Raw genomic sequence first — 115,343 nt, 5'->3', positions numbered from 1 at the left:
CCCGTTCGGCGGCGGCATCGGCGGCGTCGAGCACCACTGCGACTCGTCCGAGGCGTACTACGCCCACACGCCCGGCCTCACGGTCGTGAGCCCGTCGACCCCGCAGGACGCCTATTCGCTGCTGCGGGCGGCGATCGCCTCGCCCGATCCGGTCGTGTTCCTCGAGCCGAAGAAGCTCTACTGGAGCAAGGGCGCGGTCGACACGTCGGTCGCAGCCGACATCGGCTCGGCCCGGATCGTCCGCGACGGAGGCGACGTGACTCTTCTCGCATACGGCGCATCGGTGCCCCTGGCCCTCGAGGCCGCCGAGGTGGCGGCATCCGAGGGGCGCAGCGTGCAGGTCGTCGACGTGCGGTCGCTGTCGCCGTTCGACGACGTCACGGTGACGGCGGCCGTGAAATCCACCGGTCGCGCGGTCGTGATCGCCGAGGCACCGGGCTTCGCGTCGGTCGCCTCCGAGATCCAGGCGCGGGTGTTCGAGCGCTGCTTCGAGTACCTCGAGGCTCCGGTGCGCCGGGTCACCGGCTTCGACGTGCCCTACGCGCCGCCGAAGCTCGAGCACTTCTACCAGCCCGACGTCGACCGCGTGCTCGACGCCATCGACGGACTGCACTGGGAGGACGACGCATGAGCGCAGAGACGAGCGACTCCGTGCAGGTCTTCCGCCTCCCCGACCTCGGCGAGGGGCTGACCGAGGCCGGGCTCGTGCAGTGGCTCGTTGCGGTCGGCGACACGATCGCGACCGATCAGCCGGTCGCCGAGGTCGAGACCGCGAAGAGCGTGGTCGAGCTGCCCTCGCCGTTCGCCGGCGTCGTCGCCGCCCTGCACGGTGCCGCGGGCGACGTCATCGAGGTCGGCGCACCGGTGCTCGAGGTGACGGCCGTCGGCGAGCCGGATGCCGCGGCGAGCGCGGCGGCGTACCGCACAGAGGAGCGGGCCGGCTCGGGCAACGTGCTCATCGGGTACGGCACGCGCGTGGGCACGGCATCCGGTCGCCGTCGCCCGCCGGTCGCGGCGCGCCCGTCCCTCGGAGAACAGCACGTTCTTCGGACGATTCCGCAGGAAACGTCCGAAGAACCTGTCGTCGTGCGAGGAACGGATGCCGCGCCGCGCCGACCGGTCGCGGTGCGCTCGCCCGTGGTGCGGCGTCTGGCGCGCGACCTCGGGCTCGATGTGCGCACGATCCCCCCGACCGGCCCGGACGGAGCCGTCACCCGCGCCGACGTGCTGCGCGCGGCCGTCGACAGCGCGGTCGACGTCGGCGCGGCCGCGAGCGGCGCGAGCGGGCGCGCCGTGGACGCGAGCGCCGCGAGCGGGCGGGACACGGCCGGGAGCGCGACCATCGACGGCCTGGCCGTGCGTTCCCGTGAGAGGCTGTCGCCGCTGCGCCGGGCCGTGAGCGCCCGGCTGAGCCGCAGTCGGTCGGAGATCCCCGAGGCCACGGTGTGGGTCGACGTCGACGCCACCGCCCTCTGGGACCTCCGCGCCGAGATGGCACCGACTCCGTCGATCACCGCGCTCCTGGCGCGCTTCGCGCTCATCGCCCTCGAGGAGCATCCGGTGCTCGCCGCGCGCCTCAGCGACGACGCCGACGAGCTGATCTCGTTCGAGGGGGTCAACCTCGGCGTCGCCGCCGACACCGAGCGCGGACTCCTCGTCCCGGTGGTGCCGGCGGCCCACGCGCTCTCGGTCGACCAGCTCGACACCGTCCTGCGCGAGCTCACCGCGACCGCGCGCGCCGGGTCGATGCCGCCCGAGCGACTGCGCGGCTCGACCTTCACGCTCAACAACTACGGCGGGCTGGGCGTCGACGGGTCGGCCGCGATCATCAACCACCCCGATGTGGCCATCCTCGGCGTCGGCCGCATGATCGAGCGTCCGTGGGTCGTCGACGGCGAGATCGTGGCGCGGCGCATCGTGCAGCTGTCGCTCGTGTTCGATCATCGCGTGTGCGACGGCGGGTACGCCGCCGGGTTCCTCCGCCGCGTGACCGAGCTCATCGAGCATCCGCTCCGCGCCTTCGGGAGGCTCTGATGCCCGAGGCGTTCCTCGTGGGCGGCGTGCGCACGCCGGTCGGCCGGTACGGCGGAGCCCTCGCCGAGGTGCGACCCGACGATCTCGCAGCCCTCGTCGTGCGGGCGGCGGTCGACCGCGCCGGCATCCCCGACGAGGCGATCGACGAGGTCGTCCTCGGGGCCGCGAACCAGGCCGGCGAGGACAACCGCAACGTGGCGCGCATGGCGGTGCTCCTGGCGGGTCTCCCCGACAGCGTCCCCGGGATCACGGTGAACCGTCTCTGCGCGTCGGGGATGTCGGCGATCGCGATGGCCGCGCAGGCGATCCGGGCCGGCGACGCCGACCTCGTCGTGGCCGGCGGAGTCGAGTCGATGACCCGCGCTCCCTGGGTGCAGGCGAAGCCGCCGCGCCCCTGGGCGAAGCCGGGTGAGATGTTCGACACCTCCATCGGCTGGCGTTTCACCCACCCGCGCCTCACCGCACGCGACAAGGCGACCTTCTCGATGCCCGAGACCGCCGAGGAGGTCGCACGGCGCGAGGGGATCGCGCGCGACGAGGCCGATGCCTTCGCGCTGCAGAGTCACCGGCGGGCCGTCGCGGCGATCGACGCCGGACGCTTCGACGCCGAGTTGGTGCCGGTCGCCACGCGCACCGGCGAGGTCACGACCGACGAGGGCCCCCGGCGCGAGACGACCCTCGACGCCCTCGCCGCACTCCGTCCGGTCGTGGGCGGCGGCGAGGTCGTCACGGCGGGCAACTCGAGCTCGCTGAACGACGGCGCCTCGGCGATCGTCGTAGCGGGCGAAGACGCGGTCTGCCGCTACGGGCTCACCCCCCGCGCGCGGATCGTCACCGCGACCTCGGCGGCCCTGGCGCCCGAGGTCATGGGGCTCGGGCCGGTCCCCGCCACCGAGAAGGCTCTCGCGCGCACCGGCATCCGCATCGACGACATCGGCGCCGTCGAGCTCAACGAAGCCTTCGCGACCCAGTCGCTCGCCTCGATCCGCCGACTCGGACTCGACCCCGGGGTCGTGAACCGCGACGGCGGGGCGATCGCCCTCGGGCACCCGCTGGGATCGAGCGGATGCCGCATCGTGGTGACCCTGCTCGGCCGCATGGAGCGCGAGGGCGCCGGGCTCGGCCTCGCCACGATGTGCGTCGGGGTGGGGCAGGGCACGGCGATGATCGTGGAGCGGGTCTCGTGACCCTGCGCGTCGAGGAGCGGCCCGATCGGGTCGTCGCCACCCTCGACCGGCCCGAGAAGCGCAACGCCATCGACCAGGCCACGATCGACGCGCTGCACGAGCTGTGCGTCGCGCTGGAGCAGCACCCGCGCACGCTCATCGTCACCGGCTCGGGCGGCGTCTTCGCGGCCGGGGCCGACATCGCCGAGCTGCGTCTGCGCACCGCCGACGACGCGCGACGCGGCATCAACGCCCGGGCGTTCATCCGCATCCACGAGCTGCCCATGCCGGTCATCGCGGCGATCGACGGATGGGCGCTGGGCGGCGGAGCGGAACTGGCGTACGCCGCCGACATCCGCATCGGCACGACCGCCCTGCGCATCGGCAACCCCGAGACCGGCCTCGGCATCATGGCCGCGGCCGGAGCCGCCTGGCGGCTGCCCGAGATCGTCGGCGAGGCGCGGGCGAGCGAGCTGCTGCTCACCGGTCGCACGCTCGACGCCGACGAGGCGCTGGCCTGGGGGCTCGTCACGGCGCTGCACCCGCCGGAGGGCCTCCTCGACGCCGCCCACGCCCTCGCCGATCGGATCGCCGCGAACGACCCTCTCGCGACGCAGCACACCAAGCGGGCGCTGCGCACGGCGCGCGGCGGGCATCCGGCGATCGAGTTCGAGCTGCAGGCCGAGCTCTTCGCCTCACCCGAGAAGCACCGCCGCATGACGGCGTTCCTCGAACGGAGGGCCGGCCGATGAGCGCGACGGCGTCTCCGACCCCGTCGGCGGCCCCTGCCCGGGTGGGCGTGCTCGGCGGCGGGCGCATGGGCGCCGGCATCGCCCACGCCTTCCTCCTCGCGGGGTCCGTCGTCGAGGTCGTCGAGCGCGACGACGAGAGCGCCGGGGCCGCGGCCGCGCGCGTCGGCGACGGCATCCGCCGCTCCGTCGAACGCGACGCGGCGATCGACGCGACGTCGCTGCGTGCGCGGCTGCGCTGCGGGCGCGACATCGGCGCCCTCGCGGACTGCGCCCTCGTGATCGAGGCGGTGCCCGAGGACCGCACGGTCAAGCAGGGCGCGCTGACCCGGCTGGAGGCCGTCATCGACGAGACCGCCGTGCTCGCCACGAACACGTCGTCGATCTCGGTCGACGACCTCGCAGCGACCCTGCGGCAGCCCGGACGCTTCCTCGGACTGCACTTCTTCAACCCGGTGCCGTCGTCGGCACTGGTCGAGATCGTACGGGGTGCGGCGACCGACGACGCCGTCGTCGCCGATGCCCGCGACACCGTGCGCGCCCTCGGCAAGACGCCGATCGTGGTGCGCGACGCGGCCGGGTTCGCCTCGTCGCGCCTGGGCGTGCTGCTGGGTCTCGAGGCGATCCGGATGCTGGAGGACGGCGTCGCGAGCGCCGCCGACATCGATGCGGCGATGACGCTCGGCTACCGGCATCCGGTGGGTCCGCTGCGCACCACCGACATCGTCGGTCTCGACGTGCGGCTGCAGATCGCGGAGGAGCTCGCCCGCGCCCTGGGCCCCCGCTTCGAGCCGCCGGGACTGCTGCGCCGGATGGTCGCCGAGGGCAGGCTCGGCCGCAAGAGCGGCGAAGGCTTCTACACGTGGGACGAGGACGGCCGAGAGCGGCCGACGACGGAGGAGACACGATGACCGGACACCTTCCCAGCTTCGTGCGAGACGCCTGGTGGACGCCGCCGCTCGACGCGCTGGGCTCCGACGGCGCATCGGGCGCCGAGGTGCGCGATGCCTCGACGGGTGAGGTGGTCGCCCGCGTGAGCACCGAGGGCCTCGACCTCGCCGGGGCGCTCGACCACGCCCGCACGGTCGGTCGGGCGAGCCTCGCCGCCCTCACCTTCCACCAGCGGGCCCTGCTGCTGAAGCGGTTCGCCCTCGCGCTGACCGAGCGCAAGGACGAGCTGTATGCCGTGTCGGCGCGCACCGGGGCGACCAGGAGCGACTCGTGGGTCGACATCGATGGCGGCATCGGCGTGCTCTTCTCGTATTCGGGCAAGGGGCGGCGCGAACTGCCCAACAGCACCGTGCACGTCGACGGTCCGGTCGAGCCCCTCTCGAAAGACGGCTCCTTCCTCGGGCGCCACGTCTTCACGACCCTTCCCGGGGTCGCGGTGCAGATCAACGCGTTCAACTTCCCCGTCTGGGGCGCCCTCGAGAAGCTCGCGCCCGCCTTCCTTGCGGGCATGCCGACCGTGATCAAGCCGGCCACGCCGACCGGCTACCTCACCGAGGCGATGGTGCGGATCCTCGTCGACTCCGGGCTTCTCCCCGCAGGTTCGCTGCAGCTGGTGAGCGGCGGTGTGCCGACGCTCTTCGAGCACCTGCGCCTCGGCGACCTCGTCGGGTTCACCGGCAGCGCCTCCACCGCCGAGGCCCTCAAGGCCCATCCGGTCGTGCAGACGGGCGTCGTGCGCTTCACCGCCGAGACCGACTCGATCAACGCCTCGGTGCTGGGAACGGATGCCGTCGAGGGAACACCGGAGTTCGACGCGTACGTGCGTCAGCTGGTGACCGAGATGACCACGAAGGCGGGCCAGAAGTGCACGGCGATCCGGCGCGCCATCGTGCCAGCCGCGACCGCGGATGCCGTCGTCGAGGCGGTCCGTGCCCGGATCGCCGAGAAGACGGTGCTGGGCGATCCGCGCGCCGAGGGGGTCACCATGGGTCCGCTCGCGTCGACCGGCCAGCGCGACGAGGTGCTGCGTCAGGTGCGGGCGCTCGAGGAGGCGGGCGGGAGGATCGTGGTCGGGTCTACCGCGGCTCCGGAGGTGCGGCGCGCCGACGGGAGCGTCGACTCGACGGCCGTGGGGGCCTTCCTCTCCCCGGTGCTGCTGCGCTTCGACGACGCCGACGTCGACGCCGCGCACACCGTCGAGGCGTTCGGCCCCGTGGCCTCGCTCCTCACCTACGACACGACGGGCGAGGCCGCCGCGCTCGTCGGGCGCGGGGGCGGATCGCTCGTCACCAGCATCGCCACCCACGACCCTGTGCAGGCCGTGGAGCTCGCCACCCGCATCGCTCCGTTCAACGGCCGGATGCTGCTGCTCGACCGCGACGACGCCCGGTCGTCGACCGGGCACGGCTCGCCGCTGCCGAACCTCGTGCACGGCGGACCGGGGCGCGCGGGCGGCGGTGAGGAGCTGGGCGGCATTCGCGCCGTCCTCCACCACATGCAGCGCACCGCCGTGCAGGGCTCGCCCGAGATGCTGACCGCCCTCACCGGCGTGTGGCACCCGGGTGCGACCGCGCGCAGCGAGGGTCGGCATCCGTTCCGCAAACCCCTGGACGAGCTGCGCATCGGCGATCAGGTGGTCTCCGCGTCGCGGGAGGTCACCCTCGACGACATCGAGACGTTCGCGCGGTTCACGGGCGACACCTTCTACGCGCACATGGATGAGGAGGCCGCGGCGGCCAACCCGTTCTTCCCGGGGCGCGTCGCGCACGGCTACCTGCTGGTCTCGTGGGCCGCGGGGCTCTTCGTCGATCCCGAGCCGGGGCCCGTGCTGGCCAACTACGGCCTGGAGAACCTGCGCTTCGTGACCCCCGTGTCGCCCGGCGACGAGATCAGGGTCGAGCTCACCGCGAAGCAGATCACCCCGCGCGAGACCGACGAGTACGGCGAGGTGCGGTGGGACGCGGTCATCCGCAATCAGGATGACGAGACGGTCGCGACCTACGACGTGCTGACACTGGTCCGCAAGCAGCACCAGGCGGAGCCCGTGCCCGCCTGAGCCGTCAGCCCGCCACTGCGGCTGCCGCGGCTTCCCGGGCCTCGTCGGCTGTCGCCGCACCGAGCACGGCGTCGGCGGCACGGCGACAGTCCGTGGAGTCGACGCCGGCCAGGGCGTCGGCCACGCGCCCGAGCGCGCGCGGCGTCATCGACAGCGACGTGGCGCCGAGTCCGATCAGCACCGGAGCCAGAGCGGGGTCGCCGCCGGCCTCGCCGCAGACGCCTACCGGCTTTCCCGCGGTGCGCCCGGCCTCGCCCACCGCGGCTATCAGCCGGAGCACGGCGGGCTGCCACGGATCGTTCAGATCGCCGAGCTCGCCGTGCAGCCGATCGGCCGCCATCGTGTACTGGGTGAGGTCGTTGGTGCCGATGCTCACGAAGTCGACCACCTCGAACAGCGCTGAGGCCATCACGGCGGCCGCGGGCGTCTCGATCATGACGCCCACCCGCGTCAGGCCCGCCGAGCGGCACCGCTGCGCGAAGTCGCGCGCCTCGTCGACGGTCGCGACCATCGGCGCCATCACCTCGACCCGCGCCGACTCCGCGTCGGCCGCGAGCGCCAAGGCGCGCAACTGGTCGTCGAGGAGCTGCGGAGACCGTCGCGCGACGCGGAGTCCGCGAACGCCGAGAGCCGGATTCTCCTCGTCGTCGTCGTTCGCGAAGGGCAGCGGCTTGTCGCTCCCCGCATCGAGCGTGCGCACCACGACCCGGCGATCGGGGAACGCGGCCAGCACGCCGCGGTAGGCCGCGACCTGTTCGTCGACGACGGGCGGCGTCGCCCGGTCGAGGAAGCAGAACTCGGTGCGGAACAGGCCGACGCCCTCGGCACGAGCGGATGCCGCCGCGACCGCATCCGCGGCCCCTCCCACGTTCGCGAGGAGGGCGATGCGGTGTCCGTCGGCGAGCGCGCCGGTGCCGCCGAAGGCGAGCGGGGCGACCGCGGCCTTCGCGATCCGCATCGCAGCCTCGGCGATGCGCGGCGCGGGCGGCTCCACCTCGACCGTCCCCGTCTCGCCGTCGAGCAGCACGACGGCACCGTCGGGCACGCGCGTCGCTCCGGCGACTCCGACGACGGCGGGCAGCCCCAGGGAACGCGCGATGATCGCGGTGTGCGACGTCGGACCCCCCTGCTCCGTGAGCAGCCCGGCGCACCTCCCACCGGCGAGCGTTGCAGCGTCGGCCGGGGCGAGGTCGGCGGCGACCAGCACGAACGGCTCGTCGCGCTCGGGAACGCCGGGCATCTCGACGCCGACGATCTCGGCGATGATGCGGTTCCGCACGTCGCGGAGGTCGGCCGCGCGCTCTGCCGTCCGACCGCCCAGAGCCGCGAGATCCGCCTCCTGCGCGGCGGCGGCCTCCCACACGGCGCGGGCGGCGCTGCGGCCCTGCGCTCGCACGAGCGCCGCCGCGCCCGCGACGAGCTCGGGGTCGGCGGCGAGCAGGCGGGTCGCCTCGAGGATCGCGCGCGTCTCGCCGCTCGCCCGCTCGGCGCGCCCGCGCAGCCGGTCGGCCACCCGCTGCGCGGCCGATGCGACGGCGTCGGCCTCGCTCTCACGATCGGCGGGGGCGATCACCGTGCGCAGGTCGGGCTCGGCGAGCGGCGGGGCGAGGTGCGCGACCGGTGCGACCGCGCGCCCCGCGCTCACCCCGCGGCCGCGCAGCACGGTACCCGCGGCGACGGGGACCGGGTCGGCGGCGACGGGGACCGGGTCCGCGGCGACGGGGACCCGGTCGGCGGCGACGGGCGCCGGTTCGGCGGCGACGAGAGCCGGTTCGGAGGCGTCGGCTGCAGGGGCGGCACCCGCGCCCGCGGGGTCGTCCGTGACGGCTGCGGGGTCGTGGGTCCCCTCGCCGAACCCGTCGCGGAACAGGGCTTCCAGGCGGTCGAGCACCACGGCCGCGCCCGCATCCGTCGCCGAGAGCTCGAGCTCGTCGCCCTGACGCGCGCCCAGGACGAGCAGCCGCGACAGGCTCGCCGCGGCGGCCTCGGGCCCGTCGGGCAGACGTCGCAGGCGCACGTCGACACCCGCGGCGGTGTCGGCGATCAGCGCCGCCGGCCGGGCGTGGATGCCGAGCGGATTGCGCACGCGCACCCGTCGCGTCTCCGCCTCGCCCCGAGACGGCGGCTCGATCGGCTCCCCCGGTTCGGCCGCGTCGTCGGCCACCTGCGCGGTCTTGGCGGTCAGCGCGGCGCGAGCCTCATCGGCGACCGTGTCGAGCGATCCGCCCGCCGCCGCCGACACGACAGCCGCCAGCAGACCCTCGACGAACGGCGCGGACGTCAGGCGCACCGGCACGTCGCTGGCGCGCAGCTCCAGGGCGAGCTCGGCGCTGAGCACCGCCGACCCCAGGTCCATGAGCACGATCACGCCCGCGCAGTCCGTCGCCAGCTCGTCGATCGCGGCGGCGACGGCGACGGCATCCGTCCCGAGGATCGGCGCGCCCTGCCCGTCGATTCCGGCGCCGGCGGCGACCCGCACCGGCGCACCGCCCGCCACCATCTGCAGGGCGAGTTCGAGCGCCGCCTCCCCGAGCCGCGCGCTGTGGGAGACGGCCACGATCCCGATCATCAGGATCGGTCGGCGATCGCCGCAGCCAGGGTGTCGAACAGGATCGCCGCGGATGCCGCTCCCGGATCGAGGTGCCCGGCGCTGCGCTCACCGAGGTAGCTCGCGCGTCCCTTGCGGGCGACGAGCGGCTCGGTGGCGTCGCGACCGGCGGCGGCGGCATCGGCGGCCGCCCGCACGGCCGTCGGCAGATCCTGCGCGGCCGCGATCGCCGCGTCGAGCGCGTCGACCGCCGGTGCCATCGCGTCGTACATCGTCTTGTCGCCCGCCTCGGCCTTGCCGCGCGCGACGACGCCGTCGAAGCCGGCGCGCAGGGCTGCCGCGAGTCCGTCGGCGTCGAGCTCGGTGACGGGCCCCGCCGACGCGGCCATCCGCAGGAAGAACGTGCCGTAGAGCGGCCCGCTCGCACCGCCGACCGAGCTCACCAGGGTCATGCCGACCGTCTTCAGCAGGTCGTCGGCGGTCGCCGGAGCTCCCGCCCGGAGGCGCTCGGCGACGGCCGTCATGCCGCGCGCCATGTTGGCGCCGTGGTCGGCATCGCCGATGGCCGAGTCGAGCTCGGTGAGCCAGTCGCGCTGCTCGGTGACGGCGCCGCCGAAGCGGTCGATCCAGTCGACGAGCACGTCGGATGCGATGGTGTCTGTCATGGCGTTCCGCCCTCCGGGTCGGTCGTATCCGCGCGGTTCACGCGCCCCAGCGCAGCCCTGGGGTGTTCACCGGCGCATCCCAGAGGCGCAGCAGCTCGTCGTCGGCCGGGAGCACCGTCACCGAGCATCCGGCCATGTCGAGCGAGGTGATGTAGTTGCCGACGAGATTGCGGGCGATCTGCACTCCGGCCTTCTCCAGCAGCGCCGCGACCTCGCCGTACATCAGGTACAGCTCGATCAGCGGCGTCGCCCCCATGCCGTTCAGCATGACGATCGAGGGCCCGGTCGCGGCGAGGTCGGCGAGGATCGGCTCGACGAGCTGCCGGGCGATGTCGGATGCCGGTGCGAGGGGTTCGCGGTGCCGACCCGGTTCGCCGTGGATGCCGATGCCGATCTCCATCTGGTCGTCGGGCAGGTCGAACGTCGGCTTGCCCGCGGCGGGGACCGTGCAGCTCGTGAGCGCCATGCCCATCGATCGTCCCTGCCCGTTGATGCGCGTGGCCAGCTCGACGACGGCGGCGAGGTCGCGACCCTCCTCGGCGGCCGCGCCGACGAGCTTCTCGAGCAGCACGGTCAGCCCGACGCCGCGGCGACCCGCCGTGTAGAGCGAGTCCTGCACGGCGACGTCGTCGTCGACCACGATGCTGCCGACCTCGATGCCGTCCATCTCGGCGAGCTCTGCGGCCATCTCGAAGTTCAGCACGTCGCCGGTGTAGTTCTTCACGATGTGCAGCACGCCGGCGCCGCGGTCGACCGCCTTCGTGGCCACCTGCACCCGGTCGGGCGTCGGCGAGGTGAAGATCTCGCCGGCGACGGCGGCGTCGAGCATTCCGAGCCCGACGAATCCGCCGTGCAGCGGCTCGTGGCCCGAACCGCCGCCCGAGACCACGGCGACCTTGCCCTCGGCCTTGGGCGTCGCTCGGGTGATCACATGGTTCTCGAGGTCGACCGAGAGTTCGGGATGCGCGAGGGCCACGCCCCGCAGCGACTCCTCGAGCACGTCTTCCGGGGCGTTGATGAGCTTCTTCATCGTGGATCTCCCTTGATCGCTGCCGCTGCACCCTCGGCGAAATCCGTCGGGATGCGCTGGTGTCGAATCTGCTCGGAGGCCGTCGGCTTGTCAAGGTCGTTCCGGAACGGCGGCCCGCCGGTTTCTCTGCCGCGGGGCGCGAGGGCGATCGGCCGCACCGCTCAGCCCTGCAGTGCGAGGACGAACGGCAGCACCGCTGTCGCGCCCGCGTGCCGCAGGGTGTGCGCCGCCACCGTCATGGTCCAGCGGCTGTCGACCAGATCGTCGACGAGCAGCACCGGCCCGTCGGGGATGTCGAGGTGGTCGGCGCTCAGACGGTGCCAGAGTCCGGCGAGCCGGAACACGCTGTTCCCGCCCGGGCCTCCGGTCGGTCCGCCGTCGACGGGCGCCAGGGCGCCCAGGTACGGCAGCCGCCCCACCTCGGCGAGACCTCGGGCGAGCGAGTCGACCAGGAGCGGCCGTGACCGCGACGGCAGCGCCACCACCGCGACGGGCCTCTCCTGCCATTCCCAGCCGGCGAGCACGCGCACGCAGGCATCGAGGAGCGGCGGTGTCACGGGGCCGTCCGGCGCGCCCGCGGCGAAGAGCCGGCGCAGCGCGCCGCCCCAACCCAGGTCGGTGAGCCGCGCGAGCGCCCGCCCCTCGGCCGCCTGCTCATCGGCCGAGATGCGACCGCGCACCGGCACGTCGAGGCGGTCGGCCCCGGTGGGCCACTGGCGGCGCGGTTCGATCGGCACGCCGACCCTGTCGAGCGACTGGGCGGCCCGGGCGCTCTCCGACGAGCCGATCTCGCGCGGGAACCACACCCCGGCGCAGTTGTCGCACCGCCCGCACGGTGCGGCGGAGTCGTCGTCGAGAGCCCGCTGGAGGAACTCCATCCGGCATCCGTCGGTCTGCTCGTAGTCGAGCATGTGCTGCTGCTCGGCCACGCGTTCCGCGGCGATGCGCTCGTAGCGGTCGGCGTCGTAGCTCCACGGCTCGCCCGTGGCCACCCACCCGCCCTGCACCCGCCGCACCGCGCCGTCGACGTCGAGCACCTTGAGCAGGAGCTCGAGCGGCGTACGACGGATGTCGACCATCGCCTCGAGCGCCGGCGTCGAGATCGGGGTGTCTCCGAGGGCGTCGATCACCCGTTCGGCGCGCTCGCGATCCGGCATCGACGCGGTCGCGAAGTAATGCCAGATGTCGCGGTCCTCGACGCCCGGGAGCAGGAGGACGTCGGCGCTCTCGCTCGCCCGCCCCGCTCGCCCGACCTGCTGGTAGTAGGCGACCGGCGACGAGGGTGCTCCGAGGTGGAGCACGAACCCGAGGTCGGGCTTGTCGAAGCCCATGCCGAGCGCGCTGGTGGCCACGAGCGCCTTGACCTCGTTGCGCTTCAGCATGCCCTCCGACTCCGCGCGCTCGTCGCTGTCGGTCTGCCCCGTGTAGGCCCGCACGTCGTGGCCGTGGTCGCGCAGCAGGCGGGCGGTGTCGACGGCGGCCGACACGGTGAGTGTGTAGATGATACCGGAGCCCGGCAGGTCGTCGAGGTGGCTGAGCAGCCAGGCGAGTCGGCTCGCGGAGTCTCGCAGACGCAGCACCCCGAGCCGCAGCGAGGAGCGCGCCAGCGGTCCGCGGATGGTCACGACCGGTTCGAGGGCCGCATCGCCACCGAGGTTGCCGAGCTGTTCGGCCACGTCGGCGACCACACGGGTGTTGGCGGTGGCGGTCGTCGCGAGCACCGGCACATCGGCGGGCATCTGCGCGATGAGGTCGCGGAGCCTGCGGTAGTCGGGACGGAAGTCGTGCCCCCAGTCGCTGATGCAGTGCGCTTCGTCGACGACCAGCATCCCGATGCGACGCACCAGCGTCGGCAGCTGCTCTTCGCGGAACGAGGGGTTGTTCAGCCGTTCCGGGGAGACCAGCAGCACATCGACCTCGTCACGCTCGAGCCGCGCGAGCACGTCGCTCCACTCGTGCGCGTTCGTGGAGTTGATCGCGACCGCGCGCACGCCGGCGCGCTCGGCAGCGGCGATCTGATCGCGCATCAGCGCCAGCAGCGGCGACACCAGCACCGTCGGTCCCGCACCCTGACGCCGCAGCAACAGCGTCGCGACGAAGTAGACCGCTGACTTGCCCCATCCCGTGCGCTGCACGACCAGGGCGCGGCGGCGATCTTCGACCAGGGCCGCGATCGCCTCGTACTGCCCCTCGTGGAAGTCGGCGTCGGGCCGACCGACGAGCTCCCGCAGGGCGGTGCGCGCGGCTTCGCGGGTGTCGACGAGTGGTGCGGCGGTCATGCCTCCACTCTGCCCCACCCCACCGACACCCGGCCCGCCGGGCCCGACCCGGCCCATCCCGCACGCCCGGCCGCCCCGCCCCGGGTCACACCTGTCGGGAGTTCACGCGGATGTCGGGCGATAGCTCCGATCCGGCCCGGCATCCGTGCTTCCGCCCGACAGGTGTGCCACCCACCCCGCCCCGCGCACCCACCCGCCGGCTCTGCGCATTCACCGACCCGCAATCGCGCCTAGCGTAGAGGCATGATCACACGGGAACTCGCCGTCGCCCTGCGCGACGCCGGCCTCGGCTGGCACCCTGCGGAGGGCGACCGCTTCCAGCTCGACCTGCCCGACGACGTCGAGCTCGAGGCGGAGGCCGACGTCTTCACGGTGAGCGAGATGACGATCGAGGCGCGTCAGACGCCGAGCGGCACCGACCTGGCGTTCAACGGCACCACCGAGTGGGCGCTCGACGCCGTGACGCTGGCCGATGCGGTGTGGCTGCCGCGCGAAGACCAGCTGCGCGACCTGCTGCGCAAGACCTTCCGCTCACTCCGGCGCCTCGACGACACCTTCCGCGTCGAGATCGAGATCGCCGGCGTCGCGCTCGCGTACGAGCATCCGGATCCGGCCGAGGCGTACGGGCGAGCGCTGCTCGAGCTCATCTCGCGGTCGCGCTGACGGCCCCTTGATCGTCGGCCGACCGGCATGGGAGAATAACCTAACGATCGGTCAGTAAAGATGCTGGACAGGAGTCGACGATGGGCAGCCCCGCAGACCTCTCTCTCGCGCCACGAGAGACCTCGGACGAGGAGCGCCTGTTCGACGAGCTCATCGCCGCCGAGCAGCGCATCGAACCCCGCGACTGGATGCCCGAGGCCTACCGCAAGACGCTCATCCGCCAGATCTCGCAGCACGCGCACTCCGAGATCATCGGCATGCAGCCGGAGGGCAACTGGATCACCCGCGCACCGAGCCTCAAGCGCAAGGCGATCCTGATGGCGAAGGTGCAGGACGAGGCGGGCCACGGCCTCTACCTCTACTCCGCCGCGCAGACCCTCGGCATCACGCGCGACGCCATGATGGACCAGCTCATCAGCGGCAAGGCCAAGTACTCCTCGATCTTCAACTACCCCACGCCGACCTGGGCCGATATGGGTGCGATCGGCTGGCTCGTCGACGGCGCGGCGATCTGCAACCAGGTGCCGCTGTGCCGGGCGTCGTACGGCCCCTACGGCCGGGCGATGGTGCGCATCTGCAAGGAGGAGTCGTTCCACCAGCGCCAGGGCTTCGAGATCCTGCTCTCGCTCATGCGCGGCACCGACGAGCAGCGCCGGATGGCGCAGGATGCCGTGAACCGCTGGTACTGGCCGAGCCTGGCGATGTTCGGGCCGCCAGACGACCAGTCCCCCAACTCCGCCCAGTCGATGGCCTGGAAGATCAAGCGCTTCTCGAACGACGAGCTGCGGCAGCGGTTCATCGGGATGCTGGTGCCGCAGGCCGAGATCCTCGGCGTCACCCTGCCCGACCCCGACCTCCGGTGGAACGACGAAGCCGGACGCTACGACATGGGCGAGATCGACTGGGACGAGTTCTTCGAGGTCCTGCGGGGCAACGGCCCCTGCAACGCCGAGCGTCTGGAGCGGCGCCGCACCGCCCACGAGGAGGGCGCCTGGGTGCGCGAGGCCGCCGCCGAGTACGCCCGCAAGCAGGCCTCGCCCTGGGCCCCTGAGCCTGTCGAAGGGCAGGTGGCGTGATGGCGACCCCCGGACACGACCCTTCGACAGGCCCTTCGACAAGCTCAGGACAGGCCCCAGGGACCCATGGTCGGGAATTGTGGCCCCTGTGGGAGGTCTTCGTGCGGGCGAACCGCGGATTGAGCCACGTGCACGTCGGCTCGCTGCACGCACCCGACGCCGACATGGCGATCCGCAACGCCCGCGACCTGTACACGCGGCGGGGCGAGGGCGTCTCGATCTGGGCGGTGCCCGCCGAGGCGATCACGACGAGCGACCCCGACGCCAAGGGCGCGTATTTCGAGAGCGCCGCGGGCAAGAACTACCGGCACGCCGTGTACTACACGGCCTCCGAGGGGGTGCCGCACCTGTGACGACCACGAACCCGGTCGTTGAGCGAGCGGACGCGCTTCCGGTCGTTGAGCGAGCCGCAGGCGAGACGAAACGCGTGGACGAGACATCCGACCCGCACGGCGACGTCGTCGTCGAAGAGCTGCGGCTGAGCGCCGAGATCTCCGGGAGCGGCGCGGTCGCGGCATCCGCCGACGTCGCCGAGTACGCGCTCCGGCTCGGCGACGACGCCCTCATCCTCTCCCAGCAGCTCGGCGCGTGGATCTCCCGCGCACCCGAGCTCGAGGAGGACGTCGCGCTCGGCAACATCGCACTCGACCTGCTCGGCCACGCACGCTCCTTCCTGCACTACGCGGGCTCGTACGACGGACGCAGCGAAGACGACCTCGCGTTCTTCCGCGACGAGCCCGAGTTCCGCTGCGCCTGGATCGTCGAGCAGCCCAACGGCGACTTCGCGCAGACGATCGCGCGCCAGTTCGTCGTCTCCACCTTCATGGTCGAGCTGTACGCGGCGCTCCGCTCGAGTTCCGACGAGACGTTCGCCGCCATCGCCGAGAAGGCCCTGAAGGAGGTCGACTACCACCGCGATCACGCCGTGCAGTGGGTGCTTCGCCTCGCGGGGGGCACCGACGAGTCGCGACGGCGCATGATCCGCGCGATCGGCGACGTCTGGCCGTACGTCGACGAGCTGTTCCGCGACGACGACCTTATCGGGCGCCTCGGCGAGGTGTGCGTCCGGCCGTCGAGCCTGCGCGCCGGCTTCGACGACGTCGTCGACACCGTGTTCGCCGACGCGCAGCTCGAGGTGCCGACGGTCGCCGCCTCGTCCGCCGGCGGGCGCCGCGGCGCGCACGCCACCCCGTTCGGACACCTGCTCGCCGAGATGCAGGTGCTGGCGCGACGGCATCCGGGGGCATCATGGTGACCCTGCGCGACGCCCGGCCCCTCTCGCGCGACGACGCGTGGACGATCGCCGCGGGCGTCGCCGATCCCGAGGTCCCGGTGCTGACGATCGAAGACCTCGGCGTGCTGCGGGCGGTCGAGGTCGACGGTGAGACGGTGCGTGTCGACATCACACCGACGTACAGCGGCTGCCCGGCGATGGACACGATCCGCGACGACGTCATCCTCGCGCTCACCGCCGCGGGCGTCGCCGACGTCGAGGTGCGGCTGGTGCTCTCCCCCGCCTGGACGACGGACTGGATGTCGGATGCCGGCAAGCAGAAGCTCGAGCGCTACGGCATCGCCCCTCCGTCCGGGCGCGCGGCCGTTGGGTCCCTGAGCCTGTCGAAGGGCGGCCCGATCCGCCTGGCGATCAGCGTGCGCTGCCCGCGCTGCGGATCGCTCGACACCCGCGAGGTCTCCCGCTTCGGATCGACCTCGTGCAAGGCGCTGTATGAGTGCCGCGCCTGCCTCGAACCCTTCGACCACTTCAAGGTGCACTGATGGGCGGGATGCACTGATGGGGCTGTTCACGACGCGTGCCGCGCCGACCGCCGCTCCGCCGGCTCCTGCATCCGCGGGCCAGCGCCCGGTTCGCCGTCGCGCCACGTTCCACACGCTCGCGGTCGAGAGCGTGCGTCCCCTCACCGACGATGCCGTCGAGGTCACGTTCACGGTTCCCGCGGAGCTCGCCGACGACTACGACCACCTGCCGGGCCAGTACGTGGCGCTGCGCACGACGCTCGATGGGGTGGAGGTGCGACGCTCCTACTCGCTGTGCCGGGCGCCCGAGCACCGCTCCCCCGCGCAGCTCGCCGCCGGCACGCCGACCCGGCTGAGCGTCGCGGTCAAGCGCGACGAGGGCGGCCTGTTCTCCACCTGGGCGCAGACCGGACTGCATCCGGGATTCGAGATCGACGTGATGAGCCCGCAGGGCACCTTCACCTCGGGGCTCGACGACCTCGACCATCGGCACGTGGCCGGCATCGCCGCCGGGTCCGGCATCACCCCGCTCATGGCGCTGGCGCACACGGTGCTCGGCCGGTCGGACACGGCACGGTTCACGCTGCTGTACACGAACCGCGCGACGGTCGACGTGATGTTCCTGGAGGACCTCGCCGACCTCAAGGACCGCTATCCGACCCGGCTCACGTTGCACCACGTGCTCTCGCGCGAGCAGCGCACCGCCCCGGTGCTCTCCGGACGACTCGACGAGGAGCGGCTGCGCACGATCCTCTCCTCGCTCATCCACCCGGCCGATGTCGACGAGTGGTTCCTGTGCGGCCCGCTCGCGCTGGTCGACCTGTGCCGCGAGGTGCTCGCCGACACGGGAGTCGCGAAAGAGCACGTCCGGTTCGAGCTGTTCACGACCGGCGACGAACCCGTCCGCGCCGCGCGGCCGGTCGAGGTGCGTGCGGGCGAGAAGACGGTGCGCATCGAGGTCACGCTCGACGGAGTGTCGTCGACCGTGGAGAGCCCGGTCGACGCGCACGAGTCCGTCCTGAACGCAGCGCTGCGTGTGCGCCCGGACGCGCCGTTCGCCTGCGCGGGGGGCGTGTGCGGCACCTGCCGCGCGCGCGTGCTCGAGGGCAGCGTCACGATGACCGAGAACTACGCGCTGGAGCCCGACGAGCTCCTGCGCGGCTACGTGCTCACCTGCCAGTCCCACCCCACCAGCGACCGCGTCGTGGTCGACTACGACGTGTGAGGAGCCCCGTCATCTGGGCCCCTGAGCCGGTCGAAGGGCCGTCGAGAGGAAACGCATGATCGAACTGACCGTCGCCGATGATGTCGCCACCGTCACACTGAACGCCCCGGCGAAGCTCAACGCGCTCGACGAGCAGGCGCTGCGAGACCTGGTGCAGGCCTACGACGACGCCGAAGAGGCGGGCGTCCGCGCGCTCGTCCTGCGCGGTGAAGGGCGGGCGTTCTGCGCCGGGCGCGACATCTCCGGCGTGGATCCTCGCGACGACGACGTGATCGGCTACCTCGGAGGACTCGTCACGCCGCTGCTGCAGCGCATGTCGCGGTTCCCCGCGCCGACCTTCGCGGTCGCCCACGGCGCGTGCCTCGGCGTCGGACTCGGACTCCTCATCGCCACGGATGTCGTGTACGTCGCCGAGTCGGCGAAGATCGGATCGCCCTTCGCCGCGCTGGGGGCGACGCTCGACTCCGGCGGGCACGCGCTCTTCGTCGACCGCCTCGGAGCGCACCGCACGCTCGACCTCATCTACACGGGCCGGCTCATGAGCGGAGCGGAGGCGGTAGGCGCCGGACTGTTCTCGCGCGTGTTCCCCGACGACGAGGTCGTGCAGGCCACGACGGATGCCGCAGCCGCAGCCGCCCGCGGCGCCACCGCCGCGTTCCTCGTCAGCAAGCAGCTCGTCGCCCGCATCCGCGACGAGCGCCTCGCCCTGTGGGAGTCGGTCGAGGTCGAGAACGCCGCGCAGGCCGCCCTCTGCGACACCGACGATTACCGCGAGGGCTTCGCCGCGTTCCAGGAGAAGCGGCGCCCGGAGTTCCGGGGGCGCTGAACGGCTCCGGCCCCTACGATACGGGTGTGACGAATCCTCCCTGGCTCGACGCCCTCGCGGACGAGGCAGGACGGATGCTGCACCTCGGCGCGCCGGTGACCTTTCCGCAACCGCTGCGTGCGCTGATGCGCACGGCAGTCCCGTGGTTCGCGCTCGACGCCGCGCAGCTGCCTGAGGGCCGCTGGTCGACGCCGGCGCCCGAGTTCGGTGCGCTCGGCGCGGACATGGCCGACTACTACCGGGACTACGAGTTCGCCGAGTACATGCCGGGCGCCTGGCCGCTCGCGCTGGACGGCTCGGGCGGCTTCTACTGCCTCGACCTCAGCGAGGTCATCGCGGGAACCCGCGCGAACGACGGCTCCGCGCCGGTGGTGTGGTCGCACGCCGGATCCCTCGGCTGGGAGGACGATCAGTGCCTCCCGATCGCCGCGGATCCGGCGGCGTTCTTCGAGGCCGCTGTTCCCGGACCGTGAGGGCTCTCGGGGCGATACGCAAGGGCGTACGGCAATGTCACACCCCGATGGCAGACTGCGGGGATGAAGCTCGCTGACGTGGTCGCCACCGCCGAGACGGTGACCTCCACCTCCTCCCGTCTCGCGAAGATCGACGCCCTGGCGACCCTGGTGTCGTCGGCGGATGCCGCGGAGCTGCCCGTCCTCGTCGGGCTGCTGCTCGCCGCCCCGCGTCAGGGAAGGCTCGGCGTGGGCTGGCGGGGGCTCTCGGCGCTCGACGTCACGCATGCCGACGACGCGGCGCTGTCGATCGCCGATGTCGATGAATCGCTCGACGCTCTCGCCGCGTCCTCGGGGTCGGGGTCGGCCGCTGCCCGCACGCGGCTCCTCACCGCACTGGCCTCGCGTGCTACCGCGACCGAGTGGGATTTCCTCGCCCGCGCCATGCTCGGCGAACTGCGCACCGGTGCTCTGGGCGGCGTGCTGCTCGACGCCGTGGCGAAGGCATCCGATCGACCCGCCGCCGTCGTGCGTCGCGCCGCCATGCTGTCGGGGGACCTCGGTGAGACGGCCGTGGTCGCGCTCACCGGCACCGAGGAGGAGCTCGACGCGATCGGCCTCGCCGTGGGTCGCCCCGTGCTGCCCATGCTCGCGGCCACCGCCGCGACGCCGACCGCGGCTCTCGAGATCACGGGCGAGGCGTCGGTCGAGTACAAGCTCGACGGCGCGCGGATCCAGGTGCACCGGCACGGCGACGAGGTGAGCGTCTACACACGCAGTCTGGCGGACGTCACTCATCGGGTTCCCGAACTCGTGGAGATCGTGCGGGGACTCCCGGCCGACGATCTCATCCTCGACGGGGAGACGCTGTCGCTGGACGAGGACGGCGGGCCGCGTCCGTTCCAGGAGACCATGTCGCGATTCGGGGCGGACGCCACCCGAGAGCTCGCGCTGCGCCCCTGGTTCTTCGACGTGCTGCACGTCGACGGCCGTGACCTCATCGACGAGCCCCTGTCGGTGCGCCTCGCCGAACTCGAGCGGGTCGCCGGCGACTGGCGCATGCCGGGCATCGTGACCGCAGACCCCGAAGCCGCCGAACGACTGTCGCGCGACGCCCTCGCCGCCGGCCACGAGGGCGTGCTCGTCAAGGGCATCGACTCGACGTACACCGCGGGTCGCCGCGGCAAGTCGTGGGTGAAAGTCAAACCGGTGCTGACCTACGACCTCGTCGTCCTCGGTGCCGAGTGGGGATCGGGGCGCCGGCAGGGGTGGCTGTCGAACCTGCACCTGGGAGCGCGCGACCCCGACGGAGAGTTCGGCGAACCGGGTGGACTCGTCATGGTCGGCAAGACCTTCAAGGGCCTCACCGACGAGCTCCTGCGATGGCAGACCGAGCAGTTCCCCGCGTATGAGACCCGCCGTACGCAGAGCACCGTCTTCCTCGACCCGCACTTCGTCGTCGAGATCGCGATCGACGGCGTGCAGCGCTCCCCTCGTTACCCCGGCGGGATCGCACTGCGGTTCGCCCGGGTGAAGAGCTACCGCGCCGACAAGACGCCCGCCGACGCCGACACGATTCAGACGCTGCGAGGACTGTTCAGAGGATGACGAGTATCGCGAATCCGCGATATCATCGAGCATGCGCCGAGGAGCCGATCTGATCCGACGAGCACGGGAACGTGCTGGCCTGACTCAGGCCGCGCTCGCACAACGCTCCGGTATGCCTCAGAGCGTCATCAGCGAATACGAGACGGGACGCCGAGATCCGTCCGTGACCGCGCTCGATCGGCTCGTCGGAGCCGCAGGAATGCGCCTCAGCCTCGGCGACGAAGCGAAGACGCTCAAGGAGGTGCGGGTACGGGGCGCGGAGCTCAGGGCACTCCTCGCCGGATATGGCGCGACCAACATCGAGGTGTTCGGCAGTGTCGCCCGGGGCGACGACGACGAGGACAGCGACATCGACCTTCTCGTCGACCTCGATCCTTCCGTAGGGCTGTTCGCGCTCGGGCGAATGCGATCCGCTGCTGAAGCGCTGCTGAGCCGGCCGGTCGACGTCGTGCCGCGTTCCGGACTCAAACCCCCGATCGCCGCACAGGTGATGCGTGACGCGGTGCCTCTGTGAGCAGGCACGAACACGCTCGGCTGCAGGACATCGCCTCGGCATGTGCAGCGATCGCTCGCTACGTCGACCGGGGCGATGTCGAAGACGACATCGTCTTCGACGCGATCCGCATTCGCCTCCTGGAGATCGGGGAAGCGGTGAAGGATCTCGAACCAGAGGTGCTCGCGGCCGAGCCGGCCATCCCCTGGCGCGAGATCGCTCGGATGCGCGATCAGATAGCGCACCGATACTTCGATACCGCGCATGCGATCGTCCATGCCACCGCCCGGCACGACATCCCCCGACTTGCAGCAGCGACTCAGCGTCTCCTCGCAGCCTCAGCCGACTGAGAGGGCGGATCTCGGCGCGATGTCATTCGGATCACGCCGTCGGCGGCAGCCCCAGGTCCTCCTCGCGAACCGTGCCCTGGAACGACCACGGGAAGTCGATCCAGAGGTCCGTGTCCTTCCAGGCGTAGTCCGGCTGGATGATCGTCGACGGCTTCGTGTAGATCGTGACCGACCGCACGTCGGCGCCCTTGTCCTTCAACAGCTGCACCGCGAGCGCGAGCGTGCGACCTGAGTCGGCGACATCATCGACGAGCAGCACGCGGCGGCCGTCGAGGTAGTCCATGTCCAGTGCGGGCGGCAGCACCTCCGGCGCATCCCGCACCGTGCCGATCCCCGTGTAGAACTCGACGTTGATCGCCCCGCAGTTCTTCGCACCGAGTCCATACGCGATGGCGCCGGCCGGAAGCAGCCCGCCGCGGGCGATCGCCACCACGACCTCCGGCTCGAAGCCGCTGTCGAGGATCGCGCGAGCGAGATCCCGCGTCGCCGAACCGAATCCGTCCCAGGTGAGCGTCTCGCGCTCGATCGAAGCATCCGTCACCGACTCATTCTCCCCCAGCCGCCACCTCGCCGGTGCGCACTAGAATCGAGGCGTCCGGCCCCCAGCCGGTGCCTGAAAAAGAGGCACGAAGCCGCACGCGACGACGCGCAGGCGAGACACATACGGAACGCATCTCTCCGTCCCTGTCTCGAAAGGCCTTCGCATGCCCACCGTCTCCGCGCACGTCGCTCTCACCCTCGCCCAGCACATCGACGCCGTCTTCGGCGTCATGGGCAACGGCAACGCCTACTTCCTCGATGCCCTCGAGACGCAGACGGATGCCGTGTTCACCGCCGTCCGCCACGAGCAGGGCGCCGTGGTCGCCGCCGACGCGCACTTCCGCGCCTCCGGACGGATCGCCGCGGGCACGTCGACCTATGGCGCCGGTTTCACGAACACCCTCACCGCCCTCGCTGAGGCCGTGCAGGCGCACGTGCCCCTCGTCCTGGTGGTCGGCGACGAGCCGACCTCCGGACCCCGGCCGTGGGACGTCGACCAGATCGCCCTCGCCTCGGCCGTCGGCGCCCGGACCTACACGGTCGGGCGAGCGGATGCCGCGGCCACGACCGTCATCGCCATCGAGCATGCCCTGACGTATCGCGTGCCGGTCGTGCTCGCGATCCCGTACGACGTCGCGTCTCTGGAGGCCGGTCCCGTCCCCGCTGCGCCGGAGCCCCGCCTCCCCGCACCGCTCGCGCCGCGGGGAGCGTTCGCAGACGGGATGCTGGACGAGATCGCCGGGGCGCTCCGGGGAGCCGAGCGCCCGTTCCTGCTCGCCGGCCGTGGAGCATGGCTGGCCGGTGCGAGCGCGGCGCTGGGCGAGTTGGCCGACCTGACCGGCGCGCTCACCTCTTCCTCGGCTCTCGGGCGGGGAATCTTCCCCGCCGCGGAGTACGACCTCGGCGTCACGGGCGGCTTCGGGGCCGACGGCGCGATGGAGCTCGTGCGCTCCGCCGACGTCGCGGTCGTGTTCGGCGCTTCTCTCAACCAGTTCACGATGCGCTTCGGCGAGCTGTTCGCACCGGGCACCCGGGTGTTCCAGATCGACACCGCGCCGACGGCGACCCACCCCCATGTCGGCGGCTTCGTGCGTGCCGACGCCCGGCTCGCGGCCGAGGCCGTCGTCAGCCGGCTGCGCGATGCCGAGGGCGGCGCAGCGCGCGCAGCATCCGACGCCCGGCCGGCACGGCCGTGGCGCGCGAGCGTCGACGTCGTGGCCGCGCGAGCGTACGCACCGGGAGACGAGCTCGCACCCGATGGCCGCCTCGATCCGCGATCGGCCGCGCGCCGCATCGCCGAGCTCCTGCCCGACGACCGCGTCGTCGTGTCGGACGGCGGGCACTTCATCGGCTGGGCGAACATGTACTGGCCGGTCGCAGCGCCCGATCGCATGATGATGGTGGGCACGGCGTTCCAGTCGATCGGTCAGGGGTGGCCCAGCGTGGTCGGCGCGGCCCTGGCCCGCCGCGACTCCACGATCGTTCTCACGTCCGGCGACGGCGGGGGTCTCATGGCGATCGCCGACCTCGAGTCGGCGGTGCGGGCGGCCGCAGGCCGAGGCATGGCCGTGATCTGGAACGACGCCGCCTACGGCGCGGAGGTCAACCTGTATGGGCTGAAGGGTCTCGCCGAGGGACCGATGCGCATCCCCGAGGTCGACTTCGCGGCGTTCGGTGCCGCGGTCGGTGCGGAGGGCGTGGTGGTCCGCACCCTCGCCGACCTGGAGCGTCTCGGCACCTGGGCCGCCGAGGATCCGGCCGATCGCCGATTCCTGCTGCTGGATCTGCGCATCTCCGGCGACGTGATCGCGCCGTACCAGCAGGAGATCATCCGCGTGAACTCGTGACGGACCCGGTCGATAGGCTCGCGATATGACGCGCGTTTCCGAGGTTCTCCGCTACAGCGCCTTCGCCGCCGCGCCCGACGGCGGAAATCCCGCGGGCGTCGTGCTCGACGCTTCGGCGCTGAGCGACGAACGGATGCTGCAGATCGCGGCCAAGGTCGGATACTCCGAGACGGCATTCGTCGTCGCTCGTGCGGCGGACTCCCCCGTGGCGCGCTACCGCGTGCGCTACTGGTCGCCGGAGGCGGAGGTGCCGTTCTGCGGGCACGCGACCGTCGCGACGGCCGTGGCCCTCGCAGAACGCGACGGGTCGGGCGAGGTGATCTTCGACACGGATGCCGGACCGGTCACCCTCCGATCGACGGTCGGTGACGACGGAGCCGTCACGGTGTCGTTCACCAGCGTCGAGCCCGAGGTGCGCGCCCTCGACGGCGACGTGCTCGACAGGCTGCTCGGTCTGCTCGGCGTCGACCGCGACGATCTCGACCCGAGGTTCCCGCCGAAGGAGGCATTCGCCGGCAACCGGCATCCCGTCGTGACGATCGCCGACCGAGAGCTCTTCGATCAGTTCCGATTCGCGCCGGCCGAGGTCGCCGCGCTCATGCGCGAGGCGGGGTGGCTCGGCACCGTGACCGTGCTGCACGCCGCGGGCGAGGCCGACTTCGATGCGCGCAACCTGTTCCCCGTCGGGCGCATCACCGAAGACCCCGCGACCGGATCCGCCGCGGCCTCCGTCGGCGCGTATCTCCGCGATCTGGGTCATCCGGAGCGCAGCATCCGCATTCATCAGGGAGCCCACGTGCGTCGGCCGAGCCTGCTGACGGTCACGATCCCCGAGGCGGGCGGCATCGAGGTGTCGGGCGGCGCGACGCGCATCGGCTGAGCTCGGGCGGCGGCCTGAAGCCCACCCGTGCGTAGCGTTCCGGAATATTGCCCGGAACGGGGCTTTCTCGGGACCCGATGTCGGTGGCCCCGAGTTGACTGGGGGCATGGAAGCTTCCGCGGGGTTCTTCGATCAGGTCGTCACCGACCTCGACGAGCTGCTGCGGTCGAATGCTCCGGCCGTGTGGTCCGACGCGGAGCGGATCGAGACGCTGCGAGGCGCGGGCGAGGTGCTGCGGCGGGTCGAGGCGCTGGTGGTCGAGACGATCGCCTGTGCTGATCCCGATCTCGGTCAGCGATTCGGATGCCGGTCGACGAACGAGCTGGTGCAGCGGGCAGTGCGGACGGATGCTGCGGGGGCGTCGCGGATCGTGAAGGCGACGCGGCTGATGCGGCGGGAGACCGCGTTGACCGCAGGAACGCCGTTGCCGGGTGCATGGCCGCAGTTGCGGCGAGCGCTGCTCGACGGCGTGATCGGGGTGGCCGGTCTGCTGGCAGCGACGGGACCGGTGGAGCAGGCGGGGCTTCGCGTGGGCGGGGAGGACCGGTTGCGGGCGGATGCGGAGCTGGCGGCGCTCGCGCGCGGGTTCGCGTCGTCGGCGGAACAGGCGGAGGCGGAGGCGGGGCCGGCGCCGACCGTCGAGGATCTGCGGGTGTTCTCACAGGTGATCGTGGCGTATCTGGATCCGGATGGGGCGGAGCCCGAGCATGATCGGGCTACGCGGTCGCGGGGAGTGCGGTTGGGGCGGGTCACAGACGGGCTGGTCCCGATCCGTGGTGCTCTGCTGCCGGAGGTGGCGGGGCAGCTGCAACGCATCTGGGACGCGTACCTGAACCCGAAGGTCGACGGGCCGCCCGCGCCCCCGGTGTCGGGCGTCCGGTTCGCGCCGTCCGAGGCCGATCCGGAGTATCTCACCTCGGCCGAGGATGCGGCCGGGCGGATGCCGGAGAGCGCAGCCGACACCCGCTCCCGCGGCCAGTTGCAGCATGACGCTCTTGCGGCCGTACTCGGGATCGCGGCCCGCCACGACGACATGCCGCGCCTGGGCGGCGCGGCCCCGACCCTGGTCGTGTCGGTCACCGCGCAGGACTACGCCACCGGTCGCGGTTGGGCGCACATCGACGGCCTCGACACCGCCACCGGTGGGGCCGGTGCAGCCGGTGCGGCAGGTGGGGCCGGAGGAGCGGGTGCGTCCGGTGCGACGGCGCCGGTGTCGCTGGCCCGGCACACTGCGTGCGGGGGCACGATCCAGCGGGTGCTGTTCGATCCCGAGGGACGGATCATCGGCCTCGGGACCACGGAGCGCATCTTCACCGTCCATCAACGACGGGCGATCCTCCTCCGCGACCGGGAGTGCCTCATTCCCGGATGCCACGTGCCCGGGTCGTGGTGCGAGATCCACCACGTCACCGAGCACGCGCGAGGCGGACCGACGCACACCGACAACGGCGTCGCCCTGTGCTGGCACCACCACCGCACCCTCGACACCTCCGGATGGGAGATCCGCATCGACCGCGACACACCGATGGTCCGCGGACCCGCCTGGTGGGACCCCACCCGACGCTGGTGGAACCCGCATCCCCGGCCCGCCTTGGCCCGGAGCACACTCACCGGCTGACCACTGCGCGACGGCGTTCGGCTGGCATCCGGCGAGACGTTGGGGACAGCGAACGGCTCAGGACAGAGAACGGCTCAGGACAGAGAACGGCTCAGGACTGCGCGCCGTAGTCGGGGAGTTCCTGCAGGGTCCAGGTGTTGCCGTCGGGGTCGTCGAACCACACGAAGCGACCCCAGCCCAGGTCTTCCACTCCCCGGGTCTCCACGCCCTGCGCCGTCAGCTGCGCCTTCGCCTCTTCGGCGTCCGGCACGACGACCTGGATCGTCTTCTGCTGGCCCGGCTCGAGCGGGATGTCGAGCCCGGTGCCGAAGGCGATCGAGCAGGCCGAGCCGGGCGGCGTCATCTGCACGAAGCGCAGCCCCTCGGTCGGAGTCTGATCGTGATCGGGATGGAAGCCGATCTTCGTGTAGAACTCCTTCGAGCGGTCGACATCGCTCACCGGCACGAAGATGAGCTCGATCTTCCACGTCATGGCACGCACCTTTCCGGCGGGCGCCCTCGCCCGTCCGCGTCCACCGTAGACGCGGGCACGGACATCGCACCAGGGCGGAGCCGACCGGAATATCGGTCCGAGGGGTGCGCGCGTTCAGCCCGCCGAACGATCCGTGATCAGCTCGCCGGGAGGAATGCTCCGTCGAGGAACGCGGCCAGTTCGCCGACGCCGTCGAGCGGAAGCACGGCCGCCACATACTGGTCCGGTCGCACCACCACCACGACGCCGTCGCGCGACAGCTCGCGCGCCGCGAAGATGTCGGTCTCGGTCCACTTCGACGGCCCCGCGGCATACACCTTCTCCCAGTCGGTCAGGCCGAGCGGCCCCGTCTTCGGCTGGAAGAGATCGGGGGTCGAGGTGACCTCCACCTCTTCGTACGGCTGCTGATACACGGCCTTCACGTCGAACACCGCGTCGACGTCGGCATCCGACGGGGTGAACCGCGCGAACACCGGAGCCGCCTCGACCGCCCACGCGTCGAGCGTGGCACCCGTCCGATCTCCGAACGCGTAGACGCGCCACCGGCCGTCGGCCCTGGCGTGATGCCCGAGATGGATCGCGTTCCCGTCGCCCACGCGCACGACCTCCGCCGACTTGAACCTCTTCCCGATCGGGAACCCGACCGCGAGAGCCTGATAGGCGTCCGATCCCGTGACCATCGACGCCGTGTACTGCGTCATGAAGCCCGAAGGGAACTCCGCCGTCGCGAGGTAGTAGGTCGCGAGGTCGCCGGGGTCGGTGATCTCCGACGGCTTGCGTGCCATGAGGCTCGACCATTCCCGGTCGAAGTCGATCAGCTGCTGCGCGACCGGCCGACGCTCGGCCGAGTAGGTCGCGAGCAGAGACTCCGGTGCACGGCCGCTCAGCACCGAGCCGAGCTTCCAGCCGAGGTTGAAGCCGTCCTGCATCGAGACGTTCATGCCCTGACCCGCCTTCGCGCTGTGCGTGTGACAGGCATCTCCGGTGAGGAACACCCGCGGCGTCCGACCCGACCCGTCGATCACATCGTCGAAGCCGTCGGTCACCCGGTGCCCGACCTCGTAGACGCTGTGCCAGGCGACCTCCTTCACGTCGATCGAGTACGGATGCAGGATCGCATTGGCCTTGCGGATGATCTCCTCGATCGGCGTCTGCCGCACCCGATGATCGTCGTCGGCGGCGACCTCGCCGAGGTCGATGTACATGCGCGAGAGGTATCCCCCCTCGCGCGGGATGTGCAGGATGTTCCCGGCCTCGGAGTTGATCGCACACTTCGTCCGCCAATCGGGGAAGTCGGTGTTCACCAGCACGTCCATCACTCCCCAGGCGTGCGCCGCACTGGCCCCGACGTGCGTGCGGCCGATCGCCTGACGCACCCCGCTCCGCGCGCCGTCGCATCCGACGACGTACTTCGCCCGGATGGTGCGCTCCTCCCCTGCACGGTCCCCGGCCGAGAAGCGCACGCCGACCTCGACCGGATACTCGCGGTCGTGGTGCACCGTGAGACCGGCGAACTCGACGCCGTAGTCGGGCACGATCCGGCCCGGCCCGGCCGCCGCGGCCTCGGCGAAGTAGTCCAGCACCCGGGCCTGGTTGACGATGAGGTGCGGGAACTCGCAGATGTCGTAGGCGTAGTCGGCCGTGCGTGCGGTGCGGATGATCTCCGCCGGGTTCTCCGGGTCGGGGCTCCAGAAGTTCATCCACCCGATGTTGTACGCCTCCGCGACGATCCGCTCCGCGAATCCGAACGCCTGGAAGGTCTCGACACTGCGCGGCTGGATGCCGTCGGCCTGACCCAGCTTCAACCGCCCCTCGCGCCGCTCGATGATGCGCGTCGAGATCTCGGGGTACTGCGACATCTGCGCGGCGAGCAGCATGCCGGCCGGCCCCGAGCCCACGATGAGCACATCGACCTCGTCGGGGAGGTCGGCCGGCCGAGCGGCGCCGATCCCCGCGGCGTCGACGACGCGCGGATCGCCGGAGACATACCCGTGGTGGTGGAACTGCATCGTCGTCGATCCCTTCCGACTGCTGTGTCAGGCTGCGCGAGTGGAACGTCGACTTGCGCGAGCGAACCGCGCTGTTCTATATTCGAACACAACGTTCTACTATTGAACACATCGTATGCGCCGTCGCTGCCGAGTGCAAGGAGTCCTCCATGGCCGAACAGTCGCCGCCGGCGTCGCAGACACTGAGTCGCGGCATCCGGATCCTCGAGATCCTGGCCGACGCCGGACGTGCGCTCGCGATCGACGAGATCGCCGATCGCCTCGGCGTGCACCGCTCCATCGCGTACCGGCTGCTGCGCACACTCGAAGACCACGGCCTGATCGTGCGCGATGCTCGCGGCGCCGTCGGCCTCGGGGCACGCATGGCGGCGCTCGCCGCCGGCGTCGCACCCGACCTGCAGGCCGAGGCGCTTCCTGAACTCACCGCCGTCGCGAACGACCTGGGGATGACCTGCTTCCTCGCGGTCCTCGACGGCGACGACTGCATCACTCTGGCCAGCGTGGAGCCGCGGCACGCGATCGCGAGCGTGGCGCAGCGGCCCGGGGCCCGGCATCCCGTCACGGTGGGCGCCCCCGGAAAGGCGATCCTCGCCCAGATCGCCGCGACCGACTGGCCCTCCGGCGCCTCCCCCGATCTGCGACGCGATGTCGAGGTCAGCCGTCAGCGCGGCTACGCGACGAGCCACGACGAGGTGATCCCCACGGTTCAGTCGGTGGCGGCACCTCTCGCGCTGCGCGGACGGCGACCGTCGGCGATCGCCGTCGTGCACGTCGCCACCGATCTCGACGACGCGGCGATCGCCGCACGACTGCAGCGATCGGCATCCGTCATCCGAGAAGCGCTCGACGGCTGACGCGAAGCGCTCGACGGCTGACGCGAACGTTCGTCGTCAGCCGTCGAGCGCGAGCGAGGGCTCAGGCCTTGGCGACCCCGTAGATCGGGCTGACCGACTGCTCCTCCTCGTGGTCCGGCCCCAGCGGGATGCCCGACCGGTCGCGCAGCAGCAGCGTCGCGATGAGGCCGAGAACGGTCATGCCCGCCAGATACCAGGTGACCGCCTGGGTCGACCCCGTCGCCTGCACGAGGGCGGTCGCGATGGTGGGCGCGAACGCGCCGCCGGCGATGGCGCCGATCGCGTACGAGATCGAGACGCCCGAGAAGCGGATGCTGGCCGGGAAGAGCTCGGTGTACAGCGCTGCCTGCGGGCCGTAGGTGAATCCGAGGCCGATCGTGAGGATGGCGAGTCCGGCGAACAGCAGTCCGATCTCGCCGGTGTTGACCAGCGGGAACAGCGTGAACACGCCGACGAGCTGCATCGCCCAGCCGATGATGTAGGTCGTGCGACGCCCGATGCGGTCGCACACCCACCCGGCCAGCAACGTCGTCAGCAGCCAGGTCACCGCGGAGCCGGCGACGGCCCAGAGAACCGGACCCCGCTCGAGAGCCAGCGGCCCCTCGGGGTTGGTGGAGTAGTTCTGGATGTACCCGCCGGTGGTCATGTAGCCGACCGCGTTGTTGCCGGCGAACACGAACGCGGCGATGATCACGAGCAGGGCGTGCTTGCGGAACAGCTGCACGATCGGCATCCGCGCCTCCTCCTTGCGGGCGGCGAGCTCGGCGAACACCGGGCTCTCCTCGACGCGGCGACGAACGTAGTAGCCGACGAGGATCAGCACCACGCTCAGCAGGAACGGCACGCGCCACCCCCACGCGGTGAACTGCTCGCCCGGGGCGAGGGCCGTCATGAGGGCCATGACCCCCGACGCGAGAAGCAGGCCGAGCGGCACGCCGATCTGCGGCGAGGCGCCGAAGATCCCGCGCTTCTGCCGAGGAGCGTGCTCCACGGCCATGAGCACCGCGCCGCCCCACTCGCCTCCGGCGGAGATGCCCTGGATGATGCGCAGCAGCACCAGGAGCACGGGCGCCGTGACGCCGATCGCCTGATAGGTCGGGAGCACGCCGATGAGGGCGGTCGCGGCACCCATCAGGATGAGCGTCCACATGAGGACGGTCTTGCGGCCGAGCTTGTCGCCGAAGTGACCGGCGAGGAACGCCCCGAGGGGGCGGAAGAGGAAGCTGACACCGACCGTGGCGAAGGCGATCAGGGCGCTGTTCGCGCCCAGCGGCTCGAAGAAGAGCTGCCCGAAGACCAGCCCGACGGCCGTGGCGTAGATGAAGAAGTCGTACCACTCGACGGTGGTGCCGACGACGGTGGCGAAGACGACGCGGCGGCGATCGGCCGCGGTCGCGATGGTGCCGGTGGGCGTGAACCCATCCTGTGGCTGCCCGCTCATGGGGGTCTCCTTTGCTGGTGACGGCGTTGTCACGGCTCGCACGAGAGGGGATTCGATGTGCTTGCCGAGGGATGGACCGATGATATATGATTTCGGATACGACGCACACGGCGTCTTCCACGACACCCAGACGAGCGCGAGGAGGCGCACCGTGACGGACCAGATCGCCCGCCCCGGCAAGATCATCGCCATCCACCTGAGCTACGCCTCCCGTGCCGACCAGCGCGGCCGCCGTCCGGCATCCCCCTCGTACTTCTTCAAGCCGGCGAGCTCGGTCGGCGTCTCCGGCGGAACCGTCGAGCGACCCGCCGGCACCGAGCTCCTCGCTTTCGAGGGCGAGATCGCGCTCGTGATCGGAACGCCGGCGCGCCGCGTCGCGCTGGACGATGCCTGGTCGCACGTGGCCTGGGTCACCGCCGCGAACGATCTGGGACTCTACGACCTCCGCGCCAATGACAAGGGCTCGAACGTGCGCTCCAAAGGCGGCGACGGCTACACCCCCCTCGGCCCAGAGCTGATCGACGCGCGCACCGTCGACCCCGGCCGCCTCCGCGTGCGCGCCTGGGTCAACGAAGAGCTCCGTCAGGACGACACCACCGCCGGCCTCATCTTCCCCCTCGCTCAGCTCGTCGCCGACCTGTCGCAGCACTTCACGCTCGAGACGGGCGACGTGATCCTCACCGGGACCCCCGCCGGCTCCTCGGTCATCGTGCCCGGAGACGTCGTCGAGATCGAGGTCGACGCACCGGATGCCGCGGGCTCGCCGACCTCGGGCAGGCTCGTCACCACGGTGACGCAGGGCGACGTGCCGTTCGACGGCGAGCTCGGCTCCCTGCCGGCGGTCGACGACCTGCAGCGCACTGAGGCGTGGGGCTCGGCCCCTTCGACAGGCTCAGGGACCCCTTCGACAGGCTCAGGGACCCAGTCGGGTGAGACGCCGACGAACAGCTGGGTCGCTGAGCCCGTCGAAGCGTCCTCGACGCTGTCCCCCGAGCTCCGCGCCAAGCTCCTCGAGGCGCCGACGGCCGGACTCTCGGCACAGCTGCGCAAGCGCGGACACCACTCCTGCTTCATCGACGGCGTCACCGCGAACATCGCGGGCAGCAAGATCGTCGGAACGGCGAAGACGCTGCGCTTCGTGCCCTTCCGGGAAGACCTGTTCCGCTCCCACGGCGGCGGTTACAACGCGCAGAAGCGCGCCTTCGACGCGGTCGACGACGGTGAGGTCATCGTGATCGAGGCGCGGGGCGATGCGACCACCGGCACTCTCGGCGACATCCTCGCGCTCCGCGCCAGGGCCCGTGGCGCAGCCGGCGTCGTGACCGACGGCGGCGTGCGCGACTTCGACGCCGTCGCCGAGATCGGCCTTCCCGTGTTCTCGCAGGGCCCGCACCCGTCGGTCCTCGGCCGCAAGCACGTCCCGTGGGACGTCGACGTCACCGTCTCGTGCGGTGGAGCGACCGTGCAGCCCGGCGACGTCATCGTGGGCGACGGTGACGGCGTCGTCGTGATCCCGCCCCATCTCGTCGAGGAGGTCGTCGACGACGCCCTCGTCCAGGAGGTCGAGGACGCCTGGATCGCCGAGCAGGTCGCCGCGGGCCACCCCGTCGACGGGCTGTTCCCGATGAACGCCGACTGGCGCGCGAAGTACGAGGCGCAGACCGGCCCTTCGACGGGCTCAGGGACCCGACGATGACGACCGTGTCCGCCGCGAGCAAGTCGGAGCAGGCGTACGCCTGGATCCGATCGCGCATCGCCGGCCACGCCTTCGGCCCCGGCTACCGCCTGGTGCTCGGCTCGATCGCCGACGAGCTCGGCATGAGCGTGGTGCCCGTGCGCGAGGCGATCCGCCGGCTCGAAGCCGAGGGACTCGTGACCTTCGAGCGGAACGTCGGCGCGCGTGTGACGCTGGTCGACGAGAGCGAGTACGCGCACACCATGCAGACGCTCGGCCTGGTCGAGGGCGCGGCCACCGCCCTGTCGGCGCCCCTCCTCGACGACGACGCCCTCGCCGCCGCATCCGAGGTCAACGACCGCATGGAACGCCTGCTCGACCACTTCGACGCGCACGCCTTCACCGAGCTGAACCGCCGGTTCCACTCCGTGCTCTTCGAGCCGTGCCCGAACCCCCACCTGCTCGACCTCGTGCACCGGGGCTGGGCGCGACTGTCCGGCATCCGCGACTCCACCTTCGCCTACGTGCCGGGACGAGCGAATCACTCGGTCGAGGAGCACACGCAGATCCTCGAGCTGATCCGCGAGGGCGCCGACCCTCTCGAGATCGAGCTCGCCGCCCGAAACCACCGCTGGCGCACGAGGGACGCGTTCCTCGATGCGCTGCACCACCGTTCCGCCCACACCGGCACCCTCGACACCCCTGGAGACGTCTCATGACCGAGTCCCGCATCCCCGCCGACCTGCCCGACCACATCCAGCACTACATCGACGGGGCCTTCGTCGACTCGGTCGACGGCGACACCTTCGACGTGCTCGACCCCGTCACCAACCAGACCTACACGACGGCCGCCGCCGGCAAGAAGGCCGACATCGACCTCGCGGTCGCCGCCGCGAAGCGCGCCTTCGACGAGGGCCCCTGGCCGCGGATGCTGCCCCGCGAGCGCTCGCGGGTGCTGCATCGCATCGCCGACATCGTCGAATCCCGCGACGCCCGCCTGGCCGAGCTCGAGTCGTACGACTCGGGCCTGCCGATCACGCAGGCGCTCGGCCAGGCGCGTCGCGCGGCCGAGAACTTCCGCTTCTTCGCCGACCTGATCGTCGCGCAGGCCGACGACGCCTTCAAGGTGCCCGGTCGGCAGATGAACTACGTCAACCGCAAGCCGATCGGCGTCGCCGGGCTCATCACCCCCTGGAACACGCCCTTCATGCTCGAGTCGTGGAAGCTCGGCCCCGCCCTCGCCACGGGCAACACCGTCGTGCTCAAGCCCGCCGAGTTCACGCCCCTGTCGGCATCGCTCTGGGCGGGGATATTCGAGGAGGCCGGACTCCCGAAGGGCGTGTTCAACCTCGTGAACGGACTCGGCGAAGACGCGGGCGACGCCCTCGTGAAGCACCCCGACGTCCCGCTGATCTCGTTCACCGGCGAGAGCCGCACCGGGCAGATCATCTTCGGCAACGCTGCTCCCTTCCTGAAGGGGCTGTCGATGGAGCTCGGCGGCAAGTCTCCGGCGGTGGTGTTCGCGGATGCCGACCTCGAGGCCGCGGTCGATGCGACGATCTTCGGGGTCTTCTCCCTCAACGGCGAGCGGTGCACCGCCGGTTCCCGCATCATCGTCGAGCGGTCGATCTACGACGAGTTCGTCGAGCGCTACGCGGCGCAGGCGAAGCGCGTGAAGGTCGGCTTCCCCCACGACCCGGCGACCGAGGTCGGCGCGCTCGTGCACCCCGAGCACTACGACAAGGTCATGTCGTACATCGAGATCGGCAAGAGCGAGGCCCGCCTCGTCGCCGGCGGCGGCCGCGCTGAGGGTTTCGACGAGGGCAACTTCGTCGCCCCGACCGTGTTCGCCGACGTCTCCCCCGATGCACGCATCTTCCAGGAGGAGATCTTCGGCCCTGTCGTCGCGATCACCCCGTTCGACTCCGACGACGAGGCGCTCGCACTCGCGAACAACACGAAGTACGGCCTCGCGGCGTACATCTGGACCAACGACCTCAAGCGCGCGCACAACTTCGCGCAGTCGGTCGAGGCGGGCATGGTGTGGCTCAACAGCAACAACGTGCGCGACCTGCGCACCCCGTTCGGCGGCGTGAAGGCGTCGGGCCTCGGTCACGAGGGCGGCTACCGCTCGATCGACTTCTACACCGACCAGCAGAGCGTGCACATCACGCTCGGCCCGGCACACAACCCCACCTTCGGCAAGAACTGACCCGCCCCGAGACAGCAAGGACGCTGACATGACCGACCGCCACGACATGACCCTGACCTCCGCCGGCTACTACGTGAGCCAGGAGGCTCCGATCCGGAGCGAGAACCCCATCGCGACGCCCGCGAGCACCCCGCCCGACATCCTGCGGTGCGCGTACATGGAGCTCGTCGTCACCGATCTCGCCGCGTCGCGCGTCTTCTACGTCGACGTGCTCGGACTGTACGTGACCGAGGAGGACGATGAGGCGATCTACCTGCGCTCCACCGAGGAGTTCATCCATCACAACCTCGTCCTGCGCAAGGGGCCGGTCGCCGCGGTGGCCGCGTTCTCGTACCGCGTGCGCGAGCCGGCCGACCTCGATCGTGCCGCGGAGTTCTACACCGAGCTCGGATGCGACGTGCGCCGCAACCCGGAGGGGTTCGTGAAGGGCGTGGGCGATTCGGTGCGCGTCGTCGACCCCCTCGGCTTCCCGATCGAGTTCTTCCACCAGTCCGACCATGTCGAGCGGATGTCGTGGCGCTACGACCTGCACATCCCCGGCGAGCTCGTGCGCCTCGACCACTTCAATCAGGTCACCCCCGACGTGCCGCGTGCCGTGAAGTTCATGCAGGACCTCGGCTTCCGCGTCACCGAGGACATCCAGGACGAGGAGGGCACCGTCTACGCCGCCTGGATGCGGCGCAAGCCGACTGTGCACGACACCGCCATGACCGGCGGTGACGGACCCCGCATGCACCACGTGTGCTTCGCGACGCACGAGAAGCACAACATCCTCGCGATCTGCGACAAGCTCGGGGCGCTGCGCCGGTCCGACGCGATCGAGCGGGGCCCTGGCCGCCACGGCGTGAGCAACGCGTTCTACCTCTACCTGCGCGACCCCGACGGGCACCGCGTCGAGGTGTACACGCAGGACTACTACACCGGCGACCCCGACAACCCCGTCATCACGTGGGACGTGCACGACAACCAGCGCCGCGACTGGTGGGGCAACCCCGTCGTGCCGTCGTGGTACACGGACGCCTCCCTCGTGCTCGACCTCGACGGAAACCCCCAGCCGGTCACGGCCCGCACCGACAGCTCGGAGATGGCCGTCACGATCGGCGCCGACGGCTTCTCGTACACCCGGCCCGACGAGGGCGAGAAGAAGCTGGGCAACCAGCTGTAAGGAGATACGGATGCTGTCGCACGATGTCATCACGCAGATCGCGGCCGAGCTCGCGGAGGCTGACCGCACGCACGGCGTGATCCCCCGCATCACCGCCCGGTACCCCGACGCCACCATCGAGGACTCGTATGCGATCCAGGGGGTGTGGCGCGATGCGCAGATCGCCGCGGGGCGCCGTCTGGTGGGCCGCAAGATCGGCCTCACCTCGAAGGCGATGCAGCAGGCGACCGGCATCACCGAGCCCGACTACGGGGTGATGTTCGACGACACCGTGCACGACTCCGGTGCGGAGATCCCCGTCGAATACTTCTCCAACGTGCGCATCGAGGTGGAGCTCGCGTTCGTGCTGAAGCATCCGCTCGAGGGCCCCGGCTGCACGCTCGACGACGCCCTCGCCGCGATCGACTATGCCGTCCCCGCCCTCGAGGTGCTCAATTCGCACATCGAGCTCGAGGGCCGCACGATCGTCGACACGATCAGCGACAACGCGGCGTACGGCGCCATGGTGCTCGGTACCGAGCGCCGCCGCCCGGACGAGATCGACCTGCGGTGGGTGCCGGGGCTGCTGTACAAGAACGGCGAGATCGAGGAGACGGGCGTCGCCGCCGGCGTGCTCGGACACCCCGCCACGGGTGTCGCCTGGCTCGCGAACAAGTTCCATCAGCACGGCGCGCGCCTCGAAGAGGGAGAGATCATCCTGGCAGGATCGTTCACACGCCCGATGTGGGTGTCGCGCGGCGATGAGGTGCTGTGCGACTACGGACCGATGGGAACCATCACATGTCGCTTCGTCTAGACCCGTCGTTCCGGGAGGCTCTGGCGGCATCCGATCGTCCGCTCATCGGCATGTGGGCGTGCTCGGGCAGTCCGCTCGTGACCGAGGTCGCCGCCGGCTCCGGTCTCGACTGGCTGCTCATCGACATGGAGCACTCCGCGAACACCCTCGAGTCAGTGCTGCTCCAGCTGCAGGTCGTGGCCGCCTACCCGGTCACGCCCGTCGTGCGCGCGCCGTCCAACGACACCGTCGCGATCAAGCAGATCCTCGACCTCGGGGCCCAGAACCTGATCGTGCCGATGGTGTCGTCGGCAGACGAGGCCCGCGCAGCGGTCGCCGCCACCCGGTATCCGCCCGAGGGCGTGCGCGGGGTCGGCAGCGCCCTCGCCCGCAGCGCCCGATGGAATCGTGTCGATGGCTATCTTCAGGAGTCGGCGCGGCACACCTCGCTCACCGTGCAGATCGAGACGGTCGCGGGCGTGGCGGCGGCCACCGAGATCGCCGCGGTCGACGGGGTCGACGCGGTCTTCGTCGGCCCGTCCGACCTGTCGGCCTCGATGGGGCTGCTCGGTCAGCAGACGCATCCCGACGTCACCGCCGCCGTCCTCGAGGTCTTCGCCGCGGTCCGGGCTGCGGGCACGGCGGTCGGCGTCAACGCCTTCGACCCGGCCGCGGCCGACGCCTATGTCGCCGCCGGAGCCGACTTCGTGGCGGTGGGGGCCGACGTGGCGCTCCTCGCGCGGGCGTCCGAGCAGCTGGCGGCCCGCTTCGTCGCCGCCGACGGCAGCGAGCGCGCCAGCTACTGAGCCCGACGCCCCGCCGACGTCCGTGGAAGGATGGGCGGATGCGCAGCAGCGGGTGGAGGTCGTGATGCGCGGGCTCGCCGCCATGCAGGATCGCAACTTCCGCTGGTTCTTCGCAGCCCGCGCGATCACCATGATCACGGGCTCGATGTCATCGATCGCGCTGGCGTTCGCGGTGCTCGAGATCGACAACGACGCCCGCTCGCTCTCGGTCGTCCTGGCGGCCTTCACCATCAGCAACATCGTGTTCCTCCTCTTCGGCGGCGTGGTGGCCGATCGGCTTCCGAGAGCGCTGATCATCCAGGTCTGCTACGTGATCGACATCCTCTCGATCGGTGCGATGGCGGCTCTGCTGTTCACCGGGACGGCGACCGTCCCCCTGCTGGTGCTGCTCTCGGTCGTGAACGGCGCGTCGAGCGCGTTCGTCCTTCCGGCGATGCAGGGCATCATCCCTCAACTGACGACTCCCGAGAATCTGCAGCAGGCGAATGCCATGCTGTCGTTCGTCCGCTCGGCGGTCACCATCGGCGGCCCGATCATCGCCGGGATCGTCGTCGCCTCGGCCGGTCCGGCCTGGGCGATGCTCGTGCAGGCTGTCGGCTGGCTCATCGCGATCCCGGTGCTCGCCCTCGTCACGCTGCCGCCGCCCGCACACGGAGGAGGCACCTCGATGTTCCACGACCTCCGCGCGGGGTGGGACGAGTTCTGGAGCCGTCCGTGGCTGTGGACGATCGTGATCGCCTTCATGGTGATGAACGCGATCCACGTCGGCGCCTGGGGCGTGGTGGGTCCGTACATCGCCAAGAACAACGATCTGCTCGGCATCGCCGGCTGGGGCTGGGTGGTCAGCGCCGAGGGTGTGGGCGTGCTGCTGATGACGCTGATCCTGCTGTGGTTCCCGCTCCGTCGCCCCTTGCGCTACGGGATGATCGGCATGGCGGCCTTCGCGATACCCGTGACGGTGCTCGGCGTCCACCCGGCGGTGGTGCTGCTCGTGATCGCCGCCTTCATCGCGGGCGCCGGCATGGAGGTCTTCAGCACGGGCTGGAACGTGGCGATGATGGAGAACGTCCCCGGCGAGCGCCTCTCGCGGGTCTCGAGCTACGACATGCTGGGAAGCTGGGTGGCGATCCCCGTCGGCACGCTGGTCTTCGGCTGGCTCATCACCCATGCGGATGCCGCCACCGTGCTGCTCGCATCGGGAGCGGTGTATGCGGCCGCCGCCCTCATCACGCTGTTCGTGCCGAGCGTGTGGCGGATGGGACGCCCCGTCGGCGCCCTCCCGCCGGGAGCCTGACCCTGGCGTATTCATAGCTAGCCGGGCGAGACTGTTCCTCATGACCTTCCCCGCGCTCCAGCCGCTCGCCGATCGTGCCGCCCTGTTCACCGCGCTCCGTCAGGACGCCCTGACCGCCGCCGCCGACGCGCTCGGTGAGCACCGCTGGGACGCCGACCTGACGGCGGGGACCCTGACCTTCACGGCGAACGACGACCCCTCGCGCCGGCTCGTCGCGCGTGCGCACCTCATCGCGACGATCGCGCCCGGGCCGCGTTCGCTGCTGTGGGCGTGGGCGCATCCGCAGGGCGATCCCCAGGGAGTCGCCGGGCAGCTGCACGCGTACGGCACCCAGCACGGGCTCACCGACCTGACGACCGCCGAGGTTCCCTTCCCGGCCGACGCCTCGGGCGACGAGGAATGGATCGCTCGAGCAGCCCACGTCGTTGGCGGCGTCGCGGTGGAACTGACCGGACGCTCGCCGTACTACTCCGCGCCGGTGGGCGGCGGCACGCGAGCGGTCTTCCTGCTCGACGCTCCGCTCCCCCCGCTCACAGTGGCCGACGCGGTCATCGCGCTTCCGCGCATCCTCTCCGGCATGGCGCTCCCCGATGCCCGCACGTCGGTCTGGGACCTCGCCCGCCTCGCCGGCTGGACGCTGACCTGGACGGACGACGCGTTCAGCGGCGCCACCGTGACCGACGCATCCGGTTCGGCGGTCTTCCGCTTCGACGAGCAGGCGCGCATCGCGGGCATCGAGAGCACGCTCGCCGCTCGCTGAGGCTGAACGCACCTCGCTGAGACGGCACGTACGTCGCAGAAAAGCCCGAACGTCGCAGGAATCCGCGGATTTCCTGCGACGTTCGCGTCGTTCTCCGACGGTGACGGCGACGAGCGGATGCCGTCAGGCGAGCCGCTCGGCCGCCTCGACCACATTCGTCATGAGCAGGGCGACGGTCATCGGTCCGACACCGCCGGGGTTCGGCGACACGAAGCCCGCGACCTCGGCCACGTCGGGATGCACGTCGCCGAAGACGAGGCTCTTCCCCGTCTCGGGATCGCTCTCGCGCGTGACGCCCACGTCGAGCACGGCTGCTCCCGGCTTGACGTCTTCGGCACGGATCAGGTGCTTCACCCCCGCCGCGGCCACGATCACGTCGGCCTCGCGCAGGTAGCGCGGCATGTCGACCGTGCCCGTGTGGGTGAGCGTGACGGTCGCGTTGAGGTCGCGCCGCGTGAGCAGCAGGCCGATCGAGCGACCGATCGTCACGCCGCGGCCGACGACGACCACGTGCTTGCCCTGCAGGTCGTACCCGTTGCGCAGCAGCAGCTCGATGACGCCGCGCGGCGTGCACGGAAGCGGGGTGTGGATCGGGCTGTTGACGTTGAGCACGAGCCGGCCGAGGTTCGTCGGGTGCAGCCCGTCGGCATCCTTCGCCGGATCGATGCGCTCGAGGATCGCGTCGGTGTCGATGTGCTTCGGCAGCGGCAACTGGACGATGTAGCCGTGGCAGCTGTCATCGGCGTTGAGCTCGTCGATCAGCGCCTCGACGTCGGCCTGCGTCGCGTCGGCCGGCAGCTCGCGCTGGATCGAGTTCATGCCGATGGCCTCGGACTGCCGGTGCTTCATCCCGACGTACAGCTGCGATGCCGGGTCGGCGCCCACCAGCACCGTGGCGATGCCGGGGACGATGCCCCTCTCCTTCAGCGCGGCGACCCGCTCGGCCAGTTCGGCCTTGATCGCGGCCGATGTCGCCTTGCCGTCGAGGATCGCCGCGGTCACTGCTGCAGGTCCGGGTAGAGCGGGAAGGCCGCGGCGAGCGCGTCGACCCGCGCACGAAGGGCCTCGACGTCCGCACCCGGCTGCAGCGCGAGCGCGATGATGTCGGCGACCTCGGTGAACTCGGCGTCGCCGAAGCCTCGGGTCGCGAGGGCGGGCGTGCCGATCCGCAGGCCGGAGGTGACCATCGGCGGACGCGGGTCGTTCGGCACCGCGTTGCGGTTGACCGTGATGTGGATGTCGTGCAGCAGGTCCTCGGCCTGCTTGCCGTCGATCTCGGCGTCGCGCAGATCGACGAGCACGAGGTGCACGTCGGTGCCGCCCGAACGCACGCCGATCCCGGCATCCTTCACATCCTGCTGCGTGAGACGCTCGGCGATGAGGGCCGCACCGCGGACGGTGCGCTCCTGGCGCTCCGCGAACTCCGGCGTGGCGGCGAGCTTGAACGCCGTCGCCTTGGCCGCGATCACGTGCATGAGCGGACCGCCCTGCTGGCCCGGGAAGACGGCCGAATTGATCTTCTTGGCGATGTCGGCGTCGTTGGTGAGGATGAAGCCCGAGCGCGGACCGCCGATCGTCTTGTGCACGGTCGACGAGACCACGTGCGCGTGGGGCACGGGGTTGGGATGGAGGCCTGCCGCCACGAGCCCGGCGAAGTGCGCCATGTCGACCCAGAGCAGGGCGCCGACCTCGTCGGCGATCGCCCGGAAGGCAGCGAAGTCGAGCGTGCGCGGGTAGGCCGACCACCCGGCGATGATGACCTTGGGCTTGTGCTCGAGGGCGAGCCGACGCACCTCGTCCATGTCGATGGTCGACGTCTCGGGGTTCACGCCGTAGGCGACGATGTCGTAGAGGCGGCCGGAGAAGTTGATCTTCATGCCGTGCGTGAGGTGGCCGCCGTGGTCGAGCGACAGACCGAGGAGCGTGTCGCCCGGGCGGGCGATCGCGTGCAGCACGGCGGCGTTCGCCGAGGCGCCGGAGTGGGGCTGCACGTTGGCGAACTCGGCGCCGAACAGGCTCTTCGCGCGTTCGATCGCCAGCGACTCCGCGACGTCGACCTCTTCGCAGCCGCCGTAGTAGCGGCGGCCCGGGTAGCCCTCGGCATACTTGTTCGTGAGCACCGAGCCCTGGGACTGCAGTACCGAGACGGGGACGAAGTTCTCGGATGCGATCATCTCGAGGAACGTCTGCTGGCGCGCGAGCTCCCGGTCGAGGACCTGGGCGATCTCGGGATCGACCTCGGCGAGCGGGGCGTTGAAGTAACGGTCGGTCATGGTGACGGGCTCCTCTGACGACGGATTCGAAGGGGTTCTCTCATCGGCCCAGGCGCGCGGTCGAATTCCGTGGTCGGTCGCTCCCCGGTGGTGACCCACCCAGACGCCAGTCGCGACCGTTCGAGCATAGCGGATTCCCTCTGGGCTCCACGCCGAGCGCGGGGTAGGTTTTGTTCATGGTCCTACCACTTCCCCTCCCGCTCGTCCCCGCCCCCGTTTCGGTCGTCGCCGGCGACGGCCGACTGCCCCTCACCGCGACGATGCGCGTCTCCGGCCCGTCCGTCGCCGCCGACCAGCTGGCCTCGGCGGTGGAGCGTCGCTCCGGCATCCGCCTGTCCGCCGCAGAGGGCGGCGAAGCCGAGATCCGGCTGCGCGTCGATCCGGCGATCTCGGCCGCCGAGGGGTACGCGCTGACGGTCGCCGACGACGTCGAGATCGTCGGGGCCGACGACGCCGGACTCTTCTACGGCGTGCAGACGCTGCTGCAGCTGCTCCGCGAGGACGACGGCGGCTGGGGCTTCCTCCGGGCGGAGGTCGCCGACCAGCCGCGCTTCGGCCGGCGCGGTGTCATGCTCGACGTCGCACGCCACTTCTTCGACGTCGACGAGGTGAAGTCGTTCATCGACAGCACCAGCGCCCTCAAGTTCAACCACCTGCACCTGCATCTCAGCGACGACCAGGGCTGGCGCATCCACATCGACGCCTGGCCCAAGCTCACCGAGCTCTCGTCGGCGACGTCGGTCGACGGGCACCCTGGCGGCTTCTACACGAAGGACGACTATCGCGAGATCGTCGCGCACGCGGCATCCCGCCACATGGTCGTGATCCCCGAGATCGACCTCCCGGGCCACACGCACGCGATCGGGGTCGCCTATCCCGAGCTGGTCGAGGCCCCGGTGATCAGCGAGGGGCTCGCGGCCGAGTCGGAGCGGCTCGGCCAGGCGCTTCCCGTGCACGGCCGGACCTACACCGGGTGGGGGGTCGGCCATTCGAGCGTGCGCATCCACGAGGAGCGCACGTACGAGTTCGTGCGCGACGTCGTGCGCGAGATCGCCGAGCTCACCCCCGGGCCGTACATCCACATCGGCGGCGACGAGTCGCTGGGCACCCCGAAGGACGACTTCGACCTGTTCGCCGAGCGAGCCACGGCCATCGTGATCGAGGAGGGCAAGACGCCCGTCGCCTGGCACGAGATGGGCTCGGCGGACGGCATCGCCGAGGGGACCGTCGGGCAGTACTGGGGCATGAAGGTGCCGCGGGGCTCGCACACCGCCGAGGCCGCACACTTCGTCGAGCGCGGCGGGGCGCTGATCATGTCGGCGGCCGATGCCGCCTATCTCGACATGAAGTACACCGAGGACTACCCGCTCGGCCTGACGTGGGCGGCCGTGATCGACGTGCGCACGGCGTACGAGTGGGAGCCGACCGCCGTGCTGGCCGTGCCGGATGCCGCCATCCTCGGCATCGAGGCGCCGCTGTGGTCCGAGACGACTCGCACCCTCGGCGAGGTGGAACAGCTCGTCTTCCCCCGTGCCGCCGCGCATGCCGAGGTGGGCTGGTCGCCGCAGGAGGCGCCGGAGCGGAACTGGGAGTCGTTCCGCGTGCGGCTCGGCGCGCAGGCGCCGCTGTGGAAGGCTGAGGGGGTGGAATTCCACCCCGCAGACGAGATCCCCTGGAGCGACCGGTGAGCATCCTCTCCTCCGCGACCGGTTCGCTGGTCGTCCACTCCGCCCGCGTCGTCGACGGAGGACGCGTCGTCGACGACGGCTGGGTGCGCATCGTCGACGGGCGGGTCGCGGCCCGCGGCACGGGCGGCGACTGGGAGCCGGCCGACGAGGTGGTCGATGCCGCCGCCGTCGCCGGACCCGGCGCCGTGCTGACGCCGGGCTTCATCGACATCCACGGTCACGGCGGCGCGGGCGCCGCCTACGACGACGGAGCCGAGGCGATCCGGACCGGCCGCGCTCTGCATCGCGCGCACGGCACGACCCGTGCGGTCGTCTCCCTCGTCACCGCCCCGCTCGACGAGCTCGCCCGCAGCGCCGGCGCCGTCGCCGACCTGATGGAGACGGATGCCGACATCCTCGGCTCGCACCTGGAGGGGCCGTTCCTCGACCCGGGGCATCACGGCGCGCACGAGCCGTCGCTGCTGCGCCCTCCCGTGGCCGGCGACATCGATCGGCTGCTCGACGCCGGGCGCGGCACCATCCGGCAGGTGACCGTCGCCCCCGAGCTGCCCGGGGGGCTCGACGCGATCCGGCGGATCGTCGCGGCCGGCGCCGCCGCAGCCGTCGGCCACACCGATGCCGACGCGGCCATGGCGGTCGCGGCGTTCGAGGCTGGCGCGACGCTCCTCACGCATGCGTTCAACGCGATGCCCGGCATCCACCACCGCGCCCCCGGCCCCGTGCTCGCCGCCGCGGCCGACCACCGCGTCGTGCTCGAGGCGATCGCCGACGACGTTCACCTCGACCCGAGAGTGGTGAAGCTCGTCTTCGACGCGGCGCCCGGCCGCGTCGCGCTCATCACCGATGCCATGGCGGCGGCCGGCAGCGCCGACGGGCATTACGACCTGGGCGCCGTGAGCGTCACCGTCGAGAACGGCGTGGCACGCGCCGACGACACCGGATCGATCGCCGGCTCGACGCTCACGCAGGACTCGGCGCTGCGGCGGGCGGTGCGCGCCGGGGTGACGCTGCCGGAGGCGGTGCGCGCGCTGACCGAAACCCCGGCACGGGCGATCGGGTTCGGCGCCGTGCTCGGCGGCCTGCAGCCGGGGATGACGGGCGACGCGGTCCTCCTCGATGCGGAACTGCGCGTCGCGCGCGTCTGGGTGGGGCCGAGGCCGCTCGTCTAGCGAGCAGCACAGCGCGCGCGACGCGCAGCACTGCGCTCTCCGATCATCCTGTGGAGGGTGGGAGGCCGCCGGTCCCCAGATCAGCGGCCTCGCTCCCCCTCAGAGCGGGCGGCCGGGAACTCCTCCCCCGAGGCTCCCGACGCGCCCGACCGGTGCAGATACCCCTCGCACCGGCGCCGGAACCCCGCCCCCCGGAGGGGTTCACCATGGCTGTCTCTACGGGATGAGACGACGCAGGTCGCCGTTCATTACGCGACTTTCCGGAAATTTTCGGACTGCTCGGCGCCCGACTCCGAGAAAGACCCATTGATCGGGTCTTCTTCGCTCGGCATCCCGATGGCGGGAGTTCTGTGGGAGGACTGGCCCCCCGAGCGAAATCGGGAGAGAATGGAGAAGACGCGTGATGAGAGGCCCTCTCGCGCGTCTCTTCCTGTGGAGGCGCCGCCGCGCCCGAGGACCGATGGATGACAGTGCAGAAGAACGAGCCACGCAACGACGAGCCGGTCGCCGACGCCGACCTGATCCTCCGCACCCGGTCGGGTGACACGGAGGCGTTCGGCGAACTGTGGCGACGGCACTACCCGTCGGGCCTCTCCGTCGCGCGGTCGATCACCTCCTCCATCGACCCCGACGACCTGGTGCAGGAGTCGTACACCCGCATCTACCAGGCGATCCTCAAGGGCGGCGGGCCCAACGGCTCGTTCCGCGCCTACCTCTTCACGAGCATCCGCAACACCGCGGCCGCGTGGGGGCGCTCGCGCCGCGAGACCGCCATCGACGAACTCGACGCCGTCGCTCACCCCGACAGCACCGAGCAGGCGGCGAACGACGCGCTCGACCGCAGCCTGACCACGCAGGCGTTCCGCAGCCTCCCGTCACGCTGGCAGGAGGTGCTCTGGTACACCGAGATCGAGCAGATGAAGCCGCAGGAGGTCGCCCCCCTTCTGGGCATGAAGGCCGGCGCGGTCTCGCAGCTCGCCTTCCGAGCCAGGGAGGGGCTGCGCGAGGCGTGGATCCAGGCGCATCTGCGCAGCGCCGCGGCCGGCTCCGATTGCCGGTGGACGATCGAGCACCTCGGCGCCTACTCGCGGGGCAACCTCGGAACGCGCGATCACAAGCGCCTCGAACTCCACGTGGATCAGTGCGCGCGCTGCATGATCGTCGCGGCCGAGGCGAAGGACGTGTCGCAGCGACTCGCGCTCGTGCTGCTCCCCCTGGTGCTCGGGGTCACCGGTGCCGCGGGATACCTGGCGACGCTGCAGGGCGCCGGAGCGCCGGTCGTCGCGCTCGCCGCGATGCCCTCGAGCGTCGCGGGCGGCGTCACCGTCGACCCGGGCTCCGGCGCGCTGGCCGCCGGGACGGCGGGCTCGGGCACCGGAGGGTCGGCCGCAGGCTCGGCCGGCGGCGCGGGAGCGGGGGTCGCAGGCGGCACGGGAGCCGGGGCCGCGGGCGGTGCCCTCACCGGCATCGGTGCGCTCGTCGGCGCCGGATCGGCCGCCCTCGTGGTCGCCGGCGTCGTCGCGGCCGCGACCATCATCCCCGGTCTCGCGGGGGCCGACCCCGCCACCTCCCTGCCCGCGGCGGGCGATGCCGATTCGTCGTCGATCTCCTCCGACGTCGGTCCCGACGCCTCGATGGACGCCGAACTCCCGACGGTGACGAGCAGACCCGACCGCGAGCCCGACGAGTCGCCCGCCCCGCCGGCCGACGAGGCGACGGGGCCGGAGACCACGGCACCCGAGACGACGGCGCCTCCCGAGGGCGAGCTGGCCGGTCCGGTGATCGCGCCCCCGTCGGTGCCCGACGGCGAGACCGATGCTCCGGAGCCCCCGGTGGTGGGAGGCCCGTCCGAGCCCGAGCCCCCGGTGGAGCCGACCGACCCGACCGAGCCCACGGATCCGGACGAGCCCACCGATCCCGGCCAGCCGACCGACCCGGACGAGCCCACCGACCCGACCGAACCCACGGATCCGGACCAGCCGACCGACCCCGACGAGCCCACCGATCCGGACGAGCCGACGGACCCGGACGACACGACGGACCCCGACGACACGACCGACCCCGACGAGTCGACCGATCCGACCGAGCCGGCGGTGCCCGCGACGGCTCCGTCGTGGAGCACGGCGACGGTCTGGTTCGACGCCGCACTGCGGGTGCACTACAGCGTGCCCCTCTCGGGGGCTCCCGGCACCACGGTCGAGGCGCTGCTCGACGGCAGCCGCGGCGGAGGCGACAGCATCGTGCTCGACGCCTCCGGAGTCGGCGTCATCGATCTGCGGCCCGACTTCTGGCAGTTCCTGGATCCCGCCGGCACGACCGTCACCTTCCGCTACGTCATCGACGGCGAGCCCGGCCCGACCGCCGACACGACGCTCCTCGCCCTCGAGCCCGGGGCGATCGTCGTGCCCATCCTCGACGCTCCCGAGGCGACCGACGAGATCGCGCCCGCGTCGGCGCCGGCGCCCGCCGAGCCGGCGGACCTCGAGCCCGCGCCTGCCGAGCCCGCGCCTGCCGAGCCCGCGCCCGCACCCGTCGAGCCCGCAGCCGCACCCGTCGAGCCCGCAGCCGCACCCGTCGAGCCCGCACCGGCCGACCCCGCGCCCGTCGAGCCCGCACCGGCCCAGCCCGAGCCCCAGCCCGCACCGGCCCAGCCCGAGCCGGCCGCATCCGCCGCACCCGAGGGCTCCGCGCCCGCCGAATAGACTGAGATCCATGCCCCAGGATCCCGCTCCCGTTCCCGGCGTCGATCGTCCGATCGTCACCGCTCTCGACGTCGTGCGCGTGATCGTGCTCATCGCCGCCGTGGCGTCCCTCGCCCTGTGGGGATTCGCCGGCTGGCCGTTCCCCTGGAACATCGTCGCCGGCATCGGCGCCCCGGTCGTCCTCCTGCTCGTCTGGGCCCTGTTCCTGTCGCCGCGCCCGGTCCTGCGCGTGCACCCCTTCCTGCGCGCAGCGGTGGAGCTCCTCATCTACGTCGGCGTCACCATCGCATGGTGGTCGATGGGCCAAGCGCTCATCGGCACCGCGTTCGCGCTGGTCGCCGTGGTGACGGGCGTCCTGAGCGGCCGCCGCGCGCTGTCGTGAGCGTCGTCCACCAGCTGCGCGAGGCGCTCGGCAGCATCGTCGATGTGAGCGCTGCCGTTCTCGACGAGGCTCGCGCCGACCGGTCCGGCCACGCCGCCGCCGGGCGTCCGCTCGCCGTCGTGCACGCGTCGACCGTCGAGCACGTGCAGCAGACCATGCGCGTCGCCACTGCGACGCGCACGCCGGTCGTCATCCGCGGCGCCGGCACCGGACTCGCGGGGGCCGCCAACGCCGGCGAGGGCGAGATCGTCCTCTCGACCCGGCGCATGACCGCGATCCACGAGGTACGGCCCGACGATCTGCTGGCGGTCGTCGAACCCGGCATCCTCAACGCCGACCTCAACGCCCGACTCGCCCCTCACGGCGTGTGGTGGGCCCCGGATCCTGCCAGCCGAGACATCTCCACCGTGGGCGGCAACATCGCCACCGGCGCGGGCGGGCTGCTCTGCGCCAAGTACGGTGTTGTGCGCGACGCCGTGCTCGGACTCGACCTGGTGCTCGCCGACGGACGCCTGCTGCACCTCGGCCACCGGAGCGTCAAGGGTGTGACCGGCCTCGATCTCACCTCACTGGTCATCGGCTCCGAGGGCACCCTGGGCGTCGTCGTCGGCGCCACCCTCAAGCTGCGCCGACTCGTTCCCGGCGACGTGTGCACGCTGGCGGCGACCTTCTCCGGCGTGCGGGCGGCAGCCGCGGCATCCGCTGCCGTCACCGCCGCCGGCGTACAGCCGGCGATCATGGAGCTGATGGATGCCGCGAGCCTCGCCGCCGTCCACCGCCTGCTCGGCCTGCCCGCTCCCACGGCCGGGACCGCGCAGCTCACGATCCAGACCGACGGCCCGGCGGCGGCGACCGAGGCCGACGTGATCGCCGCGATCCTCCGTGAGCACGGCGGAGTCACCGCGGTCTCGCATGACCGTGAGGAGGGCGAGCGCCTGCTGGCCATCCGCCGCTCGATGCACCCCGCGATGGCCGCCCTCGGCACCACGCTCATCGAAGACGTCTCCGTGCCGCGCAGCGCGATGCCCGCGATGTTCGACGAGATCGCGCGCATCGAACGCGCCTTCGGCCTGACCATCCCCACCGTCGCGCACGCCGGCGACGGCAACCTGCATCCGAACTTCATCTTCGAGGGCGAGGAGGCCCCGGCGCAGGTCTGGGCCGCCGCCGACGAGCTCTTCCGCGCGGCCATCGCCCTCGGGGGCACGCTGACCGGCGAACACGGCATCGGCGTGCTCAAGCGCCGGTGGCTCGCCGACGAGCTCGGAGACGATCAGTGGCAGCTGCAGCGGCAGATCGCCGCCGTCTTCGACCCCCTGGGCATCCTCAATCCGGGAAAGGTGTTCGCGCCGGATGCCTGACATCCATGTCAGCGCGGCCGTGATCGTCGACGACGCCGGCCGGGTGCTCGTGGTGCGCAAGCACGGCACGACCCGGTTCATGCAACCGGGCGGCAAGCCCGAGCCGGGCGAATCGGCGGCGCAGACGCTGATCCGTGAACTCGACGAAGAGCTGGGACTGCGGCTCGCGCCCGACGACCTGCGCCCCCTCGGCACGTTCGTCTCAGAGGCCGCCAACGAGCCCGGTCATCGCGTGATCGCCGAGGCGTTCGCGGCGACGGTCGACCCGTCGGCCGCCGCGGTGCGCGCCGAGATCGCCGAACTGCGCTGGATCATGCCGTCCGACCTCGCGACGCTGCCGCTGGCTCCGCTCAGCACGGAGCACCTGCTGCCGATCGCGTGGTCGTCGCCGACGGCGGGGACGGGCGCTCCCGCGGACTAGATGCCCTGCCAGGCCGGCTTGTTGGCGTAGGTGTAGCGGTAGTAGTCGGCGAGACGGAGTCGCGCGGCCGCGGCCTCGTCGACGACGACGGTCGCGTGCGGATGCAGCTGGATGGCGGATCCCGGGAGGAACGCCGAGAGCGGACCCTCGACCGCATCGGCCACGGCCTGGGATTTGCCCGCGCCGAACGCGAGCAGCACGAGATGGCGGGCCCTCAGGATGGTGCCGAGACCCTGGGTGATGCAATGGCGGGGCACGTCGTCGACCGAGTCGAAGAAGCGCGCGTTGTCTTCTCGGGTCTGCTCCGTGAGCGTCTTCACGCGCGTTCGCGAGGCGAACGACGATCCGGGTTCGTTGAAGCCGATATGACCGTCGGTCCCGATCCCCAGGATCTGCAGGTCGACGCCGCCCGCGGCGTCGATCGCCTCCTCGTAGTCCTCACCGGCGCGCTGGATCGTGGCTTCGGCGCCGTTGGGCACATGGATGCGCTCCGGGTCGAGTCCCAACGGCTCGATCACCTCGCGGGTGATCACCGAGCGGTAGCTCTCGGGGTGTGCCGGATCGAGGCCCACGTACTCGTCGAGCGCGAAGCCGCGCACCTGCGAGACGTCGTGTCCGGCGAGCTGCTCGCGCAGCGCCTGGTAGACCGGCAGCGGCGTGGAGCCCGTGGCGAGCCCGAGCACGGCGTCGGGGCGACGATCGATGAGCGCGACGATCTCGCGGGCGACCAGTGCGCCGGCGGCGGCGGCGCTCTCGACGATGACGACCTCAGCCATGCGGGACGATCTCCTTCTGCGGTACGGCGGCGCCGACGAGTGCAGCGCCGAACGCGGCGGCGGGCGAACCCGCGGGAAGCATCTCGATCCTCTCATCGAGATGCAGGGAGCGCATGAACGCCGACTCCTCGGCATCCGCCTGCAGCGCTCTGCGGATGCCGTCTTCGAGCCGCGGTCCGAGGGCGGTGAGGCCGCCCCCGATCACCACGCGCTCGACGTCGGCCGACAGTACGAGGATGCGCACGGCGGCGGCCGCCCCCCGGTGGAGATCGTCGCGAAGACCGATCGCGACGGGGTCGCCCGCGTCCGCCGCGTCGACGATGTCGCGGACCGGCAGCGCCCCGGGTCGCCCCCAGGCCCTGGCCAGCGCTCCCCCGCCGCAGAACGTCTCGACGCAGCCGCGCTGGCCGCACCCGCACCGACGGCCGCGGGGGTCGACCGACAGATGCCCGACCTCTCCCGCGGTCCCTCGCGCGCCGCGCCAGATGCGTCCGTCCGTCACGATGCCCGCGGCGACGCCGGTGCCGAGATTGAGGTAGGCCATCGACCCCTCGACCCCGCTGAGCACGGCGGCACCGAGGGCGGCGGCCTTCACGTCGTTCTCGACCCGGAACGGCACGGCGAGCAGCTGCTCCGCCCTCGCCGCCAGTTCGAGCGACTCGACGCCGAGGTTGACCGCGTGGTCGACCCGGCCGGTCGCGACGTCGACCAGGCCGGGGATGCCGATGCCGACCGATCCGACGTCGGACAGCGGGAAGCCGGTCTCGTCGCCGAGGGCGGTGACGGCCATGACGACGCTCTCGACGACCGCGTCGTCACCCCATCCGGTCGAGCGGCGCAGCCGTCCGACGATGTCGCCCGAGGGCCCGACGGCGACCGCGTCGATCTTCGTCCCGCCGACGTCGAGGCCCACGCGTATCGGCCGACCCGAGCGGTCGGCGATCTCGGCAGCCGTCATCGGTCGTCGTCCGCACGGAACGAGAGGACACGGCCGGTCACGACACGCCCAGCTGCCCGGAGAGGACCATGACCGCCGCTCCGCGCAGGACGATGTCGTCCTGCGTCGTGCGCCGCACCGTCACATCTTCGAACACGCCCTCCAGAGTGCGAGCGCGCAGAGTCTGGACGGCCGCCTCGATGAGGATGCCGTCGAGCAGGTCGGCCGGGCCGGACAGCACCACCTCGGAGAGATCGAGCGCTGCGACGATCGGGGCGATGGCGATGGCCATGCGGGTGCCGGAGTCGCGGAGGATCTCGTCTCGCGCACCGGGGTCCGCGTCGAGCGCCGCCCGCATGCGGCTGACGCTCAACCAGGCTTCCAGGCAGCCGTCCTTGCCGCAGGCGCAGCGCGGTCCGCCGTCGGTTCCGACGACGACGTGGCCGATCTCCCCCGCCGCGAACCGGCTGCCGACCAGCGGCTGGCTCCCGGTGATGAGTCCGGCGCCGACTCCGCGGCCGAGCTTGATGAGCATGAAGTCCGCCTTCGCCTCGCCGAAGGTGTACTCGGCGAGGACTGCGGCATTGGCGTCGTTGCGCGCCAGCACGGGCAGGTCGAGGTCGGCGCTGAGCTTGGCCTCGAGGGGGAAGTTCGACCAGCCCAGGTTGGGCGAGCTGAGGACGAAGCCGTCGGGACGCACGACGCCGGGGGTGCCGATGCCCACGCCCAGCAGCGGCTGGGTCGAGGCCGCGACCAGGGTGCGCGCGAGGGCGAGGGTCGCGGCGTAGGCCGCATCGCCGTCGGCCGATTCGGGCCGGGGCACCACGCGTCGTTCGAGCACATCGCCGTCGAGGCTGAGGACCGCGCCTTCGAACGCGCTGGGTCCCGACAGGTCGAGCCCGAGGATCTGGTGCCCGATGCGGTCGATGTCGATCAGGATCGGCGGCTTGCCGGGGCCGACGGCCTCGCGCACGCCCATCTCGACGACGATCCCGTCGGCGATGAACTCCGCGACGAGATCGGAGATGGTGACCCGGGTCAGACCGGTCTCGCGCGAGAGGTCGGCGCGGCTCATCGCCCCGGAGTGGTACAGCGTCTGCAGCACGAGCGCGCGGTTGTGCCCGCGAGCGTGTTCGGGCAGCACCTTGGCGCGCGAACGCAGGTGGCGCCCGGGGCCGAAGGCATGCGCGTTCGCCCCGCCGTACTCCGACGATGGGGTCACGCGCTGGTCATCCGAAACGGACATGTTTGTTAGTAGACCTTACGAACAAAATTTGTGCAACCTCTGACCGCGGGTGCCGTCAGAGGTTTACCGAAACGTTACATTATCTTCGATGCGCTGCTCCGGGCGATCCGAGCGCTCGACGAGACGGGCCACGAGGCGCTCGACGATCGCCTCCCGGGCCTCAACGGTCATGAGCTTGCCCGGAACGCCGGGACGACGCTGATCCGGCGAGGGCCCGTCCAGCGGACGATACCGCACCCCCGCGGCGCGCAGGCGCCGCAGGTGCGTCGGCAGGCGACGCGCGAAGTCGGTGAACGGCTCCGGTTCGCCCCCGCGCCACAGCCGCTCGGCGATCGCCGCCAGGCGCGGGAAGAGCGCGAAGTCGACCCGGTCGCGCGTCGGCAGATGCTCGGTCCAGACGTTGGCCTGGCCGCCGACCGCCCCCGGCTCCACCCGCAGGTCGTAGGCGCGCTCGATGTCGAGCGGCGGTCCCACCCGGATCGGCTCGTCGGTCGACGCGGACTGCGGATAGTCGAGATACACCGACAGGTCGGGGCAGGCGACGACCGGGATGCCGCGGCGCAGTGCCTCGTGCATCGCCACGGGTCCGCGCCAGGCGAGCACCCGCACGCCGTCGGGCACGTCACCCTCGAGCACCTCGTCCCACGCCAGAGCCGTGCGACCGCGACGGCGCACGTGCTCGACGAGATGCTCGGTGAACCACGGCTGCACGTCGTGGGGGCCGGCCAGCCCCAGCTCCCGCATGCGTGCGGCCGCCGCCGGGCTCTGCTCCCACTCCGTGATCGGCACCTCGTCGCCGCCGATGCCGATCCACTCCGCATCGAACACGTCGCACAGGGCGTCGACGGCGGCGCGGCCGAAGGCGAGCGACGCCTCGGTCGGCGCCAGCGTGCGCGGGTTGACCCCGAATCGCTCCCATGGGCCGGTGATCGGGTCGCCGACGTCGCGGTTGCCGAGTTCGGGGTAGGCCGCGAGGGCCGCCTGCACGTGTCCGGGAAGCTCGACCTCGGGCACCAGCGTCACGAAGCGCTCGCGCGCATACGTCACGAGGTCTCGCAGCTGATCGGTCGTGTAATGCCCCTCGTGCACGCCGGACTCGACCGTCGCGAGCGGTCCGTGACCGCGCTGCGTGGCCTCGCGGCGCGCGCCGACCTCGGTCAGACGCGGATAGCCCGGCACCTCGAACCGCCATCCCTGATCGTCGGTCAGATGCAGGTGCAGGACGTTGAGCTGATGGTCGGCGAGGAGATCGATCAGGCGCCGCACGTCGTCGACCGGGCGGAAGTGCCGTGCGACGTCGAGCATGAGTCCGCGCCAGGCGTAGGCGGGCGCACCCTCCCACACCCCCGCCGGGATCCGGGCCGTCGCGGCATCCGGATCCCGCAGCTGCCGCAACGTCGAGCAGCCGCGGAAGACGCCGACGGGGCTCGCGCCCCGCACCTCGACGCCCTCGGCCGAGACCGTCAGGCGGAACGCCTCCTCGGCGACCCGGGGGCCCACCCCCGCCGCGATCGTCTCGTCGACGACGAGACGGATCGCCGCCCGTCCGGACGCGCCCTGCGGCGTCCCGCCCAGCCGGGCGACGGATGCCGCGAGCCCGGGCTCCGCGACGACGGGCGTCGCGTCCGACCACACGAAGCCGTCGGCGTCGGGCGAGATCCGCGACTCGATGCGCGGCACCGTCGCGCGAGGCGCGGGCGGCGGCATCCGCAGCGCGCGCCCCGCGGCGACGCCCGTCGGCTCGCCGTCCGCGACGACGGGAACCCCGCCGACCAGCACCTCCACGATGCCGACCGGGGCGTCGTGCGGCGCATCGAAGGTCGCGCCGGCGGCGATGGTCCGGGGGTCGAACAGCACCAGGTCGGCGATCGCGCCCTCCCGGATGACGCCGCGGGGCGCATCGCCGCGATCGAGGCCGAGGCGCGCGGCCGGTGTTCCCGACAGGTGCCGGACCGCCTCCTCCAGGGTCAGGATGCCGAGGTCGCGCACGTAATGGCCGAGATAACGCGGGAACGTGCCGCGACCGCGGGGATGCGGGCGCGCCCCGACGAGGATCCCGTCGCTGCCGCCGGTGTGGCGCGGGTGGCGCATGATCGTGCGGACGTTCTCCTCGTCGCCGATGTGCATCAGGATGCCGGTGGCTCCGGCATCCGCCACGATCGTGTCGAGCACGACGTCGACGGCGCGTCGCCCGCTGGAGGCGGCGATCTCGGCGATGGTGCGGCCGACGAGGTCGCCGAGCGCGGGATCGGCGGTGCCGGAGATCTGGATCTGCGACCAGTCGGCCCGCTCGCCGTGGAATCCGTCGCAGCCGATCTCCTCGAGCTCGACGCGGACGGCTTCCCTGCCCTCGTCGTCGAGGGCCGCGACGGCGTGGAGCAGATCGCCCGTGGCGGCGAGCCGGCTCGGCAGCAGCGCGGCGAGCGTCGTGGCTCCGGGCAGGTAGGGGTAGGTGTCGAGGGTGACGTCGACCCCGTCGGCGATCGCCGCGTCCACCAGGGCGAGGAGCTCGTGGGCGCGACCGCGATTCGGCGCGAAGTTCATCGTGGCGTGGGTGAGGTGCACGGGGCAGCCCGTCCGGCGGCCGATGTCGAGCGCTTCGCGGTAGGCGTCGAGGGCTCCGCCCCCGTAGCTGCGTGTGTGCGGGGCCCAATAGCCGCCGCGTTCGGCGACGACGCGACAGAGGGCGGCGAGTTCGTCGGCGTCGGCGTACATCCCGGGCGTGTAGGTGAGGCCGCTCGACATCCCGAAGGCTCCGGCGTCGAGGGCCGCGCCGAGCAGGGCCGCCATGTCGGCGATCTCTCCGACCGTCGCCGGCCGGTTCTCATGGCCGACGACCATCATCCGCAGGTTGCCCTGCGGCACGAGCACGGCCGCATTGCCGACGGTCGCGGCGTCGACCGCAGCCAGCAGGTCGTCCATGGTGCGCCACGGCACCTCGGCCGGCATCCCGTTCCATCCCGCGATCTGCGCGGGGATGATCGCGGCCGTCGCGTCGTCGAGCGGGGCGTAGCCGAGTCCGTCCTGTCCGAGCACCTCGGTCGTCACGCCCTGGCGGATCTTGGCGTCGTGAGACGTACCGCCGAGCACCGCGAGGTCGCTGTGCGCGTGCATGTCGATGAATCCCGGCGCGAGGACCAGACCTGCCGCGTCGACCTCGACGGTGCCGTCCGGCAGCTCCATCGCGCACGCCTCCGGGTCGGCGGTGTCGCGCACGGCGACGATCCTGGCGCCTTCCACGGCGACGTCGGCGGTGCGACGCGGCGCCCCCGTGCCGTCGACGACCGTCGCCCCGCGATAGACCCGCACGGCGCCGGCCGCGGCCTTCTCCTCGCTCAGAAGCATGTCGCCACCGCTCCGACCACGCGCGGGTCCTCGGCGTCGGGGTCGTCGATCACCGCGACGACGCGCCACTTGTCGAAGGCGGTGCAGGGATGCGACAGCCCCAGACGCACCACGTCGCCGACGGCGACGCCGGCACCCTCGGCGAGACGCAGGAACGCGTGCTGGTCGTTCAGCGCGGTCACCTCGCCCTCGATCGACTGGGGGACCGGGAGGCCGAGGTCGAACGGCACGTCGCGCCGACCGGCGTCGAGGAGGGCGAGACCCTCTTCGGGCTGCGACACGACGCGCGACCAGGCGTGCATGGCGGAACGGAGCGGGGCCGTGCCGGTCACGGCACCGAAAGGCGACATCCGAGCGTAGAACCCGTCGTCGTGGATCTGGAACGCCCCGGAGCGCAGCACCACCTCGGCGCCCTCGCCACGGCTCAGCACCGCGGCCGCCCGGTCGGGGAACGCGCTGCCGCCCGCCGTGAGGATCGGGCGGACGCCCTGCGGGTAGTCCAGGCTGCGGTGGAGGTCGACGAGCGTCTCCAGGTACTGGTCGACCGCGGCGATCGAGGCCTCGCTGCGGTCGGGTCCGAACGGCCCTTCGTATCCGGCGACTCCGGCCAGGCGCAGGTTCGGCGCGGCGGTGATCGCGCGCGCGATGCGCTCCCCTTCTCCGACGGTGCGTGCACCGGTGCGTCCGCGTGCTCCCCCGAGCTCGACCAGGACGTCGAGGGGGCGCGACGCGTCGGCGAGCGCCGCCGCGAGGATCTCGACGCCGGCGATCGAGTCGGCCCAGCAGAGGATCCGCAGATCCGCGTCGGCGGACAGGAGCTCGCCGAGGCGGCGCGCGGCCGACGGATCGGCGACGGCGTCGGCGATCAGCACCGTGTCGACGCCGGCATCCACCGCCACCTCGGCCTGCCACGGGGTCGCCACCGCGATGCCCCATGCGCCGGCGTCGAGAAGCCGCTGCCAGAGGGCCGGGGCCATCGTGGTCTTGCCGTGCGGAGCGAGCAGCACCCCGCGCTCGCGGGCCCACGCGAACACCGTCTCCTCGTTGTGGGTCAGCGACGCCTCGTGCACGGTCATCACCGGGGTGACGAGATCAGACAGGTGCAGTGCGGCCCCGGGGATGTCCGAGAGGCGGAGTCCGTGTGCGCGGGCCGGGAAGCCCTTCGTCCAGGCGCCGATGACGGGATCGGGAATTTGTAGGGACACCTAACAATGCTACTAGGCTGGCCCTATGACCGCGAAGACCCGAGTGACCACGACCGCTGCCCCCGCCCCCGCTCACACGTTCTCGCAGGGCGTGCGCAAGGGGCCGATCGTGCAGGTCTCCGGTCAGGGGCCGGTCGACCCGGCGACGAACGAGTACCTGTTCCCCGGCGACGTGGCAGCCCAGACCACCCGCACACTCGAGAACGTGAAGGCCATCGTCGAGGCCTCCGGGGCGACTTTCAACGACGTGGTGATGCTGCGCGTCTACCTGACCACCCGCGAGGACTTCCCCCTCATGAACGACGCCTACGGCGCCTTCGTCACCGCACACACTCCGAGCGGCGTGCTCCCCTCGCGGACCACGGTCTTCACCGGGCTGCCGCGCGAGGAGATGCTCGTCGAGATCGACGCGCTCGCCGTCATCGACTGATCGGCGACATCGGGCGCTTCCCGGCGTGTCGCACGCGCAGACCGTTACCTCCCCGATATCTCGCATCCCGTACTATTGATCGACAGGACTCACGAGAAACCGGGGGGTGAAGTTCGTGACCGATGTGATCTCCGTGCCGGGCGCCGCAACTGGAGCGCAGGGCGAGACCGACGCACCCACCGCCGTGATCGCGCCCACGAGCATGCCGACTGAGGCGCAGCCGCCGTCGTCCGGCGAGCAGCCGCTCGCCTGGGCGCCGATCGAGCCCGCCCCGAAGAAGCGCCGCCTCGGCCTCTGGATCGGCCTGGGCGTGGGCGCCGTCGTCCTCGGCGCGGGCGCGGCATCGGCGATCCTCATCGCTCCGGGCACCACCGTCGCGGGAATCCCGGTCGGATGGATGACTGCCGGTGCGGCCGCCGAGGCCATCAGCGCGCACATCGCCGAGACCGAGGTCGTGCTCACGGGAGCCGGCGACGGCGCCGTGCTCACCGGCGCCGACCTGGGTGCGACGGCCGACGCCGCCGCCCTTGCCGACGCGGCGTTCGCCGAGCGCCCGATGTGGAACCTGGGCATGTGGATGGGCGAGCCGCTCGCCGCCGATATCGCCCTCGACCAGGCGCAGGCCACCGACGCCCTGCGCGCGGCCGTCCCCTCCAGCTTCGAAGACCCGGTCGACGCCGGCGTCGCCTTCGACGCCGCGACGGCGGCCTACGTCGCCACGCCGTCCGTGGCAGGCACCGGGATCGACGTGACCGCCCTGAACGCCGCCTTCGTCGAGGCCCTCTCGAAGGGCGACAAGACGCTCGAGTACTCGGGCGACCCGGCGGAAGCCCTGCCCGCCGTCAGCGACGACGACGCCGCCGCGACCACCGCCGAGCTGAACTCGATGCTGACCACCATCGGCTTCTACGTGGGCGAGGAGCGCACCGTGCCGATCGATCCGGCCGTGGCGGCCGCATGGCTCACCGTGGTCGACGACGACGGACAGCTGCGCATCGAGGCCGACGCCCAGGCGATCCAGTCGACGGTGGACTACCTCCCCGCGGTCGTCGATCGCGCCCCGGTGAACGCCACCAACATCGTCGACTCCGCGGGCAACGTGCTGCGGGCCGAGCAGGAGGGGGCGACGGGGCGCACCGTCGGCGACACCTCCGGGATCGCCGATCGCTTCGCCGAGCAGCTCGCCGCCGGCGACGGCGTGTTCGCCCTCGACGTGACCGAGACGCCGTTCGAGACCGTCAACCTGTTCCGCAAGATCGACGTCGACCTGAGCTCGCAGCGCGCGACCCTCTACGAGAACGGCGCGGTGGTGAACTCGTGGGCCGTCTCGACCGGACTCCCGGGCACGCCCACCCCGACCGGCAACTTCAAGGTCTTCGCCCACACGCGCATGCAGGACATGGGCTGCTACCCCGGAGCCCCGTACTGCACCGAGAACGTGCCGTGGATCACCTGGTTCACGACCAACATCGGCTTCCACGGCACGTACTGGCACAACAACTACGGCAACCGCATGAGCCACGGCTGCGTCAACCTGCCGATCGACCTCGCCAAGTACGTCTACGACTGGTCTCCGGTCGGCCTCGAGGTCAGCGTCCACAACTGACGCCACCACCCGGCGTGCGTCTCCTCCCCCGTGGAGGAACGACGAAGGGGCGGATGCGACTCGCATCCGCCCCTTCGTCGTTCCCGCTATCAGCGCAGTGCGTCGACGATCCCGTTCAGCGTGGCCGACGGACGCATCACCGTGGCGACGAGGGCGTCGTCAGGGCGGTAGTACCCGCCGATCTCCACCGGCTGTCCCTGCACCGCGTTGAGCTCGGAGACGATGGCCTCCTCCTTCTCGGCAAGCTCGGCCGCGACGGGCGCGAACGCGGCCGCGAGATCGGCATCCTTCGTCTGCGCTGCGAGCTCCTGCGCCCAGTACAGCCCGAGGTAGAAGTGGCTGCCGCGGTTGTCGATGGTGCCCAGCGCACGGCCCGGCGAGCGGTCCTCCTCGAGGAACGTCCCCGTCGCGGCATCCAGCGTCTCGGCGAGGACGCGCGCCTTCTCGTTGCCGGTGCGATCGGCGAAGTGCTCGAGCGATGCGGCGAGCGCGAAGAACTCGCCGAGCGAATCCCAGCGCAGGTAGTTCTCCTCGACGAGCTGCTGCACGTGCTTCGGCGCCGATCCGCCGGCACCGGTCTCGAACAGGCCCCCACCGGCCAGCAGCGGCACGATCGAGAGCATCTTGGCGCTCGTGCCCACCTCGAGGATGGGGAACAGATCGGTCAGGTAGTCGCGCAGCACGTTGCCCGTCACCGAGATCGTGTCGAGGCCGTGACGCATGCGCGCCAGGGTGTAGCGGGTGGCCTCCTCGGGGGCGAGGATCGTGATCGTGAGGCCCGTGGTGTCGAGGGTCGCAAGGCCCTGGTGCACCTTGGCGATGATCTGGGCGTCGTGCGAGCGGTTCGCGTCGAGCCAGAACACCGCGGGCGCTCCGGTGGCCCGCGCCCGCGAGACGGCGAGCTTGACCCAGTCCATCACGGGGACGTGCTTCGTCTGCGTGGCCCGCCAGATGTCGCCCTTGCCGACCGTGTGCTCGATGAGCACCGTGCCCTCGCTGTCGAGCACCTGCACGGTGCCCGGGGCGGCGATCTCGAAGGTCTTGTCGTGGCTGCCGTACTCCTCGGCCGCCTGCGCCATGAGGCCGACGTTCGGCACGGTGCCGATCGTCGCCGGGTCGAGCGGCCCGTTGGCGATCACGTCGTCGATCACGGCCTGATAGACGCTCGCGTAGGAGGAGTCGGGGATGACGGCGAGCGTGTCGGCCTCGCCGCCGTCCTTGCCCCAGAGCTTGCCTCCGTTGCGGACGAGGGCGGGCATCGACGCGTCGACGATGACGTCGCTGGGCACGTGCAGGTTGGTGATGCCCTTGTCGGAGTTCACGTACGACAGGCCGGGCCCGTCGGAGATCGCCGTCTCGAATGCTGCGGCGATCTCCTCGCCGCCGGCGATGTCGGCGAGACCCGCGAGGATCGACCCGAGTCCGTCGTTCGCGTTGAGACCGGCCTCCGCCAGGCGGTCGCCGTACCGATCGAAGACGTCGGCGAAGAACGCCTTGACGACGTGGCCGAAGATGATGGGGTCGCTGACCTTCATCATCGTGGCCTTGAGGTGCACCGAATACAGCACGTCGTCGGCCTTGGCCGCCTCGAGCGTCTCGGCCAGGAAGGCGTCGAGCGCGGCCGCCGAGAGGAAGGTCGCGTCGATGATCTCCCGCGGCAGGACCTTGAGGCCCTCCTTCAGCACCGTGACGGTGCCGTCCTCCGCGGTGTGGCGGAAGGTCAGGACGTCGTCGTGCGCGGCGACCCAGGAGCGCTCGTTGCTCTTGAAGTCGTCGTGGCCCATGGTGGCTACGCGCGTCTTGGAGCCCTCGGCGAAGGCCTTGTTGCGGTGCGGATGCTTCTTCGCGTAGTTCTTCACGGCCAGCGGTGCACGACGGTCGCTGTTCCCCTCGCGGAGCACCGGGTTGACCGCCGAGCCCTTGATGCGGTCGTACCGCGCGCGGACGTCCTTCTCCTCCAGCGTCGACGGCTCGTCGGGGAAGTCGGGGATGTCGTAGCCCTGCGCCTGCAGCTCGGCGATCGCACCCTTGAGCTGCGGGATGGATGCCGAGATGTTGGGCAGCTTGATGATGTTCGCCTCGGGCAGCGTGGCCAGGCCGCCGAGCTCGGCGAGCGCGTCTCCGACCTGCTGCTCGGGCGTCAGCTTCTGCGGGAAGGCGGCCAGGATGCGGCCGGCGAGCGAGATGTCGCGGGTCTCGACCTCGATGCCCGCCTGGCCCGTGTAGGCCTGGATGATCGGAAGGAAGGAGGCGGTGGCGAGGGCCGGCGCCTCGTCGGTGTAGGTGTAGATGATGGCGTCGTCGGTCACCAGGAGGTTCTCCGTTCGCGGGGTCTTTTTGTCTCGATACCAAGATACCCGAGGCCCCGGCGGCGAAATGTTCCCCCGATGCGTAGGCCTCCTCCCCGCGAGGGGTTAGCCTGGGGTCATGTCCGAACTGCGCGTGGTCGAACTCTCCGCTGCGACGATCGTCGCCGTGAACAACCTGTCGCTCAAGCCCGGGCAGGAGCAATTCCTCGCGCCCGTGTCGTACGGGATCGCGGCCACCGTGGTCAATCCGCAGACCTCCTGGCAGCGCGTCGTGCTCGACCGGAACGAGGTCGTCGGCTTCGTCAGCGCCAACTTCGACGACGAGGCCCCGGAGGAGCATTTCCGATCCGTGCTGTGGCGCATCAACGTCGACGCCGACGACCAGGGCCGAGGCGTCGGACGCTTCGCGGTCGAATCGCTCGTCGACGAGGCTCGCCGCCGCGGCGTCGACCACGTCAACGTGATCTACGAGGCGGGCGAGGGCGGGCCCGAGACCTTCTTCCACCGCGTGGGCTTCACCCCCGTGGGCGAGACGGCGTACGGCGAAGTGATCGCCCAGATCCGCATCACACCCTAGACCGGCGGCGGGGTCTCGAATCCCCTCCCCCATCGAGACTCCGTCGCCCCTGGATCCTCCCCGCGGGACCGCTCCCAGAGCACGCGGCTCGCGGCGGTCCGGCGATCAGCCGCGGTCTCCCGGCCGTCCCTGCCCTCGGCGCTGGGTCCAGGCGGAGATCACCGATGCCGCGGCAGCCGCGGCCCGGTCGATCGCCTCGCTCGAACGGCTGAGCATGTCCTGCGCCGCATCCTGCCATGCGCCGCTCGGCGGCACTTCGCCCGCGTGCACCCTGGCCGCGTGCTCCGCCGCCTCGAACGCGCGCTCCAGTTCCGCGACCGCGTCGCGGTAGACGCCGTACTCCGCCGCCGTGGCCCGGCCGTCGACGGCGCGGCGGGCGTCGGTGGCCTGACCGGCCGCGCGGAGGTAGGCGGCGGTCTCCGCCCGGCGCACGTCGGTCATCGCCGGATACGCGATCTGCAGGCCCGGGTCGGTCTCGTACCGCATCCACCGGGCGACGACGGCGTCGTGCTGGGCGCGCAGACGATCGAGGGGCCGCGGCGCCGACGCCGCGGGGATCGCCGCGCGCGCGGCGTTCAGCCGCACCTGGCGAGCGCGCACGTCAGCCTGGGCGGCTTTGGCGTCGCGCTCCCTCTCGCGCAGCATCCGTCGGGCTCCGGCCACCTGATCGGCCGTGGCGCGCTGCGCCGCTCTCTCGGCCATGAGGCGCGCGAGGTCGGCGCGGGCGATCTTCAACGCCGTGCGCCGCTCCACTGCGAGCTGCTGCGCGACCCTGAGGTCGTGTCGGGCCGCGTCGAACTCGAGCCGCCGTCCGCTGGTGCTGCTGCTGCGTCTGTTCACGCCGATCACCCCCACTGTTCCGGCGGCCGCAGCCGCCGGCGCGATCCACCACCACTCGGCGACGAGCAGCAGCGGGTCCATACTCCGATGGTACCGAGGGTCCGGCGGCCTAGACGAGGGTCTCCTGCCACGCCGCGTGCAACTGGGCGAACTTGCCGGTGCCTCCGATCAACGCCTCGGGGGTGTCGTCCTCGATGATCCGTCCGTGCTCCATGACCAGCACCCGGTCGGCGATCGCGACCGTCGACAGGCGGTGCGCGATGATGACGGCCGTGCGGTCCTTGAGCAGCGTCTGCAGCGCCTCCTGGATCAGCCGCTCCGACGGGATGTCGAGAGACGCCGTGGCTTCGTCGAGGATGAGCACCGCCGGGTCGGCGAGGAACGCCCGGGCGAACGAGATCAGCTGACGCTGCCCCGCCGACACCCGGCCGCCGCGCTTGTTCACGTCGGTGCCGTAGCCGTCGGGCAGAGACGAGATGAACTCGTCGGCCCCGACGGCGCGCGCTGCCGCACGGATCTCGTCGAGAGTCGCGTCCGGCCTTCCGAGCGCGATGTTGTCGGCGACCGTTCCGCTGAAGAGGTAGGCCTCCTGCGTGACCATGACGATCGCGCGGCGCAGGTCCTTCGGGTGCAGCGAGCGCAGATCCACGCCGTCGAGGGTCACCCGGCCCGCTGTCGGGTCGTAGAACCGCGAGATGAGCTTCGCGAGCGTCGACTTGCCGGCCCCGGTCGTCCCGACGAGGGCGATCGTCTGACCGGCGGGGATGTCGAGCGAGAAGTCCGGGAGGATCGTCTTCTCGCCGTTGTAGCCGAAGGTGACGTCGTCGAAACGCACGTGCCCCCGCGACTCCCACAGGTCGACCGGCTTCTCGGGGTCGGGAACGGTCGGCACCTCCTCGAGCACGCCGGAGACCTTCTCCAGTGCGGCCGTGGCCGACTGGTAGGAGTTGAGGAACATCGCGATCTCCTGCATGGGCGCGAAGAAGTTCCGCACGTACAGCACGGCCGACAGGAGCACGCCGACGCTGAGAGCACCCGCCGAGACGCGGACTCCGCCCCAGAGCACGACCAGTCCGAGCGTGAGGGCGGCGACGCCCATGAGGCCGGGCTCGAACGTTCCGAACAACAGCATCGAGCGCCGGTTCACGTCGCGGTACTCGCCGGCGACCTGCTGGAACGCGACATCGTTGCGCGGCTCCTTGCGGAACGCCTTCACCGCACGGATGCCGGTCATCGTCTCGACGAACTGCACGATCACCTTGGCGCTGATCACGCGCGACTCGCGGTAGACCAGCTGGGACCGCGAGTAGAACCAGCGCATCAGCAGGAACAGGGGGACGCCGGCGAGCGCGAGGATGATCCCCGACTGCCAGTCCCAGATGCACAGCGCGATGAAGGTGAACAGGCCGAAGAGCACACCCGAGACGAGCTCGTTGAGTCCGCCGTCGAGCAGTTCCTTGATCGAGTCGAGGTCGCTGGTCTGCCGCGAGATGATCCGACCCGAGGTGTACGACTCGTGGAACTCGAGACTCAGGCGCTGGGTGTGCAGGAAGATCCGCTTGCGCAGATCGAGCAGCACCGCCTGGGTCAGGCGCGCGGCGATGATGACGTACCACGCGATCAGGACGGCGGCGAGGAGCCCGGCGACCAGATAGACGCCCCCGATCATGAAGGTCGGCATCCAGTCGGCGCGCTCGAGCACCGCGGGCAGCGCGCGGTCGAGTCCGATGCTGATGAGGATCGGCCCCGACACCTGCAGACCGGTCGACACGATGAGCACCAGGGCTGCGAGCACGACCTGCGGCCGCAGCGGGCGCACGAGCGATCCGAGCAGCCGCAGCGAGCGGCGACGGATCGCCCTGCTCTCCTCGGCGGTGTACCGGGAGCGGTCCTCGTCCTGGGTTCCGGTGATCGCAGAGCTCATCGCCGCACCTCCTTCATCTGTCCTCCTGGCGTCGCGGGAGGGGCGGGAGCCTCGTGGTCGGCGGCGTCGTCGCGGACCCCCGCTCTGACCTCGGCCTCGACCTCGTCGGCCGCGTCGCGGATGATGGGGATCGCTCCGGTGCGGGCCGCTTCCTCCGCCTCGAGGCTCGAGATGACGTAACGGTAGTGACGGCTGGTGCGCAGCAGCTCGCTGTGCGTTCCCACCGCGGTGATCCGTCCGGCTTCGAGCAGTGCGACGCGGTCGGCGAGCGCGACCGTCGACGGACGATGCGCCACGATCAGGGCCGTGGTGTCGGCCAGCACATGACGAAGCGCCTCTTCGACCAGGGCCTCGGTGTCGACGTCGAGGGCCGACAGGGGGTCGTCGAGCACGAGGACCTTCGGCTTCGCGGCGACGGCGCGGGCGAGGGCGAGGCGCTGACGCTGGCCGCCCGACAGGCTGAGTCCCTCTTCGCCGATGATCGTCTCGACACCCTCCGGGAGCGTGTCGACGAAACCCGCCTGAGCGACGTCGAGCGCTTCGCGCAGCACCCGCTCGGCCTCGTCGCCGTCGAGGGCGAGGTCGGCACGACCCAGCAGCACGTTCTCGCGGACCGACGCCGAGAAGAGCGTGGCGTCTTCGAACGCCATGGCCACGTGCCGACGGAGCTCGGCGAGCGTGAGGTCGCGCACGTCGACCCCGTCGAGGGTGACGCGCCCGCCGGTGACGTCGTACAGTCGCGCCGGAAGGGTGGTGAGAGTCGTCTTGCCGCTTCCGGTGAGGCCGACCAGCGCCATCGTCTCGCCGGGGCGCAGTGCCAGGTCGATGCCGTCGAGCAGGTCGCGCTCGTGGGCACCCGCGTCCTGGTAGCGGAAGCGTGCGCCCTCGAACACGAGCTCGCCGCGCGGGCTGTCAATCTGGACCGGATTCTCGGGGTCGGTGATGGTGTTCGTCTCGGAGAAGATGTCGAACACGCGGTCGGTGGCCGTGCGCGCGTCGAGCATGAACGAGAACAGGAAGCCGATCGACTCGATCGGCCAGCGCAGGACCGTGGCCATCGCGAAGAACGCGAACAGCTCGGGCAGATCGATCGCGCCCTGCGAGATCAGCCAGATGCCCGACATGAGGCTCAGGCCGAAGGCGATCTGCGGCATCAGGTCGAGCCAGAACCAGATCGACGCGATCGCGCCGGCCTTGCTCATCTCGGTCTCCCGCAGCGTCTCGGCCTGGCGGCTGAACCGGCTCAGAGCGTGCTTGCCGCGGCCGAACGCCTTGAGCACCCGGATGCCGTGCACGCTCTCCTCGACGCTGGTGGCGAGGTCGCCCGCCTGGTCCTGGCTGCGGCGGGTCAGGGCGCCGTAGCGCTTCTCGAACAGGTAGCCGCGGATCCACAGCGGGACGGCGGTCACCAGGAAGATCGTTCCCAGCAGCCAGTGCCAGCCGAACAGCAGCACCGCGCCGATGACGATGGTGAGCAGGTTGACGACGAGCAGCACGAGGCCGAAGGCCAGCCACCGGCGGATGAGCCCGATGTCCTGCATCATCCGGCTGAGCAGCTGCCCGGACTGCCACCGGTCGTGGAAGGCGACCGGAAGCGTCTGAAGTCGCGCGTACAGCGTGGTGCGCATCTGGTATTCGACCTCGGTGGCCGGGTTGAGGACGAACTGACGGCGCAGCCACACCATGAGCGCCTCGCCGAGACCGAGGGCGAACACGGCCAGGGCGCCCCACAGGATGACGCTGAAGTCTCCGGTGCGGACGGGCCCGGCGATGATCTGCTCGAGCACGATGGGGATCATCAGCGCGATGACCGCCGCGGCGAGCGCGCTCGCGGCTCCGCCCGCGAGCCGCCAGATGACGGGCCGTACGAACGGCTTGAGGCGCCACAGCGCGGCGGGCGTGGACAGGGACGACGAAGAAGAGCTCTGCGATGAGGGCGAGGAGGACATGTCTCTCAGACAGTTTCGTAGGGAAGGCGAATGCGATGGGGGATGCGGATGCGCAGACGGACTCGTCGAGTCCGGCATCCGGTGCGAGCGTGAGGCGGCGCTAGGAGCGCAGATCCGCCGGGGTCGAGCCGAGAGCGGTGATCCGCGCGGTGGCGATGCTGATCATGGTGTCCTCCTCGGGCTCGGCGATGTCGCTCGATTGACGCGACAGCCCACCAGCCTATTCCTGGGAACCAGCTGAACGCAAGAGCTCTTCCCGTGCGGCCGCCTCTCGGGTCAGGAGACTCTGCTTGACGGCGAGTCCCCACGCGAAACCGCCGAGCGTGCCGTCGCTGCGCAGCACGCGATGGCAGGGAACGAAGAGCGCCGGGGCGTTGCGCGCACAGATGGATGCCGCCGCCCGGACCGCCCGTGGGTTCCCCAGCCGCGCGGCGAAAGAGGTGTAGGTGAGGGGATCGCCAGGATCGATCGCCCTGAGCGCCGCCCATCCCGTGAGCTGCAGAGCGGTGCCGGTCTGCTTCACCGCGACGCCGTCGATGGCCGTGGGGTCGCCGGCGTAGTAGGCGAGCGCCGCCGCCGCGGCATCCGTCTCCCCCTCGCGCACCGAGACGGGCCGCGTCGCGACGGGCAGTCGGCCCATGATCGTCTCGTGATCGGGCGACCAGCCGGATGCGAGGACGCGCTGTTCGTCGTCGGCCAGGATCGTGAAGGCGCCGTCGGGGGTGTCGATGGTCTGGATGAGGGCGGTCATGAGGTCTCCTTCGCGAGTGCGGAACGAGCGGCGCGGACCGGTCGGACCGGTGCCGCGCGCCAGAGGTGCGCACTGAGATAGCTGCGCCAGGGTGCCGCGCGCTGCGCCCAGGCGGTGAGTCCGCGGGGGTCCGCCGGGATGCCGGATGCCGCGGCGCCGGCGCGCAGCGCCACGTCGCCCGGCAACAGCACGTCGGGGTCGCCGAGCACGCGCATGCGCACGTAGTCGGCCGTCCAGGGCCCGATCCCCGGCATCGTCAGGAGGGCTGCGCGCTGCTCCGCCCCGTCGTCGCCGATCGTGAGCCGCAGCGAGCCGTCGGCGAGCGCCGCGGCGGCGCCCGTGATGGCCCGGATCCGCGCCGCCGGCCCGCGGAGCACGTCGGCGCCGTGATCGGCGATCGCGCGCATGGTCGGGAACAGGCGGTTCTCCGTCGCGGGGTCGCCCGACCCGTCGTCGACCCGTTCGCCCAGTGCCGCGGCGAGCGTGCTCAGCGCCGTGCGCGCTGCGGCGACCGTGATCTGCTGACCCACCATCGCGCGGATGAGCATCTCGTGCGGGTCGGCCGATCCGGGCACGCGGATGCCCGGGGTGCGTGCGACCAGCGGCGCGAGCTCGGGGTGCGCGGCGAGGGCCTCGTCGACGGCGATCGGGTCGGCGTCGAGGTCGAAGATACGGCGCACGGTGGCGACGAGAGGCGCGAGGTCGCCGAGCTGGGCGACCCGAGCCCGGAGACGCAGCCGTCCGCCCGGGTCGTGCCGGACCTCGAACCAGGCGGGCCCGCCGGCCATCCGCAGATGACGGGAGAACGAGGTCTCGGTGGCCTCTTCGACGCCCGGCAGCGCGCGGACCGCCATCCAGGCGAAGACGCCGGCCGCATCGAAGGGCCCGCGATAGGGCAGCACGAGCTCGATCGTGCCCGGCGCGGCCTCGATGATGCCGCCTCGACGGCGCGCCCGAAGCTCACCCGGGGCGAGACCGAACACCTCGCGGATCGTGTCGTTGCACTGCCGGATGCTGGCGAAGCCGGCCGAGAACGCCACGTCGGCGACCGGCAGGTCGGTGCCCACGAGCAGCATCCGCGCGGTGTGGGCGCGATGCGCTCGGGCGAGGGCCAGCGGTCCTGCACCCAGCTCGGCGCCGAGCAGTCGCGTGAGGTGACGCGACGAGTACCCGAGCCGCGCGGCGAGTCCGGGCACCCCCTCGCGCTCGACCACGCCCGACGAGATGAGGCGCATGGCGCGGGCGGCCGTGTCACCCCGCACGTTCCATGCCGGCGACCCCGGCGCAGCCTCCGGCAGGCAGCGCTTGCACGCGCGGTACCCGGCCTCGTGCGCCGCGGCGCTGGTCGGGTAGAACGTCACGTTCTCGGGTTTCGGCGTGCGTGCAGGGCAGCTCGGACGGCAGTAGATGCCGGTGGAGCGCACCGCCGTCACGAACTGCCCGTCGAAGCGCGTGTCGCGCGCGTTGATCGCGCGATACCGTTCGTCGAAGTCGGTCAGCGGGAAGCTCATGCCCCCACTCTGTCACGGCCCGCCGACATCGACTGGCGGGAATCGGACATCGCGGTGGCGCCGCCGCCGAGACCCCGCGATACCGCCGAGACCCCCGCCTGCTGACGTCAGCAGGCGGGGGTCTCGACGCGAAAGCGGGGTCTCGGCGAAGAGCGGCGAAGGGAGGCGCTGCGCTCAGTGGAAGAAGTGACGCTCGCCCGTGAAGAACATCGTGACGCCGGCCTTTCGCGCGGCATCCACGACCTCGTCGTCGCGCACCGAGCCGCCCGGCTGCACGATGGCCGAGATGCCGGCGTCGATGAGCACCTGGGGCCCATCGGCGAAGGGGAAGAAGGCATCGGATGCCGCGACCGACCCGGCCGCGCGATCTCCCGCGCGCTCGACCGCGAGCCGACACGAGTCGACCCGGTTGACCTGGCCCATGCCCACGCCGACGGTCGCGTTGTCCTTCGCCAGCACGATGGCGTTCGACTTCACTGCGCGGCACGCCTTCCAGGCGAAGATGAGGTTCTCCATCTCCGCATCGCTCGGCCGTTCGCCCGACACCAGCTCCCAGTCCTTGGCGACCGACACGATGTCGTCGGGGAACCGGTCGGCGTCCTGCAGGAGCAGCCCGCCCGACACGAGGCGCACGTCCATGCGCTCCTGCTGCCAGTCCTCGGGCAGCTGCAGCAGACGCAGGTTCTTCTTGGCCTTGAACACCTCGAGGGCCGCGGGCTCGAACGAGGGCGCCACGATCACCTCGGTGAAGATGTCCTTGAGGTTCTCGGCCATCTTCAGGGTGACCGTGCCGTTCGCGGCGATGACGCCGCCGTAGGCCGACACCGGGTCGCATTCGTGCGCGCGCAGGTGCGCGCTGGCGATGGGGTCGAGGGCGTTCGGCGCCGTCGTGGCGATGCCGCACGGGTTGGCGTGCTTGATGATCGCGACGGCGGGCTTGACCATGTCGTAGGCGGCGCGCAGCGCGGCATCCGCATCGACGTAGTTGTTGTACGACATCTCCTTGCCCTGCAGCTGCCGGGCCTGCGCGATGCCGTGGCCGCCCGCGCGGGTGTAGATCGCGCCGCGCTGGTGAGAGTTCTCGCCGTAGCGCAGGGTCGCCAGACGCTCGGCCTGGATCGTCAGGTGCTCGGGCAGGTCGTCCGGGTCGGTCATGGTGCCCTCGGCGAACCACTGGGCGACGGCGGTGTCGTAGGCGGCCGTGTGCGCGAAGGCCCGCGCCGCCAGTTCGCGCCGCTGCGACAGCGACGTGCCCCCGTCGGCGATCGCGGCGACGACGGCCGGATACGACTGCGGCGAGACGACGATGGCGACGTTGGCGTGGTTCTTCGCCGCTGCGCGCACCATCGCCGGTCCGCCGATGTCGATCTGCTCGACCACGTCGTCGCCCTCGGCGCCCGAGGCGACCGTCTCGACGAACGGGTAAAGGTTTACCACCACGAGCTCGAACGGCTCGATTCCCAGCTCGGCGAGCTGCCGCTCGTGCTCTTCGAGCCGCAGGTCGGCGAGAACCGCACCGTGCACCTTCGGGTGCAGGGTCTTCACCCGGCCGTCGAGCATCTCGGCGACGCCGGTCACGGCGGCGACGTCGGTCACCTCGAAGCCCGCGTCGCGGATCGTCGCGGCGGTCGAACCGGTCGAGACGATCTCGACACCGGCGGCGGCGAGCGCCTCGGCGAGCATGAGCAGGTCGGTCTTGTCGCTGACCGAGACGAGAGCGCGACGGATCGGCACGCTGTCGCGATGGCGGTAGAGCGAGGGGTCGTGGCGGGGGCCGGCCATGATGGGCTCCTTCGTGCGAGACGTTCGGTTCGGGCGGTTCAGGGGGTGGTCGTCAGCGACAGCTCGCCGGTCGCGATGCCGCGGACGACCTCGATGAGCAGACGGCGCTCGACGGGTTTGATGCGCTCGTGCAGACTGTGCTCGGTGTCGCCGGGCAGCACGGGCACGCGCTCCTGGGCGAGGACGGGACCGGTGTCGACCCCGTCGTCGACGACGATCACGCTCGCGCCGGTCTCGCTCACGCCGGCGGCGAGGGCGTCGCGCACGCCGTGGGCGCCGGGGAACTCGGGCAGGAAGGCCGGATGCGTGTTGATGAGGCGCGGAGAGTACTGCGCGACCAGCGAAGGCGGCAGCAGGCGCATGAGCCCGCTGAGGACGACGAGGTCGGGGGTCCACACGGCGAGCTGACGACCGAGCTCCTCACCCCAGGCCTCGCGGCTGTCGTGCTCGTGCCACGGGACGGTGAAGCTGGGGATGCCGAACTCCTCGGCGTGGGCGAGCCCGTCGGCTTCGCGGTCGGCGCCGACGACCACGACCCGCGCCGGGAAATCGGGGTGACGAGCGGCCTCGAGGAGGGCGCGAAGGTTCGAGCCGGTGCCCGAGATGAGAACGGCGACCGTGAGCACGCGCCCAGTCTACCGGGGTGGGCGGCGCCCTCCCGCCCGCGCTCGGGCCGCCGGCGCCGGGGTCAGTCCGACCGGTCAGACGGGTCCCGCCGGGGCTCCGCCGGACTGCGGAGGTCGTCGAGAGGAGCGGTGTCGGCGAGCGGCGACACCGCCATCTCGGCGACCCACCGATCGGTGCGCTCCTCGGCCAGCTCGTCGCGGTTGCGCGGCGAGAGGAGCAGGATCGCCGCGCCGAGCAGGACCTCCCCGCCCAGGGCGAGCGCGAACGGCAGCGGCGCCGGGCCGACGTCGGCCAGGCGTCCGGGTCCCATCGACCCGGACGCCAGGATGCCGGCGAGTGCGGCGACCCCGGCCGTCACCGCGCCCATGCCGAGGGCGATGACCGTCCGCGGGACGAAGCCGAGGGGCGTTCCCTCCCAGACCAGACGCGAGCGCACCGCCCACCCCGCGAACGCTCCGGCGGCGATGGGGAGGAGCACGACGATCAGCATCCAGATCGAGCTGTTCTCCGGCAGAAGGCCGAAGACGGGGATGCCGGGGACGACGCCGAGCTGCGTGCCCGCGGGTGACACCGCGGTGCCCGTTCCCACGGCGAAGCCCGGTCCGGCGAGCCACGATGCCGTCCACACGACGAGCGTGGGGAGGTAGGCGAGCTGTCCCAGCGTGAGCACGGTCGATCCGAGCGCGTCGACGCGCGCCGCCTGGAAGAGGGCGACCACCTCTCCCCCGCGCACCGCGACCATCAGCGCGAGCGCGAGGGCGGCGACGCCGGTCACGGCGACGAGGGCGAGGGCCGCGCCCCGCGCGATCGCGGCCGGGACGGGGGTCCAGCCCTCGTGCGCGTCGAGGAGATCGTGCAGACGATCGACGATGCCGCCGTCGCCCTCGTCCCACGCCGCGCGCACGCTGCCGCAGACGGCGCCCACGAGGTACACGGCCGGCGGCAGGATCAGCGCCGGCAGCAGCGGGGTCTCCGCCGCCGTGAGCCGGGTGCTGAAGGCGACACCGACGGAGATCAGCGCGAACACGGCGGTGCCCGACAGCGCTCCGGTCAGCCAGGCGTCGGCCCTCGCCGCCCGGCCGCCTGAGCGCGCGGCGAAGAGGAGGGTGAAGAGCAGGAAGGCCAGCGGGGTGATCGAGACGACGAACCCGGCGGCGTCGGCCGGGATCGCCAGAGCGACCAGCAGCGTGTCGGGCAGGGTGACCTCGATCGGCACGCCGTGCCCGAACTGCCAGAGGGTGCCGGTGAGCGGCCAGAGGGCGCCCCAGTCGGCCGTGACGCCGAAGGCGAGCGTCCACAACAGAGTGAGCGGTGCCAGCAGCACGGCGAGTCCGACCGCCGCGGCGATGGCGGCGTCGAAGGCGGCGAGGAGCGCGACGAGGAGGCGTTGCATATCGAATCGAGACTACGACGGGATCGGGCTCGCCCTCTCGGGGCGCGCGCGGGGCGGACGACACGATAGCGTCTTCTCCGGAGGTTCCCCCGATGACTACTGCCCCGACGCGCACGCCCGCGCCCGCCGCACCCACGAACGCCCTGGACCGCTTCTTCGAGATCAGCAGGCGCGGGTCGACGATCGGCACCGAGATCCGAGGCGGGCTGGTGACCTTCGTCACCATGGCCTACATCGTGATCCTCAATCCGATCATCCTGTCCGGCTCGGCCGACGTCGACGGCAACACGCTCGACTTCAGCGCCGTCGGGGCCGCGACGGCGCTCACCGCCGGCGTCATGACGATCCTCTTCGGACTCATCACGCGGCTGCCCTTCGGCTTCGCCGCGGGCCTCGGGATCAACGCGTTCGTCGCGTTCTCGGTGGTCGGGCAGGTCACATGGCCCGAGGCGATGGCGCTCGTCATGATCAACGGCGCCGTGATCGTCCTCCTGGCCGTCACGGGGCTGCGGAAGATGATCTTCGACGCCGTTCCGTTTCAGCTGAAGATCGCGATCACCGTCGGCATCGGCCTGTTCATCGCGTTCATCGGCTTCGTGAACTCCGGCTTCGTCACGGCGACCGGCGCCGCCTCCCCGCCGGTCGGTCTGGGCGTCGGCGGATCGGTCGCCACGGTCCCGACCGTGCTCTTCATCGTCACGCTGGTCATCACCGGCATCCTCGTCGCCCGGAAGGTCAAGGGCGGCCTGCTCATCGGACTCGTCTCGGGCACGGTGCTGGCGGTGATCGTCGAAGCGATCTGGCACCTCGGCGCGGCCGCCGACGGCAACGCCGGGGGCTGGGGCCTCACCGTCCCCGCGCTGTCGGGCGTGCCGTTCAGCCTGCCCGACCTGAGCCTCGTCGGCGCCGTGGACTTCGGCTTCGACCTGAGCAAGGTCAGCCTCGTCGCGATCGTGATGATCGTGTTCACTCTCGTCTTCTCGAACTTCTTCGACGCGATGGGCACCATGACCGGTCTCGCCAAGGAGGCCGACCTGGCAGACGAGAAGGGCGACTTCCCGCGCATCAAGTCGGCTCTGGTCGTCGAGGGAGTCGGCGCGATCATCGGCGGCGGCACCTCGTCGTCGTCGAGCACGGTGTTCATCGAGTCGGGTGCCGGCATCGGCGAAGGCGCGCGCACCGGGTTCGCGAACGTCATCACCGGGGCGATGTTCCTGCTGGCGATGTTCCTCACGCCGCTCACCTCGATCGTCCCGACCGAGATCGCGGCCGCCGCGCTGGTGATCGTCGGCGCGATGATGATGGCGCAGATCAAGTACATCGACCTGTCGGACTTCAGCGTGCTGCTGCCGGTCTTCCTGACCGTCACGGTGATGCCGCTGACCTACTCGATCGCGAACGGCATCGGCGCCGGTTTCGTGAGCTGGGTGCTGATCCAGGCGCTGTCGGGCAAGGCGAAGCGCATCAGCCCGCTGCTGTGGGTCGTCGCCGCCGGCTTCGTGCTGTTCTTCGCCCGAGGGCCGATCGAGGCACTGTTCGGCGTCGCCTGATATCCCGGTATAGAGGAGGGGTCGGATGCTGCGGCATCCGCCCCCTTCGTCTTACGCTCGTCGCGTGACCGATCCCGCAGACGCAGAGGAATTCACGCTGCTGCATCGGATGAACTTCTGGGGCAGGACGGAAGACGACCTTCCGCCGGGAACGCTGAGCTGGGAGTACGGCCGACAGAGATGGAGAGCGCGGAGACCGCCCGACGGCCGTCCGCCGAGCGAGGTGGATGTGCGCTGCGCGCACTGCTACGAGACTCTGACCTTCCGTGTGCAGTCCCGCGCCGCCATGCGCAGGCGAAAGCTCGTGCTGCGGGTGACCGCCCTGGTTCTGACCCTCCTGGTCGTCCTCGCGATCGTCTCGTGCTCTCAGCTGGTCGGCATCGCCGACGACTCCGCCCTGCCGGATGCCGCGCGAGCCTCGGCAGCCGCGGGTGCGGTCCTCAGCATCGTGCTCCTCGCCCTGTGCACGACGGGAGCCTGGGCCCTCGCCCTTGCAGCCGTGAACCAGGTGGGCGTCTCGGGGAACGGTGCCGGTCTGCCGGGATTCACCCGACACAGGGTGCAGGCGCACGAGCCGTCATCGACCGCCTAGCCGACGCCGCGAGGCCGCAGAAGGTGCGAATGGCCGCGGAAGTCGAGCGGTTCGCGCGCATGAGAAAGGCCCCGGGGTGGAGCCCGGGGCCTTTCTCGTACAGCCTAACGCGTCACAGCGCCTCGACGCTCTTCGACTCGTCGCTGCGCTCCTCGCTCAGTGACCGGTCGGCTAGAGCGATTCGACGATTTCGCGCATCAGCGCGGCCGTCTCGGACGGCGTCTTGCCGACCTTGACGCCCGCGGCCTCGAGGGCCTCCTTCTTCGCCTGAGCGGTGCCCGCCGATCCTGAGACGATGGCGCCGGCGTGGCCCATCGTCTTGCCCTCGGGAGCGGTGAAGCCGGCCACATAGCCGACGACCGGCTTGGTGACGTTCGCCTTGATGTAGTCGGCTGCGCGCTCCTCGGCGTCGCCGCCGATCTCGCCGATCATGACGATCGCCTTGGTCTCGGGGTCGGCCTCGAACGCGGCGAGCGCGTCGATGTGCGTGGTGCCGATGACGGGGTCGCCGCCGATGCCGATGGCGGTCGAGAAGCCCAGGTCGCGCAGCTCGAACATCATCTGGTAGGTCAGGGTGCCCGACTTCGAGACGAGTCCGATCGGGCCCTTGCCCGTGATGTTCGCCGGCGTGATGCCGACGAGCGCCTCGTCGGGCGTGATGATGCCGGGGCAGTTCGGTCCGATGATGCGGGTCTTGTTCCCCTTGCTCTGGGCATAGGCCCAGGCCTCGGCCGAGTCGCCGACCGGCACGCCCTCGGTGATGACGACGAGCAGCGGGATCTCGGCGTCGATGGCCTCGATCATCGCGTCCTTCGTGAAGGCGCCGGGGACGAAGGCGATCGACACGTCGGCGCCCGTCTCCTTCATGGCCTCGGCGACGGAGCCGAAGACGGGCAGCTCGACGCCGTTGCCGTCCTTGTCGGTGTGCGAGACCGTGGTGCCGGCCTTGCGGGCGTTCACGCCGCCGACGACCTGGGTGCCGGCCTTCAGCATGAGCGCGGTGTGCTTGGTGCCCTCGCCGCCGGTGATGCCCTGGACGATGACCTTGGAGTCCTTGTTGAGGTAGATCGACATTTCTCTAGTCCCTTTCGTCAGAGCGCTCGCGCTGAGCTTGTCGAAGCGTTGGCGAGCTCGGCGGCCTTGTCGGCGCCCTCGTCCATCGTGGCGGCCAGGGTCACGAGCGGGTGCGCGTACTCCGCGAGGATCGCGCGGCCCTCCTCCACACGGTTGCCGTCGAGCCGGACGACCAGCGGCTTGGATGCCGTGGCGCCGAGGGTCTCGAGGGCGCCCTTGATGCCGTTGGCGACAGCGTCGCACGCGGTGATGCCGCCGAAGACGTTGACGAACACGCTCTTGACCTGCGGGTCGCCGAGGATGACGTCGAGGCCGTTGGCCATGACCTCGGCCGAGGCGCCGCCGCCGATGTCGAGGAAGTTGGCCGGCTTGACGCCGTTGTGCTTCTCCCCCGCGTACGCCACGACGTCGAGCGTCGACATGACGAGTCCGGCGCCGTTGCCGATGATGCCGACCTCGCCGTCGAGCTTCACGTAGTTGAGCCCCGACTTCTTGGCCTTGGCCTCGAGCGGGTCGGCCGCGTCCTTGTCCTCGAGCTCCTCGTGCTCGGGGTGGCGGATCTCGGAGGCGTTGTCGTCGAGCGTGACCTTGCCGTCGAGGGCGATGATGTCGCCGTCTTCGGTGCGGACCAGCGGGTTGACCTCGACGAGCGTGGCATCCTCGCCCTTGTAGACGTCGTAGAGCTTCACGAAGACGTCGGAGACCTTCTCGACGAGGTCTTCGGGGAACTTCGCCGCGCGGGCGATCTCGACGGCCTTCTCCTTGTCGATCCCCGTCAGCGGGTTGACCTCGACGCGGGCCAGAGCCTCGGGGCGCTCGACCGCGAGCTCTTCGATCTCCATGCCGCCCTCGACCGAGCACAGGCTCAGGTACGAGCGGTTGGCGCGGTCGAGCAGCACGGAGAAGTAGAACTCCTCGGCGATGCGCGCACCCTGCGCGACCATGACGCGCTTGACCACGTGGCCCTTGATGTCGAGGCCGAGGATCGCCTTCGCAGCCTCGTACGCCTCATCGGGCGTCTTGGCGACCTTGACGCCGCCCGCCTTGCCGCGGCCACCCGTCTTCACCTGGGCCTTGACGACGACCACACCACCGATCTTCTCGGCTGCCGCCCTCACCTCTTCGGGGGTGTCGGCGACGATGCCGGCGAGGACCGGCACTCCGTACTTCTCGAAAACGTCTCGTGCCTGGTACTCGTACAGATCCACTGTGGTTCCTTCACTGGGCTGCTGTCTGGTAATTCTCTCGATGTCGAGACATCGACCAGTCCCCCAGCCTACTACCTCGCCCTGGGCCCGCCCTGTCCTAGGCTTTCGCTATGCGAGACTTCCCCGAACCGCGCGCCGTCGTCGTCGCCGCCGCGCTCGAGCTCTTCCAGGCGCAAGGTTTCGAGCAGACCTCTGTGGAGCAGATCGCCAAGGCGGCCGGCGTCTCGCGATCGACCTTCTTCCGCCAGTTCGGCGGCAAGGAGGACGTGGTGTTCGCCGACCACGAGGTGCTGCTGGAGCAACTCAGGGAGTTCCTCGCCGAGGGACATGACGACCCGTGGGCGGCGGTGTGCGCGGCATCCGAATCGGTCTTCGCGCACTTCGCCGACGATCCCGATCTCGCCCGGCGCCGGTACCAGATCGTGCGTCAGGTGCCGGTGCTGCGCGAGCGCGAGATCATCACCGTGTTCCGCTACGAGCGACTCTTCGACGACTACCTTCGCGGCGCGCTCCCCGGCGTCGATCCGCTCGATGCGGTGGGCTTCGCCGCGCTGGTCACAGCCGTGCACAATCACGTGCTGCGCCAACTCCTGCGCGGCAAGAAGAAGATCCCGCTGTCGACCCTGCAGAGCGCGCTGGCCGACGTCCGTCGTCGCTACGGCGTCGGGGCGGATGCCGCGGCCGGGGCGCCGGACGACATGGTGGTCGCGGTCTTCCCGCGATCGATGCCCGTCGCGGAGGTGACGCGGAGGCTGCGGTCGGAGCTCGACTGAGGGCTCACCGCCTTCCTCGTCGGCTCCAACCTGACCGGCCGCTCCTCGCGCTCACGAAAGCTGCATGACGACGCACGGAGTTGAACGGATGCGGGGTCGTGAGACGGAGTGTCGAGGAGTACGATACTCAGGTCCACGAAGGAGCACCCATGAGTATCGCAGCCTCCCCCCTCCCCGGCGAGCGCGTCTCGTCTTACGACATCACAGCGCGTCAGGACAGCGACTACTACGCCGTCTTCGCCGACATCCCCGCCGAGGATCGGCAGGCCTGGGACCGAGCACGCGCCTACGTCGACGAGGTCGGGCCGCGAATGGCCGACGCCTGGGACCGTGCGGAGTACCCGCTGGCCGCGGTGCGGCGAATGGGAGAGATGGACCTCGTCGTCGACGGCATCCGGCATCCGTCGCTCACGCATCTCTCGCCCCTCGCCGCCGGACTGGTGAACATGGAGATCTCGCGCGGCGACGGGTCGCTCGGCACCATCCTCGCCGTGCAGGGCGGTCTCGCCCTGCGCACGCTCGCCCTCTTCGGCTCGCCCGAGCAGCAGGAGCGGTGGCTCACCGCCCTGGCCGACGGCTCGGTGCTCGGCTCGTTCGCCCTGACCGAGCCGGATCACGGGTCGGACTCGGTGTCGCTCGAGACCGTCGCACGCCGCGACGGCGACGACTGGGTGATCCGCGGCGCCAAGAAGTGGATCGGCAACGGCGCCTCCGGCGGCATCACCTTCGTCTGGGCCCGGGTCGACGACGAGTCGGCCGACGAGCACGGCGCGGTGCGCTGCTTCCTCGTCGAGCAGGAGACTCCCGGATACACCGGCACCGTCATTCCCGGCAAGGCGTCGCTGCGGGCGATCCATCAGGCGCACATCGTGCTCGACGACGTGCGAGTGCCCGCCGATGCCGTGCTCCCGGGAGCCGCGAGCTTCAAGGATGCGTCAACGGTGCTCTACGCCACCCGCTCGGGCGTCGCGTGGTCGGCGCTGGGCCACGCGACCGCCTGCTATGAGGCGGCGCTCGCGTATGCCACCCAGCGGGTGCAGTTCGGCAAGCCGCTCGCGAAGTTCCAGATGGTGCAGGAGCGGCTGACCCACATGCTCGAAGATCTCACCGCGATGCAGCTCTACTGCCGACGCATGGCTGACCTGGAGACGGCGGGTGAGCTGCGCCCCACTCAGGCGTCGCTCGCGAAGTTCCACAACACGCGCGCCGCGCGGCGCGTCGCGGCCACGGCGCGCGACCTGCTCGGCGGCAACGGCATCCTCCTCGAATACGGCGTCATGCAGCACATGGCCGACATCGAGGCGATCCACACCTACGAGGGCACCGAGAGCGTGCAGGCGCTGCTGCTCGGTCGCGACATCACCGGGATGAGCGCCTTCGCCTGAGTCTCGGAGCGTCAGTCGCAGCCGCAGGCCCCGGCCGGGGTGCGCACCATGAAGCACACGTCGCAGACGCCGTAGTCGCGCGCCGCGACCGGCGTCGACGGCCGTTCGGCGCGCGGAGCGGAGGCCCGCGGCGTCGTGCTGCGCTTCGCCCGCGTCGGCGCGACCGACAGGAACTCGGTGGGATGGCTGACGTAGAAGTACGGCGGCCGGCCCTCACTGGGCTGAAGCCGCAGAGGCGTCGAGCCGACGACGATCCGCTCGTCCTCCGCGAAGCCGTTGGTGTACGTGCGCCCGATGTGCAGCGCGGCACCTTCGCCGCGGCGGATCGCCTCGATGTAGCGGCCGCGGTCGATGAAGGTGCTGATGCCGACGGCATCGGCGATGGCCGTGATGAACGCGTGGTTGGCCGGGTCGATGCGGTGCGCGCGCAGCGCTTCGGTCAGCGAGCGGTACGGACGGGAGGTGCCTGCGGGGGTCGGCCCCTGTACTTCTTTCATCCCCTCCAGGATCGCACGGCGCAACCCCCTCCGCCCACCTCCTCCCCGCGTGCGAGACTTCTCGCATGGCTCTCGCGACGATCATCGGCTCCGGACCGAACGGGCTCGCGGCCGCCGTGGCACTCGCTCGCGGCGGCTACCGGGTCCGCGTCCTCGAGGCCGCCGACACGATCGGCGGGGGCATCCGCACGCACGAGAACACGCTTCCCGGATTTCGGCACGACGTGTGCTCGGCCGTGCATCCCGCGGCCATGTCTTCTCCGTTCTTCCGCGCCTTCGGCCTGACCGAGCGCATCGAGTGGATCCGCCCCGAGATCTCCTTCGCCCACCCTCTCGACGGGGGCCGCGCCGCGATCGCCTGGCGCGACATCGAGCGCACCGCCGCGGGGCTCGGGCCCGACGCCCGCGCCTGGCTGACCCGCGTCCGCCCCCTCAGTCGTCACATCGACGGCGTGACCGACTTCACCGGCAATCAGCTGCTGCGCATCCCACGCGACCCGATCACGGCCGTGAGGTTCGCGACCCGGATGCTGGACCAGGGCACTCCTCTCGCCGAGCGGGCGTTCCTCGGAGATGAGGCCGCCGCGTTGATGGCGGGCGTGATGGCGCACGCCAACGCGCCGCAGCCGTCGCTGGCGGGAGCCGCGGCCGGCCTGTTGCTCGTCGCCCTCGCCCATTCCGCCGGAGGGTGGCCGTACCCCCGGGGCGGCGCGCAGCGGATCGCCGACGCGATGGTCGCCGATCTCGAGGCTCACGGGGGGACCGTCGAGACCGGAGTCCGCGTGTCCGACCTCGGCTCGCTCGACTGGGGCGACCCGCGTCGCGGCGACGTGCTGCTGCTCAACACCTCTCCGCGGCTGCTGCTCACCCACCCCGATGTGCCGGCTCGATACGCGCGCGCGGTCCGGGCGTACCGCTACGGCGCCGCGGCGGCCAAGGTCGATTTCGCCCTCGACGGCCCCATCCCCTGGGCGAATCCCGACGTGCGCCTCGCGCCGACCGTGCACGTCGTCGGATCGCGGGCCGAGGTCTGGGCGAGCGAGAACGCGGTCGCCGCCGGGCGGGTGAGCGAGCGCCCCTACGTCCTCGCCGTGCAGCCGTCGGTGTTCGACGACACCCGCGCCCCTGAGGGCAAGGCGGTCCTGTGGGCGTACATCCACGTGCCCAACGGATCGGATCTCGACCCCACCGAGCTCATCATCGCCCAGGTGGAACGCTTCGCGCCGGGCTTCCGCGACCTGATCCTCGCCCATCACGCCGTGCCGGCCTCGTCTCGTGAGGCGATCAACCCGGCCGAGATCGGCGGCGACATCTCCGGCGGCGTGTTCGACATCCGCCAGGCGGTGCGACGGCCCGTGGTCTCCACGACGCCCTGGCGCACCCCGATGCGCGGCGTGTACCTCGCCTCGGCATCCGCCCCTCCGGGCCCGGCCGTCAACGGCCTCGCCGGCTGGCACGCGGCGCAGACCGTGCTCCGCGATGCGGGCGCGCCCGCCGAGCTCGGCGATCTGTTCCGCTGACGCAACCCTCTTCCGCCACCGGTGCGCACGCGGCCAGGATGGATCCATGCGCTACGACATCCCCGCCCCGATGCTCGCGAAGGCCGTCGCCGCCGTCCCCGACCCGGCGAAGACATCGGGCGGGCTGCTGTTCGAGCCGAAATGGGACGGCTTCCGCGGTCTCATCGCCTGGGACGGCGAGACCGTCGAGATCGGCTCGCGGGGCGCGAAGCCGCTGACGCGCTACTTCCCCGAACTCGTCGACGCCCTTCCCGACCTTCTTCCCCGCCCCTGCCTGCTCGACGGCGAGATCGTCGTGGCCACCGGCGCCGAGGGCGCCCAACGCCTCGACTGGGAGGCGCTCAGCCAGCGCATCCATCCCGCGGCGTCGCGCGTGGCAAGACTCGCCGTCGAGACGCCGGCCATGTTCATCGCGTTCGATCTGCTCGTCGACGGCGACGAGATGCTGCTCGATCAGCCCTTCGAGAGCAGGCGTGCGCGGCTCGAAGCGATGATGGAGGGCGTCGACCACCCCCTGCACATCACCCGCACGACGCGCGATCGCGATGCGGCCGTGCGCTGGCTCGCGGAGTTCGAGGGCGCCGGGCTCGACGGCGTGGTGGCGAAGCCGCTCGACCAGCCCTACGCGCCGGGAAAGCGCACCCTGTTCAAGATCAAGCACGCGCGCACCGCCGACGTCGTCGCCCTGGGCTACCGCATCCACAAGTCGGGATCAGGCGTCGGCTCGCTGCTCGTCGGCCTGTTCGACCACGACGGGACGCTGCGTCAGGTGGGCGGAGTCGCGGCCTGGAGCGACGCGCGTCGCCGCGAGCTCGTCGACGAGCTGGCTCCTTTGGTGGAACGCGACGACAGCGGCGAGGCGGTCACGGGCGAGAGCGAGCGGTCGCGATTCAGCGGCGCGAAGGACGTGTCGTTCGTGCGCCTCCGCCCGGAACGGGTGCTCGAGGTGCGGTACGACCAGCTCGAAGGCGCGCGCTTCCGCCACACGGTGCAGTTCGAACGCTGGCGGCCCGACCGCGACGCACGGTCGTGCACCTACGACCAGCTCGACACCGTGGCCGGGTACGACCTCGCCGACGTGCTGAGCTGAGGGCGGTCAGTCGCCGGTCGGGTTGCCGTTCTCGTCCCAGTTCCCGGCGACCTTCTTGCTCGGCTGCACGCGGGGCGGCTCGCCCGGCATCTTGGGGAACTCCGGCGGGAAGGGAAGCTCGCCGAGACCGTCCGCCCTGTCGCGCTCCCACCACTCCAGCAGCGTGTCGATGCGACCGGGCGACGTCTGCATGCCGGCCCACGGGTCGCCGGACTCGGCCAGCCGCTCGGGGATGCTGCGCACGGTGAAGATCCGCGGGTCGAGCCCGTCGAGCTCCTCCCACCGCACCGGTGTCGAGACCGTCGCGCCGGGCAGGGCGCGCGGGCTGTAGGCGCCCGCCATCGTGCGGTCGCGGTTGGCCTGGTTGAAGTCGACGAAGATCCGCTCCCCGCGCTCCTCCTTCCACCAGTTCGTGGTGACCTGCTCGGGCATGCGGCGCTCGAGCTCCCGCCCGGCCGCGATGACGGCATGCCGCACGTCGAGGAACTCGTGGGTCGGCTCGATCGGCGCGAAGATGTGCAGACCACGGTTTCCGCTGGTCTTCGCGAACGCCTCCAACCCCGCCTCGCGGAGCACCTCGCGCAGGGTGTGCGCGGCGGTGACGGCATCCGCGAAATCGGTTCCCGGCTGCGGATCGAGATCGATCCGCAGCTCGACGGGGTTGTCGGGGTCGGTGGCCAGCGATGCCCAGGGATGGAAGACGATCGTGTTCATCTGCACCGCCCAGACGATCGCGCTCGTGCGGTTGAGCACGATCTGCGGATGCTGGCGCCCGCTGTTGTACGTCATCATCTCGGCGTCGACGAAGTCGGGCGTGCCCTTGGGCGGGTTCTTCGAGAAGAAGCCCTCCTTGCGGCGCTCCCCCGATGCCTCGATGCCGTCTCGGAATCGCTCGAGCGACACGGCACGGTTCCCATTCGCGGCGAGGAACGGCACCGAGACGAGCTGCGCGTATTCGGCCAGCTCCGCCTTCGTGATGCCGAGGTCGGGCCAGACCACCCGGTTGGGACTGGAGAGGGTGACCTCGCGTTCTCCGTCGGAGTCGGCAACGGTCAGGGTCACGCGTTCGGAGGCCATGCTCCGACCCTAGGGTGCGGACCGACCGCGCGGAAGCCCGCCGTCAGTCCTCGAGATCGACCGCGAGCACGAGGACCGGAGCGAGCGCGTCGCGCTCGACGACGATCGAGGGCCCGGCGGAATCGACGAGGACCCCGCCCATCTCCGGATGGGTCGCCAGCACCTTGGCGAGCTGCTCAGGCTCGAAGGGCATCGGCCGGTCGCCCCGGCCGAGGGCGATCACCTCGAGCGGGTGCGAGAACAGCTGGAGGAAGCGCCGCCCGTCGGCGGTCTGCGCCTCGGCGATGCCGACCTGCCCGGTGCCGCTGCCGTCGTTCACGGCCACCCACATGCGCGTCGCCGCCAGCGCCTCGCCGACCTTGCGCGTGGTGTCCTGTTCGCGCGGCGCGGCCACGAGGGTCTTGACCCTCATGTCGACATCGGCCTGCTCGAGGGTCTTCTGCAGCAGCTCGGTGGGGAAGACCACGCGATGGGGCGCCGACGCGTTGTCGATGATGAGGCCCGCGAAGTCGCCCGACACCACCTGCTGCAGAACCGAGGTGACCGGCTGAGCCACGGCCGACGTCGCCGCCGCGTCGGCCTCGAGCTGCACCGAGGCGCGAACGGCCCCGGCGGAGCTGAACGCGAGCATGAACTGGCGGTCGCCATCGCGCACTACCGCCACCGCGAGCGGCTTGCCCTCGCTGATCTGCGCGCGGGCGTCGCCGATGACGCGGATGTACAGGTGGCCCTGAAGCGCCTGGCGCATCACGCCGAGGAGCTGGTCGTTCGTCGCACCCGCCTCGATCTGTGCGAGAGCTTCGCGCAGCAGCACGTTGTCCTTCATGCCGGCGATCGTCTCGGTCTGCTCCGGCGGAAGGGCCGGCGCGAGGGGCAGCTTCCGCTCCTGCGGGGCTGCGGGCTGCACCGGGGTCTGGGGCGAGGCCTGCGACGAGGGCGAGGGGGTGGGGGTGGATGCGGACGCGGGTGCGGGGGTGGATGCCGCGGCATCCGTCGTCGCGTCGGTCTCCGGCAGCGCCACCTCCGGGCCGGCCGCGGCGCCGACGCCGCGGAACGCCTGCACCGAGATGCCGACGGCGGGGGCCGCGGCCTCCGGCTCGGTGGGGGCCGCAGCGTCGTCGGTCGAGCTGGCTGCGTCGTTCTGCGGCGCGGAGCCGGACGCGACGACATTCGCGTCTTCGGCGGAGGCGACGGCGTCGTCGCCGGACTTCTTGCGGCGGGAGAAGAGGGCCATATGAGCCAGCCTAACCCGCGTGGTGCGTCGGTGGAGGATGGCCGCCTCGGCCCGAGGCCGGCGAAGCCCGAGGCGCGCGAAGCCCGAGGCGCGAACCGACTAGATCTTCTCGATCGGCGCGACCTTGATGAGCAGCTTCTTCTGCCCCGCCGAGTCGAACCGCACGTGGGCGATGCGCTTCGCCCCCTCGCCGGTGACGGCGTCGACGCGACCCTCGCCGAAGTCGACGTGCCTGATGCGGTCGCCGGCTGCGAGCTCGAGGTCGCCGTTGTCGCGCATCTTGGCCGTGACGCGATTCGGGAACTTGTCCATCGCGGTCGAGAGCGGCTTGAGGGTGTCGCGCGGCGCGAGCGGCTTCACGCCGAATCGATCGCCCGAGCCCGAGCCTCCGCCGAAGCCGCCGGAGCGTCGGGCGTTCAGGGCCCGTGACTGCATGCCGCCGCGGGAGTTCACGTCGCCGGGAGACTGCTTCCAGTCGATGAGCGCGGCAGGGATCTCCTGCAGGAAGCGGCTCGGCATCGCCACGGTCACCTCGCCGAACTGCGCGCGCGTCATGGCCAGCGACAGATGAAGGCGCTTGCGCGCACGCGTGATGCCGACATAGAAGAGCCGCCGCTCCTCTTGAGGGCCGCCCGGCTCGTTCGCCGAGATGCGGTGCGGGATCAGGTCTTCCTCGACCCCGGTGACGAACACCGCGTCGTACTCGAGCCCCTTGGCGGTGTGCATCGTCATGAGCGACACGGTTCCCGACTCGTCGTCGAGGTCGTCGGCATCCGACACCAGCGCCACCTCGGTGAGGAAGTCGACGATCGTGCCCTCGGGGTTGTTCCGCGCGAAATCGCGGGCGACCGCCACGAATTCGTCGAGGTTCTCTACGCGAGCCTCGTCTTGCGGATCGCGACTCGCGCGGAGAGCGTCGAGGTAGCCGCTCTTCGACAGCAGCAGACTGAGCCCCTCGGCGACCGTGGTCGGCGGCGGGACCTCGCCCGACGGAGGCAGCATGATCGACGTCGCCTCGGTCAGCACGGCGTCGAGCTGGGCGATCGCCGCCTGGATCTTCGGTCCGACGCCCAGACGGCTCGGCTCCGCCAGGGCGTCACGGAACGTGATGCCCTGCTCATCGGCGAAGCGCGCGATGGCGGTCTCGGTCACGTCGCCGATCCCCCGCCGCGGCTTGTTGAGGATGCGGCGCACCGCCATCTCATCGGCCGGATTCGCGACGGCGACCAGATACGCCAGGGCGTCCTTGATCTCTGCGCGCTCGTAGAACTTCGTGCCGCCCATGATCTTGTACGGCACGGCCGATCGGATGAAGATCTCCTCCAGCGCCCGGGACTGCGAGTTCGTGCGATAGAACACGGCCATCTCGGAGTAGGGCATGCCGGCACGTCGCAGCGCCTCGATCTCGTCGGCGACGAACTGCGCCTCGTCGTGCTGCGAGTATCCGGTGAAGCCGACGATCCGGTCACCGTCGCCGCGATCGCTCCACAGCTTCTTCTCCTTGCGGTCGAAGTTGTTGCCGATCACGGCGTTCGCCGCGGAGAGGATGTTCTGCGTCGACCGGTAGTTCTGCTCGAGGAGCACGACCTTCGCCCCCGGGAAGTCGCGCTCGAACTCGCTGATGTTGCGGATGTCGGCGCCGCGGAAGGCGTAGATCGACTGATCGGAGTCGCCGACGACGGTGAGCGAGGCTCCGGCCTCGTCGGGTCCGGCCGCAGGCTCGGGCTCGAAGATCATCATGCCGTTCGCCGCGAACGGTTCGGCCCCGTCGCCGGAGACGGGGCGGGTGAGCTCGTGGATCAGGGCGTACTGGGCGTGATTCGTGTCTTGATACTCATCGACGAGGATGTGGCGGAAGCGGCGCCGGTACGTGTCGGCGACCTGCGGGAAGGCGCGGAACAGGTACACGGTCTGGCCGATGAGGTCGTCGAAGTCGAACGCGTTGGCCTTCTGCAGCTGGCGCTGATAGTCGGTGAACAGCTCGACGAAGATGCGCTCGGCGGGATCGCTCATGTTGGCCTGACGCGCATAGGCCTCGGCGTCGGACAGCTCGTTCTTGAGCTTCGAGATCCGCCCCTGCACGGCCGCCGGCGTCAGTCCGTAGGCGTCGGCCTCGTGCTCTTTGACGAGACGCTTGATGAGCGCGCGGGAGTCGCCCGAGTCGTAGATCGTGAAGGACTTGGTGAAGCCGAACTGCTGCGCCTCACGGCGCAGGATGCGCACGCACGCGGAGTGGAAGGTCGAGATCCACATGCCTCGGGCCGCGTCGCCGATGAGGCCTTCGACCCGCTCGCGCATCTCGCCGGCGGCCTTGTTGGTGAAGGTGATGGCCAGGATCTGACTCGGCCACGCCTCGCGGCCGCGCAGCAGCGAGGCGATGCGCCGCGTCAGCACGCTGGTCTTGCCCGACCCGGCGCCGGCGACGATGAGCAGAGCGGGGCCGCGATAGGTCACGGCCGCTTTCTGCTGAGGGTTGAGGCCGGCGAGGAGATCGTCGTGCGCGGGGGGTGCCGACGAGCGGGGTCCGGCGGTGCCGGGGACGATGAGAGGAGCTTCGGTCATGACCTGACGAGTCTAAGCGGCGGCACCGACACTGCGGCGCGGGGTGCAGCGCCGCCGCGCGAGCGCGAACCACGCAGAACGACGCGTTTCTCGCACGTTCTCCGAGGGAAGCGTGCGAGAAACGTGTCGTTCTGCGAAACTGCCGCGCCGGGACTACGCGACGCGGCGTCGACGGCGGGTCACGGCCACCGCGCCCGCCGCGATGAGCGCGATCGCGAGGAGGATGCCGACCGTCGGCGCCTCGGCGCCGGTGATCGCCAGAGCGCCCGAGGCGGCGATGCGGATGTCGACCCAGCCGAGCAGAGTTCCGTCGGCGGCATACACCGCGATGCGGTGGTCCCCGGGGTCCGCATCGGTGGGAACGGTGACGGTGACGGAGCCGGATGCCGTCAGCACTCCGGTCGCGAGTAGCTGCGGCTCGGAGTACATCCAGACCGCGACCTCCGCGCCGGCGTGCTCCTCGCCGACCGTGACCGTGACCTCCTGCCCGGGGACGGCGACCGCCGGATCGACGATGGCACCGTTCCGATTGTCGTCGACGAGACCCGTGCCCGGAAGCGGAAGCGTGCCGCCGTCCGAACCGCCACCGCCGGGAACGCCGCCGCCGGGACCGGTTCCCGGGTTCTCGCCGCCCGGGTTCTCGCCGCCCGGGTTCTCGCCGCCGGCGCCCGGAAGTGTCCCGACGCGCAGCGCCTCGGAGGGGAAGCCGTCGGCGAACCACCACACCGGACGCTTCCCGTCGACCGTCAACGAGGCGGGCGCCGTGGCGAAGCCCTCGTTGTTGATGTCGGGCATGCCTTCGGGACGCGCGAAGTGGGCGATGCCCGGCTCCGGCGTGCCGTTCAGCGTGATCTGCGCCGAGCGTCCGTGGCATCCGTCGTCGCAGACGGCCCACAGCACGCCGAGCACGCTGTCGTAGTCGAGCGCCATCACGCCGGCGAGACCGGGGTCGATCTCCGACACGAGCGTCGCCGTGCCGTCTGCGGCGAGCGCGAAGGCGTAGACGTGCCCGCCGTCCTCGACCGCGACGAAGAACAGGCCGTCGCCGTGGCCCGGGTGCTCGGCTGGGTCGTAGACCGCCCCCGTGGTGTCGTCGAACAGGGTTCCGGCGAGCGCCGTGTCGGGAACCCACTGCACGGCCTCCATGCCGAGGTTTGCCCCGACCGCGGGCAGCAGAGCGGTGAGATCCCACACCTGCTCGGCGACGAGGTCGCCGGCCGCGGCATCCGGATCCACCTTCAGCACGACGTTCTGATTGACGCCCTTCGCGCTGTTGTCGCGCTCCGACGCGACGTAGACGGCGCCGGCGCCGTCGACCGTGATGCCCTCGGTGTCGGGGCCGGCGGCACCGGGGTCGGCGGCGTCCTTCGGGAAGCGGACGCGCTTGCCCTCGTCCCAGCCGTCGACCATGGTCACCGAGCCGTCGGCGTGCGCCTCCAGCTTCCAGATGCGGCCCTCGCCGTTGTCGACGGCCCACAGGAAGGCGCCGTCGGCCGTCTCCTGCACGTCGAGGCCCGAGCTGTCCTCGAGGAACGTCGGGATGCTGTCGAGCACGCGGACGTCGGCGGAGCCGGGCCACGGCGAGACGGCGATCTCGCCCGCGCACACGTTCGCGGCACCCTTGGTGGATTCGGCCGTCACCGCGAACGCGCCCGTGATGTCGGGGCAGCGCCCCCAGGTGGTCGCCGCGTGACCCTCGCCCCAGGAGGCCTCGTCGATCAGCAGGTCGCCGTCGAAGAGACGCACCCGGTCGCCGCCGCCGAGACCGAAGCCCAGCTGATCGCGCTCGAGCAGGAGGTGGCCGCCCGCGACGATCGAGGTCCCCGCGGGGATCGCGTAGGAGTGGGCGTCGTCATCGTCCTTCACGACGATGCCGCCCACCTCGAGCGCAGCCGCGGTCGGGTTGGCGAGCTCTATCCAGTCGTCGGGCGACCCGCCGTCGGACTCGACCTCGTTGATGCGGACGGGGTTGCCGCACGCGTTGCGCAGCCCCTTGGTCGAGGTGGCGAGGTCGACGAACTCGCCGGTGCCGTCGGCGCAGCGCGCCCAGACGCCGTCCGCGTGGGCGCCGTAGACGTGCTCGTCGACGGTGTTGCCGCTCGCGTCGCGGATCGTCACGGTGTCGCCGTCGCCGAGCCCGAAGCCGAACGCCGCGGGCTGGTCGAACACGAAGAACGCCCCGGGAGCGAGCACGGTGCCGGCGGGGAGCGGGAAGGTCTCGGCCGCATGACCGCGGGGGTCGCTGTCCATCACCGACCATCCCGAGAGGTCCACCGCGGTGGCGCCGGTGTTGACGATCTCGACCCAGTCGGTCGTGTCGCCGTTCGACTCGATCTCGTTGATCGCGACGTCGGGCAGCACGCACGAGTTCGCCGCACCCGGTGTGGCGTTCGCGAGCAGGAACGGCCCGTCGCCGCCGTCAGGACAGCGCGCCAGGGTCGCGAACGTCGAGTCGCGATCGATCGCGGCATGGTCGGCCCACGGCAGCGTGTCGTCGATCATCGCACCCGCGGCGTCGTACAGCCGGATTCGGTCGGCGCTGCCGATGCCGATCGGGTCGCGGAAGGCGGTCTCGACGCCGTCGACCAGTCCGACGGTGCCCTCCTCCACGACGAGGAACTGTCCCGCCGCGATGCTCGTGCCGGGCAGGAAGCGCCAGCGGTGGTCATCGGAGTTGTCGCGGATCTCATAGCCCGAGATGTCGAGGGCGGCATCGCCGGGGTTGTGGAACTCCACCCAGTCGGCCGGCTGCGAGTCGACCTCGTTGATCACGATCGAGCCGGTCGCGGGGGCGACCCTGCAGTCGTTGGCCGCACCCGGCGTCACGGCGGTCGCGTGCGCCCAGGCCCCCGTCCCGTCGGGACAGCGCGCCCACACCGAGAGCGGCGCGGTGTTCTCGTACGCGAACGCGTCGGCCTCGGTGCCGTCGGGGGCGAACAGCACGACCTCGTCGCCCTTGCCCAGGCCGAAGGGGAAGTCGATGTCCTTCGTCAGCACGAGGAAGGCGCCGGGTGCGAGCGTCGCTCCGTCGGGCGCCTGGCCGAAGGCGTCGCGCTTGTCATCGGCGATGCGCCAGCCGTCGAGGTCGACGGTCGAGGTGCCGGCGTTGTAGAGCTCCACCTGGTCGGCAAGGCCCGTCGCCGCGTCGTCGTAGACGATCTCGTTGATGACGAGCCCGGCGGCGGGAGCCGCCAGGGTCTGGTCGGAGGGGCGGATGCCGGCGTCGGCGCCGACGGCGACGCCGGGAAGGGCGAGCAGTGCGGCGGCGCTGAGCGCGCTCACCGCCGAGATCGCGGCTGCGAGGTGCAGGCGGGACATGGAGGACTCCTGAGGAGGGGATCGACGGGGTTACCGCCTCAGACCACCGACTCCGCATGGCCGCGGCGCGACGCGCGGGTGCACGGGAGGTGAACGACGGGTGGCCGTTGCGCACCCGACGCGCGCCGCCGGGTGCGGGTCAGCTGCGGAAGAACGCGACCCCGAGATCGGGGTGGTCGACGAAGACGCCGTCGACTCCGGAGCGTGCGATGACGCCCCACTCCGCCTCGTAGTCGCCGAAGTCGCCGCGACCGCCGCCGCCACGGAACTCCGCTGCGAGGAACGCGTTCTCCGGACGGCACGTCCAGGTGAACACCGTGAGCCCGCGCGCATGCGCCTCCGCGACGATCGTGTTGCCGCGCGCCAGCAGCATCCGCTTGTCGACGCTGATCCCGTCGACCTCCCCGACGAGCCGGTCCAGGCCCGCGGGCTGCACCGTCGCCTTGTAGGTGAGGGCCTGTCTGCCCTCGGCCACCAGACGGTCGTAGGGCCGCCCCGACGCCTCGATCAGGTAGACGTAGGCCGCGACGATGCCCCGATCGCGCAGGTCGCCGAGCACCGTCGACTCGAAGCTCTCGATGATCAGCGGCAGCTCCCCGTCGGCCCACCCGGCGTCGCGCAGCTCGCGCTCGATGAGCGGAGCCGGATCGAGCCCGATCGACGCGAAGTACGTCGCGTGCTTGATCTCGAGCACGACGCCGATCTCACGGCCGTGCTCGGCCGACCCGTCGCGCACGATGTCGAGCACGTCGCGCAGACGGAGGATCCCCTGCGCGCCGTCGAAGCTCGCGCTCGACGCCCGCACCTCGGGCAGTCGCTCGCGCCCGCGCAGGCGCGACAGCTCCTCCCAGGTGAAGTCCTCGGTGAACCAGCCGGTCAGCGCTTCGCCGTCGACGCGCTTGGTCGTGCGGCGGTGGGCGAACTCGGGATGGTCGGCGACGTCCGTCGTGCCGGAGATCTCGTTCTCGTGGCGCACGACGAGCACGCCGTCCTTCGTGGCCACGACGTCGGGTTCGACCGCGTCGACGCCCATCGCGAGGGCGAGCTCGTACGACGACCGGCTGTGCTCCGGTCGATAGCCGGGCGCGCCGCGGTGCCCGATGACGAGGGGCGATCTCCTGGGCACGCTCACAGCGTAGAACACCCCGTGGGCCGTATCGCGCGGGTATCGTAGAGGAAAGCGACCTACGACCCCCTTTTGGAGTGAGGCCCACCATGAGCAACTTCGCCTTCAACAACCCGGCGTTCCAGCAGCAGGACCCGCGCAATGTCGCGACGTATCCGGGCGGGCCCCAGGCCGCTCAGGGCGCGCAGAGCGCGTCGTTCCAGCACGGCACGATGGATGCCGCCACCAACGCCCAGCTCGAGGGCATGTACGCCGCCCCGCCGGCCGGCGCCATCGAGACCGATCGCATGTCGGTGGAGGACACGGTCTGGAAGACGGCGGGCCTGTTCGGCATCCTGCTCGTCACGGCCGCTGTCGGCTGGGTGTGGACGCTCGGCGGCGTGGCCGCCCCCGAGCGCGATCCCTACAACGGCTTCGCCCCGAACATGCTCCCCTGGATCATCGGCGCACTCGGCGGATTCGTCCTCGCCATGGTCATCACCTTCACCTCGCGCAAGAAGGTGCGCCCCGCGCTGATCTTCGCCTACGCGGCGTTCGAGGGCCTCTTCGTCGGCGGCATCTCGGCGTTCTTCGAGGTCATCTACCCCGGCATCGTCTTCCAGGCGACGCTGGCCACCGTGTCGGTCGTCGGCGTGACGCTGGCGCTGTTCGCGAGCGGCAAGATCCGCGCCTCGCGGAGGGCCACCAAGATCTTCATGATCGCGATGATCGGCTACCTCGTCTTCTCGCTGCTGAACCTGGTGCTGATGTGGACCGGTGTGCTCCCCCAGGGACAGGCGTTCGGACTGCTCAGCGCCGAGATCGCCGGCATCCCCCTCGGCCTGATCATCGGCGTGCTGGTGGTCATCATGGCGGCCTACTCGCTGGTGCTCGACTTCGACCAGATCCAGCGCGGCGTCCGCAACGGTGCCCCGCGCCAGTTCGGCTGGCTCGGCGCCTTCGGCATCATGGTCACGGTCGTGTGGCTGTACGTCGAGATCCTCCGCATCATCGCGATCGTCCGCGGCAACAACTGATCCTGATCCGTCGCGAAGAGGCCCGTCTCCCCGGAGGCGGGCCTCTTTGCCATATTCGAGGAGCGTCGCGCAAGGGGGTTCTGCGCGGTTCCGCGGTTCGGCATAGTCGTCTGCGATACCCGACACCACGGGTGTCGCAACACATAAGGAGCAGACCATGAGTTTTCTCGGATTTCTTCTTCTCGGCCTGATCGCCGGCGCCATCGCCAAGCTCATCCTTCCTGGCAAGCAGGGCGGAGGATGGATCGTCACGCTACTGCTCGGTGTGGTCGGAGCCCTCCTGGGCGGCTGGCTCGGATCGGTCATCTTCGGTGTCGGACTCGAAGAGTTCTGGAGCCTGCAGACCTGGCTCCTCGCCATCGGCGGCGCGATCGTCGTGCTGCTGATCTACGGCCTGATCGTCGGACGCGGCAGCCGCGCGCGCAACTGACGTCTCCGTCCCCAGACGCCCGCCCCCTTCGACGGCTTCCGCTGTCGAAGGGGGCGGGTGTCTTGTGCGGTCACTCGCGCCCTTCGGCCTTCTGCCGCAGCAGGGCGCGTTCACGGTCGTTGCCGGCGAGCCCCGCCGCGACGGCGAACTCGCTCCGCGCCTCGTCGTCGCGACCGAGCTGCCGCAGCAGCTCGGCCCGGGTCGCCGGCAGCAGGTGGTACCCGCGGAGCGCCCCCGAGGCCGACAGCTCGTCGACGATCCGCAGGGCGGACGCCGGGCCGGTGGCCATGGCCACGGCCGCGGCGCGATTCAACTCCACCACCGCCGACGGGGAGATGCGTCCGAGCGCTTCGTAGAGCACGACGATGCGGTCCCAGTCGGTCTCGTCGACCGAGGCGGCCACGGCATGGCATTCCGCGATCGCCGCCTGCAGGCTGTATGCCCCGCGCCCCCGACCGATCGCATCGGCGCGCCGCAGAGACGCCCGCCCCCGCGCGATGCGCCCGCGGTCCCATCTGCGCCGATCCTGATCGCGCAGGAGCACGGGTTCGCCGTCGGTGTCGGTCCGCGCCGGGAACCGTGCCGCCGTCAGCTCCATCAGGGCCAGCAGGCCATGCACCTCGGGCTCACGCGGCATCAGCGCCGCCAGCACCCGGCCCAGGCGGATCGCCTCGTCGCCGAGCTCCGGCCGCATCCAGTCCTGTCCGCTGCTCGCCGCGTGGGCCTCGTTGAAGATGAGGTACAGCACGCCGAGAACCGCCCCGAGCCGCCCGGCGTGCTCCTCGCGAGGCGGCACCTCGAACGGTGCGTTCGCGGCCGCGAGCGTCTTCTTCGCTCGCACGATCCGCTGCTGCACCGTGGCCGTGGGCACGAGGAACGCCCGCGCGATCTGCTCGCTCGACAGGCCTCCGACCACGCGAAGAGTGAGCGCCACCTGCGCCTCCTTCGACAGCACCGGATGGCAGGCGATGAAGATCAGGCGCAGCACGTCGTCGTCGACGGCATCCGGGTCCCACGGCAGGTCGCCGGCCTCCGCCTGCTCCCGCTCCTGTTCGTGCGCCAGCAGGGCGACGCGCTCGTCGAGCCGCTCGCGACGTCGCCATCCGTCGATCGCCTTCCGCTTCGCGACCGCGGTCAGCCAGGCGGCCGCGTTGCGCGGCACGCCGTCGACCGGCCACTGCCGGAGCGCGTCGACGAGAGCCTCCTGAGCGAGGTCTTCCGCGAGACCGAAGTCGCCGACGAGCCGGGTGAGCGCGCCCACGATGCGGGCGGACTCGATGCGCCAGACCGCCGCGACGGCGCGCTCCGCCGAGCCCTGATCGGGAGCGGGTCGCGCCGTCGCGGCGTTCGGTCCTTCGGTCATCACTGCTGTGCGCGCTGCGCCTGCTCGTCGCGCCAGCCCGCTTCCTTCTCGATCCACTCGTTGTCGGCCGGGAAGTCGGACAACTCCGTCACGCGACGCACCTCGAGGAAGTTGCCGGGGGTGAGCGGTGCCCGGCGGGCCCATTCGGCCGCTTCTTCGCGCGACGAGACCTCGACGATCCAGAAGCCGTTGAACAGCTCCTTCGTCTCTCCGTAGGGGCCGTCGGTGATGAGCGGCGTCTCGGCGGCGAAGTCGACCACGAAGCCCTCGGCGGCATCGGTCAGTCCCTCGCCCGCGACCAGGACGCCGGCCTTCATCATCGACTCGTTGTACTTGCCCATGGCTTCGATGACCTCGTCGAACGGAATGTCCTTATAGGCCTCCACCGCTTCGTCGGTCGCGCGCATGATGAGCATGAACTTCATGATGATCTCCTTGTTCGGGGGTCGTCTCTCGACCCTCTCACTACAGACGTCGAACGGGAACGGCCCGGATCGACATCGGTCCGAGATTCTTTCCAGATTCTTCCGGACGCCGATCCGTCAGCGGCGCGACGGATGCGAGACGACGGCACCGAGCACCGACGTCAGTGCGTCGAGCGACCGCTCAGGGCTCCAGGCCGCTGCGACGGTCGGGGCTTCGGCGCTCAGACGCGCGCGCAGGTCGTGGTCGCGGAGTACGCGCCCGATCGCGGCGCCGAGAGCGTCGACGTCGCCATCGGGAACGAGCACTCCCCCACCGCCGGCGAGGACGTCGCGGATGCCGTAGCGCACGTCGTACGCCACGACCGGCGCGCCGTGCAGCAGAGCCTCGACGACCCCCAGCGGCTGGCCCTCGAACGCGGTGGAGGTGACGACGACCGAGGCGCGGTCGAGCACCCGGCCGGGATCGTCGGTGTGACCGGCGAGCACCACCCGCTCACCGGCGTCGAGCTCGTCGATCAGGGCGTGCAGGCGGTCCGCCTCGGGCCCTCCGCCCCAGATCTCGAGTCGGCTTCCCGCGACGTCTGCGGCCAGAAAGGCCCGGATCGCCTGGTCGACGCGCTTGCCCGGAGCGAGACGGCCGAGAACGACGACGAGTCCGGACTCGCGCAGGTCGTCGTGGTGCTCGACCGGTGCGATGGGGTTCGGCACGACGGCGTGCGCAGCCGAGGAGCCGAAGCGCGCCACCACGTCGTCGCGCTGCGTCGCGGTCGGCCACACGACGGCATCGAAGCGGTCGGCCAGCGCGAGCCAGCGCGTCCACAGCGCGTTCATCGGCGCGTCGACGGTGTACGGCGCCTCGAGATGGATCGTGTGAACGGTGTGGACGATGCGGACGCGCGGATCGGACCAGTCCGCGACGAGTTCGCCCAGCTGACGCGACTCGCAGATGACCACGATCGTCCGGTCGCCGAGCGAAGCCGTCACGTGTTCGAGCCAGGCGCGGTAGAGGCCGCGGAAGCCGCGAACGGCTCCTGCGACAGCGCCGACGGCGTCGTACACGAGCACGGGCGCCGTCGAGAGGTGCCAGTCGGGATTCGCCGGGATCACCGGGAGAGCGGCGAACGGGCGGCCTTCGGCGTCTTCGAGCACGCGGTACTCGACGCCGGGATCGGGCGCGGCTCCGGCATCCGCCGCCGCACGCAGCCAGGTCGCCGATCCGCCACCGGGCGCCTGCGCCTCGTCGAAGAGATTGCGCAGACGCGCGGGCTCGATCAGCGCGCCCTGCTCGGCAAAGAGCCGACGATGCTCGTCGTGCGCGGCCGTCGTCGCGGGATCGAAGGTGAGCAGTTGCGGCCCTCGACCGCCGTCGACGCCCGCCGAGGCGAGCTGCCGTGCCCGAGCGAGCGTGGCGATCGTGTACCCGCCGTCGAGTCCGGGGATCAACCGGCTCGACAGGACGAGGTACTCGGCGTCGAGAAGCCGCGGCGCCGTCTCCGAGGGCGCGGAACCCCCTACTCCCACTCGATCGTCCCCGGCGGCTTGGACGTGACGTCGAGCACCACACGGTTGACGTCGCGCACGCCGTTGGTGATGCGGTTCGAGATCTTCGACAGCACGTCGTACGGCAGTCGGGTCCAGTCGGCGGTCATCGCGTCTTCGCTCGAGACGGGACGCAGCACGATCGGGTGACCGTAGGTGCGGCCGTCGCCCTGCACGCCCACCGAGCGCACGTCGGCGAGGAGGACGACGGGACACTGCCAGATCTCCTGGTCGAGGCCCGCCTTCGTCAGCTCCTCGCGGGCGATCGCGTCGGCCTCACGCAGAATCTCGAGACGGTCAGCGGTGACCTCGCCGATGATCCGGATGCCGAGACCGGGCCCCGGAAAGGGCTGGCGTCCGACGATGGCCTCGGGGATGCCGAGCTCACGGCCGATCGCACGGACCTCGTCTTTGAAGAGGGCGCGCAGCGGCTCGATGAGCTCGAAGTCGAGATCGTCGGGCAGACCGCCCACGTTGTGGTGCGACTTGATGTTCGCGGTGCCCGCACCCCCGCCCGACTCGACGACGTCGGGGTAGAGCGTGCCCTGCACGAGGAACCTCACCGGGGCGCCGCCGTCTGCCTTCGCCTCTTCGACGAGATCGAGCTGCACCTTCTCGAACGCCCGGATGAACTCGCGGCCGATGATCTTGCGCTTCTCCTCGGGGTCTGTAACGCCCTTCAGATGACCGAGGAAGATGTCGGCCGCATCGACCGTGATCAGGCGCACGCCGGTCGATTCGACGTAGTCCTTCTCGACCTGCTCCCGCTCCCCCTTGCGCAGCAGGCCGTGGTCGACGAAGACCGCGGTGAGCTGGTCGCCGATCGCCTTGTGCACCAGCGCGGTCGACACGGCGGAGTCGACGCCGCCCGAGAGCGCGGAGATGACTCGCGCGTCGCCGACCTGCTCGCGGATGCGCTCGACCTGCTCGGCGATCACGTTGTCGCTGTTCCAGTCGGAGGCGAGACCCGCGCCCCGGTGCAGGAAGTTCTCCAGCACGCGCTGCCCGTGGTCGGAGTGCTTCACCTCGGGGTGCCACTGCACGCCGTAGAAGCCCCGCTTCTCGTCCGCGAAGGCGGCGACCTTCGTGGCCTCTGTCGTCGCGAGCACCTCGAACCCCTCGGGCGCCCTCGACACCTGATCGCCGTGACTCATCCACACGTTCTGGGCGGCGGGCTGACCCGCCAGCAGGGTGCCGCCGTCGCCGCTGATGACAGCATCCGTCGCCCCGTACTCGCGCAGGCCGGTGTGGGCGACCTCGCCGCCGAGGGTCTGTGCCATGTACTGGAAGCCGTAGCAGATGCCGAGGGTGGGCACGCCGAGGTCGAACACGTCGGGGTCGAGGCGCGGAGCCCCCTCCTCGTAGACCGAGGACGGCCCTCCGGAGAGGATGATCGCGACCGGGTTCTTCGCCGCGATCTCCTCGGCCGTGGCGGTGTGCGGCACGATCTCGCTGTACACCCCGGCCTCGCGCACGCGGCGCGCGATCAGCTGGGCGTACTGAGCGCCGAAGTCGACGACGAGCGCCGGACGCTGCTGGGTCTCGGACTGTTCGGTCAACGGACACCTTCCGTGGCATTGTCCGGGCGGCTCGTCGAGCTCGACGAAGCGTCGGCGGCCTCCCGGGTGGCGAGATACGACGTCACGTCGCGGGCGACGATCGTCTCCATGATGAAGGACAGCAGCGGGATGACACCGCCCAGGGCGAGCAGGATGAACCGCACGAACGGCCAGCGCATCAGGCTCCACATGCGGAAGCACGCGAACAGGTAGACGACGTAGAACCACCCGTGCGCGACGAGGATGAAGAGGGACAGGTTGAACCCGTCGCCCGTCGACTCGAGACCCTCCGGCCCTTCGACGACCGGAGCGAACCACAGCGGACCGCCGGAGCCGCCGGTGAAGAGCTCGAGGTGGATCGGCGTGTACTTCAGCACCATCTCGGCGACCAGCAGGAGCAGCATGACTCCGGTGATGATCGACGCGATCTGGTAGAACTTCAGCGCACCGCGGATCGCCGGAAATCTGGCGACTTTCGGTTCGGGCATGGAGCCAGTCTAGTCGGCGGGCGAGCACGCGGAATCGGTTGCCGAGGGCGGGACCGGTCACGGTGACTTGACCAGACGGAGGCCGCCGGGGTCTCCCCCGACGGCCTCCGTCCTGTCATCCCTCCGGTGGGGTCACCACCAGCCGGTGAGGAGATCCCACAGCCAGTCGAGGATCGTGCCGATGATGCCGCCGGAGCGGGTGACCGTGACGGTCGCCGTGGCCTCGTCTCCGTCGGCCTGCGACACCGCCACCGTATAGGTGCCGGGCTGCGTGCTCTTCGGAACGGTGACCTTGGCGCGGAACGATCCGTCGTCGGCGACCTGGGCGGTCCCGACCTGGATCGCCTGCCCCTTCTTCGGACGCAGCTCGACCGTCACGGTCTCTCCGGGCTGGTATCCCTCACCGGTGATCGTGAGCTTCTTGCCCGCCGCCACCTTCGACGACTCCGGCTCGATCGAGCCGGCGAACTCCTCCGGCTGGTCATCGGCGATGGTGAACGGCACCTGCACGGTCGTTCCCGTCCCCGCCACCGCGACGGTGAGCTGCTGCTCGCCGACGACGCCGGACGGCACCGTGAACTCGAGCGTCGCACGACCGACCTCGTCGGTCGTGTCGACGACGGTCGGATCGATCGTCCCCGTCGCGAGCGACGTGGATCCGAGCGACAGCGACACCGCGCCGGGAGCCGGCTCGCCGGCGCTGAACGCGAGCGACGAGAGCGAGAGCGTGACACGGTCGCCCGCGCTGTAGCCGTCGGCATCCGCCGCGCTCATCGTGACGCCGATCGCCCGCTGGGCGTAGTCGGGCTCGGCCACCTTCTCGGCGTCGAACCAGTCGACCATCGACTGGAGGTCGATCTTGCCGGTGTCGCGCTTGTCCGCTCCCTCCCGGAAGGAGACGAAGTTGTCGCCACCCGCCGCCAGGAACGAGTTGGCCGCGACCGTGTAGCCGGCGGACGGATCGATCGGCGTGCCGTTGAGCGTCATCGACGTGATGCGCGAACCCTGGGCGGCGGCCGGGTCGTAGGTGTACACGAGCCCTTCCGAGACGCCGAGCTTCAGGAACGGCCGGGCCGCACCGGCCGGCTGCCACTGCTCTTCGAGCACCTCATTGAGCTGCGCACCGGTGAGCGTGAGGGTGACCAGCGTGTTCGCGAACGGCTGCACGGTGGCCGCCTCGCGGTACGTGATGTTGCCGTCGGGGTCGCCGGGGCCGGTGCCGGCATACGTGAGATTCGCCCGCAGCCCGCCGGGGTTCATCAGCGCGATGTCCGCACCGGTCGACCACTTCTGCACGTCGGCCACGAAGTTGCCGAGCGTCGACTCGCCGCCGCGGTTCTCCGTCTTGCCGTCGCTCTGGCGAGCGCGATTGAAGTCGGCGGTGATGTCGCCGACCTTGACCGCCCCGAGAACGTCGGCCTGCGCCTTGGCCTCATCCACGATCGCCTGAACCTCGGGCACCGGCGTGTAGGCCGGCTTGCCGTCGACGACGAGGGGCTTGATCTCGTTGGTGATCGAGATCAGCTCCTTGGTGGTGCGATCGACCCGAATGCTCATCAGACCGAGGTTCTCGCCGTACTGGCCGGCCGAGACGACCGGACGACCGTCGATCACGTGGTTGTACGCGAGGTGGGTGTGCGCGGACACGATCGCGTCCACATCATCGTCGACACCGTAGACGACCTCGCCGAGCGGGGTGTCTTCGGTGATCGCCGAGAGCTCCACGCTCTCGGCGCCCTCGTGCACGAGGAGGATCACGACGTCGGCCTCGCCGTTCGACGTGTCGCCGTCGCGCAGGTCGTCGGCGACCGCGTTCACGGAGTCGACGATGCTGCGGACCTCGAGCCCGGCGATGCCTTCCGGCGAGACGAGGGAGTCGAGGTCTTCCGTGACGGCTCCGACGAACCCGACGCGCACGCCGTCGAGTTCCTTGACCCAGGCCGGGGCGAGCGCGGGCTCTCCCGTCTCGGTGACGAACACGTTCGACGCGATGTACTCCCAGTCGGCGCGCTCCTGCACGCGGTCGCGCAGGTCGGCCCAGCCCTGGTCGAACTCGTGGTTCCCCGCCGAGCTGACGTCGAGACCGGCCGCGTTGAGAGCGTCGATGGTCGGGTTGTCGTCGTTGATGAACGAGGTGAAGGTCGATGCGCCGATGAGGTCACCGGCTCCCGCGAAGATGGTGTTCGGGTTGTCCTCCCGGAACTTCTTCACCGCCCCGGCGACGACCGCCGCGCCGGCGGCGGCGCCGTCGGCCTCGATGCGACCGTGGAAGTCGTTGATCGTCACCACGTCGATGTCGACCGGCGGGATCTCCGCGGAGACGCCCACGATGATCGGATCGTGATCGCTCGACCGGAACGGCGTGCCCTCCTCGGTCGCGCCGAACGCGTAGCCGCGATCGCTCCACTCGGGCGAGTTGATGCCCCAGACGCCCGCGCCGGTGATCGACGACACCAGCGACGGCGATGCGGTGACGTGGTCGAGGGAGCCGAGCTCGCCGTCGAAGGAGTAGGTGTACTGCCCGGCCGCCTCGTCGGCGACCAGGTCGCTCCACCCCGCCGAGGTGAACACGTCGATCGGGTCTTCCTTGCCGTAGGCGTTGAAGTCGCCGATCAGCAGCATGTCGCTGCTGCCGGTGCTCTCTTCGAGCTCTGCGGTGAAGGCGAGGATCGACTTCGCCTGGGCGACGCGGTCGGCGTTGAAGAAGCCCTGGCCGTCGGCCGGCTCCGCGCCGGCGCCCTCGGGCGGCGACTTGGACTTGAGGTGATTGGCGACCACGGTGACGATGCGGCCGTCGATGTCGAACGCCTGGGCGATGGGCTCGCGCGCGTTGCCCCAGACCGACTCGTCGGTGACGGTGGCGCTGTCGCCGACCGCGGTGACGGCATCCCTCTTGTAGATGATGGCGTTCGTGATGTAGTCGGTCGTGCTCGCGTCGCCCAGGGCGTCGGGCGTCGGCACGTAGTCCCACACCTCGCTGCCGGCGTCGGCGTTGAGACCGTCGACCAGATCGCGCAGGGCCGAGTCGACCGGCTCGCCCAGCTTGACCGAGTTCTCGATCTCCATGAGCGACACGATCTCGGCGTCGAGGCCGTTGATCGCCGCGACGATCTTCGACTTCTGCACGGCGAACTGCGCCGCGTTCGCGGCGCCCCGCGCGTCGGGGTTCTCGGACTTCAGGGTCGTGAAGTAGTTGTAGACGTTGAACGACGCCACCTGCACGTCGCCGCCCACCTGAGGCGGTGCGTCGGTACGCGGGTTCGTCGGCGAGAAGCCCACGGCGAGCTCGGCCGGCGACGCGTCGTCGATCGGGACGATCGGCTGCAGACGCCAGTCGTCGAAGCCCCACTGCAGGACGTAGCCGTTGTCGCCGAAGTCGACGGTGTCGCCGTTGCGCACGACCTCGTCTTCGGTGAAGTAGGGCTGCTCGCCGGGATGACCGCTGTTGGTGACCTGGATCGACCAGCCGTCGTCGAGCAGGATGCGGTTCGCGCGGTTCGCCGCGGCGATCGCCGTCGCGTCGGCGCCGGGACGCGTGGTCTCGGTGCTCTTGACGTTCAGCTCTGCGCCGGCGTTCAGCCACAGCGTGCCGTAGTTGTAGAGCTGGTGACTCGAGGCGAGCCGGTACGTGCCGGTCGGAGCGACGTACATGTTCTCGTACTGCTCGCGGTCGGCGCCCCGCACCGTGTCGGGCAGCGGCGTGACGGCCGGCACACCCGCGCCGGCGGCGAGGACCTCGACGTCGGTCAGCACGCGCGGTGCCAGCTGGGTCTGACCGTAGTATTCGCTCACCGCGCCGGTCACCGACACGAGGTCGCCGATGGCGAGCGTCGGGGCCAGGGCGTCGAGGAAGACGAAGACGCCGTCGGATGCTCCGGGCGTGGCGTCTGCGGCGCCCCCGGAGCCCGCGGTCTGGATGACGACGCCCTTGTAGCCGCCGCTGCGGTAGTCCGCGGTGACGACGCCCTCGACCTCGACGGTCCGTCCGCTCAGGGGCGAGACATCGGTCGTGCCCTGGACCTCGGCGATCGACACCTTCGCGGGCTCCGTACCGGGGTCGGTGCCCGGATCGGTCCCAGGGTCGGTGCCCGGGTCGGTCCCGGGGTCGGCGCCTCGCGTGTTCTGCGGCGTGATCGTCGCCGAGAGCGAGAAGTCGGCGCTGTTGTCGTCGGTGTCGACGCCGTCGGTGCGGTTCAGCGACTTCACGTCGGTGTTGCCCGCGGGCGGCGTGGCCGCCGCGGTCTCGAACGTGTTCGACGTGCCGTAGCCGAGCACGTCGACGACGCCCTCGGCACCCGCGACGGACCCCGGGGTCAGGGTCACCGCAGCGGTGCCCTCGACGAGGGCGATGGTGCCGTTCGTGCCGCTCGGGGTGAGGGTGGTGACCGCGTCGGGCGTCGGGAGCGCCGCCCCGTTCGCACCGTTGCTGTTGCCCTGCACCAGGTAGTGACCGCCGGCCGGGATGACGCCGCTGAGGGGCGCCACGCCGTTGGAGGCGCCGGTGCCCGTGGCCGAGCGGTACTGCAGCGACATGCCGTCGAGGGTCACCGGGGCCGAGGTGGGGTTGTATAGCTCGACGAACTTGTTCGAGAACGCGGCTCCGGCACTGCCTCCGGAGAGATAGGCCTCGTTGATCACCACCCCCGTTCCCGTCGGATCGGCGATCGCAGGGGGCACGGCGATCGAGCCGAAGCCCATCGCCGCCGCACAGGTCACGGCGAGAGCGCCGATGCGCCCCCGGTTTCTACGGTGTGAGACGAGAGCCATCCGGTTCTCGTTCTCGGGAGCGGACATCATCGGTGCTGTCTCCTCGGTCGGTGTCGCGACATCTCTCATGAATCTGTCACTGCGCGTACCTGGTTCTCCCAGCCCGCACACATGGAGCGAGCATACGTAGCGCCTCCGACATCCTCAACGGAGTTTCCCGATTCGTCACCGAGCGCTCACCGGACGGCCGAAACGACCCCTGACGAAGGTGCCTAGTGAGCGCACTGTCTGCGCAGATGCGCGAGCCAACCCGCTCAGATGCGCAGGCGATCACACGCTCGCGGTGCCCCGAGCCTCCTCGAACTCCTCGACCTCGCGCTCCCACGCGTCTTTCGCGAGCCGGTACCAGAGGTAGAACGCGAACCCGGCGAAGATCGCCCACTCGATCGCGTAGAACACGTTGAGCCAGTTCACCGGTGACTGCTCCTCCGGCGCGGGCGACGCGATGTCGACCAGTCCTCCGGTCGCCGTCGTCGCGGCGAGGTAGGGGCGGTAGACGTCGAGCCCGTCGACGTCGTGCCACCGGCTGAGCAGCATCGCCGTCGACATGCGGTCCATGCGGTCCGGCTCGTCGCGAGGAGGGACGGCAGGACCCTCGTCCGAGATGATGCGTCCGGCGACCTCGACCACCTCGCCGTCGGCCGCGGCGTCGAGTCGGGCGGCCGCGGCATCCGCCGTCTCGCGGTCCGGGGCCCATCCGACCGCGACGGCGATGGAGGTGCTCTCGGCGACACGCAGCTGACCGGTCACCCAGAAGCCCTCGGCGTCGTCGTTGAATCGACTCGACACGACGAGGAAGTCTCCGGGCACCCAGGCACCCGAGGTCTCGACGCGCTGTCCGACCAACGGCTCCGGCAGGTACTCCCCGGGTGCGACGACCTCGTCGAGCGGGCGCACCTGCTCGGTGGCACCCGGAGGGGGCGGGTCGGTCTCGATGGCCCTCTCCAGCTGCCACTGCCCGAGCCACGCGAACACCCCGGCGACCACGAGGCAGAGCAGCAGCATCCCGATCCAGCGCCCGCGGAGCATGACCTCGCGGAGGGTGGGCGGGAACAGCGCAGGAGAGGTCACGGTGACGCGCGAAGCCTCACGCCTCGTACGGAGCGAGCACGACCTCGACGCGCTGGAACTCCTTCAGGTCGGAGTAGCCGGTGGTCGCCATCGATTTGCGCAGGGCGCCGATGAGGTTCGCGGTGCCGTCGGCGACGGGCGCCGGGCCGTAGAGGATCTCTTCGAGTGTGCCGATGCCGCCGACCTCGACACGGCGGCCGCGCGGCAGCTTCGCGTGGTGCGCTTCGGGACCCCAGTGGAAGCCCCGACCGGGGGCATCGGTGGCGCGGGCGAGGGCGACGCCGAGCATGACGGCATCCGCGCCCATGGCCAGCGCCTTGACGATGTCGCCCGACGTGCCGACCCCGCCGTCGGCGATGACGTGGACGTAGCGACCCCCCGACTCGTCGAGGTAGTCGCGGCGTGCGGCCGCCACATCGGACACCGCCGTGGCCATGGGCGCGTGGATGCCCAGCGTGGCGCGCGTGGTGGAGGCCGCGCCCCCGCCGAAGCCCACGAGGACGCCCGCCGCGCCCGTGCGCATGAGGTGCAGGGCCGCGGTGTAGGTGGCGGCGCCGCCGACGATCACCGGGACGTCGAGGTCGTAGATGAACTTCTTGAGGTTCAGCGGCTCGGCGACGCTCGACACGTGCTCGGCGGAGACGGTGGTGCCGCGGATGACGAAGAGGTCGACTCCGGCCGCCGCGACCGTGTCGTAGTGCTCCTGCGTGCGCTGCGGGGTCAGCGAACCGGCCACGGTGACGCCGGCGTCACGGATCTCGGCGAGGCGACGGGTGATGAGCTCCGGCTTGATCGGCTCGGCGTACAGCTCCTGCATGCGCACCGTCGCGTGGCTGTCGTCGAGGCCCGCGATCTCGGCGAGCAGCGGCTCGACGTTCTCGTAACGCGTCCAGAGGCCTTCGAGGTCGAGGACGCCGAGTCCGCCGAGCTGACCGAGCATGATCGCCGTCTGCGGGCTCACGACCGAGTCCATCGGCGCGCCGAGGACGGGGATGTCGAAGCCGAACGCGTCGATCGTCCATGCGGTCGAGACGTCTTCCGGATTGCGGGTGCGCCGGGACGGCACCACCGCGATGTCGTCGAACGTGTACGCGCGGCGCGCGCGCTTTCCTCGGCCGAGCTCGATCTCCATGGTCACCCGACCAGCCTACCGGCGTGCGGCCGGACCGAGATGTCACGACCGGAGCTGCACGATCCGATCGGACTCGCCCCACGCCCGGTCGGCCGTCAGCACAGCGGCGTCGAGACGCTGTGCGAGGGCGAGGCACAGCCGATCTCCCAGCGAGAGCCCGCTGCCTCGCCTCCCGAGCGCGGCGGCGGAATCCGCATCGGCGCGCGTCACCGGTTCTATGACCAGGTCGTAGCTGAGGAGGAGGCCGGATGCCACTCCCCAGTCCGCTCCGGAGGCTCTCACCTTCTGCGCGACCTCCGACCAGTTCGCCGCACCGACGATGGCACCGTCCAACAGCTCTTCGACGCGGTCGGCGCCGGGCCCGCCCTGCAGGAAGGCCAGCAGCGCGGAGGCGTCGAGAACCATCACGCGGCCGACGCGTCCTCCGCGGCGGCGGCTGCTCGACGCTCCGCGAGGAGCGCAGTCAGAGCATCCGTTCCGTCGAGCTACGGTGGGCGGGACGCCGCGTCGAGCGACGCCTCGCACGGCCGCATCCTCAGTCGGCGCGACCCACGATCGGCACCGCCTCGGTCATCAACGGGCGGGGCAGGACGAACCGGAACTCCGTGCCCACTCCCTCCTCGCTGCTGACGTCCATCGCGCCGCCGTGCGCGAGGACGATGGCACGCGTGATGGTGAGCCCGAGGCCGACACCGGGCACCGCGTTGCGCGTCGCCGTCGACGCGCGGAAGAACCGGGTGAACAGCATCCCCTGCTCGTCCGCCGGGATGCCGACGCCGGTGTCGCGAACGCAGAACTCGACGCCGCCGTCGACCGCTCCGACCCGGGCGGTGACCCGCCCGCCGCGCGGCGTGAACTTGATCGCGTTCGACAGCAGGTTGTCGAGCGCCTGGCCGATGCGCCCCGGATCGAGCAGCAGCGGGGGCAGCCCCGGTTCGACGTCTGCCTCGAGGGCGATGCCCTCGCGCTGGGCGTGCGGGATGGCGGACGCCACGGCCGACTCCACCAGCGCTCCGAGGTCGGTCTCGGCCCGCTCGAGGGGGATCCGGCCCGACTCGACCTGAGCGGTGAACAACAGGTCGCCGACGAGGTTGAGCAGCCGCTTCGCGTTGCGCTCGATGATGCCGACGAACTCCTGCTGATCGTCGGTGAGCGGCTGACCGGGGTCGTTCTGCAACAGGTCGAGGAACCCGATGATCGAGCTCAACGGCGTGCGGAGCTCGTGCGAGATCATGCCGACGAACTCGTCCTTCATCCGCGCGACCTCGACCGCCTTGGTCTCATCGGTGACGACGAAGAGGTAGCCCTGCTGCTGCCCCTCGCCGTCTTTGTACGGGCTCACGGTCACCCGCGCGGGCACGGACGTGCCGCTCGCGGTCGTGATCTCGAGGTCGCCCTCGACGGTCTGCTCGGCCGCGCGCAGGAACAGCGCCTGCAGCCCGCGGGGAAGATCGTCGGGGCACTCCGAGAGACCCAGATCGGGATCCTCCTCGGCGAGCATCGACAGGACCTTCGTCGAGAAGAACCGGTCGATGCGCACCCCGTCGAGCGCATCCTCGACCGAGAGTCCGAGCAGCCGCACCGCTCCGGGGTTCCACTGGGTGATCGTACCCACGCGGTCGGTCGCGATCACCGCCTGCGCGGTGATCGAGCTCCATAGGCTCTGGAAGGAGCCGACCAGCTGGCGGTACTGCTGCTCCTTCTCGCGGAGCTGCACGATCATCGCCACGTTCTCCGAGAGCGCCTTCGTGCGCTCCCCGACCAGCTCCTGGGCCTGATCGACCCGCAGCCGCTGCTGCCGCGAGAGCTCGTTGATCACCGCGGCCACGGCGGCGTAGACGAAGGGCACGATCACGCCGCGCAGCCAGTCGACCGAGCTCTTCGGCGGATCGGCGATGTACGGCATGAGGAGCACCAGCGAGGTGAGACCGGCGACGACGAAGACGTATCGGATGCCGGGCGCTGCAGCGATCCACACCACGGGCAGCAGGATCAGCACGGCGAAGAGGGAGGAGGACCCGCCCGTGCCGGCGCGGAACAGTCCCAGCCCGACGATGTCGATCATCGGCACCAGGAGGGCGACCCAGCCCTCGTGCACCCCGCGCACGGTCAGCACCGTCGCGTGGACGGTCGCCAGCAGCACGAGCCCCGCGCCGATGAGCGCGGGGACGAGATGCGAGAAGGGCAGACTCGGCACCAGCCAGGTCAGGAGCACGGCGACCGCGAGCGCGATGGCCGTCGGAGCCTGCTTCACCAGCGGGCTCGGGTCGTCGAACACCTGATACCACCGGTTCTCGGCCCGGCCGAGCGGCGTCGACCTCATCGGCGCACCTGCTCGATGATGGCGTGCACGTGGGCACCGGTGAACGGCTTGGGCAGCGCGGCATCCGCCGACGGGTAGTCCGTGGCGTCGAGCACCGAGCTGATGACGAGGAAGCAGTCCGGAAAGCGCTCCTGCACCCGGCGAGCGCATTCCCGCCCCGTGATGCCGGGCAGGTGGAGATCGATCACCGCGACGACGGGATCGATGTCGCCGAAGGCGGCGATGGCCGACTCCGCGTCGACGGCGACGAACACGTCGAGACCCTCGCGGTCGAGGTAGCGCCGCAGCAGAGCCACCTGATCGGCGGCGTCCTCGACGATGAGGGCGAGAGGTCGTCCGCTCATCGGAGGAACAGCTCTCGCACGACGACGATCACGATCACGACCACGAGCGCGAGCAGTCCCTGAGGGATCAGATTCCGCTCCCGGCGCGCGTCGGCGGAGATCTCGTCCACCTCGCCCTGGTGCGACAGCGATTCGGTCATGCGTCGACCCGTCCGATCTTCTCGGTCTTGATCCATGCGGCGTCGGCGCGACGCCACTCCTTGATGTACGAGTCCACGGTGATCGCGCACAGCAGCGAGCCGTAGCCGCAGATGTACAGCAGCAGTCCCGCCAGGAAGCGTCCGCCCGGGAGCGGCTCCACCACGCGGGCGAGCCAGATGCCGAGCATCGAGATCGGTCCCCAGAGGAAGAAGACCAGCGCCCAGGCGAAGCGCGACCCGTCGGTGAGCGGAGCCCCGAGGGCGGCCAGCGCGTCTTCGAAGAGCCACGGGAAGAGGGCGATGGCCATGAGGATGAGTGCTCCCAGCCCGGGGAACATGATCGCCTCGCGCCACGACTGCCGGCCGATCCGCGGATCGAGCTGGACGGAGTACACCATCGAGAAGACGTAGATGCAGGCGGCCGCGATCCACATGAAGCGGAAGAGGACGTCGGCGATGCCGCTGTGCAGCAGCAGGAGCGTGACCATCGCCGCGGCGGCCAGGAGCATGAGAGCCGGCATGAGCAGGATCGTGAACCACGCCAGTCCGAACGGGATGCTGCCCAGGTTGTGCGTGCGACTCGGGCGGAACCACAGCTTCCGGTAGATCGAGGTCAGCTGCACGTTGCCCCGCGCCCACCGCAGGCGCTGCTTCCAGAGGCTGTCGATCGTGCGCGGCTCCTCCGCCAGCACCACCGCGTGCGGCTCGAACACCATCCGGCGGCCCTTGAGCTGACCCTCGAACGTGGTCATGGTGTCTTCGGCGAGGGTGCCGGTGGGGATGCGCCCCCCGATGGCCTCGAGGTTCGCCCGGGAGTGCAGCTGGGCGCCGCCGGCCAGGCACGCGATCGCCCCGCCCACGTTCTGCGTGCGTCGCGCCGACAGCTGGCCGATGACGTACTCGATCGCGATGAACCGGGTGAGATAGTTGCGGTCGCGGCTGCCTTCGGCGATGTAGGCGGTGACCGCGCCGACCCGGTCGTCGGCGAGGTGCCGGGTGAGCTTGCGCAGCGAGTCTCTCGCGAAGATCACGTCGGCGTCCATGATGAGCACCGCTTCGGCCCACGGGTCGGCGAGGATCACGTCGAGGCCGTGGTTCAGCGTGTGGGCCTTGCCCTCGCCGCCCTTCTCGCGGCGAAGATGCACGACGCGACCGGGGTAGGCCTCGGCCTTCGCCGTCACGATCGCCGGGGTGTCGTCGGTGGAGGCGTCGTCGACCACGAAGATGCGCAGCCGATCGGACGGGTACTCGAGCTGGAGGAGGCGCTCGATGGCCGGTCCGATGACGAGACCCTCGTTCCAGGCGGGGATCACGACGGCGACGTTCGGATGGTACGGCGCGGCCCGGGGGTAGTGGTTGCGGAAGGCGTGCAGCGGCAGCATGAGGAACTGCAGGCCCGTGTTGGTGACCGGGAGGGTCCCCACGAACACGCAGAGCAGCAGGACGATGACGACGAGGGTCTCGAGCCAGGTGAGGTCGACCATCAGGACTCGCTCCCGGCGTCGAGGAGAGTCACGACCCGCGAATAGCGTCCGACGTCGGTCGCCACGTGACTGTCGGTGGAAGCCACGATCTCCGCCCCCGCTGCGCGCAGCGCGGCCAGCGAACGGATGCCGGGACATGCCCACTTCTCGTTGACCTCGACCAGCGTGTGCGTCTCGGCGGCCGCGCGTGCCCAGGCCTGGATGCGCTCGTCACCGAGGTCGTTCTCGGAGAGGCCGATCTTCGGCAGGATCGAGAAGCAGTGGGCGAGCTGGTTCCCGGGGTGTGTCCGCATCGAGGCGATCAGGGAGTCGACGAGCTGGTCGAGGACGTCGTCGGCTCCCCATCCCGCCGCGATGCGCTCACGCACGGCCGTGGGACCGAGGGGACCGTCGACGCCGGGGAACTGGTGGTCGGCGATGAGGATGCGGTCGATGCCGGGAGGAAGCGCGGGGATGTCGAGCGCGCCCGAGGCGTCGAGGATCTTCGCCTCGACGCCGGTGAGCACCGTCAGCCCCTCGGGCACGGAGAGCTTGGAGACGGCGGCGAGGTACTCGGGCACCCAGGTCGTGCTCTGTCTCACGTGGTCCACGAGGCGCAGCGTGCTCAGGCCCGCCTCCGCGGCGGCGGCCACGTTCTCGGCGAGAGTCGACACGGCGTCATCCGAGAAGGTCGAGTGGACGTGGTGATCCCCTCGCAGGGCGGAACGAGTCACAGCTCCTCCTGGTGACCGGCGTGATCCGACACCAGCACGTCGTCGATCTCCACGATCACGTCTTCGAGGAACCGCACCGATGCCACCTCGCGGAACGGCACCCGGGCTGGGAGCTCGCGTCCCAGGAACAGATCGGCGACGAGCGACGGGATGTCGACGCCCGCCGCGATCGTCAGCGGCAGGGCACCCGGGAAACGCGGGTTGACCTCGAGCAGCACGGCGCGCCCGGCACGGTCGCGGCGCAGCTGCACGTTCGCCACGCCGACGAGTCCGATCGCCCGGGCGATGGCGGCCGCGGCATCCTCCAGCTCCGGGTCCGCGACCGTCCGGCCGGCGATCGCCACGCCGGAGTCGACCCGTGCGCGCGTGCGCGGCACGGCGGCGACGATGTCGCCCTGCGCGTCGGCGATGACGTCGACGGAGTACTCCTCCCCCGGGAGGAAGTCCTGCACGATGAGCCCCTCATCGGTCGGCAGCGCGTCGAGGGCTGCGCGATCGGCGACGAGCCGCACGCCGCGGCTTCCGGCGCCCTGACGCGGCTTCGCGAAGACGGGGAACTCCCAGTCGACGGCCTGCGCCGCCGGGCCGGCGGCGACCGTGCGCGGCGTGAGACCGGTCGGCGCGCATCGCTCGGCGAGCGCGAGCTTGTCGAGGGCGGTGTTCAGCGTGTCGGCGGACGGCGCCGCCAGCACGGCCGGCGCGATCTCCTCGCGACGCTCGGCGAGCGCGATGAGCTCGACGTCGACGGTCGAGATGACCAGATCGAGGGCGTCCGCGGCGACCATGCGGGCGATGGCCGGGACGAAGTCGGCGTCGCGACCCGGAGGGACGAGACGTCGCCGGACAGGGGGAACGAGATAGATCCCGCTGGCCCAGCCGTCCATGTCGGCGGCGAAGACCTCGAGGTCGGCCCGGCGCAGGAGCGAGCGGATGACCGCCACGCCGGCCGGACCGCCGGCACCGGTCACGAGGACGCGCTTCGTCATCAGTTCTCCCTCCTGCTGAGCTCGTGGGCGCCGACGAACTCGGCCGTCTCGCGCACCACCTCCAGCGGCTCGACCGCCTTGCCGCCTCCGAACCGGGACCAGTAGCGCGCGGTGGCCGTGACGAAGTCGGGCTCGAGATAGTCGCGGCTGGCGGTCTGCGTCTGGAAGCGCTCGAGCAGTCGCAGCTTCTGATCGAGGTACTGGTCGATCCGCACGAAGCGTGTGGGCCGGAAGTCGATCGTCGCGGACGGACTCTGGTAGCACGCGACCGTGCCCACACGACGGGTGGCGACGACCGTCGCCTCGCTGACGGCCCGGTGGTCCTGATGCCGGTCGTGCGGGGAATGCGTGTAGACGATCGTCGGCTGGATCTCCTGCACGACCTCCTCGATCAACCGCACCGTGGCTCCGCCGCCGGAGATCTCGGTGTCGACGAGGTCCTTGAGGAAGAGCCGCGCGCCGAGCATCTCGGCCGACGCGAGCGACTCCTGCTGCCGGCTGTCGGCGTCGCCGCCGCGGGCGCCCCGCGACAGGGTGAGGATCGTGATCGCATCACCGGCGTTCGCGTGAGCGGCGAGCAGTCCGCCGACCCCGATCTCGACGTCATCGGGATGTGCGCCGATCGCGAGCACGACCTCCTTCGCTCGCGCGTCCCGTCGGCGGCGGCCCTCGTCGATCAGACGGGTGACGGCCTCCACGAGCCGGACGTTGTCGAGCGGCTTGGTGAGGAACTCATCGGCCTGCGCCCTCAGCGCGGACACCGCGTAGTCGACCGACACGTGGGCCGTCATGACGATCACCGGCACGTCGGGCACGGTGCGCCGCACCTCCGCCAGCAGTTCGAGACCGCTCAGTCCCGGCATCTCGATGTCGGTGACGACGAGATCCGGGCGGACAGCCGTCATGCGCTCGACTGCCGACGCTCCGTCCTCGGCGAGTTCGACGATGCAGCCGGCGCGGCGTTCGAGAACGGTCTTGACCAGCAGGGCCACGTCCGGGTCGTCGTCGACCACGAGGACGCGAGGGGTTTCCTCAACCATGTGCGGCTCTCCTTGGGGAAATTCCCTGCCGAAGGATCGGCGTCGCGGTCTCGGTGCCCTACCACTGAGTCCGCGGGGAAAGTCGAGCAGTGTATGACGATTCTGGCATAGCCGATCCGCGCAGGCGCGCAAGACCGCGCGCCTGAGTCCTCCGGCCGGAACGTCACGACGCGGCTCGGGCCGCCCGCTTCTTCTCCTGCTGGTAGACGCGGATCGCCTCGTAGCGCTCCGCCGAACGGGCCTGCCGTTTGGCGGCCTCCGCCTGACGGTTCTTCCGGGGCGCCGAGGTGACCAGATCGTCGAGGAGGCGACGCGTGGCCTCGGCGATCTCATCGACCGCGCGATCGAACACCGCCTGGTTCGCCCGCGACGGGGCGTTCGTCCCCGAGATCTTGCGCACGAACTGCAGCGCGGCGTCGTGGCACTCCTCGTCGGTCGCTGCGGGCTCGAGGTTGTTCAGAGGAACGATGTTGCGGCACATACCGTCACGCTACGCCCGGCCGGCGACGCCGGGAAGAGGCCGACCGCGTCGGCTGCTACCTCTTGTAGTTCGGCGCCTCGACGACGATCTGCACATCGTGCGGGTGCGACTCCTTGAGCCCGGCCGAGGTGATGCGCACGAACTTGCCGCGCTGCTTGAGCTCCTCGATCGTGCGGGCCCCCACGTAGAACATCGACTGTCGGAGCCCGCCGACCAGCTGGTATGCGACGGCGGACAGCGGGCCGCGATACGGCACCTGGCCCTCGATCCCCTCGGGGATCAGCTTGTCGTCGCTGGGCACATCCGCCTGGAAGTAGCGGTCCTTCGAGTACGACGTCTGCTTGCCGCGGGTCTGCATGGCGCCCAGCGAACCCATGCCGCGGTACTGCTTGAACTGCTTGCCCGACTGGAAGACGATCTCGCCCGGCGACTCGTCGGTGCCCGCGAGCAGCGACCCGAGCATGACGGCGTCGGCACCGGCGACGAGCGCCTTGGCGATGTCGCCCGAGTACTGCAGCCCGCCGTCGGCGATCACCGGCACACCGGCCGGGCGCGCCGCGAGCGAGGCCTCGTATACGGCGGTGACCTGCGGCACGCCGACGCCGGCGACGACGCGGGTGGTGCAGATCGAACCCGGTCCGACACCGACCTTCACCGCGTCCACACCCGCGTCGATCAGCGCCTGAGCGCCTTCGCGCGTCGCGACGTTGCCGCCGATGATGTCGATGTGCGCGAACGACTCGTCCGCCTTCAGACGCTGCACCAGATCGATGACGCCCTGCGACTGCCCGTTCGCCGTGTCGACGACGAGCACGTCGACGCCTGCGTCGCGGAGCGCCTCGGCGCGCTCCCAGGCGTCGCCGAAGAATCCGATCGCCGCGCCGACGCGCAGACGGCCCTGGTCATCCTTGGTGGCGAGCGGATACTTCTCGCTCTTGTCGAAGTCCTTGATGGTGATGAGGCCGGCGAGCTTGCCCTCCTCGTCGATGAGAGGGAGCTTCTCGACGCGGTGCTTGGCGAACAGCGCGATGACCTCGCCGGCCGCGACGCCCACGGGAGCGGTGACGAGGTTCTCGCTCGTCATGACGTCTTTCACGAACGTGGTCTGCCGCTCGAAGCCCGAGACGAAGCGCATGTCGCGGTTCGTGATGATACCGACCAGCCTGCCCGCGTCGTCGACGACCGGGAGGCCCGAGATGCGGTACCTCGCGCAGAGCGCGTCGACCTCTTCGACCGTGGCATCCGCCGTCGTCGTGATGGGATCGGTGATCATTCCCGACTCGCTGCGCTTGACGCGGTCGACGTGCGCCGCCTGGTCGGCGATGGACAGATTGCGGTGGAGGATGCCGATACCGCCCTCGCGCGCGATCGCGATGGCCATGCGCGACTCGGTGACCGTGTCCATCGCGCTCGACAGCAGCGGCGTGGCGACCGAGATGCGGCGCGTGATGCGCGACGAGGTGTCGGCCTCGCTCGGGATCACGTCGGTATGCCCCGGGAGGAGCAGCACGTCGTCGTACGTCAGTCCGACGAAGCCGAAGGGATCGTGCTGGTCCAT

At 71.0% G+C, this 115,343-nt stretch carries 96 protein-coding genes and 1 riboswitch (1 of these 97 running past the window's edge); of the genes, 46 read left to right on the top strand and 50 right to left on the bottom strand.

The window, feature by feature from the left end; translation table 11 throughout:
- The 6 genes in view from AB3M90_RS02415 to paaZ are tightly spaced (each overlapping or abutting the next) and all read left to right on the top strand, a layout consistent with a single transcriptional unit that may run on beyond the window.
- A protein-coding gene (locus AB3M90_RS02415; protein WP_412949715.1) for an alpha-ketoacid dehydrogenase subunit beta crosses the window boundary here: on the top strand, positions 1–631 show its 3' portion. It extends 404 nt beyond the left edge of the window; the window shows 631 of its 1,035 coding nt (coding positions 405–1,035); the start codon falls outside the window, past its left edge; its stop codon occupies positions 629–631.
- Positions 628–2,034, top strand: coding sequence for a dihydrolipoamide acetyltransferase family protein (locus tag AB3M90_RS02410; RefSeq protein ID WP_412949714.1), 1,407 nt, complete (start codon positions 628–630; stop codon positions 2,032–2,034). Before AB3M90_RS02415 ends, AB3M90_RS02410 begins: the two co-directional genes overlap by 4 nt.
- Positions 2,034–3,221, top strand: coding sequence for a thiolase family protein (locus AB3M90_RS02405; protein WP_412949713.1), 1,188 nt, complete (start codon positions 2,034–2,036; stop codon positions 3,219–3,221). Before AB3M90_RS02410 ends, AB3M90_RS02405 begins: the two co-directional genes overlap by 1 nt.
- On the top strand, positions 3,218–3,952 hold the full coding sequence (locus AB3M90_RS02400; RefSeq protein WP_412949712.1) for an enoyl-CoA hydratase/isomerase family protein: 735 nt from the start codon (positions 3,218–3,220) through the stop codon (positions 3,950–3,952). Before AB3M90_RS02405 ends, AB3M90_RS02400 begins: the two co-directional genes overlap by 4 nt.
- On the top strand, positions 3,949–4,860 hold the full coding sequence (locus AB3M90_RS02395; protein ID WP_412949711.1) for a 3-hydroxyacyl-CoA dehydrogenase family protein: 912 nt from the start codon (positions 3,949–3,951) through the stop codon (positions 4,858–4,860). Before AB3M90_RS02400 ends, AB3M90_RS02395 begins: the two co-directional genes overlap by 4 nt.
- Positions 4,857–6,956: a phenylacetic acid degradation bifunctional protein PaaZ gene (gene paaZ, locus AB3M90_RS02390; protein WP_412949710.1), complete on the top strand. Its 2,100-nt coding sequence runs from the start codon at positions 4,857–4,859 to the stop codon at positions 6,954–6,956. Before AB3M90_RS02395 ends, paaZ begins: the two co-directional genes overlap by 4 nt.
- Before the next feature lie 4 nt (positions 6,957–6,960).
- Here the strand turns inward: paaZ and ptsP are convergent, their stop codons facing one another.
- The 4 genes from ptsP to AB3M90_RS02370 form a co-directional block, all read right to left on the bottom strand.
- Entirely contained in the window at positions 6,961–9,513 is a 2,553-nt protein-coding gene (gene ptsP / locus AB3M90_RS02385; RefSeq protein WP_412949709.1) for a phosphoenolpyruvate--protein phosphotransferase, read from the bottom strand.
- Between the two features lie 11 nt (positions 9,514–9,524).
- Positions 9,525–10,169, bottom strand: a complete 645-nt coding sequence (gene dhaL / locus AB3M90_RS02380; RefSeq protein WP_412949708.1) for a dihydroxyacetone kinase subunit DhaL — start codon at positions 10,167–10,169, stop codon at positions 9,525–9,527.
- Between the two features lie 37 nt (positions 10,170–10,206).
- Positions 10,207–11,199, bottom strand: a complete 993-nt coding sequence (gene dhaK, locus AB3M90_RS02375; RefSeq protein WP_412949707.1) for a dihydroxyacetone kinase subunit DhaK — start codon at positions 11,197–11,199, stop codon at positions 10,207–10,209.
- Between the two features lie 161 nt (positions 11,200–11,360).
- Positions 11,361–13,478, bottom strand: a complete 2,118-nt coding sequence (locus AB3M90_RS02370; RefSeq protein ID WP_412949706.1) for a RecQ family ATP-dependent DNA helicase — start codon at positions 13,476–13,478, stop codon at positions 11,361–11,363.
- A 243-nt stretch (positions 13,479–13,721) separates the two neighbouring features.
- Here AB3M90_RS02370 and AB3M90_RS02365 point away from each other — a divergent pair, with 243 nt between their 5' ends.
- The 11 genes from AB3M90_RS02365 (at position 13,722) to AB3M90_RS02315 (ending at position 21,926) form a co-directional block, all read left to right on the top strand.
- Positions 13,722–14,141: a pilus assembly protein CpaE gene (locus AB3M90_RS02365; RefSeq protein ID WP_412949704.1), complete on the top strand. Its 420-nt coding sequence runs from the start codon at positions 13,722–13,724 to the stop codon at positions 14,139–14,141.
- A gap of 80 nt (positions 14,142–14,221) precedes the next feature.
- Positions 14,222–15,217: a 1,2-phenylacetyl-CoA epoxidase subunit PaaA gene (paaA, locus tag AB3M90_RS02360; protein ID WP_412949703.1), complete on the top strand. Its 996-nt coding sequence runs from the start codon at positions 14,222–14,224 to the stop codon at positions 15,215–15,217.
- A complete protein-coding gene (paaB, locus tag AB3M90_RS02355) occupies positions 15,217–15,570 on the top strand; it encodes a 1,2-phenylacetyl-CoA epoxidase subunit PaaB (RefSeq protein WP_412949702.1) in 354 nt (117 codons plus the stop codon). The genes paaA and paaB overlap by 1 nt, the downstream gene beginning before the upstream one ends.
- 74 nt (positions 15,571–15,644) lie before the next feature.
- On the top strand, positions 15,645–16,472 hold the full coding sequence (gene paaC, locus AB3M90_RS02350) for a 1,2-phenylacetyl-CoA epoxidase subunit PaaC (RefSeq protein WP_412949701.1): 828 nt from the start codon (positions 15,645–15,647) through the stop codon (positions 16,470–16,472).
- Complete coding sequence (gene paaD / locus AB3M90_RS02345; protein WP_412949700.1) at positions 16,466–16,993, top strand: 1,2-phenylacetyl-CoA epoxidase subunit PaaD; 528 nt, start codon at positions 16,466–16,468, stop codon at positions 16,991–16,993. The genes paaC and paaD overlap by 7 nt, the downstream gene beginning before the upstream one ends.
- Before the next feature lie 16 nt (positions 16,994–17,009).
- The gene (gene paaE, locus AB3M90_RS02340) at positions 17,010–18,197 is read left to right on the top strand and encodes a 1,2-phenylacetyl-CoA epoxidase subunit PaaE (protein ID WP_412949699.1); all 1,188 of its coding nucleotides are present in this window, start codon (positions 17,010–17,012) and stop codon (positions 18,195–18,197) included.
- 55 nt (positions 18,198–18,252) lie between these two features.
- Complete coding sequence (locus AB3M90_RS02335; RefSeq protein ID WP_412949698.1) at positions 18,253–19,023, top strand: enoyl-CoA hydratase/isomerase family protein; 771 nt, start codon at positions 18,253–18,255, stop codon at positions 19,021–19,023.
- 26 nt (positions 19,024–19,049) lie between these two features.
- Positions 19,050–19,496, top strand: coding sequence for a hypothetical protein (locus AB3M90_RS02330; protein ID WP_412949697.1), 447 nt, complete (start codon positions 19,050–19,052; stop codon positions 19,494–19,496).
- A 63-nt stretch (positions 19,497–19,559) separates the two neighbouring features.
- A complete protein-coding gene (locus AB3M90_RS02325; RefSeq protein ID WP_412949696.1) occupies positions 19,560–21,083 on the top strand; it encodes an ATP-dependent DNA ligase in 1,524 nt (507 codons plus the stop codon).
- 31 nt (positions 21,084–21,114) lie between these two features.
- A complete protein-coding gene (locus tag AB3M90_RS02320; protein ID WP_412949695.1) occupies positions 21,115–21,597 on the top strand; it encodes a helix-turn-helix domain-containing protein in 483 nt (160 codons plus the stop codon).
- Positions 21,594–21,926 (top strand): HepT-like ribonuclease domain-containing protein, encoded by a 333-nt coding sequence (locus AB3M90_RS02315; RefSeq protein WP_412949694.1) that lies wholly within the window; start codon positions 21,594–21,596, stop codon positions 21,924–21,926. The genes AB3M90_RS02320 and AB3M90_RS02315 overlap by 4 nt, the downstream gene beginning before the upstream one ends.
- Positions 21,927–21,957: 31 nt before the next feature.
- Here the strand turns inward: AB3M90_RS02315 and AB3M90_RS02310 are convergent, their stop codons facing one another.
- Positions 21,958–22,467 (bottom strand): phosphoribosyltransferase, encoded by a 510-nt coding sequence (locus tag AB3M90_RS02310; protein ID WP_412949693.1) that lies wholly within the window; start codon positions 22,465–22,467, stop codon positions 21,958–21,960.
- A gap of 163 nt (positions 22,468–22,630) precedes the next feature.
- Here AB3M90_RS02310 and AB3M90_RS02305 point away from each other — a divergent pair, with 163 nt between their 5' ends.
- From AB3M90_RS02305 to AB3M90_RS02295, 3 genes are all read left to right on the top strand, one after another.
- Complete coding sequence (locus AB3M90_RS02305; protein ID WP_412949692.1) at positions 22,631–24,313, top strand: thiamine pyrophosphate-binding protein; 1,683 nt, start codon at positions 22,631–22,633, stop codon at positions 24,311–24,313.
- Between the two features lie 25 nt (positions 24,314–24,338).
- Positions 24,339–25,193, top strand: coding sequence for a PhzF family phenazine biosynthesis protein (locus tag AB3M90_RS02300; protein ID WP_412949691.1), 855 nt, complete (start codon positions 24,339–24,341; stop codon positions 25,191–25,193).
- A gap of 106 nt (positions 25,194–25,299) precedes the next feature.
- Complete coding sequence (locus tag AB3M90_RS02295) at positions 25,300–26,811, top strand: HNH endonuclease signature motif containing protein (protein WP_412949690.1); 1,512 nt, start codon at positions 25,300–25,302, stop codon at positions 26,809–26,811.
- A 91-nt stretch (positions 26,812–26,902) separates the two neighbouring features.
- Here AB3M90_RS02295 and AB3M90_RS02290 read toward each other — a convergent pair whose 3' ends face one another.
- Complete coding sequence (locus tag AB3M90_RS02290) at positions 26,903–27,283, bottom strand: VOC family protein (RefSeq protein ID WP_412949689.1); 381 nt, start codon at positions 27,281–27,283, stop codon at positions 26,903–26,905.
- Positions 27,284–27,420: 137 nt separating this feature from the next.
- Entirely contained in the window at positions 27,421–29,292 is a 1,872-nt protein-coding gene (locus AB3M90_RS02285) for an FAD-dependent monooxygenase (RefSeq protein WP_412949688.1), read from the bottom strand.
- Between the two features lie 149 nt (positions 29,293–29,441).
- Between AB3M90_RS02285 and AB3M90_RS02280 the strand changes: the two genes are divergently transcribed.
- Positions 29,442–30,146: an IclR family transcriptional regulator gene (locus AB3M90_RS02280; RefSeq protein WP_412949687.1), complete on the top strand. Its 705-nt coding sequence runs from the start codon at positions 29,442–29,444 to the stop codon at positions 30,144–30,146.
- A 61-nt stretch (positions 30,147–30,207) separates the two neighbouring features.
- Here the strand turns inward: AB3M90_RS02280 and AB3M90_RS02275 are convergent, their stop codons facing one another.
- A complete protein-coding gene (locus tag AB3M90_RS02275; protein WP_412949686.1) occupies positions 30,208–31,587 on the bottom strand; it encodes an MFS transporter in 1,380 nt (459 codons plus the stop codon).
- Between the two features lie 151 nt (positions 31,588–31,738).
- On the opposite strand from AB3M90_RS02275, the gene AB3M90_RS02270 reads away from it, so the two are divergent.
- From AB3M90_RS02270 to AB3M90_RS02235, 8 genes are read left to right on the top strand one after another with little or no spacing between them, the layout of a single operon-like run.
- Entirely contained in the window at positions 31,739–33,283 is a 1,545-nt protein-coding gene (locus tag AB3M90_RS02270) for a fumarylacetoacetate hydrolase family protein (protein ID WP_412949685.1), read from the top strand.
- A complete protein-coding gene (locus AB3M90_RS02265; RefSeq protein WP_412949684.1) occupies positions 33,280–33,981 on the top strand; it encodes a GntR family transcriptional regulator in 702 nt (233 codons plus the stop codon). Before AB3M90_RS02270 ends, AB3M90_RS02265 begins: the two co-directional genes overlap by 4 nt.
- Positions 33,978–35,474, top strand: coding sequence for a 5-carboxymethyl-2-hydroxymuconate semialdehyde dehydrogenase (gene hpaE / locus AB3M90_RS02260; protein ID WP_412949683.1), 1,497 nt, complete (start codon positions 33,978–33,980; stop codon positions 35,472–35,474). The genes AB3M90_RS02265 and hpaE overlap by 4 nt, the downstream gene beginning before the upstream one ends.
- A gap of 28 nt (positions 35,475–35,502) precedes the next feature.
- On the top strand, positions 35,503–36,639 hold the full coding sequence (gene hpaD, locus AB3M90_RS02255) for a 3,4-dihydroxyphenylacetate 2,3-dioxygenase (protein WP_412949681.1): 1,137 nt from the start codon (positions 35,503–35,505) through the stop codon (positions 36,637–36,639).
- Between the two features lie 10 nt (positions 36,640–36,649).
- On the top strand, positions 36,650–37,435 hold the full coding sequence (locus AB3M90_RS02250; RefSeq protein ID WP_412949680.1) for a 2-keto-4-pentenoate hydratase: 786 nt from the start codon (positions 36,650–36,652) through the stop codon (positions 37,433–37,435).
- Positions 37,420–38,220, top strand: coding sequence for an HpcH/HpaI aldolase family protein (locus AB3M90_RS02245; protein WP_412949679.1), 801 nt, complete (start codon positions 37,420–37,422; stop codon positions 38,218–38,220). Before AB3M90_RS02250 ends, AB3M90_RS02245 begins: the two co-directional genes overlap by 16 nt.
- A 22-nt stretch (positions 38,221–38,242) precedes the next feature.
- Positions 38,243–39,514, top strand: coding sequence for an MFS transporter (locus AB3M90_RS02240; RefSeq protein WP_412949678.1), 1,272 nt, complete (start codon positions 38,243–38,245; stop codon positions 39,512–39,514).
- 40 nt (positions 39,515–39,554) lie between these two features.
- Complete coding sequence (locus tag AB3M90_RS02235; RefSeq protein ID WP_412949677.1) at positions 39,555–40,274, top strand: DUF6882 domain-containing protein; 720 nt, start codon at positions 39,555–39,557, stop codon at positions 40,272–40,274.
- A 123-nt stretch (positions 40,275–40,397) separates the two neighbouring features.
- Here the strand turns inward: AB3M90_RS02235 and AB3M90_RS02230 are convergent, their stop codons facing one another.
- Positions 40,398–41,276 carry a bifunctional methylenetetrahydrofolate dehydrogenase/methenyltetrahydrofolate cyclohydrolase gene (locus tag AB3M90_RS02230; RefSeq protein ID WP_412949676.1) on the bottom strand — a complete coding sequence of 293 codons (879 nt, stop codon included), beginning with the start codon at positions 41,274–41,276 and terminating at the stop codon, positions 40,398–40,400.
- The gene (gene glyA / locus AB3M90_RS02225; RefSeq protein WP_412949675.1) at positions 41,273–42,547 is read right to left on the bottom strand and encodes a serine hydroxymethyltransferase; all 1,275 of its coding nucleotides are present in this window, start codon (positions 42,545–42,547) and stop codon (positions 41,273–41,275) included. Before glyA ends, AB3M90_RS02230 begins: the two co-directional genes overlap by 4 nt.
- Before the next feature lie 39 nt (positions 42,548–42,586).
- Positions 42,587–42,671, bottom strand: a riboswitch (ZMP/ZTP riboswitch).
- Between the two features lie 52 nt (positions 42,672–42,723).
- Between glyA and AB3M90_RS02220 the strand changes: the two genes are divergently transcribed.
- The 6 genes from AB3M90_RS02220 to AB3M90_RS02195 all read left to right on the top strand — a co-directional run bounded on the left by AB3M90_RS02220 (position 42,724) and on the right by AB3M90_RS02195 (position 50,270).
- Positions 42,724–44,235, top strand: coding sequence for a beta-N-acetylhexosaminidase (locus AB3M90_RS02220; protein ID WP_412949673.1), 1,512 nt, complete (start codon positions 42,724–42,726; stop codon positions 44,233–44,235).
- Positions 44,232–45,404: an N-acetylglucosamine-6-phosphate deacetylase gene (gene nagA / locus AB3M90_RS02215; protein WP_412949672.1), complete on the top strand. Its 1,173-nt coding sequence runs from the start codon at positions 44,232–44,234 to the stop codon at positions 45,402–45,404. The genes AB3M90_RS02220 and nagA overlap by 4 nt, the downstream gene beginning before the upstream one ends.
- 464 nt (positions 45,405–45,868) lie before the next feature.
- A complete protein-coding gene (locus AB3M90_RS02210) occupies positions 45,869–48,106 on the top strand; it encodes a sigma-70 family RNA polymerase sigma factor (RefSeq protein ID WP_412949671.1) in 2,238 nt (745 codons plus the stop codon).
- A gap of 10 nt (positions 48,107–48,116) precedes the next feature.
- On the top strand, positions 48,117–48,488 hold the full coding sequence (locus AB3M90_RS02205) for a YrdB family protein (RefSeq protein WP_412949670.1): 372 nt from the start codon (positions 48,117–48,119) through the stop codon (positions 48,486–48,488).
- Complete coding sequence (locus AB3M90_RS02200; RefSeq protein ID WP_412949669.1) at positions 48,485–49,849, top strand: FAD-binding oxidoreductase; 1,365 nt, start codon at positions 48,485–48,487, stop codon at positions 49,847–49,849. Before AB3M90_RS02205 ends, AB3M90_RS02200 begins: the two co-directional genes overlap by 4 nt.
- A complete protein-coding gene (locus tag AB3M90_RS02195; protein WP_412949668.1) occupies positions 49,842–50,270 on the top strand; it encodes an NUDIX hydrolase in 429 nt (142 codons plus the stop codon). Before AB3M90_RS02200 ends, AB3M90_RS02195 begins: the two co-directional genes overlap by 8 nt.
- On the opposite strand, the gene nagB is transcribed toward AB3M90_RS02195, so the two are convergent.
- From nagB to AB3M90_RS02170, 5 genes are all read right to left on the bottom strand, one after another.
- The gene (nagB, locus tag AB3M90_RS02190) at positions 50,267–51,046 is read right to left on the bottom strand and encodes a glucosamine-6-phosphate deaminase (RefSeq protein WP_412949667.1); all 780 of its coding nucleotides are present in this window, start codon (positions 51,044–51,046) and stop codon (positions 50,267–50,269) included. The genes AB3M90_RS02195 and nagB overlap by 4 nt on opposite strands.
- Positions 51,039–52,004 carry an ROK family protein gene (locus AB3M90_RS02185; protein WP_412949666.1) on the bottom strand — a complete coding sequence of 322 codons (966 nt, stop codon included), beginning with the start codon at positions 52,002–52,004 and terminating at the stop codon, positions 51,039–51,041. The genes nagB and AB3M90_RS02185 overlap by 8 nt, the downstream gene beginning before the upstream one ends.
- 37 nt (positions 52,005–52,041) lie before the next feature.
- Positions 52,042–53,229, bottom strand: coding sequence for an ROK family transcriptional regulator (locus tag AB3M90_RS02180; RefSeq protein ID WP_412949665.1), 1,188 nt, complete (start codon positions 53,227–53,229; stop codon positions 52,042–52,044).
- A gap of 63 nt (positions 53,230–53,292) precedes the next feature.
- The gene (locus AB3M90_RS02175; protein WP_412949663.1) at positions 53,293–56,574 is read right to left on the bottom strand and encodes a family 20 glycosylhydrolase; all 3,282 of its coding nucleotides are present in this window, start codon (positions 56,572–56,574) and stop codon (positions 53,293–53,295) included.
- Positions 56,565–57,779, bottom strand: coding sequence for an alanine racemase (locus AB3M90_RS02170; RefSeq protein WP_412949662.1), 1,215 nt, complete (start codon positions 57,777–57,779; stop codon positions 56,565–56,567). Before AB3M90_RS02170 ends, AB3M90_RS02175 begins: the two co-directional genes overlap by 10 nt.
- 25 nt (positions 57,780–57,804) lie before the next feature.
- On the opposite strand from AB3M90_RS02170, the gene AB3M90_RS02165 reads away from it, so the two are divergent.
- Entirely contained in the window at positions 57,805–58,209 is a 405-nt protein-coding gene (locus AB3M90_RS02165) for a RidA family protein (RefSeq protein WP_412949661.1), read from the top strand.
- Between the two features lie 106 nt (positions 58,210–58,315).
- Positions 58,316–59,815 carry a L,D-transpeptidase gene (locus AB3M90_RS02160; RefSeq protein ID WP_412949660.1) on the top strand — a complete coding sequence of 500 codons (1,500 nt, stop codon included), beginning with the start codon at positions 58,316–58,318 and terminating at the stop codon, positions 59,813–59,815.
- Between the two features lie 89 nt (positions 59,816–59,904).
- Here AB3M90_RS02160 and AB3M90_RS02155 read toward each other — a convergent pair whose 3' ends face one another.
- A complete protein-coding gene (locus tag AB3M90_RS02155) occupies positions 59,905–62,124 on the bottom strand; it encodes an NADP-dependent isocitrate dehydrogenase (RefSeq protein WP_412949659.1) in 2,220 nt (739 codons plus the stop codon).
- Positions 62,125–62,242: 118 nt separating this feature from the next.
- Here AB3M90_RS02155 and AB3M90_RS02150 point away from each other — a divergent pair, with 118 nt between their 5' ends.
- A complete protein-coding gene (locus tag AB3M90_RS02150; RefSeq protein WP_412949658.1) occupies positions 62,243–62,701 on the top strand; it encodes a GNAT family N-acetyltransferase in 459 nt (152 codons plus the stop codon).
- A gap of 105 nt (positions 62,702–62,806) precedes the next feature.
- On the opposite strand, the gene AB3M90_RS02145 is transcribed toward AB3M90_RS02150, so the two are convergent.
- From AB3M90_RS02145 to AB3M90_RS02110, 8 genes are all read right to left on the bottom strand, one after another.
- Entirely contained in the window at positions 62,807–63,622 is an 816-nt protein-coding gene (locus AB3M90_RS02145; protein ID WP_412949657.1) for a hypothetical protein, read from the bottom strand.
- 28 nt (positions 63,623–63,650) lie between these two features.
- Positions 63,651–65,465 carry an ABC transporter ATP-binding protein gene (locus tag AB3M90_RS02140; protein WP_412949656.1) on the bottom strand — a complete coding sequence of 605 codons (1,815 nt, stop codon included), beginning with the start codon at positions 65,463–65,465 and terminating at the stop codon, positions 63,651–63,653.
- Positions 65,462–67,414: an ABC transporter ATP-binding protein gene (locus AB3M90_RS02135; RefSeq protein WP_412949654.1), complete on the bottom strand. Its 1,953-nt coding sequence runs from the start codon at positions 67,412–67,414 to the stop codon at positions 65,462–65,464. The genes AB3M90_RS02140 and AB3M90_RS02135 overlap by 4 nt, the downstream gene beginning before the upstream one ends.
- Before the next feature lie 220 nt (positions 67,415–67,634).
- Positions 67,635–68,165: a methylated-DNA--[protein]-cysteine S-methyltransferase gene (locus AB3M90_RS02130; protein WP_412949653.1), complete on the bottom strand. Its 531-nt coding sequence runs from the start codon at positions 68,163–68,165 to the stop codon at positions 67,635–67,637.
- A complete protein-coding gene (locus tag AB3M90_RS02125; protein WP_412949652.1) occupies positions 68,162–69,676 on the bottom strand; it encodes a DNA-3-methyladenine glycosylase 2 family protein in 1,515 nt (504 codons plus the stop codon). The genes AB3M90_RS02130 and AB3M90_RS02125 overlap by 4 nt, the downstream gene beginning before the upstream one ends.
- Before the next feature lie 174 nt (positions 69,677–69,850).
- Positions 69,851–71,458, bottom strand: a complete 1,608-nt coding sequence (purH, locus tag AB3M90_RS02120) for a bifunctional phosphoribosylaminoimidazolecarboxamide formyltransferase/IMP cyclohydrolase (protein ID WP_412949651.1) — start codon at positions 71,456–71,458, stop codon at positions 69,851–69,853.
- Positions 71,459–71,496: 38 nt separating this feature from the next.
- Positions 71,497–72,084 carry a phosphoribosylglycinamide formyltransferase gene (purN, locus tag AB3M90_RS02115; protein WP_412949650.1) on the bottom strand — a complete coding sequence of 196 codons (588 nt, stop codon included), beginning with the start codon at positions 72,082–72,084 and terminating at the stop codon, positions 71,497–71,499.
- A gap of 62 nt (positions 72,085–72,146) precedes the next feature.
- Positions 72,147–73,478 carry a cell division protein PerM gene (locus AB3M90_RS02110; RefSeq protein ID WP_412949649.1) on the bottom strand — a complete coding sequence of 444 codons (1,332 nt, stop codon included), beginning with the start codon at positions 73,476–73,478 and terminating at the stop codon, positions 72,147–72,149.
- 92 nt (positions 73,479–73,570) lie between these two features.
- Here AB3M90_RS02110 and AB3M90_RS02105 point away from each other — a divergent pair, with 92 nt between their 5' ends.
- Positions 73,571–75,028 (top strand): NCS2 family permease, encoded by a 1,458-nt coding sequence (locus tag AB3M90_RS02105; RefSeq protein WP_412949648.1) that lies wholly within the window; start codon positions 73,571–73,573, stop codon positions 75,026–75,028.
- 64 nt (positions 75,029–75,092) lie between these two features.
- Positions 75,093–75,620, top strand: a complete 528-nt coding sequence (locus AB3M90_RS02100) for a hypothetical protein (RefSeq protein ID WP_412949647.1) — start codon at positions 75,093–75,095, stop codon at positions 75,618–75,620.
- A 171-nt stretch (positions 75,621–75,791) separates the two neighbouring features.
- Here AB3M90_RS02100 and sucD read toward each other — a convergent pair whose 3' ends face one another.
- Both sucD and sucC read right to left on the bottom strand, forming a co-directional pair.
- Entirely contained in the window at positions 75,792–76,694 is a 903-nt protein-coding gene (sucD, locus tag AB3M90_RS02095; protein WP_412949646.1) for a succinate--CoA ligase subunit alpha, read from the bottom strand.
- A gap of 17 nt (positions 76,695–76,711) precedes the next feature.
- Positions 76,712–77,902: an ADP-forming succinate--CoA ligase subunit beta gene (sucC, locus tag AB3M90_RS02090; protein ID WP_412949644.1), complete on the bottom strand. Its 1,191-nt coding sequence runs from the start codon at positions 77,900–77,902 to the stop codon at positions 76,712–76,714.
- 110 nt (positions 77,903–78,012) lie between these two features.
- Between sucC and AB3M90_RS02085 the strand changes: the two genes are divergently transcribed.
- Positions 78,013–78,675 carry a TetR/AcrR family transcriptional regulator gene (locus AB3M90_RS02085; protein ID WP_412949643.1) on the top strand — a complete coding sequence of 221 codons (663 nt, stop codon included), beginning with the start codon at positions 78,013–78,015 and terminating at the stop codon, positions 78,673–78,675.
- Positions 78,676–78,824: 149 nt separating this feature from the next.
- Entirely contained in the window at positions 78,825–80,060 is a 1,236-nt protein-coding gene (locus AB3M90_RS02080) for an acyl-CoA dehydrogenase family protein (protein WP_412949642.1), read from the top strand.
- Between the two features lie 11 nt (positions 80,061–80,071).
- On the opposite strand, the gene AB3M90_RS02075 is transcribed toward AB3M90_RS02080, so the two are convergent.
- On the bottom strand, positions 80,072–80,557 hold the full coding sequence (locus AB3M90_RS02075) for an SLC41A family transporter (RefSeq protein WP_412949641.1): 486 nt from the start codon (positions 80,555–80,557) through the stop codon (positions 80,072–80,074).
- A 65-nt stretch (positions 80,558–80,622) separates the two neighbouring features.
- On the opposite strand from AB3M90_RS02075, the gene AB3M90_RS02070 reads away from it, so the two are divergent.
- Together AB3M90_RS02070 and AB3M90_RS02065 are read left to right on the top strand one after the other, a co-directional pair.
- Positions 80,623–82,077: a phytoene desaturase family protein gene (locus AB3M90_RS02070; RefSeq protein WP_412949640.1), complete on the top strand. Its 1,455-nt coding sequence runs from the start codon at positions 80,623–80,625 to the stop codon at positions 82,075–82,077.
- A 46-nt stretch (positions 82,078–82,123) separates the two neighbouring features.
- Entirely contained in the window at positions 82,124–83,167 is a 1,044-nt protein-coding gene (locus tag AB3M90_RS02065) for an ATP-dependent DNA ligase (protein WP_412949638.1), read from the top strand.
- Between the two features lie 6 nt (positions 83,168–83,173).
- Here AB3M90_RS02065 and ligD read toward each other — a convergent pair whose 3' ends face one another.
- The 5 genes from ligD to AB3M90_RS02040 all read right to left on the bottom strand — a co-directional run bounded on the left by ligD (position 83,174) and on the right by AB3M90_RS02040 (position 92,484).
- Positions 83,174–84,244 (bottom strand): non-homologous end-joining DNA ligase, encoded by a 1,071-nt coding sequence (ligD, locus tag AB3M90_RS02060; protein ID WP_412949636.1) that lies wholly within the window; start codon positions 84,242–84,244, stop codon positions 83,174–83,176.
- A gap of 43 nt (positions 84,245–84,287) precedes the next feature.
- Complete coding sequence (locus AB3M90_RS02055; protein ID WP_412949635.1) at positions 84,288–85,478, bottom strand: SseB family protein; 1,191 nt, start codon at positions 85,476–85,478, stop codon at positions 84,288–84,290.
- Positions 85,479–85,577: 99 nt separating this feature from the next.
- Positions 85,578–88,040 carry an ATP-dependent helicase gene (locus AB3M90_RS02050; protein WP_412949634.1) on the bottom strand — a complete coding sequence of 821 codons (2,463 nt, stop codon included), beginning with the start codon at positions 88,038–88,040 and terminating at the stop codon, positions 85,578–85,580.
- 153 nt (positions 88,041–88,193) lie between these two features.
- Positions 88,194–91,358, bottom strand: a complete 3,165-nt coding sequence (locus AB3M90_RS02045) for a lamin tail domain-containing protein (protein WP_412949632.1) — start codon at positions 91,356–91,358, stop codon at positions 88,194–88,196.
- A gap of 139 nt (positions 91,359–91,497) precedes the next feature.
- Entirely contained in the window at positions 91,498–92,484 is a 987-nt protein-coding gene (locus AB3M90_RS02040; protein WP_412949630.1) for a glycerophosphodiester phosphodiesterase family protein, read from the bottom strand.
- 89 nt (positions 92,485–92,573) lie between these two features.
- Here AB3M90_RS02040 and AB3M90_RS02035 point away from each other — a divergent pair, with 89 nt between their 5' ends.
- Both AB3M90_RS02035 and AB3M90_RS02030 read left to right on the top strand, forming a co-directional pair.
- Positions 92,574–93,500 carry a Bax inhibitor-1/YccA family protein gene (locus AB3M90_RS02035; protein WP_412949629.1) on the top strand — a complete coding sequence of 309 codons (927 nt, stop codon included), beginning with the start codon at positions 92,574–92,576 and terminating at the stop codon, positions 93,498–93,500.
- A 157-nt stretch (positions 93,501–93,657) separates the two neighbouring features.
- Entirely contained in the window at positions 93,658–93,930 is a 273-nt protein-coding gene (locus AB3M90_RS02030; protein ID WP_412949628.1) for a GlsB/YeaQ/YmgE family stress response membrane protein, read from the top strand.
- A 70-nt stretch (positions 93,931–94,000) separates the two neighbouring features.
- On the opposite strand, the gene AB3M90_RS02025 is transcribed toward AB3M90_RS02030, so the two are convergent.
- The 18 genes from AB3M90_RS02025 to guaB form a co-directional block, all read right to left on the bottom strand.
- The gene (locus AB3M90_RS02025) at positions 94,001–95,293 is read right to left on the bottom strand and encodes an RNA polymerase sigma factor (protein WP_412949626.1); all 1,293 of its coding nucleotides are present in this window, start codon (positions 95,291–95,293) and stop codon (positions 94,001–94,003) included.
- Entirely contained in the window at positions 95,293–95,718 is a 426-nt protein-coding gene (locus AB3M90_RS02020) for a YciI family protein (protein WP_412949624.1), read from the bottom strand. The genes AB3M90_RS02025 and AB3M90_RS02020 overlap by 1 nt, the downstream gene beginning before the upstream one ends.
- Positions 95,719–95,835: 117 nt before the next feature.
- Positions 95,836–97,239: a glycosyltransferase gene (locus AB3M90_RS02015; protein WP_412949623.1), complete on the bottom strand. Its 1,404-nt coding sequence runs from the start codon at positions 97,237–97,239 to the stop codon at positions 95,836–95,838.
- On the bottom strand, positions 97,230–98,816 hold the full coding sequence (gene guaA / locus AB3M90_RS02010) for a glutamine-hydrolyzing GMP synthase (protein WP_412949621.1): 1,587 nt from the start codon (positions 98,814–98,816) through the stop codon (positions 97,230–97,232). Before guaA ends, AB3M90_RS02015 begins: the two co-directional genes overlap by 10 nt.
- Positions 98,813–99,304, bottom strand: coding sequence for a DUF3817 domain-containing protein (locus AB3M90_RS02005; RefSeq protein ID WP_412949620.1), 492 nt, complete (start codon positions 99,302–99,304; stop codon positions 98,813–98,815). Before AB3M90_RS02005 ends, guaA begins: the two co-directional genes overlap by 4 nt.
- A gap of 132 nt (positions 99,305–99,436) precedes the next feature.
- A complete protein-coding gene (locus AB3M90_RS02000) occupies positions 99,437–104,071 on the bottom strand; it encodes an ExeM/NucH family extracellular endonuclease (protein ID WP_412949619.1) in 4,635 nt (1,544 codons plus the stop codon).
- Positions 104,072–104,341: 270 nt separating this feature from the next.
- Complete coding sequence (locus tag AB3M90_RS01995) at positions 104,342–105,100, bottom strand: SURF1 family protein (protein ID WP_412951189.1); 759 nt, start codon at positions 105,098–105,100, stop codon at positions 104,342–104,344.
- A 58-nt stretch (positions 105,101–105,158) separates the two neighbouring features.
- Positions 105,159–106,274, bottom strand: a complete 1,116-nt coding sequence (locus AB3M90_RS01990) for a GuaB3 family IMP dehydrogenase-related protein (RefSeq protein WP_412951187.1) — start codon at positions 106,272–106,274, stop codon at positions 105,159–105,161.
- 42 nt (positions 106,275–106,316) lie between these two features.
- The gene (locus tag AB3M90_RS01985) at positions 106,317–106,679 is read right to left on the bottom strand and encodes a type II toxin-antitoxin system VapC family toxin (RefSeq protein WP_412951186.1); all 363 of its coding nucleotides are present in this window, start codon (positions 106,677–106,679) and stop codon (positions 106,317–106,319) included.
- A 130-nt stretch (positions 106,680–106,809) separates the two neighbouring features.
- Positions 106,810–108,597 (bottom strand): sensor histidine kinase, encoded by a 1,788-nt coding sequence (locus AB3M90_RS01980; RefSeq protein WP_412949618.1) that lies wholly within the window; start codon positions 108,595–108,597, stop codon positions 106,810–106,812.
- Positions 108,594–108,941 (bottom strand): response regulator, encoded by a 348-nt coding sequence (locus tag AB3M90_RS01975; protein ID WP_412949617.1) that lies wholly within the window; start codon positions 108,939–108,941, stop codon positions 108,594–108,596. Before AB3M90_RS01975 ends, AB3M90_RS01980 begins: the two co-directional genes overlap by 4 nt.
- Complete coding sequence (locus tag AB3M90_RS01970; protein ID WP_412949616.1) at positions 108,938–109,081, bottom strand: hypothetical protein; 144 nt, start codon at positions 109,079–109,081, stop codon at positions 108,938–108,940. The genes AB3M90_RS01975 and AB3M90_RS01970 overlap by 4 nt, the downstream gene beginning before the upstream one ends.
- Positions 109,078–110,565 (bottom strand): glycosyltransferase family 2 protein, encoded by a 1,488-nt coding sequence (locus AB3M90_RS01965; protein WP_412949615.1) that lies wholly within the window; start codon positions 110,563–110,565, stop codon positions 109,078–109,080. The genes AB3M90_RS01970 and AB3M90_RS01965 overlap by 4 nt, the downstream gene beginning before the upstream one ends.
- Positions 110,565–111,278 carry a PHP domain-containing protein gene (locus AB3M90_RS01960; RefSeq protein WP_412949614.1) on the bottom strand — a complete coding sequence of 238 codons (714 nt, stop codon included), beginning with the start codon at positions 111,276–111,278 and terminating at the stop codon, positions 110,565–110,567. The genes AB3M90_RS01965 and AB3M90_RS01960 overlap by 1 nt, the downstream gene beginning before the upstream one ends.
- Positions 111,275–112,264 (bottom strand): ATP-grasp domain-containing protein, encoded by a 990-nt coding sequence (locus tag AB3M90_RS01955; RefSeq protein WP_412949613.1) that lies wholly within the window; start codon positions 112,262–112,264, stop codon positions 111,275–111,277. Before AB3M90_RS01955 ends, AB3M90_RS01960 begins: the two co-directional genes overlap by 4 nt.
- A complete protein-coding gene (locus tag AB3M90_RS01950; protein WP_412949612.1) occupies positions 112,264–113,304 on the bottom strand; it encodes a response regulator in 1,041 nt (346 codons plus the stop codon). Before AB3M90_RS01950 ends, AB3M90_RS01955 begins: the two co-directional genes overlap by 1 nt.
- A 163-nt stretch (positions 113,305–113,467) precedes the next feature.
- A complete protein-coding gene (locus AB3M90_RS01945; RefSeq protein WP_412949611.1) occupies positions 113,468–113,785 on the bottom strand; it encodes a DUF2277 domain-containing protein in 318 nt (105 codons plus the stop codon).
- A gap of 55 nt (positions 113,786–113,840) precedes the next feature.
- Positions 113,841–115,343: an IMP dehydrogenase gene (guaB, locus tag AB3M90_RS01940; protein WP_412949610.1), complete on the bottom strand. Its 1,503-nt coding sequence runs from the start codon at positions 115,341–115,343 to the stop codon at positions 113,841–113,843.

The sequence above is a fragment of the Microbacterium martis genome, assembly GCF_047246685.1.
Lineage (GTDB): Bacteria > Actinomycetota > Actinomycetes > Actinomycetales > Microbacteriaceae > Microbacterium.
This window is presented reverse-complemented; position numbering and strand designations above follow the sequence as displayed.

Excerpts from the sequence above, each read along its gene's own strand:
- sucD (WP_412949646.1), bottom strand. The coding sequence starts at position 76,694 with ATGTCGATCTACCTCAACAAGGACTCCAAGGTCATCGTCCAGGGCATC.
- AB3M90_RS02085 (WP_412949643.1), top strand. The coding sequence starts at position 78,013 with ATGCGAGACTTCCCCGAACCGCGCGCCGTCGTCGTCGCCGCCGCGCTC.
- AB3M90_RS02265 (WP_412949684.1), top strand. The coding sequence starts at position 33,280 with ATGACGACCGTGTCCGCCGCGAGCAAGTCGGAGCAGGCGTACGCCTGG.
- AB3M90_RS02180 (WP_412949665.1), bottom strand. The coding sequence starts at position 53,229 with ATGTCCGTTTCGGATGACCAGCGCGTGACCCCATCGTCGGAGTACGGC.
- AB3M90_RS02285 (WP_412949688.1), bottom strand. The coding sequence starts at position 29,292 with ATGCAGTTCCACCACCACGGGTATGTCTCCGGCGATCCGCGCGTCGTC.
- AB3M90_RS01985 (WP_412951186.1), bottom strand. The coding sequence starts at position 106,679 with ATGGTTCTCGACGCCTCCGCGCTGCTGGCCTTCCTGCAGGGCGGGCCC.
- AB3M90_RS02005 (WP_412949620.1), bottom strand. The coding sequence starts at position 99,304 with ATGCCCGAACCGAAAGTCGCCAGATTTCCGGCGATCCGCGGTGCGCTG.
- AB3M90_RS02065 (WP_412949638.1), top strand. The coding sequence starts at position 82,124 with ATGCGCTACGACATCCCCGCCCCGATGCTCGCGAAGGCCGTCGCCGCC.
- AB3M90_RS02205 (WP_412949670.1), top strand. The coding sequence starts at position 48,117 with ATGCCCCAGGATCCCGCTCCCGTTCCCGGCGTCGATCGTCCGATCGTC.
- AB3M90_RS02125 (WP_412949652.1), bottom strand. The coding sequence starts at position 69,676 with ATGAGCTTCCCGCTGACCGACTTCGACGAACGGTATCGCGCGATCAAC.
- AB3M90_RS02030 (WP_412949628.1), top strand. The coding sequence starts at position 93,658 with ATGAGTTTTCTCGGATTTCTTCTTCTCGGCCTGATCGCCGGCGCCATC.
- AB3M90_RS02175 (WP_412949663.1), bottom strand. The coding sequence starts at position 56,574 with ATGCTTCTGAGCGAGGAGAAGGCCGCGGCCGGCGCCGTGCGGGTCTAT.
- nagB (WP_412949667.1), bottom strand. The coding sequence starts at position 51,046 with ATGGCTGAGGTCGTCATCGTCGAGAGCGCCGCCGCCGCCGGCGCACTG.
- AB3M90_RS02075 (WP_412949641.1), bottom strand. The coding sequence starts at position 80,557 with ATGAAAGAAGTACAGGGGCCGACCCCCGCAGGCACCTCCCGTCCGTAC.
- AB3M90_RS01955 (WP_412949613.1), bottom strand. The coding sequence starts at position 112,264 with ATGACGAAGCGCGTCCTCGTGACCGGTGCCGGCGGTCCGGCCGGCGTG.
- AB3M90_RS02150 (WP_412949658.1), top strand. The coding sequence starts at position 62,243 with ATGTCCGAACTGCGCGTGGTCGAACTCTCCGCTGCGACGATCGTCGCC.
- ligD (WP_412949636.1), bottom strand. The coding sequence starts at position 84,244 with ATGGCCTCCGAACGCGTGACCCTGACCGTTGCCGACTCCGACGGAGAA.
- AB3M90_RS02025 (WP_412949626.1), bottom strand. The coding sequence starts at position 95,293 with ATGACCGAAGGACCGAACGCCGCGACGGCGCGACCCGCTCCCGATCAG.
- AB3M90_RS02140 (WP_412949656.1), bottom strand. The coding sequence starts at position 65,465 with ATGAGCTCTGCGATCACCGGAACCCAGGACGAGGACCGCTCCCGGTAC.
- guaB (WP_412949610.1), bottom strand. The coding sequence starts at position 115,343 with ATGGACCAGCACGATCCCTTCGGCTTCGTCGGACTGACGTACGACGAC.
- AB3M90_RS02325 (WP_412949696.1), top strand. The coding sequence starts at position 19,560 with ATGAAGCTCGCTGACGTGGTCGCCACCGCCGAGACGGTGACCTCCACC.
- paaB (WP_412949702.1), top strand. The coding sequence starts at position 15,217 with ATGGCGACCCCCGGACACGACCCTTCGACAGGCCCTTCGACAAGCTCA.
- AB3M90_RS01945 (WP_412949611.1), bottom strand. The coding sequence starts at position 113,785 with ATGTGCCGCAACATCGTTCCTCTGAACAACCTCGAGCCCGCAGCGACC.
- AB3M90_RS01975 (WP_412949617.1), bottom strand. The coding sequence starts at position 108,941 with ATGAGCGGACGACCTCTCGCCCTCATCGTCGAGGACGCCGCCGATCAG.
- AB3M90_RS01995 (WP_412951189.1), bottom strand. The coding sequence starts at position 105,100 with ATGCTCCGCGGGCGCTGGATCGGGATGCTGCTGCTCTGCCTCGTGGTC.
- AB3M90_RS01980 (WP_412949618.1), bottom strand. The coding sequence starts at position 108,597 with ATGAGGTCGACGCCGCTCGGCCGGGCCGAGAACCGGTGGTATCAGGTG.
- AB3M90_RS01965 (WP_412949615.1), bottom strand. The coding sequence starts at position 110,565 with ATGGTCGACCTCACCTGGCTCGAGACCCTCGTCGTCATCGTCCTGCTG.
- AB3M90_RS02365 (WP_412949704.1), top strand. The coding sequence starts at position 13,722 with ATGATCACACGGGAACTCGCCGTCGCCCTGCGCGACGCCGGCCTCGGC.
- AB3M90_RS02245 (WP_412949679.1), top strand. The coding sequence starts at position 37,420 with ATGTCGCTTCGTCTAGACCCGTCGTTCCGGGAGGCTCTGGCGGCATCC.
- AB3M90_RS02290 (WP_412949689.1), bottom strand. The coding sequence starts at position 27,283 with ATGACGTGGAAGATCGAGCTCATCTTCGTGCCGGTGAGCGATGTCGAC.
- AB3M90_RS02280 (WP_412949687.1), top strand. The coding sequence starts at position 29,442 with ATGGCCGAACAGTCGCCGCCGGCGTCGCAGACACTGAGTCGCGGCATC.
- AB3M90_RS02165 (WP_412949661.1), top strand. The coding sequence starts at position 57,805 with ATGACCGCGAAGACCCGAGTGACCACGACCGCTGCCCCCGCCCCCGCT.
- AB3M90_RS02275 (WP_412949686.1), bottom strand. The coding sequence starts at position 31,587 with ATGAGCGGGCAGCCACAGGATGGGTTCACGCCCACCGGCACCATCGCG.
- AB3M90_RS02320 (WP_412949695.1), top strand. The coding sequence starts at position 21,115 with ATGCGCCGAGGAGCCGATCTGATCCGACGAGCACGGGAACGTGCTGGC.
- paaA (WP_412949703.1), top strand. The coding sequence starts at position 14,222 with ATGGGCAGCCCCGCAGACCTCTCTCTCGCGCCACGAGAGACCTCGGAC.
- AB3M90_RS02395 (WP_412949711.1), top strand. The coding sequence starts at position 3,949 with ATGAGCGCGACGGCGTCTCCGACCCCGTCGGCGGCCCCTGCCCGGGTG.
- AB3M90_RS02050 (WP_412949634.1), bottom strand. The coding sequence starts at position 88,040 with ATGACCGAAGCTCCTCTCATCGTCCCCGGCACCGCCGGACCCCGCTCG.
- AB3M90_RS02210 (WP_412949671.1), top strand. The coding sequence starts at position 45,869 with ATGACAGTGCAGAAGAACGAGCCACGCAACGACGAGCCGGTCGCCGAC.
- AB3M90_RS02410 (WP_412949714.1), top strand. The coding sequence starts at position 628 with ATGAGCGCAGAGACGAGCGACTCCGTGCAGGTCTTCCGCCTCCCCGAC.
- AB3M90_RS02000 (WP_412949619.1), bottom strand. The coding sequence starts at position 104,071 with ATGGCTCTCGTCTCACACCGTAGAAACCGGGGGCGCATCGGCGCTCTC.
- paaZ (WP_412949710.1), top strand. The coding sequence starts at position 4,857 with ATGACCGGACACCTTCCCAGCTTCGTGCGAGACGCCTGGTGGACGCCG.
- AB3M90_RS02020 (WP_412949624.1), bottom strand. The coding sequence starts at position 95,718 with ATGAAGTTCATGCTCATCATGCGCGCGACCGACGAAGCGGTGGAGGCC.
- AB3M90_RS02185 (WP_412949666.1), bottom strand. The coding sequence starts at position 52,004 with ATGACGGCTGCCGAGATCGCCGACCGCTCGGGTCGGCCGATACGCGTG.
- hpaE (WP_412949683.1), top strand. The coding sequence starts at position 33,978 with ATGACCGAGTCCCGCATCCCCGCCGACCTGCCCGACCACATCCAGCAC.
- AB3M90_RS02045 (WP_412949632.1), bottom strand. The coding sequence starts at position 91,358 with ATGTCCCGCCTGCACCTCGCAGCCGCGATCTCGGCGGTGAGCGCGCTC.
- AB3M90_RS02105 (WP_412949648.1), top strand. The coding sequence starts at position 73,571 with ATGACTACTGCCCCGACGCGCACGCCCGCGCCCGCCGCACCCACGAAC.
- AB3M90_RS02145 (WP_412949657.1), bottom strand. The coding sequence starts at position 63,622 with ATGGACCCGCTGCTGCTCGTCGCCGAGTGGTGGTGGATCGCGCCGGCG.
- AB3M90_RS02055 (WP_412949635.1), bottom strand. The coding sequence starts at position 85,478 with ATGGCCCTCTTCTCCCGCCGCAAGAAGTCCGGCGACGACGCCGTCGCC.
- glyA (WP_412949675.1), bottom strand. The coding sequence starts at position 42,547 with ATGACCGACCGTTACTTCAACGCCCCGCTCGCCGAGGTCGATCCCGAG.
- AB3M90_RS02235 (WP_412949677.1), top strand. The coding sequence starts at position 39,555 with ATGACCTTCCCCGCGCTCCAGCCGCTCGCCGATCGTGCCGCCCTGTTC.
- AB3M90_RS02135 (WP_412949654.1), bottom strand. The coding sequence starts at position 67,414 with ATGTCCTCCTCGCCCTCATCGCAGAGCTCTTCTTCGTCGTCCCTGTCC.
- AB3M90_RS02300 (WP_412949691.1), top strand. The coding sequence starts at position 24,339 with ATGACGCGCGTTTCCGAGGTTCTCCGCTACAGCGCCTTCGCCGCCGCG.
- AB3M90_RS02250 (WP_412949680.1), top strand. The coding sequence starts at position 36,650 with ATGCTGTCGCACGATGTCATCACGCAGATCGCGGCCGAGCTCGCGGAG.
- AB3M90_RS02080 (WP_412949642.1), top strand. The coding sequence starts at position 78,825 with ATGAGTATCGCAGCCTCCCCCCTCCCCGGCGAGCGCGTCTCGTCTTAC.
- AB3M90_RS02070 (WP_412949640.1), top strand. The coding sequence starts at position 80,623 with ATGGCTCTCGCGACGATCATCGGCTCCGGACCGAACGGGCTCGCGGCC.
- AB3M90_RS02110 (WP_412949649.1), bottom strand. The coding sequence starts at position 73,478 with ATGCAACGCCTCCTCGTCGCGCTCCTCGCCGCCTTCGACGCCGCCATC.
- AB3M90_RS02195 (WP_412949668.1), top strand. The coding sequence starts at position 49,842 with ATGCCTGACATCCATGTCAGCGCGGCCGTGATCGTCGACGACGCCGGC.
- AB3M90_RS02335 (WP_412949698.1), top strand. The coding sequence starts at position 18,253 with ATGATCGAACTGACCGTCGCCGATGATGTCGCCACCGTCACACTGAAC.
- hpaD (WP_412949681.1), top strand. The coding sequence starts at position 35,503 with ATGACCGACCGCCACGACATGACCCTGACCTCCGCCGGCTACTACGTG.
- purH (WP_412949651.1), bottom strand. The coding sequence starts at position 71,458 with ATGGCCGGCCCCCGCCACGACCCCTCGCTCTACCGCCATCGCGACAGC.
- AB3M90_RS01990 (WP_412951187.1), bottom strand. The coding sequence starts at position 106,274 with ATGGAGATCGAGCTCGGCCGAGGAAAGCGCGCGCGCCGCGCGTACACG.
- AB3M90_RS02370 (WP_412949706.1), bottom strand. The coding sequence starts at position 13,478 with ATGACCGCCGCACCACTCGTCGACACCCGCGAAGCCGCGCGCACCGCC.
- AB3M90_RS02130 (WP_412949653.1), bottom strand. The coding sequence starts at position 68,165 with ATGACCGCCCTCATCCAGACCATCGACACCCCCGACGGCGCCTTCACG.
- AB3M90_RS02305 (WP_412949692.1), top strand. The coding sequence starts at position 22,631 with ATGCCCACCGTCTCCGCGCACGTCGCTCTCACCCTCGCCCAGCACATC.
- AB3M90_RS01950 (WP_412949612.1), bottom strand. The coding sequence starts at position 113,304 with ATGGTTGAGGAAACCCCTCGCGTCCTCGTGGTCGACGACGACCCGGAC.
- AB3M90_RS01970 (WP_412949616.1), bottom strand. The coding sequence starts at position 109,081 with ATGACCGAATCGCTGTCGCACCAGGGCGAGGTGGACGAGATCTCCGCC.
- paaE (WP_412949699.1), top strand. The coding sequence starts at position 17,010 with ATGGGGCTGTTCACGACGCGTGCCGCGCCGACCGCCGCTCCGCCGGCT.
- AB3M90_RS02295 (WP_412949690.1), top strand. The coding sequence starts at position 25,300 with ATGGAAGCTTCCGCGGGGTTCTTCGATCAGGTCGTCACCGACCTCGAC.
- AB3M90_RS02035 (WP_412949629.1), top strand. The coding sequence starts at position 92,574 with ATGAGCAACTTCGCCTTCAACAACCCGGCGTTCCAGCAGCAGGACCCG.
- dhaK (WP_412949707.1), bottom strand. The coding sequence starts at position 11,199 with ATGAAGAAGCTCATCAACGCCCCGGAAGACGTGCTCGAGGAGTCGCTG.
- AB3M90_RS02220 (WP_412949673.1), top strand. The coding sequence starts at position 42,724 with ATGGTCCTACCACTTCCCCTCCCGCTCGTCCCCGCCCCCGTTTCGGTC.
- AB3M90_RS02405 (WP_412949713.1), top strand. The coding sequence starts at position 2,034 with ATGCCCGAGGCGTTCCTCGTGGGCGGCGTGCGCACGCCGGTCGGCCGG.
- dhaL (WP_412949708.1), bottom strand. The coding sequence starts at position 10,169 with ATGACAGACACCATCGCATCCGACGTGCTCGTCGACTGGATCGACCGC.
- paaD (WP_412949700.1), top strand. The coding sequence starts at position 16,466 with ATGGTGACCCTGCGCGACGCCCGGCCCCTCTCGCGCGACGACGCGTGG.